General features: G+C 59.3%; 96 protein-coding genes (1 of these 96 running past the window's edge). 65 read left to right on the forward strand and 31 right to left on the reverse strand.

From position 1 onward, the window contains the following. Positions 1-194: 194 nt before the first annotated feature. From Q666_RS0133170 to Q666_RS45980, 11 genes are all read right to left on the reverse strand, one after another. On the reverse strand, positions 195-542 hold the full coding sequence (locus Q666_RS0133170) for a cupin domain-containing protein (protein ID WP_031270608.1): 348 nt from the start codon (positions 540-542) through the stop codon (positions 195-197). A gap of 12 nt (positions 543-554) precedes the next feature. Further along, a complete protein-coding gene (locus Q666_RS45935; protein WP_023003768.1) occupies positions 555-1,559 on the reverse strand; it encodes a zinc-binding alcohol dehydrogenase family protein in 1,005 nt (334 codons plus the stop codon). 39 nt (positions 1,560-1,598) lie between these two features. Beyond that, positions 1,599-2,477, reverse strand: a complete 879-nt coding sequence (locus tag Q666_RS45940) for a 3-keto-5-aminohexanoate cleavage protein (protein WP_023003767.1) — start codon at positions 2,475-2,477, stop codon at positions 1,599-1,601. 3 nt (positions 2,478-2,480) lie between these two features. Further along, the gene (locus tag Q666_RS45945) at positions 2,481-3,227 is read right to left on the reverse strand and encodes an SDR family oxidoreductase (protein ID WP_023003766.1); all 747 of its coding nucleotides are present in this window, start codon (positions 3,225-3,227) and stop codon (positions 2,481-2,483) included. After that, a complete protein-coding gene (locus Q666_RS45950; RefSeq protein ID WP_023003765.1) occupies positions 3,224-4,150 on the reverse strand; it encodes a dioxygenase in 927 nt (308 codons plus the stop codon). Before Q666_RS45950 ends, Q666_RS45945 begins: the two co-directional genes overlap by 4 nt. 9 nt (positions 4,151-4,159) lie before the next feature. Beyond that, complete coding sequence (locus Q666_RS45955) at positions 4,160-4,954, reverse strand: glutathione S-transferase family protein (RefSeq protein ID WP_023003764.1); 795 nt, start codon at positions 4,952-4,954, stop codon at positions 4,160-4,162. A gap of 16 nt (positions 4,955-4,970) precedes the next feature. After that, complete coding sequence (locus Q666_RS45960) at positions 4,971-6,008, reverse strand: branched-chain amino acid ABC transporter permease (RefSeq protein WP_023003763.1); 1,038 nt, start codon at positions 6,006-6,008, stop codon at positions 4,971-4,973. Further along, positions 6,008-6,886, reverse strand: a complete 879-nt coding sequence (locus Q666_RS45965; protein WP_023003762.1) for a branched-chain amino acid ABC transporter permease — start codon at positions 6,884-6,886, stop codon at positions 6,008-6,010. The genes Q666_RS45960 and Q666_RS45965 overlap by 1 nt, the downstream gene beginning before the upstream one ends. A gap of 11 nt (positions 6,887-6,897) precedes the next feature. Further along, on the reverse strand, positions 6,898-7,626 hold the full coding sequence (locus Q666_RS45970) for an ABC transporter ATP-binding protein (RefSeq protein WP_023003761.1): 729 nt from the start codon (positions 7,624-7,626) through the stop codon (positions 6,898-6,900). Next, the gene (locus Q666_RS45975; RefSeq protein ID WP_023003760.1) at positions 7,626-8,369 is read right to left on the reverse strand and encodes an ABC transporter ATP-binding protein; all 744 of its coding nucleotides are present in this window, start codon (positions 8,367-8,369) and stop codon (positions 7,626-7,628) included. The genes Q666_RS45970 and Q666_RS45975 overlap by 1 nt, the downstream gene beginning before the upstream one ends. A gap of 72 nt (positions 8,370-8,441) precedes the next feature. Then, a complete protein-coding gene (locus tag Q666_RS45980; protein WP_023003759.1) occupies positions 8,442-9,734 on the reverse strand; it encodes an amino acid ABC transporter substrate-binding protein in 1,293 nt (430 codons plus the stop codon). Between the two features lie 579 nt (positions 9,735-10,313). Between Q666_RS45980 and Q666_RS45985 the strand changes: the two genes are divergently transcribed. The 10 genes from Q666_RS45985 to Q666_RS46035 all read left to right on the forward strand — a co-directional run bounded on the left by Q666_RS45985 (position 10,314) and on the right by Q666_RS46035 (position 20,407). After that, entirely contained in the window at positions 10,314-11,345 is a 1,032-nt protein-coding gene (locus tag Q666_RS45985; protein ID WP_023003758.1) for a LacI family DNA-binding transcriptional regulator, read from the forward strand. Between the two features lie 629 nt (positions 11,346-11,974). Beyond that, on the forward strand, positions 11,975-13,432 hold the full coding sequence (locus Q666_RS45995) for an NAD-dependent succinate-semialdehyde dehydrogenase (protein ID WP_023003755.1): 1,458 nt from the start codon (positions 11,975-11,977) through the stop codon (positions 13,430-13,432). A gap of 1 nt (position 13,433) precedes the next feature. After that, positions 13,434-14,312, forward strand: coding sequence for a fumarylacetoacetate hydrolase family protein (locus tag Q666_RS46000; RefSeq protein WP_051990113.1), 879 nt, complete (start codon positions 13,434-13,436; stop codon positions 14,310-14,312). Then, the gene (gene hpaH, locus Q666_RS46005) at positions 14,306-15,106 is read left to right on the forward strand and encodes a 2-oxo-hept-4-ene-1,7-dioate hydratase (protein WP_023003750.1); all 801 of its coding nucleotides are present in this window, start codon (positions 14,306-14,308) and stop codon (positions 15,104-15,106) included. The genes Q666_RS46000 and hpaH overlap by 7 nt, the downstream gene beginning before the upstream one ends. A 5-nt stretch (positions 15,107-15,111) precedes the next feature. After that, complete coding sequence (locus Q666_RS46010) at positions 15,112-15,873, forward strand: HpcH/HpaI aldolase/citrate lyase family protein (protein WP_031270598.1); 762 nt, start codon at positions 15,112-15,114, stop codon at positions 15,871-15,873. A gap of 223 nt (positions 15,874-16,096) precedes the next feature. After that, positions 16,097-16,984: a methylisocitrate lyase gene (gene prpB, locus Q666_RS46015; protein ID WP_023003744.1), complete on the forward strand. Its 888-nt coding sequence runs from the start codon at positions 16,097-16,099 to the stop codon at positions 16,982-16,984. Between the two features lie 20 nt (positions 16,985-17,004). Continuing rightward, complete coding sequence (locus tag Q666_RS46020) at positions 17,005-17,976, forward strand: tripartite tricarboxylate transporter substrate binding protein (protein WP_023003742.1); 972 nt, start codon at positions 17,005-17,007, stop codon at positions 17,974-17,976. A gap of 76 nt (positions 17,977-18,052) precedes the next feature. Beyond that, positions 18,053-18,439 (forward strand): 5-carboxymethyl-2-hydroxymuconate Delta-isomerase, encoded by a 387-nt coding sequence (locus Q666_RS46025; RefSeq protein ID WP_023003740.1) that lies wholly within the window; start codon positions 18,053-18,055, stop codon positions 18,437-18,439. A gap of 19 nt (positions 18,440-18,458) precedes the next feature. Beyond that, the gene (locus Q666_RS46030) at positions 18,459-18,899 is read left to right on the forward strand and encodes a tripartite tricarboxylate transporter TctB family protein (protein ID WP_023003738.1); all 441 of its coding nucleotides are present in this window, start codon (positions 18,459-18,461) and stop codon (positions 18,897-18,899) included. A gap of 2 nt (positions 18,900-18,901) precedes the next feature. Continuing rightward, on the forward strand, positions 18,902-20,407 hold the full coding sequence (locus Q666_RS46035) for a tripartite tricarboxylate transporter permease (protein ID WP_023003736.1): 1,506 nt from the start codon (positions 18,902-18,904) through the stop codon (positions 20,405-20,407). A 31-nt stretch (positions 20,408-20,438) separates the two neighbouring features. On the opposite strand, the gene Q666_RS46040 is transcribed toward Q666_RS46035, so the two are convergent. Both Q666_RS46040 and Q666_RS46045 read right to left on the reverse strand, forming a co-directional pair. Further along, complete coding sequence (locus Q666_RS46040) at positions 20,439-21,209, reverse strand: IclR family transcriptional regulator (protein WP_023003734.1); 771 nt, start codon at positions 21,207-21,209, stop codon at positions 20,439-20,441. Between the two features lie 257 nt (positions 21,210-21,466). After that, positions 21,467-24,226, reverse strand: a complete 2,760-nt coding sequence (locus Q666_RS46045; protein ID WP_081713247.1) for an AAA family ATPase — start codon at positions 24,224-24,226, stop codon at positions 21,467-21,469. A 218-nt stretch (positions 24,227-24,444) separates the two neighbouring features. Between Q666_RS46045 and Q666_RS46050 the strand changes: the two genes are divergently transcribed. The 15 genes from Q666_RS46050 to Q666_RS46120 all read left to right on the forward strand — a co-directional run bounded on the left by Q666_RS46050 (position 24,445) and on the right by Q666_RS46120 (position 47,146). Next, on the forward strand, positions 24,445-25,719 hold the full coding sequence (locus tag Q666_RS46050) for a serine hydrolase domain-containing protein (protein WP_152533328.1): 1,275 nt from the start codon (positions 24,445-24,447) through the stop codon (positions 25,717-25,719). Positions 25,720-25,733: 14 nt separating this feature from the next. Beyond that, entirely contained in the window at positions 25,734-27,455 is a 1,722-nt protein-coding gene (locus Q666_RS46055) for a ShlB/FhaC/HecB family hemolysin secretion/activation protein (protein ID WP_161633287.1), read from the forward strand. 93 nt (positions 27,456-27,548) lie between these two features. Continuing rightward, on the forward strand, positions 27,549-29,111 hold the full coding sequence (locus tag Q666_RS46060) for a serine hydrolase domain-containing protein (protein WP_023003724.1): 1,563 nt from the start codon (positions 27,549-27,551) through the stop codon (positions 29,109-29,111). 290 nt (positions 29,112-29,401) lie between these two features. Continuing rightward, positions 29,402-30,790, forward strand: a complete 1,389-nt coding sequence (locus tag Q666_RS46065; RefSeq protein ID WP_023003722.1) for a sigma-54 dependent transcriptional regulator — start codon at positions 29,402-29,404, stop codon at positions 30,788-30,790. After that, positions 30,783-32,804: a HAMP domain-containing sensor histidine kinase gene (locus Q666_RS46070; RefSeq protein ID WP_031270588.1), complete on the forward strand. Its 2,022-nt coding sequence runs from the start codon at positions 30,783-30,785 to the stop codon at positions 32,802-32,804. The genes Q666_RS46065 and Q666_RS46070 overlap by 8 nt, the downstream gene beginning before the upstream one ends. A 403-nt stretch (positions 32,805-33,207) precedes the next feature. Beyond that, positions 33,208-34,947, forward strand: coding sequence for an OFA family MFS transporter (locus Q666_RS46075; protein ID WP_031270586.1), 1,740 nt, complete (start codon positions 33,208-33,210; stop codon positions 34,945-34,947). A 538-nt stretch (positions 34,948-35,485) separates the two neighbouring features. Then, on the forward strand, positions 35,486-36,502 hold the full coding sequence (locus Q666_RS46080) for a substrate-binding domain-containing protein (protein WP_023003716.1): 1,017 nt from the start codon (positions 35,486-35,488) through the stop codon (positions 36,500-36,502). 115 nt (positions 36,503-36,617) lie between these two features. Then, positions 36,618-38,135, forward strand: a complete 1,518-nt coding sequence (locus tag Q666_RS46085; RefSeq protein WP_023003714.1) for a sugar ABC transporter ATP-binding protein — start codon at positions 36,618-36,620, stop codon at positions 38,133-38,135. A 71-nt stretch (positions 38,136-38,206) separates the two neighbouring features. Further along, positions 38,207-39,151, forward strand: a complete 945-nt coding sequence (locus tag Q666_RS46090) for an ABC transporter permease (protein WP_051990117.1) — start codon at positions 38,207-38,209, stop codon at positions 39,149-39,151. A gap of 26 nt (positions 39,152-39,177) precedes the next feature. Beyond that, positions 39,178-40,158 (forward strand): sugar-binding transcriptional regulator, encoded by a 981-nt coding sequence (locus Q666_RS46095; RefSeq protein WP_023003710.1) that lies wholly within the window; start codon positions 39,178-39,180, stop codon positions 40,156-40,158. Then, entirely contained in the window at positions 40,148-41,143 is a 996-nt protein-coding gene (locus tag Q666_RS46100) for an aldo/keto reductase (RefSeq protein ID WP_023003708.1), read from the forward strand. The genes Q666_RS46095 and Q666_RS46100 overlap by 11 nt, the downstream gene beginning before the upstream one ends. A gap of 60 nt (positions 41,144-41,203) precedes the next feature. Then, positions 41,204-42,931, forward strand: coding sequence for a glycerol-3-phosphate dehydrogenase/oxidase (locus tag Q666_RS46105; protein ID WP_035908094.1), 1,728 nt, complete (start codon positions 41,204-41,206; stop codon positions 42,929-42,931). After that, a complete protein-coding gene (locus Q666_RS46110) occupies positions 42,922-43,764 on the forward strand; it encodes a class I fructose-bisphosphate aldolase (protein ID WP_031270580.1) in 843 nt (280 codons plus the stop codon). Before Q666_RS46105 ends, Q666_RS46110 begins: the two co-directional genes overlap by 10 nt. After that, positions 43,757-45,268 carry an FGGY-family carbohydrate kinase gene (locus tag Q666_RS46115; protein WP_023003702.1) on the forward strand — a complete coding sequence of 504 codons (1,512 nt, stop codon included), beginning with the start codon at positions 43,757-43,759 and terminating at the stop codon, positions 45,266-45,268. The genes Q666_RS46110 and Q666_RS46115 overlap by 8 nt, the downstream gene beginning before the upstream one ends. A 258-nt stretch (positions 45,269-45,526) precedes the next feature. Next, entirely contained in the window at positions 45,527-47,146 is a 1,620-nt protein-coding gene (locus Q666_RS46120) for a GMC family oxidoreductase N-terminal domain-containing protein (protein ID WP_023003700.1), read from the forward strand. A 272-nt stretch (positions 47,147-47,418) separates the two neighbouring features. Here Q666_RS46120 and Q666_RS46125 read toward each other — a convergent pair whose 3' ends face one another. Further along, positions 47,419-48,858 (reverse strand): helix-turn-helix transcriptional regulator, encoded by a 1,440-nt coding sequence (locus tag Q666_RS46125; RefSeq protein ID WP_023003698.1) that lies wholly within the window; start codon positions 48,856-48,858, stop codon positions 47,419-47,421. A gap of 131 nt (positions 48,859-48,989) precedes the next feature. Here Q666_RS46125 and Q666_RS0133175 point away from each other — a divergent pair, with 131 nt between their 5' ends. Next, positions 48,990-49,292, forward strand: coding sequence for a LuxR C-terminal-related transcriptional regulator (locus Q666_RS0133175; RefSeq protein WP_077291702.1), 303 nt, complete (start codon positions 48,990-48,992; stop codon positions 49,290-49,292). A gap of 276 nt (positions 49,293-49,568) precedes the next feature. Here the strand turns inward: Q666_RS0133175 and Q666_RS46130 are convergent, their stop codons facing one another. Next, on the reverse strand, positions 49,569-50,507 hold the full coding sequence (locus Q666_RS46130; protein WP_031270575.1) for a LysR substrate-binding domain-containing protein: 939 nt from the start codon (positions 50,505-50,507) through the stop codon (positions 49,569-49,571). 228 nt (positions 50,508-50,735) lie between these two features. After that, positions 50,736-51,539, reverse strand: coding sequence for a creatininase family protein (locus Q666_RS46135; RefSeq protein WP_031270570.1), 804 nt, complete (start codon positions 51,537-51,539; stop codon positions 50,736-50,738). 172 nt (positions 51,540-51,711) lie between these two features. Between Q666_RS46135 and Q666_RS64840 the strand changes: the two genes are divergently transcribed. The 6 genes from Q666_RS64840 to Q666_RS46165 all read left to right on the forward strand — a co-directional run bounded on the left by Q666_RS64840 (position 51,712) and on the right by Q666_RS46165 (position 57,279). Next, positions 51,712-52,707 carry a putative metalloprotease CJM1_0395 family protein gene (locus Q666_RS64840; RefSeq protein ID WP_023003690.1) on the forward strand — a complete coding sequence of 332 codons (996 nt, stop codon included), beginning with the start codon at positions 51,712-51,714 and terminating at the stop codon, positions 52,705-52,707. 178 nt (positions 52,708-52,885) lie between these two features. Then, on the forward strand, positions 52,886-54,046 hold the full coding sequence (locus tag Q666_RS46145; RefSeq protein ID WP_023003688.1) for an MFS transporter: 1,161 nt from the start codon (positions 52,886-52,888) through the stop codon (positions 54,044-54,046). A 49-nt stretch (positions 54,047-54,095) separates the two neighbouring features. Further along, on the forward strand, positions 54,096-54,884 hold the full coding sequence (locus Q666_RS46150) for an ABC transporter ATP-binding protein (protein WP_023003686.1): 789 nt from the start codon (positions 54,096-54,098) through the stop codon (positions 54,882-54,884). A gap of 226 nt (positions 54,885-55,110) precedes the next feature. Next, positions 55,111-55,653 (forward strand): MarR family transcriptional regulator, encoded by a 543-nt coding sequence (locus Q666_RS46155; protein WP_031270568.1) that lies wholly within the window; start codon positions 55,111-55,113, stop codon positions 55,651-55,653. 149 nt (positions 55,654-55,802) lie between these two features. Then, a complete protein-coding gene (locus tag Q666_RS46160) occupies positions 55,803-56,042 on the forward strand; it encodes a hypothetical protein (RefSeq protein ID WP_145915713.1) in 240 nt (79 codons plus the stop codon). Between the two features lie 256 nt (positions 56,043-56,298). Then, positions 56,299-57,279: a hypothetical protein gene (locus Q666_RS46165; protein ID WP_152533329.1), complete on the forward strand. Its 981-nt coding sequence runs from the start codon at positions 56,299-56,301 to the stop codon at positions 57,277-57,279. Between the two features lie 25 nt (positions 57,280-57,304). Here the strand turns inward: Q666_RS46165 and Q666_RS46170 are convergent, their stop codons facing one another. After that, entirely contained in the window at positions 57,305-58,183 is an 879-nt protein-coding gene (locus Q666_RS46170; RefSeq protein WP_023003678.1) for a LysR family transcriptional regulator, read from the reverse strand. Between the two features lie 117 nt (positions 58,184-58,300). Here Q666_RS46170 and Q666_RS46175 point away from each other — a divergent pair, with 117 nt between their 5' ends. From Q666_RS46175 to Q666_RS46205, 7 genes are all read left to right on the forward strand, one after another. Further along, entirely contained in the window at positions 58,301-58,690 is a 390-nt protein-coding gene (locus tag Q666_RS46175; protein WP_023003676.1) for a hypothetical protein, read from the forward strand. A gap of 1 nt (position 58,691) precedes the next feature. Next, positions 58,692-59,363 carry an SDR family oxidoreductase gene (locus Q666_RS46180; protein ID WP_023003674.1) on the forward strand — a complete coding sequence of 224 codons (672 nt, stop codon included), beginning with the start codon at positions 58,692-58,694 and terminating at the stop codon, positions 59,361-59,363. A 20-nt stretch (positions 59,364-59,383) separates the two neighbouring features. After that, positions 59,384-60,475, forward strand: coding sequence for an alkene reductase (locus tag Q666_RS46185; RefSeq protein ID WP_023003672.1), 1,092 nt, complete (start codon positions 59,384-59,386; stop codon positions 60,473-60,475). Further along, positions 60,472-60,810 (forward strand): hypothetical protein, encoded by a 339-nt coding sequence (locus Q666_RS46190; RefSeq protein WP_023003669.1) that lies wholly within the window; start codon positions 60,472-60,474, stop codon positions 60,808-60,810. Before Q666_RS46185 ends, Q666_RS46190 begins: the two co-directional genes overlap by 4 nt. A gap of 298 nt (positions 60,811-61,108) precedes the next feature. Beyond that, positions 61,109-62,842 (forward strand): serine protease, encoded by a 1,734-nt coding sequence (locus tag Q666_RS46195; RefSeq protein WP_023003667.1) that lies wholly within the window; start codon positions 61,109-61,111, stop codon positions 62,840-62,842. Continuing rightward, entirely contained in the window at positions 62,839-65,937 is a 3,099-nt protein-coding gene (locus Q666_RS46200; protein WP_023003665.1) for an ATP-binding protein, read from the forward strand. Before Q666_RS46195 ends, Q666_RS46200 begins: the two co-directional genes overlap by 4 nt. Before the next feature lie 156 nt (positions 65,938-66,093). Next, positions 66,094-68,067, forward strand: coding sequence for a DNA/RNA non-specific endonuclease (locus Q666_RS46205; protein WP_152533330.1), 1,974 nt, complete (start codon positions 66,094-66,096; stop codon positions 68,065-68,067). An 88-nt stretch (positions 68,068-68,155) separates the two neighbouring features. Here the strand turns inward: Q666_RS46205 and Q666_RS46210 are convergent, their stop codons facing one another. Continuing rightward, a complete protein-coding gene (locus tag Q666_RS46210; protein ID WP_023003661.1) occupies positions 68,156-68,611 on the reverse strand; it encodes a methylated-DNA--[protein]-cysteine S-methyltransferase in 456 nt (151 codons plus the stop codon). Between the two features lie 132 nt (positions 68,612-68,743). Between Q666_RS46210 and Q666_RS46215 the strand changes: the two genes are divergently transcribed. The 4 genes from Q666_RS46215 to Q666_RS46230 all read left to right on the forward strand — a co-directional run bounded on the left by Q666_RS46215 (position 68,744) and on the right by Q666_RS46230 (position 72,272). Next, positions 68,744-69,649: a DMT family transporter gene (locus Q666_RS46215; RefSeq protein WP_023003659.1), complete on the forward strand. Its 906-nt coding sequence runs from the start codon at positions 68,744-68,746 to the stop codon at positions 69,647-69,649. Positions 69,650-69,779: 130 nt separating this feature from the next. Further along, the gene (locus Q666_RS46220; protein WP_023003657.1) at positions 69,780-70,424 is read left to right on the forward strand and encodes a L,D-transpeptidase; all 645 of its coding nucleotides are present in this window, start codon (positions 69,780-69,782) and stop codon (positions 70,422-70,424) included. Positions 70,425-70,528: 104 nt separating this feature from the next. Beyond that, the gene (locus Q666_RS46225) at positions 70,529-71,065 is read left to right on the forward strand and encodes an OmpA family protein (protein ID WP_023003655.1); all 537 of its coding nucleotides are present in this window, start codon (positions 70,529-70,531) and stop codon (positions 71,063-71,065) included. A gap of 115 nt (positions 71,066-71,180) precedes the next feature. Next, the gene (locus tag Q666_RS46230) at positions 71,181-72,272 is read left to right on the forward strand and encodes a LacI family DNA-binding transcriptional regulator (RefSeq protein ID WP_023003652.1); all 1,092 of its coding nucleotides are present in this window, start codon (positions 71,181-71,183) and stop codon (positions 72,270-72,272) included. Between the two features lie 225 nt (positions 72,273-72,497). On the opposite strand, the gene Q666_RS46235 is transcribed toward Q666_RS46230, so the two are convergent. The 4 genes from Q666_RS46235 to Q666_RS46245 form a co-directional block, all read right to left on the reverse strand. Beyond that, positions 72,498-74,126: a BCCT family transporter gene (locus tag Q666_RS46235; RefSeq protein ID WP_023003650.1), complete on the reverse strand. Its 1,629-nt coding sequence runs from the start codon at positions 74,124-74,126 to the stop codon at positions 72,498-72,500. Between the two features lie 29 nt (positions 74,127-74,155). Then, positions 74,156-74,596, reverse strand: coding sequence for a universal stress protein (locus Q666_RS0133185; protein WP_208994010.1), 441 nt, complete (start codon positions 74,594-74,596; stop codon positions 74,156-74,158). 274 nt (positions 74,597-74,870) lie between these two features. After that, positions 74,871-77,042 carry a diguanylate cyclase gene (locus Q666_RS46240; protein ID WP_031270559.1) on the reverse strand — a complete coding sequence of 724 codons (2,172 nt, stop codon included), beginning with the start codon at positions 77,040-77,042 and terminating at the stop codon, positions 74,871-74,873. Positions 77,043-77,193: 151 nt separating this feature from the next. Beyond that, entirely contained in the window at positions 77,194-78,375 is a 1,182-nt protein-coding gene (locus tag Q666_RS46245) for a pyridoxal phosphate-dependent aminotransferase (RefSeq protein ID WP_031285008.1), read from the reverse strand. Positions 78,376-78,605: 230 nt separating this feature from the next. On the opposite strand from Q666_RS46245, the gene Q666_RS46250 reads away from it, so the two are divergent. The 5 genes from Q666_RS46250 to Q666_RS46270 all read left to right on the forward strand — a co-directional run bounded on the left by Q666_RS46250 (position 78,606) and on the right by Q666_RS46270 (position 82,955). Continuing rightward, positions 78,606-79,694 (forward strand): GTP-binding protein, encoded by a 1,089-nt coding sequence (locus Q666_RS46250; protein WP_031270558.1) that lies wholly within the window; start codon positions 78,606-78,608, stop codon positions 79,692-79,694. 12 nt (positions 79,695-79,706) lie between these two features. Then, the gene (locus tag Q666_RS46255) at positions 79,707-80,684 is read left to right on the forward strand and encodes a WD40 repeat domain-containing protein (RefSeq protein ID WP_023003638.1); all 978 of its coding nucleotides are present in this window, start codon (positions 79,707-79,709) and stop codon (positions 80,682-80,684) included. Positions 80,685-80,720: 36 nt separating this feature from the next. Then, positions 80,721-81,221, forward strand: coding sequence for a DUF2937 family protein (locus Q666_RS46260; RefSeq protein ID WP_023003636.1), 501 nt, complete (start codon positions 80,721-80,723; stop codon positions 81,219-81,221). Positions 81,222-81,319: 98 nt separating this feature from the next. Continuing rightward, a complete protein-coding gene (locus Q666_RS46265; protein WP_023003634.1) occupies positions 81,320-82,219 on the forward strand; it encodes a LysR family transcriptional regulator in 900 nt (299 codons plus the stop codon). 196 nt (positions 82,220-82,415) lie between these two features. After that, positions 82,416-82,955, forward strand: coding sequence for a TetR/AcrR family transcriptional regulator (locus tag Q666_RS46270; protein WP_023003632.1), 540 nt, complete (start codon positions 82,416-82,418; stop codon positions 82,953-82,955). A 137-nt stretch (positions 82,956-83,092) separates the two neighbouring features. Here Q666_RS46270 and Q666_RS46275 read toward each other — a convergent pair whose 3' ends face one another. Continuing rightward, the gene (locus Q666_RS46275) at positions 83,093-84,166 is read right to left on the reverse strand and encodes a Glu/Leu/Phe/Val dehydrogenase dimerization domain-containing protein (protein WP_023003630.1); all 1,074 of its coding nucleotides are present in this window, start codon (positions 84,164-84,166) and stop codon (positions 83,093-83,095) included. 240 nt (positions 84,167-84,406) lie between these two features. On the opposite strand from Q666_RS46275, the gene Q666_RS46280 reads away from it, so the two are divergent. Then, entirely contained in the window at positions 84,407-86,356 is a 1,950-nt protein-coding gene (locus Q666_RS46280) for a DUF1007 family protein (protein WP_353608075.1), read from the forward strand. Here Q666_RS46280 and Q666_RS46285 read toward each other — a convergent pair whose 3' ends face one another. The 3 genes from Q666_RS46285 to Q666_RS46295 all read right to left on the reverse strand — a co-directional run bounded on the left by Q666_RS46285 (position 86,357) and on the right by Q666_RS46295 (position 89,235). Continuing rightward, positions 86,357-87,115: a gamma-glutamyl-gamma-aminobutyrate hydrolase family protein gene (locus Q666_RS46285; RefSeq protein ID WP_023003626.1), complete on the reverse strand. Its 759-nt coding sequence runs from the start codon at positions 87,113-87,115 to the stop codon at positions 86,357-86,359. Positions 87,116-87,197: 82 nt separating this feature from the next. Further along, the gene (locus Q666_RS46290) at positions 87,198-87,866 is read right to left on the reverse strand and encodes a response regulator transcription factor (RefSeq protein WP_031270556.1); all 669 of its coding nucleotides are present in this window, start codon (positions 87,864-87,866) and stop codon (positions 87,198-87,200) included. A 7-nt stretch (positions 87,867-87,873) separates the two neighbouring features. Beyond that, the gene (locus tag Q666_RS46295; protein WP_023003622.1) at positions 87,874-89,235 is read right to left on the reverse strand and encodes a cache domain-containing protein; all 1,362 of its coding nucleotides are present in this window, start codon (positions 89,233-89,235) and stop codon (positions 87,874-87,876) included. A 189-nt stretch (positions 89,236-89,424) separates the two neighbouring features. Between Q666_RS46295 and Q666_RS46300 the strand changes: the two genes are divergently transcribed. The 3 genes from Q666_RS46300 to Q666_RS46310 all read left to right on the forward strand — a co-directional run bounded on the left by Q666_RS46300 (position 89,425) and on the right by Q666_RS46310 (position 94,323). Continuing rightward, positions 89,425-90,525: a TRAP transporter substrate-binding protein gene (locus Q666_RS46300; RefSeq protein WP_023003619.1), complete on the forward strand. Its 1,101-nt coding sequence runs from the start codon at positions 89,425-89,427 to the stop codon at positions 90,523-90,525. 75 nt (positions 90,526-90,600) lie between these two features. Further along, positions 90,601-91,635 (forward strand): TRAP transporter small permease subunit, encoded by a 1,035-nt coding sequence (locus Q666_RS46305; RefSeq protein ID WP_023003617.1) that lies wholly within the window; start codon positions 90,601-90,603, stop codon positions 91,633-91,635. A gap of 21 nt (positions 91,636-91,656) precedes the next feature. After that, complete coding sequence (locus Q666_RS46310) at positions 91,657-94,323, forward strand: TRAP transporter large permease subunit (RefSeq protein ID WP_023003615.1); 2,667 nt, start codon at positions 91,657-91,659, stop codon at positions 94,321-94,323. Positions 94,324-94,404: 81 nt separating this feature from the next. Here the strand turns inward: Q666_RS46310 and Q666_RS46315 are convergent, their stop codons facing one another. The 3 genes from Q666_RS46315 to Q666_RS46325 form a co-directional block, all read right to left on the reverse strand. Further along, positions 94,405-95,094, reverse strand: a complete 690-nt coding sequence (locus tag Q666_RS46315) for a hypothetical protein (RefSeq protein ID WP_023003612.1) — start codon at positions 95,092-95,094, stop codon at positions 94,405-94,407. Continuing rightward, a complete protein-coding gene (locus Q666_RS46320) occupies positions 95,091-95,813 on the reverse strand; it encodes a response regulator transcription factor (RefSeq protein ID WP_023003610.1) in 723 nt (240 codons plus the stop codon). Before Q666_RS46320 ends, Q666_RS46315 begins: the two co-directional genes overlap by 4 nt. 152 nt (positions 95,814-95,965) lie before the next feature. Further along, complete coding sequence (locus Q666_RS46325) at positions 95,966-97,936, reverse strand: PAS-domain containing protein (protein ID WP_023003608.1); 1,971 nt, start codon at positions 97,934-97,936, stop codon at positions 95,966-95,968. Between the two features lie 167 nt (positions 97,937-98,103). Between Q666_RS46325 and Q666_RS46330 the strand changes: the two genes are divergently transcribed. After that, a complete protein-coding gene (locus Q666_RS46330; protein WP_208994009.1) occupies positions 98,104-100,017 on the forward strand; it encodes a S8 family peptidase in 1,914 nt (637 codons plus the stop codon). Positions 100,018-100,050: 33 nt separating this feature from the next. Here Q666_RS46330 and Q666_RS46335 read toward each other — a convergent pair whose 3' ends face one another. After that, on the reverse strand, positions 100,051-100,311 hold the full coding sequence (locus Q666_RS46335; protein ID WP_152533331.1) for a hypothetical protein: 261 nt from the start codon (positions 100,309-100,311) through the stop codon (positions 100,051-100,053). Between the two features lie 56 nt (positions 100,312-100,367). Further along, positions 100,368-100,790 carry a MucR family transcriptional regulator gene (locus tag Q666_RS46340; protein ID WP_023003602.1) on the reverse strand — a complete coding sequence of 141 codons (423 nt, stop codon included), beginning with the start codon at positions 100,788-100,790 and terminating at the stop codon, positions 100,368-100,370. A 727-nt stretch (positions 100,791-101,517) separates the two neighbouring features. Between Q666_RS46340 and Q666_RS46345 the strand changes: the two genes are divergently transcribed. The 12 genes from Q666_RS46345 to Q666_RS46400 form a co-directional block, all read left to right on the forward strand. Continuing rightward, positions 101,518-102,648 carry a porin gene (locus Q666_RS46345; RefSeq protein WP_023003600.1) on the forward strand — a complete coding sequence of 377 codons (1,131 nt, stop codon included), beginning with the start codon at positions 101,518-101,520 and terminating at the stop codon, positions 102,646-102,648. Between the two features lie 238 nt (positions 102,649-102,886). After that, positions 102,887-103,915 carry a LacI family DNA-binding transcriptional regulator gene (locus tag Q666_RS46350; RefSeq protein ID WP_023003596.1) on the forward strand — a complete coding sequence of 343 codons (1,029 nt, stop codon included), beginning with the start codon at positions 102,887-102,889 and terminating at the stop codon, positions 103,913-103,915. A 222-nt stretch (positions 103,916-104,137) separates the two neighbouring features. Next, a complete protein-coding gene (locus tag Q666_RS46355) occupies positions 104,138-106,123 on the forward strand; it encodes an AMP-binding protein (protein ID WP_031270548.1) in 1,986 nt (661 codons plus the stop codon). Continuing rightward, a complete protein-coding gene (locus Q666_RS46360) occupies positions 106,120-106,947 on the forward strand; it encodes an ABC transporter ATP-binding protein (RefSeq protein ID WP_023003592.1) in 828 nt (275 codons plus the stop codon). Before Q666_RS46355 ends, Q666_RS46360 begins: the two co-directional genes overlap by 4 nt. Positions 106,948-106,959: 12 nt before the next feature. After that, a complete protein-coding gene (locus tag Q666_RS46365) occupies positions 106,960-107,913 on the forward strand; it encodes a branched-chain amino acid ABC transporter permease (protein WP_023003590.1) in 954 nt (317 codons plus the stop codon). Positions 107,914-107,926: 13 nt separating this feature from the next. Next, positions 107,927-109,003 (forward strand): branched-chain amino acid ABC transporter permease, encoded by a 1,077-nt coding sequence (locus Q666_RS46370; RefSeq protein WP_023003588.1) that lies wholly within the window; start codon positions 107,927-107,929, stop codon positions 109,001-109,003. 104 nt (positions 109,004-109,107) lie between these two features. Next, on the forward strand, positions 109,108-110,439 hold the full coding sequence (locus tag Q666_RS46375) for an ABC transporter substrate-binding protein (protein ID WP_031270547.1): 1,332 nt from the start codon (positions 109,108-109,110) through the stop codon (positions 110,437-110,439). 61 nt (positions 110,440-110,500) lie between these two features. Next, positions 110,501-111,355, forward strand: a complete 855-nt coding sequence (locus Q666_RS46380) for an ABC transporter ATP-binding protein (protein WP_023003584.1) — start codon at positions 110,501-110,503, stop codon at positions 111,353-111,355. Positions 111,356-111,395: 40 nt separating this feature from the next. Further along, positions 111,396-112,634: an AMP-binding protein gene (locus tag Q666_RS46385; protein WP_023003582.1), complete on the forward strand. Its 1,239-nt coding sequence runs from the start codon at positions 111,396-111,398 to the stop codon at positions 112,632-112,634. Between the two features lie 298 nt (positions 112,635-112,932). Beyond that, the gene (gene hemH, locus Q666_RS46390) at positions 112,933-114,012 is read left to right on the forward strand and encodes a ferrochelatase (RefSeq protein WP_023003580.1); all 1,080 of its coding nucleotides are present in this window, start codon (positions 112,933-112,935) and stop codon (positions 114,010-114,012) included. Positions 114,013-114,239: 227 nt separating this feature from the next. Continuing rightward, positions 114,240-115,229 carry an SPFH domain-containing protein gene (locus Q666_RS46395; protein ID WP_023003577.1) on the forward strand — a complete coding sequence of 330 codons (990 nt, stop codon included), beginning with the start codon at positions 114,240-114,242 and terminating at the stop codon, positions 115,227-115,229. Further along, a protein-coding gene (locus Q666_RS46400; protein ID WP_023003575.1) for an NfeD family protein crosses the window boundary here: on the forward strand, positions 115,226-115,343 show its start. Its footprint extends 338 nt past the window's final position; only the first 118 of its 456 coding nucleotides appear in the window; it begins with the start codon at positions 115,226-115,228; its stop codon lies beyond the right edge, outside the window. The genes Q666_RS46395 and Q666_RS46400 overlap by 4 nt, the downstream gene beginning before the upstream one ends.

Consider the following 115,343-nt stretch of genomic DNA (forward strand, 5'->3'; position numbering starts at 1 on the left):
CAAACAAATAACCCCGGCAGATATCCTGACCGGGGTTTTTGTTGGATCACTGCGGGGGCTGGGCGAAAGACCGACGCAGCGGGGCAGAATACTCTCAAAGCCGGCGACAGGCCCAAATAAAAAGCCTGTTCACACAGACGACATCCTGACAGTCCACTAAAACAAGAGCTACGACCGGTTAACCCAAAGGCCTTCTAGAGACTTTGGGCTGTTTCCTCCATCGCCAGAAGGATGGTGGCCGGTTGGTTTGTCCTGTTTTCGAGAGCTCTTGGTTCATTTGGAGACAGGACGCAGGAATCCAGTGGTCCAAGGGTCACCACTTCATTTCCATTGGTGATCGTGACCTGGCCGGAAATGACCACATAGATCTTCTCTTGTGGGGACGCCTTGAGAGACGTGTGGCCTCCAGGAAGAAGATGGGACAGGCCTACCCACATAGAGTGCGTTGACGTTGCCTCCTTTCCCTGAAGACGAAGGCACGCCATCGCGTAGTGTTCCGGCGCCTCATATTGCTGCGCGCTGTCAATGCGGGTTACCTGCATGTGCGTTTCCTACTAAGGCTTGAGGATAACCCGCTCAGGCGTTGCACGCAGAACTGAAGCGTAGGCCTTGGCGGCGTCGTCAAATCCGTAGACGGTTTCCGGATTGATCGGGAAGGGCTTCAGAACACCGGCCTCGAACTTCGGCTTTAGCACGTCGAAGATCTTCGCGCCGTACACACTGTCGAGCGCCAATGTATCGATACCGATGAACTTGTGACGCCCGCGGAAAAACGTGAAGATATCGAAGTCTACCGCCCTGTCGAACGTGGAGATGAAGACCTGACGCCCCTGTTTTGCAAGCGCCTTGTTGGCCATTTCGAAATAGGGGCTTCCGACGGTGTTGAAGACGATATCAGCGCCCCGCCCCCCGGTCTTCTGGCGAACCAGCTCAGCGACGTCCTGAGAAGAGCTGTCGAACATTTCGATGGGTTGCGCACTATGGCCAAGAAATTCCATGGGCTTGTATTCGACACCGAACACTGTTGCACCTGCCATCGTCGCAAGCTGGATTGCAGCCTGTCCGACCTTGCCGTTGGCCCCACAAACCAGGACATTGTCCCATGGCTGGACGCCGCCAGCTTCCCGCAGACCTTCAAAGGCGGTTATGAAGGGAACACCGATCGAGCCGGCTTCTTCCATGCTGAAGTTGACCGGTTTTTCGCGGACGGCGGCCTGTGGCAAGGCCATATACTTGGCGTGAGAACCGTTTTGAGTGATGCCGAGTTCTCCGCCTCCTCCCCAGATTTCCTTGCCGATCAGATGCGCTGGTCCATCAACAACAATGCCTGCAAAATCGCGACCGGGAACTCTTGGCCAAACCGCATGCGGCATATGGCCGAGAGACGCCTTCACGTCTGAAGGATTTACACCAGCTGCCCTGATTTCAACCAGGACCTGACCCGGCCCGTGCTGTGGTATTGCCGGTTCGATCACGTCGATCAGAAGATTGTCCAGATCCGGCGACTTCTCCGTCACCCAAAGGGCCTTGCCGGTGACTGTCTTGCTTTGAACGTTCATGGCTCTTGTCCCCGTCCTTTTCACTTTGTTGCGGCGCGCTTACTGCTGGAGGCCAAGCATTTGCCTGGCTTCGCCTGCAGTGGCGATTTCGCCTCCCAGTTTCTCAATGAAGTCACGGGCTCTGGCGGTCAGTTCGCCATTGCCCTTTGTCCGTTTGCCCTTGCCGATATAGACGGTGTCCTCCATGCCAATGCGCACGTGGCCACCCAGCAGCCAGGCTTGCACCAGCATCGGAAAAGCCCATCGGCCGACACCGAAGCCGGTCCACACCGTGCCCGGCTGCAACATTCGGGAAGCCATGGACATGGCATCCGGAGTTGAAGGCAGGCCGTATTTCACGCCCGTTACAAGCGAACACATGGCGGGACCTTCGATATGTCCGGCCTTCAGAAAATCGTTGGCCATGACGATGTCGCCGGTGTCGAACAGTTCCAGTTCCGGTTTCACACCGCTGTCGCGGATGACTTCAGCCATCACGCGCACATTCCGAGGTGTGTTGATGACCACCTGCGCACCTGAATTCATCGTGTTGAAATCCAGTGTGCAGATGTCCGGACGGATCCTTGCGATATGTTCCACCCGTTTTTCTGGAGGCAGGATCGTCGTTCCCGGGCCGGCGACCGAAGGATCGTCATCGGAGGGGACGAAACGGCCGCCTGGACCGGTCGTCAGGTTGAGGATCAGATCAGTGTTCTTCTGCCTGATCAGCCTGACAACGTCTTCGTACAGGCCGATCTCCATCGATGGCTTTGCCGTCTCCGGATTCCGCACGTGAATGTGGGCAATTGCGGCGCCGGCTTCGGCAGCCTCAAGGCACGCATCGGCAATCTCCTGAGGCGTTGCCGGCAGGTCAGGGTGCTGGTCGCGGGTGGTCAGGTTTCCCGTCACGGCGCAGGTGATGATGGTTTTATGCACCATGGTTCAAAGCCCCCGCCCGGCATCGACAACGATGCGCGTGCCCGTGGAGTGGGTGAGGTAGGCAACGGACGCAAAGATCGCCTTGCCGACATCCTCGGCTTCGACAACCTTTTGCAATGGGGTCGCTGCACCTGCCTTTTCGACCTGTTCCCGTGTTCTGCCTGGAACAAAATCCGTCGCAACCATTCCTGGAGACACTGAGAGGATCCGGACTTCCGGTCCAAGTGCCAGGCCAAGCGTATGGGTCATCGAATCGAGTGCCGCCTTCGCGCCGCAGTAGGCGATGGAAGAACCGAAGCCCTTGAAGGCCGCGATCGAGGACACGTTGATGACGGCACCATCGCCGCTCGCCTTGAGCAGGGAGGCAAAGGCGCGAATGGACGCGAACACCCCCCGGAAATTGGAGGCGAAAACCTCATCGATGATGGTGTCCGTCAGTCCATCCAGATCCTTGTGAGCGACCGGCGTCGTGGTGCCCGCCGAATTCACGAGAATGTCGACCCGTCCAAGTCTGCTCGCGATTTCCTCCTTGAAGGCCTCAATGCTTGGCGTGTCGATGACATCGACTTTCAGCGCAAGATGGCCGTCGCCTTCGAGTGCCGTGACGACTGCCTGCGCCTTGTCTTCGCTGGAGCGATATCCGACGACGACACGCGCGCCCGCCTCTGCGAACAGTTTGGCAGATGCTGCTCCTATTCCGCCGGAGCCGCCGATGACAACGGCGACTTTCCCTTTCAATGACTGGCTCAAGACACTTTCCCCTTGATCGGCGGTTCGGGGAAACGGGGTTCGCCTGGCTTCAGGATGAAGTCGTAGGTGCAGGTGTAGAAGGGGGCGGCAACGTCGGGATATTCGGCTGAAGGTGTTTCCCGGAGTTCCAGATCACCCGCGATCTGTTCCTTCGCACCGAACACAACGTCGTTCACCATCGCTTCGTCCGTATCGGCGAAAATCTGGGTGATGAGTGTCTTGTGTTCAGGCGCGGACACTATGAAATGGACATGCGCCGGACGCATGGGTGTCCGTTTCTGTGCCCTCAACAGGTCTCCCGTAGTGGTGTGAACGGGAACCGGGTAACCGGCCGGTTTCACCGTGCGGATGAGGTAGTTGCCGTTTTCGTCCGAAACAAATTTGCCACGCAGATTGAAGTCGGCCTGGTCCTTGTCCTGGTTCTCGTAGAGTCCATCCGGGGATGCCTGCCAGACATCAAGCGTTGCCCCGGCAATGGGTTCACCATTCACGTCCAGTACACGGCCCTTCAGAACCAGCGGGTCTCCCGATGTGGTCGACCGTGCGATGGTGTCGCCAAACTCGCAGACAGGTGCAGATCCCCGATAGAAGGGGCCAAGCAAGGCTGACATCGTCTCGCCCTGCATGCCGTCATTGTTGATGAGATCGATGAGTGTCGAGGCGCCGAGAACGTCGCAGATGAGAACCGCTTCGTTGTGGGCGTTGTCGGTCTGCTGGCCTATGGCATTGAGGATCTGCAGGCCTTTTTCATATTCGGCTTCGGTCGGACGAACCTCCCGCAGAAAGGCATGCAGGTGCCGGACGAGAGAAGTGATGATTTCCTTGAAACGCGGATCCGATGTCGCCTCCATGGCCGCCAGAACGGCAGGGGTGACATCCTCTTCCTTGCTGATCAGTCTTGTGGTCGTAACGTAGCTGTCCATGACGTTCCCTCAGGCGGACACCGCTGTCGCATGTAAGGCCTGGTCGACCCTGGCTGCTTTCAGGTGCGGGTATTTTTCGGTGAGCAAGGAGCCGTGGTAATAGGTGGCCCTGAAGGCGGGCTCCTTGCGAATGTTATCCAGCCATGCCGCGACCATGGGCTTGTCTGCCCAGGCATCGCCCAGGTTGATGTCGTCCATGCGCACAATGACCGGCATGATGGCGATATCGGCATAGGTGAGGGTCTGTCCCATGATCCAGGGGCCACCTCCTTCCAGCAGCCACTGGTTCATCCGGTCCACGCCCCTGTCCAGGCGTCCCTGCGCCTCGTCCATGTCAGCCTTCGGAAAACCGGTGCGGCCCATTTTCATGAGAAACTCGCGGCGCAACGGCTTGCTGTCGCAAAGCGCCTGAAATTCCTCTGCGCTCATGGCCTGAAAATGCGGCAGGAAGGCAAGATTATAGGATGGCACGCGGATCGCCGGTGTCGGCACTTCATCGATGAAGCGCAACATCGCCCGCATCCTTGCACTGTCATGAGGAGCAGACGGCCGCATCGGGGATGTGTCCGGCAATATGTCTTCCAGATACTCCATGATGACGGCGCTATCGGTCACGGGGACCCCGTCATGCACGAGGGTCGGAACCACGCCATTGGGGTTGATCGCCAGATAATCCGGCTTGAGCTGGTCGCCACTGAAGAGGTCCAGTTTTCTTTCTTCAAATGCCTGTCCCTTTGCGTGAAGGCAGAAACGCACACGCTGCGAGCAGGTGGATTGAGGCGCGTTGTAAAGTACGAAACCCATCGGTAGAGCCTTTCTCTCAGTCCCAGTTCAGGAAGCGGGGCAGGCGGTGTTTCGCTGCCAGGGTTCCGACGATGCCGAGGGGAAAGAACATCAGCGCCAGCGCCATGATCAGGCCGGTTGCCAGGATGTTGAATTCCGAAGAGCCAAGCGTTGCGACGAAGATTTCGTTGAAGGCGACAATCAGGACGGCGCCGATGACCGGGCCCGCGATCGTGCCCTTGCCGCCGAGAATGCACATCAGAACCATGTTCACGCTGACAAGAATGATCAGGAAGATGTTTGGACGGATGTAGGTGAGATATTCACCCCAGATAGCGCCTGCCATGCCGACAAAGGCTGCCGAGATGGCGAAGGCGAGCGTCTTGTAGGTGCGAGTATCGATCCCTGCGCTCTCGGCCTTGATCTCGTCCTTCGAAATGGCGCGCAGCCCGAGGCCGAATTTCGAATGCTTGATCTTGTAGCTGATGAAGACGGTCAGCGCCGCCAGAACGACGAAGGCGTAGTAATACGGCAGCTTGGCCCATTCCACACTGAGGTCGTTGGCAGGTAGGGCGACGCCATTGGCCCCACCGACAAAGTGCCAGTTGTCAAACAGGATGCGGGCAATCATCACCAGCGCCAGCGAGGAAATGATGAAGCTCGGCCCGCGCGTTTTGAGCGTGATACGACCGATCAGATAGCCGACAGCAGCGCAAACGAGGCCTGCCAGAGGTGCCGTCAAAAGCGTCGAGATGCCGAAGCGTGCCAGCAGCATTCCGGCAAAGTAGCCGCCAATGCAGAAGAAGACGTTGTGTCCCAGCGAGATGTAACCGGTGAAACCGCCAAGAATGTTCCAGCCCGATGCCATGACCGCATAGCAGGCCGTGAACAGGATGAGGTGGATCACATAGTTGAAGTTGCCGACAAATTGCAGTGCCGGAACCGCCAGCAAGAGGGCCAGAAGGACGATCGGAAACCAGGTGGCCCGTGTCCTGTCGGCGCGCCGTGCAAGCTTTTCGTTGTGCTCGGCCCGGGCCTGCAGAACGTTGGACGTCTCGTTGAAAGCAAGGGACATTATGCAAGCTCCGGTTTTTCACCGAACAGCCCCTGGGGCCGAACGAGAAGGATGAGAAACAGGGCGAGAAAGAAGGTCATGGTCGACCATGTCGCTCCGACATAGGTGCCGACGAAGGCGGCAATCACGCTCAACAGGAAGGATGCGACGACCGTGCCGAGCAGCGAGCCCATGCCGCCGAGAACCACCAGGGACATGAGGACCGCGATCCACTCCCAGTGTTTTGCCGGAAAGAACGAGAAGACGAAGGAGACAAGGCAGCCAGCAGCCCCGGCGAGACCAATGCCGATTGCGAAGCTGACAAGGGCAACGCGGTTGACATTCACGCCCAGCAGTTCAGCCGCTTCGCGGTTCTGGGTGGTTGCGCGGATGGCGTAGCCGAAACTGGAATACTTCAGGAAAAGCGCCAGCACGGAAATGATGATCAGCGACAGAATGCCAGCATAAAGCTGGCCGGTCGGAATGAAGACATCACCGATAAAGATCGCATCGGTCGCGTAGTCCGGAGACGTCACACGCTGGGTGTTCGAGAAGAACCCACCCAGTGCCCCTTCGACAACCATCGCGATTGCGAAGGTGAGCAGGACCGTCATTTCCGAATATTTGGCCGAGCGTGCTTCCCGTTCGAAAACCAGCTTGTAAAGCACCACACCTATGGCGGCCAGAATGACGATCGCCACGGGCAGCATCATCAAGGGGTCGATGCCGTAGAGCCGGAAACCCCAGTAGGCGACGTAAGCGCCGGCGATGATCAGCACCGGATGCGCCAGGTTTACGATGCGCATGACACCGAATACGAGACTGAGCCCGGATCCCATGAGGGCGAACACACCACCAAGAGCAAGGCCCAGAATGAGAGTTTGAATAATATCAGCCATGGTTGCCCTCCTCAGGCTGCCTTCTTGCCGCCGAGATAAAGGTCCTGTATCCGCGGGTCGCGCAGGACGTCGTCCGCAGGACCGGAAAACAGGGTGCGTCCCAGATCCAGAACGACGCCCTGGTCGGAATTCTTCAATCCCATCAAGGCGTTCTGCTCAACAAGAAGGATCGTGATGCCTTCTGCGGCCATCATCTTCATGATTGAAAACATTTCCTGGACGATCTTTGGCGCCAGTCCGAGCGACGGTTCATCCAGCATGACAATGTCCGGCTTCAGGATCATCGTGCGGGCCATGGCCAGGGTCTGTTGTTGACCTCCCGACATCGTGCCTGCGTGCTGGTCGCGGCGTTCCTTCAGGATCGGGAAGAGCTCCTCGATCTCGTCGATGCGTTTTTCCAGACCGGATTTGTTGCTCATGGAAAAACCGCCCATGCGCATGTTTTCCCGCACGGTCATTTTCGGGAACAGCGCGCGCTCCTGGGGAACGAAACAAATTCCCTTTCGAAGCACCTGGTCCGGGCGAAGGCCCTTGAGGCTTTCGCCCTTGTAGAGAACGTCGCCGTTGCGCACCTTGAGCATGCCGCAGATCGCCTTCAGCAAGGTGGACTTGCCGGCGCCGTTCGGACCGATGATGCAGTGGACCTTGCCGGGTTCGACACGAAGCTCGGCTCCGTCCAGAATTGCCGGGCCGTCGCCGTAACCGGCGGTCACATTGGAAACGTGGAGAAGTTCGCTCATCACGCAGCCTCCTCCAGGACGCCACCAAGATAGGCGTCGAGAACAGCAGGATTTTCGCGGACTTCTTCGGGCTTGCCATCAGCAATGACCTTGCCCTGGGCCATCACCACGATCTTGTGGGACAGGCGCATGATGAGGTCCATGTTGTGCTCCACGATGAGCACCGTGAGGCCCTGTTCGTTCAGCTTTTGTATGTGGCCGATGATTTCCTCAAGCAGCGTCGGATTGACCCCGCCAGCAGGTTCATCGAGCAGAATGATCTTGGGATCGCTCATCAGGAGCGCTGCCAGATCCATCAGTTTCTTCTGTCCGTAGGACAGGTTGGAACCGTCCTCGTAGGCGATCCGCGTAATGCCGAGGAAGTCGAGGATTTCCATCGCCTTCTCGACTTCTTCCGCACCAAGGGCGGGTTTGAAAAGATCCCGCCAACCGCCGATCCTGGATTGGCAGATGACGTTTTCCAGAACCGTCATGTCCGCCAGGTTTCGGCTGATCTGGAACGTGCGGCTCAGGCCCATGCGGGTGATCTTGTGCGGCCGCAGATGTTCGATGCGTTGGCCCTCAAGAAGAACCTTGCCGGCCGAGGGTTCGGTTGTCCGGCTTATGCAGTTGAAGGCGGTGGTCTTGCCCGCGCCATTCGGGCCGATCAGGGCCGTGATGCTGCCTTTGGGAACGGTGAACGAACAGCCGTCGACTGCGCGGATCCCGCCAAAATGCTTGGACAGGTTATCTATTTCGAGCATGGGAACTCGCTTTGCGCTTGGAATGTCAGGAGAGCTTCCCGGGCGCCACGCGCCCGGGACCGGTTCGATCCGTCAGAACGAACCCTTCGGGTAGGTGAGGGCGCTGACGCCTTCAAACTCGTCCGTCGGATAGACAAACTGCAGTTCGCCATCGTTCCACTGGGTCATCAGGAACGGCTTGTCTGCAGGCAGCCCCAGTTCATCCCAGTTGAACCGACCGAGGATCGTGCGAACCGGCTCGTCCCTGGTGCGTTCCGACAACCATTTGCCCATGGCTTCATTGTCGGTTGAACCGGCACCGAGAATTGCCTGCTCGATGCCCTGGCAGACAGCGAAGGGAATGGCAGCGTCTTCATCGGGAACCGCCCCGAATTTTTCCTGATAGGAGGCGACGAAGTCGCTGTTGGAAAACGGTTCGCCGGCCAGCGTCGACTGAAACGGCGCATCCTTGTGCCAGGAGGTATGAACCAGGACGCCTTCTGCACTTGAACCGGTGCCTTCCAGGTATTCAGCCTGTGTTCCCTGGCTGAAATAGACGAGTTTCGGCTCCGCCCGGACTGTCTTGAGTGCGCGTGTCAGCTGGACCGCCTCTTCCGCGGAAGCTGTCAATCCGATGATCAGTTCCGCTCCGGAGCGTTTCACCTGATTGGCAAGGTTGAGCCAGTCGCTGAAACCTTCTTCCGGCCAACGCTCGGAAAAGACAACTTCGATGTTGTTTTCAGCAAGGTATCCCGGTGCGAGGTCGCGCACGAGTGAGCCGTCCGCCGGGTCCATGACCTTCTCGCCCATCAGGCCCGACCAGACACCGTTTGCGAAGAAGTCGTCCGCGGATATCACCGCCGCAGTCTTGGGTGTTTCACCCTCGGGGATCAGGTCCTTGATGATGCCTGCGAGGGAAGCGCCGACATATTCGGCGGCATTCGGCTGGAAATAGAAGATGTTCTTGTGACCCTGCGTATAGATGCGCAGGGCGCCACCGGCCGGCAACGGGTGAACCATGTTGTTCTTTGCCAGAATGCTGGCGACAGGGAAGGACAGACGCGAGGAAAAGGTTCCGTATACCGCCTCCACGCCGTCGACATTGATGAAGCGTTCGTACTGGTTGATGGCAGTTGCCGGGTCGGATCTGTTATCGGAAACAAGCAGCTCGACCTGGCGACCCATGATGCCGCCGCGCTCGTTAATGAGATCGACACACAGTTCATAGCCTTGCTGGTGTTTTTGTCCGGCAATCGAAAAACCACCGGTCAAGGGCAGGCTGGCGCCGATCTTGAGCGGATCAGCCGCCTGAGCCATTCCGGTATAGCCAGATGCAAGCATGCTGGCAGACACAAGAGCTGCCACCGTCCAATTAATGCGTTTCATCTTTTTCCTCCCTGAAGATGAGATCAGATCCTTTTCGGTAGATCTGCGGTGGAGCCCTCCCAAGCCCTTGCACCATACCGTAGCTATTCGTCGTGCCCCTTGCTCACGTTCGAGATCGGGGCGGTATTCACATCACCTCATGCATTTCAGCAATCGAACTTAATCGTGCAATCGATTGCACAGATATTCGCAATAATATGCGCGACGAAAATCGTCACGCTCTGATCCGGATGTGCCGGACAGGAAAAGTCTGACTCCCTCCCAAATCATCGATAGCGCCCGAAACACGTGTCGTGTTTCAGAGCGTTGGGCCGACGCCTCTCCCAAGGCTGACAGTCCCAAATCGAAGCACAGATCTTTCGCTCGTCCAACCCGCTTCGGGTTTGCCCTCGCCACAATGATGGAACCGCACGTACCGGTGCGGTGCCCATTTCGGGCAAGTCGCAGAACGCGAAATCCAAATCTCTGCAATCGATTGCATAATCGGTAACACGATCACAAACGAGGTGTCAACAGTTTTATGCAATCGATTGCGAAGAGGGCTCCATCCCGCTATATGGAGGGTGGGAGGACGCAAAGATGAGCCGACGGCCGACACTGAAGGATATAGCCCGGGAAACAGGTGTTCATGTTTCTACGGTTTCCCGTGCGCTTGATCCGCAAAAGCGCAGTTCGCTGACCGAAGAAATTGTCGTGAAGATCCGTCAAGCGGCCGACAGGCTGGGGTATCGGCCCAACCGGATTGCTTTCAGCTTGCGCAAGCAGAAGTCGATGACGGTCGGGGTGATGATCCCGGATATCACCAACATGATTTTCCCGCCGATCGTTCGCGGCATCGAAAGTGTGATGGAGCCGCTGGGTTATGCTTCCATCATCGTCAACACCGATGGTGACAGTGACCGGGAGCGCCGATTGACCGAGACGCTCCAGGAGCGCGGCGTGGATGGCATAATCCATACGGCTGTGTTGCGTAGCGATCCCAATATCGTGGAAGCGGCGCGCCAGGGTCTTCCGGTTGTCACGCTGAACCGAAAGGTCGAAGAAGCCGAGATCCCTTATGTGATCAACGACGAGGAAGCCGGGATCCGCATGATTTTTGATCATCTTCATGATCATGGTCACAGGCGAATTGCGCATCTTGCCGGACCTCGGGACTTGTCGACCGGACTGCTGCGTCGTGAAGCGTTCTGCTCGGTTGCCCGGGACTACGGACTTTCAGCCGATGCACTTGTCATCGAGGAAGCCTGCCGTTTCGAGGAGGAGGAAGGCCGCCGTTGCGCGAAAGAGATATTGAGCCGGTCACCGGAGACAACCGCAATTCTGTGCGCCAATGACAGGCTGGCCCTCGGGGCCATGGATTATTGCGCCAGAAACGGGCATCCGTGCCCCGACAAGATTTCCATCACCGGCTTCAACGACATGCCGTTCCTGGATCTCATTCCGCCTGGCCTCACAACAGTGCGCATAGAACAGTTTGATGCAGGGGCCACCGCTGCCAGGCTGCTGGTTCAGATGATTGACGGCTGTGACGGCAAGGTTCCAAGGGAAACAGTTCTCCCGGTCAGCCTGAAATGCCGAAACAGCGTCCTTCGGATAGAAACCGACCATTAGAGGGCGCTTGACTTCTGCTGGCCGGGCGATTGTTGCTCAGCACTCTCAAGTGCGCCGTCATCCGGCCCTGGGGTGAAGAACAGTCACCCCAAAAGACTACCAACCAGGCACACCATTCCCTTGGGACGACACTCGTGACAGTGCCTGTCAGCTTCATTTTGGACGATCGGGGTGCTCTGATCGCGAGCCTGGTTTGCTTGAGCCCGCATTTCACTGTTGGCTCCTTCCATTTGGTGTGCCCGATCGACGAGTTCAGAATGTGGTCGCTGAGCCAGATCGTTGATGTTCTTTCGGTTCTTTCGCATTCGTTGCCGGACCGTACAGCCGCGTAAACGTTCAGTGCCTGGCTAGTGGCACTCATTCATTCGTCTTTTCAGATACTTACGAAAGTGACCGATCCGGCAACCCGATGGTTGCTGGATCGTCCTGCTTCTTTCAAACGCCGGTTCGAGCCGCGGTTGGGCAGCCGCAGCTTCTGCTCTCGGCGACAAGGCTTCCCAAAAACACTGTAGTCAAGCGTCCCTTGAATAAATTAGTTCATAATGTGATTGTTATTATTGGATATGTTGAATATATATCCACAATATGAACTTTTTGAATTGGATGTCTGAGCAGGGGGAGATGCATCAGTGTTAAAAGACAGGAGCCTTCTCTGCGAAAGCGTCCGTATTGGAGACGGCATCTATGAAGCGGGTGTTGAGGGCCTTACCGTCACGAACCCGGCGACCAGCGCGTGCCTCGGCAATGTTCCCAACCTTGGGGGCGCCGAGACAGAGTTGGCCATCAGACATGCCAGAGAGGCACAGGCCGATTGGGCCGCACAGCCTGCGAAGGCACGGGCCGAGGTGCTTCAGCGCTGGTTTGCGTTGATTGTCGAGAACGCTGACGATCTGGCGCGCATCATCACCCTGGAACAGGGCAAGCCTTTGAAAGAGGCGAAAGGGGAAGTCCTCTATGGTGCCTCCTATGTCGAATGGTATGCCGAGGAAGCGCGCCGCATATACGGCGAGACGATACCTGCGACGTCCCGGGACAAGCGCCTCCTGGTGATCAGGCAGCCTGTTGGTGTGGTTGCGGCGATCACCCCCTGGAACTTTCCGAATGCGATGATCACAAGAAAGGTTGCACCGGCATTGGCTGCCGGGTGCGCAATCATCGTCAAGCCCGCCGAGCAAACGCCTTTTTCAGCCCTTGCGCTGGCGACGCTCGCCGAGCGTGCAGGTGTTCCGCCTGGTCTCTTCACGGTGATCACGGGGGACGCGCGCAGGATTGGCGCAGCGATGACCTCCAGTCCCTTCGTGCGCAAGCTGTCCTTTACCGGCTCAACGGACGTTGGCAAGTTGCTGATGCGGCAGTGCGCCGACACCGTCAAGAAGATCTCGCTGGAACTCGGCGGCAATGCGCCTTTCATCGTCTTCGATGATGCCGATGTGGAAGCCGCCGTCGAAGGGGCTGTGGTGGCCAAATTCCGCAACAGCGGCCAGACCTGCGTTTGCGCCAATCGCATCTATGTGCAGTCGGGTGTTCACGACGCATTCGTTGCCGCCCTGGTGAAGCGGATGCGGACCATGAAGGTCGGCGATGGGCAGGCTGATGATACGGACCTTGGTCCGCTGATTGACGTTTCAGCGATAGACAAGGTCCAGGCGCATATCTCGGATGCCATTGCCAATGGTGCCAGGATTGAACTGGGTGGAACGCATCATTCCCTTGGTGGCACCTTTTTTCAGCCGACCGTTCTGACGGGTGTGCGCCATGAGATGCGCATCGCACGTGAAGAGACCTTCGGGCCTGTGGCGCCAGTCTTCCGTTTCGACACGGAAGAAGAAGTGATCGCGCTTGCCAACGACAGCGAATACGGGCTCGCAGCCTACTTCTTTACACGCGACCTCGCGCGCAGTTGGCGGGTCGGCGAGCGTCTCGAGTACGGCATGGTCGGCATAAACACGGGCCTGATCTCCACTGCCGAAGCACCGTTCGGCGGCATTAAGCAATCCGGCCTGGGACGGGAGGGATCCCGCCTCGGCCTGGATGAATACCTGGAAGCCAAATACCTGTGTGTTGGCGGAATCGATGAAGGAAATTGACATGACGGCATATGAGCCAGCCATTGCAGCGTTTCGGGCAGAAGGTGCCCTGCGTTATGGCGTCCTGACAGGCGATGATCTGGTGGACGTGACCGACAATCTGGAAGCCCGGTTCAGCAATCTTCTGGACGTTGTTGCCGCCGGCGCCCTGCCGGAACTGGTCAAGGCCGGCGAGGGGCGTCCGGTGAGCTATCGGGCGTCAGATGTCGCCTTCCAGATTCCGATCGCCGCTCCCCAGAAGATCATCTGCGTCGGGGTGAACTACCCGGACAGGAACGCAGAGTACAAGGACGGCCAGGCACAACAGATGCGGCCCTCGCTTTTTCCGCGGTTTGCGAGCGGGTTCACCGGTCATGGCCAGCCACTGATCCGGCCACCGGAAAGCGATCAGCTGGACTATGAAGGCGAGATTGCGATCGTCATCGGAAAAGCCGGCCGTCGCATTCCGCGCGAGACGGCATTCGACCATATTGCCGCGATTACCCTTTGCAACGAGGGAACGATCCGCGACTGGACGCGCCATGCGAAATTCAACGTGACGCAGGGCAAGAACTGGGAAAGGACCGGCAGCATCGGCCCGGCTCTCGTCCCGCTGCATATCCCGGCCCAATTGCAGGATGTTGCTCTTGTAACCCGCGTCAACGGTGAGGTTCGCCAGCAGGACCGGACGTCGAGAATGATTTTCGACTTCCCCTATATCGTCAATTACGTTTCGACATTTGCGCAGCTGATGCCTGGCGACATTCTGGTCTGTGGCACTCCGACAGGTGCCGGCGCAAGGATGGAGCCCCCTTGCTGGTTGAAGCCGGGTGATATTGTGGAAGTCGAAGCCGAAGGGATCGGTATCCTGCGCAACGGCATTGAGGACGAAAAATGCTGAGTGCCGCGCAGGTGCAGGACGTGGCGGCCGAGCTTCTGGAAGCGGAAGCAACCCGGCAACAGACTGGCCTTCTCAGCGTGCGTTACCCGGACATCTCGCTGGATGATGCCTATGCCATACAGGGGGCGCAACTTGCGACCAAACTGGCAGCCGGGCGGCGCATCCTGGGGTGGAAAATCGGCCTGACATCCAAGGTCATGCAGAATGCACTCGGTATCGATACGCCGGATTCGGGCGTGCTTTATGACGACATGCTGTTCCCGGATGGCGGGCAGGTGCCACGCGGCCGATTTATCGAACCGCGCGTGGAAGCCGAGATAGCGTTTGTGATGAAGGCGCCAATCGATGGCAACGTCTCCCGTGAAGATGTGATCGCGGCGACGGATTATGTCAGCCCCGCGCTTGAAATCCTGGACACCCGCATCTTGCGTGCTGATCCGGAGACGGGAACGCGCCGGCGCATCTTCGACACCGTGGCGGACAATGCCGCCAATGCGGGCGTGGTTCTGGGAGCCCAACGGCATGACCCCGGCGACGTGGATCTTCGCTGGGTTGGGGCTATCGTCGAACAGGATGGTGAGGTCACGGCCACCGGTCTTGGTGCGGCTGTCTTGAACGACCCCGTTATGGGGCTCGTCTGGCTTGCCCGGCGGATGGCCAGCTACGGCCACCGCATCGAACCCGGCCAGATCGTCCTGACGGGATCGTTTATCGGCCCCATCGAATGTCCACCCGGCACGGCGATCCGGGCCGACTTCGGACCGTTCGGCGCCGTCTCCACCAGATTTGCGTGATCGTCATGACCTTAGCGAAAAACCTCTTCAAGGCGCGGCTTGCAAAGCCGGAGACCCAGATTGGCCTTTGGATGGCGCTGGCACATCCCGGCGCCGCGGAAATTTGCGCAGGAGCCGGGTTCGACTGGCTCGTCATCGATGCCGAACACGGACCGAACGGGCTTGCCGAAATCATGGCGCAGCTGCGGGTTCTCTCCGGCAGCAGCCATCCGGTGGTTCGTGTCCGTGAGAATGACCGTGCCCTGATCAAGCAGATGCTGGATATCGGGGCGCAGACAATTCTGGTGCCGATGATCGAAACGGCAGCGGAGGCGCAGGAAGCCGTGGGCTCTGTTCGTTATCCGCCGGAGGGGGCGCGCGGTGTCGGCGCGGCCCTGGCAAGGGCATCGGACTATGGTCGCATCACCGACTATCTGCACACGGCAAACAAGCAGGTGTGTCTGCTTGTGCAGGTCGAAAGCTGCAAGGGCATCGATGCGCTGGACGAGATACTGGCGGTTGAAGGTGTCGATGGCGTCTTTGTCGGGCCAGCGGATCTGGCCGCGGACATGGGCTATGTCGGCAAGCCCGAAGCGGCTCCGGTACAGGCGGTCGTGGTTGAGGCCCTGTCGCGGATCAGGGCCGCGGGAAAGCCTGCCGGTATCCTGACGTCCAATCGTGAACTTGCGCATCGTTATGCGCTCATGGGTGTCGAGTTTCTGGCCGTTGGGGCTGATATTGGTGTCTTTGCCCGCGGTCTTGCGGAGTTGAGGCAGGCGTTTCCCTGACCATTTCCCGGTTACGGCCGGGTGTGTCCATATTATGAACAGGCAGGCCCGTTGCGCGAAAGCGCGGCGGGCCTTTGTTTTTGGCTGTTTTCTGCGGCTGAGGCGGCTCGAAATCATCGGGAAATAACTTATTGACTTTGAAAAAAGCCATAATATGATCTTTATCAAATAAAGAGTTCAAAAAATGATCATATTATGATCAGTCAAAAATGAGAGGTTCATAATGACGACACTTTCGGCAGGCGCACGGTTCCGGCAGGCCTTGAAGGAAGAAAATCCGCTTCAGGTCATGGGGTCGATCAACGCCTACACGGCGATGATGGCAGAGCGCGTGGGCTACAAGGCTCTTTATCTTGCCGGTGCAGGCGTCGCGAACGCATCCTACGGGCTTCCCGATCTCGGCATCACGAACCTGAGTGACGTGCTGACGGATCTCCGCCGCGTTACGGATGCAAGCAGTCTGCCGGTCCTGGTTGATGTCGATACCGGCTTCGGCGGTGCCTTCACCATCGCGCGCCTTGTGCGCGGCCTGATCAAGGACGGCGCCGGTGCCATGCACATGGAAGATCAGGTTCAGCTCAAGCGGTGCGGTCACCGTCCGGGCAAGGAGATCGTTTCCAAGCAGGAGATGGTTGACCGCGTCAAGGCAGCCGTGGATGCAAAGACCGACGATCAGTTCTTCATTGTTGCCCGCACGGATGCGCTGGCCATCGAGGGCCTGAACGGTGCGATCGACCGGGCCTGTGCCTACGTCGAGGCAGGCGCCGACATGATCTTCGCAGAAGCCTGTACGGAATTGTCGCAGTACAAGGCCTTCGTCGATGCGCTCGACACGCCGTATCCGGTTCTTGCCAACATTACCGAGTTTTCCAAGACGCCGAACTTCACTCTGGACGAGCTGCGCAGCGTCGGTGTTTCAGCGGCGCTCTACCCCTTGTCTGCGAATCGCGCAATGAACGCGGCAGCCCTGAAGGTTTACAAGCATATTCGTGAGGTCGGATCGGCGACCGGTGTGCTGGATATCATGCAGAAGCGCGAGGAACTCTACGACTTCCTGAACTACCACGACTACGAAAGGAAGATCGACGAGTTGTTCCAAAGTCGGAAGTAATTGAGCAAAGGGAGGAAAGAATGCTCACCAAGAGAACTTTGTTGTCAATCGCAGCGGGCGCCTTGGCGCTCACAGTGGCGGCTCCGGTTATCGCGCAGGACGCGTTTCCGGAGAAGCCGGTCCGCCTGATTGTGCCGTATTCGCCTGGAGGGGGGACAGACACTACGGCCCGGATTGTTGCCGACAACATGAAGGAGTATCTGGGGCAGCCTGTCGTCGTCGAAAACCGTCCGGGTGCGTCCGGAACGGTCGGCACGCTTCTGGCGAAACAGGCAGAAGCTGACGGGTATACCATTCTGTTCGGTATCCAGGCGACGCTTGCGCTGAACCCGTCGCTTTTCAAGTCGGCGACCTACAACTCGAAAGAAGACTTCTCGGGGATCGCGGTGATCTCCGAGTCGCCCTATGTGGTCACGGTGCCGGGGGATTCCGAAATCTCCGACTATGAAGGCTTTGCCGCGGCCGCCACGGAAAACCTGACCATGGCAAACGGAGGCAGCGCGGCGCTTCTGGCAGCGCGTTTGCTGGCCCGGCAGGCGGATCTCAGCTTCACCAATATTCCCTATTCAGGTTCCGGAGATGCAATTTCCGATATCCTGGCCGGCCGTGTGAATGCGATGATCAGCAGTCCTGTTTCGGTCCTGCCGCATGTTGAGAGCGGTGCCTTGAAGCCGATCCTCGTCACGAGCACGGACCGTTACGCCGCGCTGCCCGACACGCCAACGGCAGACGAACTCGGCTTCGACGGTTTCAACGTGGTTGGGTGGTACAGTGTCGTTGCTCCGGCTGGTGTCCCCCAGGAGCGTCTGGACGTTCTGAGCGATGCCTTCAACAAGACCATTGCCAATCCGGACGTGCAGGCGAAACTCGAAAGCATCGGTGTAACGCCGTCCCGGCGTGGCCTGGATTCTGCGGCGACGACAGAATTCATCGCCTCCGAGGTCGACCTGTGGGGCCAGGAAATCAAGGACGCCGGCATCGAGCCGAAGTGACCTTTCCCTGAACTTCCATTTCGCAACAATTGAACCTACCGGGCGAGCTTCGGCTCGCCCTTTCAAGGATGGAACCATGCCGCACGCCTGGATCGAATATTCCGGTAATATTGCAGATCAGACCGAGGTCGAAACTTTTGGCCGCTGTGTCCACGCCGCCATGACGGAAGCCGGTATCTTCCCGATCGCGGGTATCCGCATCCGCATCACACGCATTGACGATTGCCTGGTCGGTGACATGAACCCGGACAACGGGTTTGTCCACTTGTCCCTTCGCATCGGTGAAGGCAGGGATGCGCAGACCAAACAGGAAGCGGCAGACTTGATCTTTGATCGGACTTCGTCGCATCTGAAGCCTCTCGCTGACCGTGCCCGGCTTGCATACGCAATGGAAATGCAAGAGATCCCGAGTGCTTACAGTTACAAGATGAACAACCTGCACAAACACTTGAAAGCCAGCTGACGGTTTTCTGGAGGATGGGATGAAGGCTCTCTTCAAGGCTCAGGACGGGCTGCTGGTCGCGCTCGTAGGTGCAATTTTCCTCTACGCTTCCCGCGATCTCGACATGGGCGTGCCGCGCAACATGGGGCCGGGAATGTTCCCGGTCGTCTTGAGTGCCTTGACGATTGTCTTCGGATTGCTGATCGCGGTCGTCAACGTCGTTCGTGACGTCACCCTTCCAGGGCAATTCCCCTGGCTCGGCCTCTGCGGGGTCGTTGCCTCCATCGCACTCTACGCTCTGCTGATCGAACGGCTCGGCATCGCACTCACCACCTTGTGTGCGATCTCGGTGCTGGCGCTCGTCATTCCGCGCATGAAATGGCTGGAAACGGTGCTGCTCTCCATCGGCGTTTCTGCCTTCCTGTGGCTCACATTCGTTCTGGGCCTCGGCATGCCTCTCAGGCTTTTCCCCGGGTTCTGATCATGATGGATTTCCTCTCAGGGTTTACGGTCGCACTGCATCCGGTAAATCTCTTTTATTGTTTCGCAGGTGTTCTGCTGGGCAATATCGTCGGTGTTCTTCCAGGTATCGGCGCGATCGCGGCGATCTCGATCCTGCTGCCTGTCACCTTCTATCTGGAGCCGACGACCGCGGTCATCATGCTGGCCGGTGTCTATTACGGGGCCGAATATGGTGGCTCCATCGCATCGATCCTTCTCAATCTGCCGGGCACGGCTTCCAATGCGATCACAACGCTGGACGGTTACCCGATGGCGAAAAGGGGCGAGGCTGGTCTTGCCCTGCTGACAGCGCAGATCTCCTCGCTGAGTGGCGGCACTTTCGGCATTCTGGCCATGGTCTTCCTGTCGCCGTTGATCGTTAAGTTCTCGCTCTCCTTCGGACCGGCGGAGTATTTCGCGACCTTGCTGCTGGGGCTCGTTGCCGGATCGGTTGCGGTTGGCGGCTCGGCGCTCAAGGGTGTTGCGATGGTCTTCATCGGCATGCTGCTGGGCAGCATCGGCCTTGATCTCAACAGCGGCGTTGCCCGGTTCGACATGGGCTATGCAAACCTTCTCGACGGGCTGTCGATCGTCGCCGTTGCCATGGGGCTGTTCGGCATCCCGGAGGTCATCAACAAGCTGAGGGATGACCAGGGTGACAGGAAACCGATCGCCATTTCCGCCCGCTCCATGTTTCTCGCTTTCGGCAAACTCAAGAGCATCAAGTTCTCGATCCTTCGCGGAGCCTCTGTTGGTGGCATCCTGGGGCCCTTGCCCGGTGCAGGGCCCACGATTTCCTCTTTCCTGGCCTATTCGCTGGAACGGTCCGTGGGTGGCAAGAAGGAAGAATTCGGCACTGGACGGATCAACGGGATCGCCGCACCTGAGGCAGCCAACAACGCTGCCGCCCAGACGGCCTTCATTCCGACCATGACGCTCGGTATTCCTGGAACGCCCACGATGGCGATCATCCTGGGCGCCTTGATGATCCACGGCATCGCACCCGGACCACAGCTGGTGGTCGATCACCCGGATCTGTTCTGGGGCCTGGTCGCCAGTTTCTGGATCGGCAACGTGTTGCTGCTGGTGTTGAACGTACCGCTGATCGGGGTCTGGGCACGACTGGTTGCCGTGCCGAGACGGTTCCTGTTTCCCGTGATCATTGCACTGATCTGCACTGGCGTCTTCGGCGTGGCGAATTCGACTTTCGACGTCTGGGCCGTGTTGCTGATGGGGGTTATCGGGGCGATCCTGCGATTTTACGACTATTCACCCGCACCGCTGCTCATCGGGTTCGTTCTGGGGCCGATGCTCGAGGAGCACCTGCGCCGGGCCTTGATGATTTCAGGAGGAGACTTCGGTTATCTTCTCGGATCCAGCACGGCCATCGCGATCCACTGCATCACGATCCTGATCATCGTGCTGCCGCTGCTCAACCTGCTCTGGTCGCGGATCAAGCGTAAAAACGAAAATCCCGTTGCCGATTAACAGCCTCGGTCAAGCGGAAGGCGCGGCCGGATCAGGCTCTACCTATCGGCCGCATCTTCGACAGCTTGGCGCTGATCTTCGCGACTTCCTCCCCCATGATGGCGAGTACCGATTGCAGGTGCTCGCCGGTCATGCGCGCCATAATGCTGGAAACGCTGATTGACGCAAAGGGTGTGCCGGCACTGTCGCGGATTGCCATGGCGACGGTCCTGACGCCAACGTCCGACACCCTGTCGATGTAGCCGGTCTCTCTTGCCAGTTCGACCATTTCACGGATTTTCGTGACGCCACCGGAGAACTCCTTGAGGTCGCCGGTGTTTCTGTCCAGGATCGCTTCGGCTTTTGCAGGCGGAAGGGCGGCAAGGACAGCCATGCCACCGGCGCCCAGCCCGATCGGGCGATGAACCCCGACGTCCAGAACAAACGCCTTCACGGGAAACGCGCCGCTTTCCCGGGCAATGCAGGTCATCTTGTCACCGACGACACGATTGAGGAAAACGGTGTCGCCCGTTACCTCGACCAGACGTTCGAGTTCCGGCTTGCAAACATCTTGCAGGTCATAGGCTGGGAAGACCAGCAGACCCAGTTCGTAAATTCTGGAGCCGAGGAAAAAGCGGCGGTTTTCCGCATCCTGGTCGACGAAGCCATGTTCGATAAGCGCTTGCAGCACTCGTCGGGCCGTCGGCCGGGTCAGGCCGGACTTTGCGAGTATGTCCGCAAAGGGAACACCGTCGGGATGCCCACCGGCGACAAGATCGAGCAGCATCGCTGCGCGGTCGATGCTTTGTGTTCCTGCAGTCATCCTCGTAAGTCTCTATAATCGTATGTGTTTAAAATCTAATTCGACCGAATGTCCTAGTAGAGTGGTATTGCATGAGGGCACACGGGTCCATTGAAATGAAGGGCATTCGGGAATTTATTGGCATGGCTAAAGGCCTCGTTTCCGCATCCGATGTTGCCACTGTGTCTCCAAGTCGGAACGGGGTGACCTAGAAGCCTGTTGAACGGCTGGAGATGCGGGCTGAAGTCCTATCCGGACGCGGGTTGGCGGGGTGCTTCTCAGGTCAGTTGACCTGCAATCCGGTCCAGAAGGTCTTGCGCACGTTTTTCGTAAGTCACGGCGTTTTGGGTTCGTGCAACCCTGATTGCACGGCGAAGTGCAGATGAAGCGTTTCGGGTTCGGCCGGTCTGAACCGAGAGCAAGGCCCAAAGGCGATGGAGCTCCGCTTCATGCCAGCGTTCGCCGGTACGCCTGATGATCTTGAACGCCGACGCAAGTGCCTTCAGCCCCTCGACCGGGTTACCGCAGCGGCTGGTCGCTTCTGCGTAGAGTGCCAATCCGTAAGGACGGGTCAGCGTCACGTTCATTGCCGCCTGTGCGTTCAGACCTTCGTGAATTTGCTGAAGGCCGGAAGCGTTCCCAAGCACGACCTGCGCCCAACCGGCCAGCAGGTCGCCATAGGGGCGCCAGAATGGAATTGCGGCTGCTTCGCAGGTTTCGATCAGGCCCGTCGCCCGTACCAGCACACGCACCGGGTCTTCACGTTCACGAGCGATCAGAGCTCCTGCCCAAAGCATCTGCGCTCGACCGAAAGGCTGCTCCAATGTGTCCGTCAACGTCATGCCTTCGGCATAAAGGCGTTCGGCACGTTCGCTTTGGCCGAGCAACTGATGAACGCAAGCGGCATACTGGCGGCAGACGATGCCGGGGTCCTCGCCGAACAGAACCGATGCCTCTGCGCCGTGGTTTGTGTCGTAGGCGCTGCAAACAGCGTTGATATGAGGCAGACAGGCGGCAAGATCACCACGGAAGAACCGTGTTTGCCCGACAGCATTGTGGGCCACCATTGCATAAAGCGCTGGTGCATCCTCTGCTAGGTCATCGAGACCCTTGGCAAGTTCGTCGGCGGCTGCAAGGTCTGCCTTGGTCAGGTGGTGGTTCCAGAGCCCCGCAAGTGCGGGCACGATTGTCGTCGGGTCATTGGTTCGGCCTGCAAGTGTCGCGGCGCGTTCGTAAACGTCCCGAAGTTCGTCTGTGGCGAAGTGATCCCCGACGATAAGTGCCGCTCCCAGACCCAGTAGCGTGCGGCATTCCGCCGTGTGCGTTTCGGGGGCAGGCTCGCAGGCGGCGAAGGAGACAAGCGCCTGCCGGAACTGCGCGGCCGCATCGGTGATTGCGCCGCGTTCCAGCGCGGTCAGGCCCGCAAGCCCTCGATGGACGGCAGCACGTTTCCAATCGGCGGCACGCTCGAAATGATCGGCTAGTGTGGACGCGATTTCGCCAGTGCGGGATTTGAACGCGGTTTCAAGCCGGCTGCCGATGCGTTCGTGAAGTCCTTGCCGATTTGCGGCCGGAATAGCGTCGTAAAGGGCCTCCTGATAAAGCGCGTGCCGGAAGACGTAGCGTGTTGCCTGCGTCCCGTCCGGCCAGGCCATGACACCGGCCCGTTCAATGAAGCGCCTGACGCTTGCAAGGCGGTCGAGAACCGCTTCGCCTTTTTCCACTTCGAGCCGATCATCGCTCAACATGGCTGCGGAAAAGCGAATTCCGGCAACGCTGGCAATGTCGAGTAACTGCCGCTCATATGGGTCCAGCCGGCCGATTTCGCCCGCGATGAATTTTCCGGCCCCGCGTGAGATTGCCGAAACGATTTTATTGATGTCCTGCTCGAGTGCGTGCTGATTTTCGGAACTCTCCAGGACCCCGTCCCGATGCCACTGGTCGATGATCGCATCGACCAGGATGGCATGCCCTTCCGTTCTTCGCCTCAACTCGCCGGCAAGGGAGGCAGGCAGTCTGTGGTCCGGAAAGCGTCGCTTGAGAAGGTCCGCTACGGCTGTTTCGTCGAGGCCGTCCAGCGTGATCGGGCTAAAGTCCTGAACACGTTGAAGGTAATGCAATGTTGTTTGAAGATCTCCGGACTTGTCCAGTTCATCAAACCTGTAGGTTCCAACCACAAGGGTTCTGGCAGGAGCGCGGCGTTGAGCCCAGGAAAGAAGCCATGCCAGCGTGCTCTGATCGGCCCAGTGCAGGTCTTCCAGAATGATGACACCGGGCTGCTGCTGAGAGAGACGCTCCATGAGTGCGGTCAGCTCCCGCAACATTGAGTCCGGGTGCGTGTCCGTCAATCTTGTGGGCAGGTGAGCGGGCTCCCGGCCAGAACGAAGCTGAGGCAGCAGGTCTCGCCACGACGGTGCGACATCCTCAAGAAGTCGTAAGACCCGTTTTCGGGACGCACCTTCGGCGAGCTGTGTCACGATCTCGATCAGTGGGCCATAGGGTTCCCGGGCACCGGGGTGGGGAATGCACTGCCCCCGGGCAGACCAGAACTCTGCCGTGCGTGGCAGCGTGGCGGCGAACGTCTCCACCAGCCTTGATTTGCCCGATCCGGCTTCCCCGGCGACAAGGCTCACAATGCGCTTGCCAGCGCGCACTGCCGCTGCGCAGTCCGCAAGGGACTGCAGTTCCGCGGTTCGGCCCACGCAAAGAGGGGCTGTTCCGGTGGTGTCCGTGCCGGAGTTCAGAACCGTGATCTTGCCGACAAGGCGGTAGCCCTGCCTGCCGACCGTTTCGATGAACCCAGGTGTTTCGGCGCTGTCCCCCAGCAAGCGTCTAAGCTCGCGGACACACTGCTTTGGACCGGTCTCGCGTCCATGCTGCTGTCCCCAGATCAGGTGCCTCAGTTCTTGCTGGCTGACGACCTCTCCCTCGCGGGCGTGCAGCTCGACCAGCACGGCGAGAGTCTTGGGGCGCAAACGAACGACTTCCCCGTCACGCAGCAGTTCACCGCGAGAAACATCAAGTTCGACTTTTTGCACTGGGACGCAGATTCCGATGTTCCGGTGAGGCACGAGGACCGTACCCCGATGAAGAATTACACTGATTGACGAACTACTTATACCATTTTTGCACCGTTGCCGACTTTGTTTGCCATCCTGATTTCCATACCACCAGTCCTCATGGAGACGCGTCCCTGCGGCATGCCCCGCCGCAAGCGCGATCTCCCGTCTGCAACCGGAAAAGAGGACAGCCCAGTTTGACAAGATCGGTCACAACAGGCCCGGTGACAGCACGGGCCGTGCAATTGCTTGCGGTCCTGCTGGTGTCGGTATGCAGCGTTAATCCCGTCGCAGCGACCGTAACATGTGTTGAAGATTTTGACCGGGGTGTGACCTCCGCGGCAAGGGACGCCAGGCCCGACACGCCGCTCTCCGCAGCACTCTCGCAAAAGCTGGATGATGCGGTGCTGGCCGCGCTTCCACTTGCCGAAACGCCGGGCGTCATTGTTGGTGTCCAAACACCAGACGGCACATGGAAAAAAGGGTACGGCGTTGCCGACCCGGCAACCGGAGCTCCTATGGAGCCGGGCATGCACACGCGCATCGGGTCCGTGACCAAGACCTTTACCGGAACAATGCTGTTGCAGCTTGCAGAAGCCGGACGGCTTTCTCTCGATGACACGATCGACGCCTATGTCGAGGGAATTCCCAACGGAGACAGGATCACGCTGCGCCAGCTTGCGGACATGACCAGCGGTGTGGCGAGCTACACCGCTTCCGAACGGTTTGTGGAGTTGTTTCTCGATCAACCCGGTGTCGCGTTTTCGCCCGAGGACCTTTTGACCTTTGCCGTCGAAAATTCCCCGCTCTTCGAACCGGGAACGCAATACGATTATTCCAACACGAACACGATCCTCCTTGGCATGGTCATTGAAAAGACCACCGGGCAGCCCTTCGAGACGTCTTTGCGGAAGATGATCCTGGAGCCTCTCGGACTGGAAAAAACAGTCTGGCCGGGAAGCAGGACCGAACTACCGGAGCCCTACGCGCAGGGCGTTACCCTTCAGGGCGTCGATGCAACGCCGGAAGCACCTCTTGTCGCCACACACTGGAACCCGGCTTCGCTCTGGACAGCGGGGGAGCTGATTTCCAACCTCGACGATCTGCTCGTCTATGGCCAAGCTCTTGGGTCCGGCCAAGGGCTTCTCGGCACCGAGATGCAGCAAGCGCGGCTGCGATCTTTCCGTCCACCTGATGGGTACGGCCTGGCGCTTCGGTGCAACGGAGAGTGGGTTGGCCACACGGGCGAAGTGCCCGGATACACCACGGTCGTTTTCCATAGCCCGCGGACCGACACGACCCTTGTTGTCCAGGCGAACAGCGACATGCCTTCCGGGGATTGCGAGGAGGCAATGGAGACGCAGGACGTCGACGAAGCCTCGGGTCTGTCCTGCTCGCTGCCTGCCATGCGCATTTTTAACGCCGTCGCTCCGTTACTCGGCGAAACGGCTCCCCAGAACACCGCTGAATAAGAACGGAGCCGTCCGTGACAAGACAGGTGCTGCCTCCCCCGGCAACAAAAACCCTGCGCGGTGCCGCCGCTGCTGATCCCAAATCTACCTTTCGGCTTCGGGCTGCTTCGGTTCTGGCCGTCTCTTTCGTGGCCGCGGTGTTTTCTCATTCTGCACCGGCTCAAACGCTGGATCAGGCCGTCGCCGGGCAAACCGTCATTATTGAACGGTTCACGCCGCCTACAAGGCCGGGCACGGTCGACATCACGGTGCAGGATCAGCGCAAGCGTGTTTCAGAACAAGATGCCGAGAGGGTACGCTTCACGCTCCGGTCGGTATCGATTGCCGGTGCTCATTCGGTTTCGGACACCGATCTGGCGGCCATCTGGCAGGGCAAGATCGGCAAGGACATGTCTCTTGCGGATCTCTACCGGATCGCCGAGGCGGTTGATGCCGCCTATCTGAGAGCCGGCTATTTTTCGATGACCGTCGTTCCGGTGCAGGACTTTACGTCCGGTGCGGTCTCGCTCCGGGTCTACGAAGGCTATGTTGAAACCGTCGAGATCACCAGTTCCATCCCGCGCATCAGGGAGCGCCTGGCGCCCTATATCAACCGCCTGACCTCCATGCGCCCCATTCGGATCAAGGAGGCAGAACGCGTCCTGCTGCTGATGAGCGATCTTGCCGGTCTGCAGATAGAGGGAACAATTGTGCGCCCGGAAACGCCCACAGGTGGCGGTACACTGAAGCTCGCGGTTGATTTCAGCCGATACAGCGCCGGCGTCGGTCTCGATAACCTTGGAACAGATACGGTCGGTCCGCTGGAACTTTCCGGAAATGCCACGGTCAACGACATCTTCGGGTTGTTCGAAACGACAAGCCTGGTTGGGGTGACCGTTCTAGACGCGCCCGAGGAAATGGTGCTTCTGCAGGCTTCGCAGTCGGTTCCAATCGGGTTCAACGGGCTCTCCGCGGGCTACGACCTGACCTATGTGACACAGAAGCCCGGCGCAGACCTGGAAGAGCAGGACATCCACATCGAAACCGTTATCGGTTCGGCTCATCTCCAGTATCCGCTCATTCGCACCATCGACCAGAGCCTTTACGGCAAGGTGGAAATCAATCTTCGGAACGACCGGATCGACGTGATGGGCGCGCGGGCTGCCCGTGAACAGGCGCGTTGGGCGACGGTGTCCCTCCGGTACGACCTTGATGCAGGCCCTGCCTCATTTTCCGCTGGAGCCGAACTGGGTCAGAGCCTGAATCACAAAGGTGAAATGGAAATTGACCCGGACGACTATCGCTTTGGCCGGTTCAACTTCGGCGTCTCATACGATCTGGCGTCCATCGCTCGGCTTCAGCTGCGCACGGCCAGCCAGTATTCGCCGACACCGCTGCCCGGTGCGGTCCGGTTCGCTCTCGGCGGCGACCCCTACGGCTGGGCGTTCGATGGCGGCAGCCTCTCCGGTGACAGTGGCTTTGCGTCCGCGTTTGAAGTCAGTCACGACATCGAAACCGGATGGTCTGCGCTTCCCGGTCTCACCCTGACGGCCTTTGCCGATTATGGCGTCGTCTGGAACGTGGATGAAGCCGCCGACTTTGCCCGCGACGAACTCGGTTCAGCCGGTGTCGGTGTCAGTGGCATGGTTGCCGACCGGGTGAATTTTCAGGTTCTCACCGCCACACCCTGGCATCGGCCGGAAAACGCCGAGGATCCGGGGACCCGGGTTTTCTTCAGGCTGGGGCTGGCGCTTTGACGACACAGGAAAGTATCGCCCCGGCCGGACCGGCCGAAACCCATCTGCAATGACCTGCAGGCGCGAACAGCAAGACTGATTGAGAGGTTACACATGTCGTTCTTCCAGCTCACACGGCGCCGGTTCCTGGCGTCCGCGTCTCTCGCGGTTCTGGCAGCACCAGCCCTTGCCGAGGACCTGCCGCCATCCAGAACGGCGGGAACCGATGTTCCGCCTGGCCAGATCGACAAGGCGATCGCCGGGCTTGACGGGATCGTTGAAGACATCAAGGCGCGCAGCAAGGTGCCGGGCCTAGCGGTTGCCGTCGTCCACAAGGGAGAGACTGTCTACGCGAAAGGCTTCGGAAAGCGGGGCGGCGAGGGCGATCAACCGATTGACGCCGACACCGTTTTCCAGATGGCTTCCGTGTCCAAGTCGATTGGGGCAACAGTCGTTGCCCGGCAGGTCACGCGCGGCGTTGTTTCGTGGGACAGCAGGATGCGCGACCTGCTGCCATGGTTCAGCCTTGCCGATCCCGATATTACCGAACGTTTGACAGTGGGGGATCTCTACAGCCACCGTTCCGGCCTGCCGGACCATGCTGGTGACGATCTGGAAGACATCGGCTTTGACAGGCAGACGATCCTCGAACGTTTGCGCCTGCAGCCCCTGCGCGCCTTCCGCACGAGCTACGCCTACACGAATTTCGGCCTGACCGCCGGCGCCGAGGCGGTTGCCGAAGCATCCGGGGCCGAATGGGCCGACCTTTCTGACGAGGCCCTGTTTCAGCCGCTTGGCATGACCAGGACCAGTGCGCGATTTGATGATTTCATGGCACGGGAAAACCGCGCGGTGCCGCATGCCAGAAGCGGCGACGGTTTCGAGGCGCTGTACCAGCGGCAGCCGGACGCCCAGTCACCCGCCGGCGGGGTGAGTTCTTCCATCAACGATATGGCCAGATGGATGAAGATGGTTCTGGCCGATGGTGGGGAGCTTATTTCTCCCGAAGCCTTGCAGCCTGCAATCAGTCCGCAGAGCTTTTCCAGCCGTCCCCATACGCCTGACGAACGCGCCGGGTTCTACGGCTATGGTTTCAATGTCGGCACTGACCCGTCCGGCCGGGTAATCCTCAGCCATTCAGGTGCTTTCATCCTCGGTGCCTCGACCTATTTCCTGATGATCCCCTCGCTCGACATAGGGATCGTGGTCCTGTCGAATGCGGCTCCTGTCGGTGCCGTTGAATCCATCGGCGCATCCTTCTCCGACATGGTTCAGTTCGGGCGTGTGACCCGAGACTGGTTCTCCGGATACGAAGGCCTGTTCGCTTCCTTCTATACGCCTGCCGGCTTCACGGCCGGTGAACCTGCTCCTGCCGCTGCCGCACCTGCTCCTGCGGCTGGCTATTGCACGGGCCGTTACGGCCATCCCTACTTCGGCACGGCCGAGGTGCAAGAGGAGGACGGCGGGCTCGTCCTGCTTGCCGGTCCCCAGCCAATAAAGCTGCCGCTGCATGACTGGGACGGGTCGATGATGGTGTTTGACATTGCCAACGAAAATGCCGTGGCTGGTTCGCGCTCGACGGTGACTTTCTCAGGCGATGGCAAGGAAGCAAGCACCCTGGAAATCGAGCTCTTCGTGCTGAACGGGCCTGCGCGGTTCGAAAGGCTTGCGCAATAGAGTGAGCTGATTCTGCGACGCACATTCAAACCCCGCAGGGACATCCTGCGGGGTTTTTACTTTCGCACACCCTCAGCACCTGATCCGCAGCGAGAACAAGCAGAAGACGTCGGGATACTTGAGAGCTCCGGTGCTGAGGCAGCTTCCCGTCTGGGCAATTGGTCGCGCGATTTCAGATAGTTGCAATTGCACGTGCGTCTCCGGAAGACATTGCATACTGGAATATGCAATGCTCCGGGCCGGAGGATGGACCATGACAAAAGAACGGATGAAACTGCCGGGGAGGGGCTATGAAGAGCGGTGTTTCCAAACGTCCTGAAGAGGCAGATTCACAGCCGGAATTCGGTCCCTGGTTGCCGCAGGCGTCGATCCTGATCGTCGACGACGAGCCTGGCATGCGCAATTTTCTGGTCCGCACGCTCGAGCCTTATTGCAAACGCATCGAACAGGCCGCCGACACGGTCGAGGCCTCGGCGCTTCTTGATACCCACCATTATGACGTGGTGATCCTCGACAATATCATGCCAGGCAAATCCGGCGTGGAATGGCTTGGCGAACAGCGGCGGATCGGGTTTTTCGCCGATGCGATTCTGATGACGGCCTATGCGGATCTGGAAACCGCGATCCAGGCCTTGCGGGCAGGTGCCGTGGATTTCATCCTGAAGCCCTTCCGGTCCAACCAGCTGCTGAACGCGGTTGCCAGGTGTCTCGACCGGGTCACGCTGCTGCGGGAAAACCAGCTGTTGCGCCACCAGTTGCAGGCAACATCCGACCATCTTCTTCTGCGTGACAAGCTGATCGGACATTCGCGCCAGATCGGCGAGATTCGCGAAACGATTTCCCGCGTCGCGCCACTGCCGACATCCGTTCTGATCACGGGGGAATCCGGGACCGGAAAGGAAGTTGCTGCCAGGTCGCTTCACGATCTTTCCGATCGGGCGGACAAGCCCTTCGTTCCGGTCAATTGCGCCGCCATTCCCGGAGACATGATCGAAGCTGAATTGTTCGGGCATCTCAAAGGCGCTTTCACCGGCGCCGGGTCCAGCCGCGACGGCCTGTTCATGCATGCGCATGGCGGTACGCTTTTTCTGGACGAGATCGGCGAACTGCCCATGGCACTGCAGAGCAAGTTGCTGCGGGCAATTGAAGACCGGAAAATTCGGCCGGTCGGGTCCGAGCGTGAAGTGCCTGTCGATCTGCGGTTCGTGTTCGCGACCAACGCAAATCTGGAGCAGGCCGTGGAGGAGGGCCGGTTCCGGGCGGACCTCTACTACCGGGTCAACGTGCTTCAGCTCGAAATGCCGCCGCTGCGCGAGCGTGGCGACGACATCCGTGAACTTGCCTCGCTGTTCATGCAGAAGCTGTCCGTTCAGCTTGGGATGCCGCCGGTACCGTTTACGGATGAAGTGGTCTCCGGACTGCTGGCTTATGAATGGCCGGGCAATGTTCGCGAACTGCGCAACACGATCGAACGAACCTTGATCCTTGGCCGCTTTCCGGCGGAGTTCCACAGTACCCAGAGCCTGTTGCTGCCCGGCGGGGAAACGCTGCAGGACATGGAGAAGCGTCATATCCTGATGGTGCTCGAGGAAGCCGGTGGAAACCGTGCCGAAGCAGCGCGGCGGCTCGGCATTTCACGCAAGACCATCGACAGGAAGCTGATGGACTGGAATGGCTGAGGAGAGACGACGCCGGAAATCGGGAAGCCGCCTGTCCGTCAGGGTCAGACTACTGGCCATCGCCCTGTTGCCGACACTAGTGGTTCTGCCACTCTTTCTCGGCTGGGCGATGGTGCGCTGGAACGCGAAGTTCGATTCCCTGTTGATCACCAAGGTCAATGGCGACCTGACCATTGCCCATCAGTACTTTTCGAGGATCCTGGAAAATTCGGGTGAAAAGATCGATGCGCTGGGCCAGTCGGCCTCCTTTCGCGACGTTGCAGACAGTGGTGATGCTTCACTTCTGGCAGGGCTGCTGGAGCGGCGGCGTGAGGAGCTGGGTCTCGATTTTCTGTATGTCGTGCGCAAGGACAGGACAGTCGAGGCGGCCTCTCCGCCAAGCGCCGTTCCGCCGGTCTCCAAGGACTGGCCGGTCATTGAACAGGCCTTTGCAGGATCTGCCGCCACAAGCGTGGATATCTTCGAAGCCGGTGATCTGACGGCGATTTCTCCGGCACTAGCAGATCGGGCCCGGCTGGATCTCGTCCCGACACCCAATGCGGTGCCGACCGAAAGGGCCGCGGAAACACGCGGCATGGTGGTTCACTCCGCAAGCCCGGTCACCGTGCCGGGTGCGCCCGTGGCAGCTCTGGTCGGTGGCATTCTGCTCAACCAGAACCTCGTCTTTATCGACACGATAAACGATCTCGTCTACCGCGAGGCGAGCCTTCCCGAAGGCAGCCAGGGCACCGCGACGCTGTTTCTCGAAGATGTCCGCGTCAGCACCAATGTCCGCCTGTTCGAAGACAAGCGCGCGCTTGGGACGAGGGTGTCCGCCGCCGTTCGCCAGAAGGTGCTGGGCGAGGGGCAGGTCTGGCTGGACAGCGCCTTCGTCGTCAACGACTGGTACATCTCGGCCTATGAACCGATCACCGACAGTTTCGGCGAGCGGGTGGGCATGCTTTATGTCGGCTTTCTGGAGACGCCGTTCCGGGAAGCCAAGCTGGCGACACTGGTCGCGCTGCTGCTGGGTTTCCTTGTCGTGACCGCTGGCAGCGTGCCGCTGTTCCTGAGGTGGGCTCGCGGCGTCTTCAAGCCACTGGAAAAGATGACGGACACCATTGCCAGTGTCGAAAAGGGAGACCTTGGCGCCCGCACGCGGTCCGAAGGCAGCGGTGACGAGATTGCGCGTGTCGCCCAGCATCTCGATCATCTGCTTGACCTGGTTCAGGAAAGCGACCGGCAGCTCAGGTCCTGGAACGAGGAGCTGAACACCCGCGTCGAGGAACGCACGCGCGATCTCAAGATGGCGAACAGGCAGCTGGAAGACACCACCAAGCAACTGATCATGTCGGAGAAGCTTGCCGCCATCGGCGAGATCACCGCCGGTGTTGCCCACGAGATCAACAATCCGATTGCAGTGATCCAGGGCAATCTGGAAGTGCTGCGCATGCTGCTCGGCGAGCATGCAAAGGTTGCCAGTACGGAAATCCGCCTGATCGACGAGCAGGTGGACCGGATCAACCAGATCGTCATGAAGCTGCTGCAGTTCGCCAAGCCGGACGAATATGCAGGCTATGCCGATCGGCACGCTCCGGACGAGGTGATTTCTGACTGTCTTCCGCTGGTCCGCCATCTCCTGCGCAAGACCGATATCGAGGTTGTCCGCGAGGCCACTGCCTCCCGTCTGGTGCTGATGAACCGGACGGAACTGCAGCAGGTGCTGATCAACCTCATCGTCAATGCCATCCATGCCATGCCCGGTGGCGGCACGCTGAAGATGAAAACCTGGGATATGAACAAGGAAGATGTCGCCGGAGTGTCGATCGAGATTTCGGACACAGGTGTCGGCATGAGCGCGGATGTTATCGCGCGTATTTTCGACCCCTTCTACACGACGAAAAGCCGGCAGGGCACCGGATTGGGGCTTTCGATTACCCAGACGCTGGTCAGCCGTCAGGGCGGCGATATCAAGGTGGAAAGCATCGAAGGGACCGGGACCGTTTTCACAATCTGGTTGCCTGAAGGCACTTGACGTTGCGGGTGGGCTGCCCCTGAGTTGCGCCCGGCATCTAGGCCGTTTGGGCGGTCAAGGGCTTCCGGACAGATTGTCCCAAACGGCCGGAAAACAACTTTTGAATGTGGACAAAATGTCCACTCGTCTTTCTGTCTGAAAATCTAACTGTCTGAAATTCAACAGAAAAGAAACTGGCCCCGAACTTGCCATCAGCAAGGAGCTGCCGGAAGGCGCGGGACGGTGCAACCGTTCCTGCGTTGCGGACCTGAAGCGGGAGGCTTCGACAGGTGCGCGTCTGCCGGGAGCGGGGCATCCGGCTTTGTCTTGCCGGACCGGGGGAGACATGACAGGCCGGCCGCAAAGGGACCGGCACCTTCCCGGAGGAATGCCCGACAACCGTGCATGGGAGGAAAATAAGTGCATGTTTGATCGGTTGAAAAAGGAACATATCGTCGCAGAGGACGGTTTTAACCGCTGGAAGGTTCCGCCAGCATCCATCGCCATCCATCTTTGTATCGGCTCCGTCTACGCCTGGAGCATCTTCAACCCACCTCTGATCAAACAGTTCGGGGTGGTTGCCGCAGCGCCGGAAGACTGGAGCCTGTCTTCGGTCGTCTGGATCTTTTCCGTTGCCATCGTGTTTCTCGGGCTTGCGGCCGCCTTTGGTGGCAAGTGGCTTGAAGAAGTCGGCCCTCGCATGGTCGGCGTTGTTGCCGCCATCTGCTGGGGCGGCGGATTCATCATCGGCGGCTTCGGCATCATGACGCACCAGCTCTGGCTGCTTTACCTCGGTTACGGCGTGATCGGCGGCTGCGGTCTGGGGCTTGGGTACGTATCACCCGTTTCCACCTTGATCCGGTGGTTCCCGGACCGGCGCGGCATGGCCACCGGCATGGCCATCATGGGCTTTGGTGGCGGAGCGATGATCGCAACGCCGATCAAGGAATATCTGCTCGGTCTATTCTACAAGGCGCCGGAGTACCTGGGCCCTGAAGGGTCTGTTGCCCTGATCACCGAAGGCGGCAAGCGCCTTGCGGAAGTCAACGGCCAGATGGTGGAAGTGGTCATCGCAGGCGCCAAGCAGGTGGCAGCAGCGCCCGTTGCCCTTCAGGAGGGGATCTATGTGGTCGGTACCGGTAACACCGGGGCTGCAGGGACCTTCTTCACGCTCGGCATCGTCTATCTGGTCGTGATGATCATCGCGGCCTTCTCCTACCGGGTTCCGCGCGAAGGCTGGCGTCCGGCCGGCTGGACACCACCAACTGCCGATGCTGCGTCCCGCAAGATGATCACCCACAACAACGTTCACATCGATCAGGCGCTCAAGACACCGCAGTTCTATCTGCTGTGGATCGTGCTCTGCTTCAACGTGACGGCGGGTATCGGCGTGATCGGCGTTGCCAAGACCATGATGACGGAAATCTTCGGCACCACGTTGCCGCTGATCGTGAATTCGGCCTTTGCGGCAACCTATGTGTTCATGATCTCGGTCTTCAACATGGTTGGACGGTTCTTCTGGGCTTCCACATCTGACTTCATAGGCCGCAAGAACACCTACCACTGCTTCTTCGTGCTCGGGATCATTCTTTACCTGTCGATTCCGTTTGCAGCAGAACAGGTGAGCGTCAATCCGGCCGTTACCTGGCTCGTGATGTTCTATGCAGCCACCATGATCATCTTCACGATGTATGGCGGCGGCTTTGCGACCATCCCGGCGTATCTCGCCGATATCTTCGGCACGAAATATGTCGGTGGTATCCATGGGCGTCTGCTGACGGCGTGGAGTACGGCAGGCGTTCTGGGGCCGCTGGCGATCACCCAGCTGCGGAACATGTCCCTCAACAATGCGATCACGGATCTTGCCGCCAAGGTGGACCCGAGTGCCTTTGCCGAGAAATTCGGTGCGGGTGTCGATCAGCTCGACCAGCTGGTGGCCGCAAAGACGGTGACTGTTGCCCGGCTGATGGAAATCGCTCCGGCCGGCACGGTGGATCCCACACCGAGCCTCTACAACACCACCATGTATGCCATGGCAGGCTTGCTCGTGATCGCGTTGATCGCGAACTCGCTGGTGAAGCCGGTGCACGACAAGCATCACATGGAAGCCGGTGCCGACGGGACCAGCCCGGTTCCGGACGGTGCGGAGCCGGCGAAGGCCTGATCAAGGCTTCTGCCATCACGATCAACCGGCCCGGAGCATCCGCTTCCGGGCCTTTTTTGTGTTCATATGCATCACAAAGCTGAGGGACTGGGGGGCGGATTTCGGCCCCGTCAGGGGCGCTCCGTCAGTTTTTCGGCACGTTCATGGTGAGCGTTTTCGAATGGTCAGATGCAATGCCTGCCACGAAAAGATGTTTTCTCTCAATGGCTTGTGTTCTCTTTCGGGTCTATGCTCGGCAATGTCTTATTTGAAGTGTTGATTGAAATAAATTTCAGAAAAAGAAATAAATACCAAAACAGTTTGACGGCTTTCGGGGGCTGCCCTTATCCATGGTCTCGCTGGGATAAAAACCAGTGTTTGAAATTTCTTGCAGTGAGCTGGCCTGTTTGACAGGCTGACCTGCAAGACCGGGAGGAGCAGCGTCAGGCTCCCTGCGTTGAGAGGAACGCAGACTGGATGTCCTGACAATCTGAAATCGATCACCCATCGGGCATTCGACCGTTCGCGGTTGGCAGCCCGTTGGTCCAGGGAGGAAACCATGGGCACTTCTATCTTCAAGGGAATTCTCGCGTCGACCATGCTGTCGGCTGCAGTTCTGACCGCAGCTCCGGCCGCGGCAGATGGTTTGAAATGCGAGCCGGGCGAAACCTACATCATGAACGTGATGGTTTCCGGCCATCCCTACTGGGTGCCGGTCTATCAGGGCTTCAAGCAGGCTGCGTCCGCATTTGGCTGCGAGACGATCTTCTCCGGCACGCCGGACTATGACATCACCAAGCAGATCGCTTCCTTCGAGCAGGACATGGTCAAGCAGCCGGCTGGCGTCTTGCTGCACCCGATGCAGTCCGATCCGTTTATCGAGCCGATCGACCGGGCCGTCGACAACGGCACGCAGGTCGTGACCTTCGCGGCGGATTCTCCGAAGTCCAAGCGCAGTGCCTATATCACCTCCGACAACCTTGCCGAAGCCAAGTTTGCCGCCGAAGAAATCGTCAAGCAGGTTGGTGACAGCGCGGAATATGCGGTTCTTGAAAACCCGGGTCAGTCGAACCACGATCTGCGCGTGACCGCGCTGCTCGACTACATGGGAGAGCACTACCCGAACATGAAACTGGTTGGCCGCCAGGCGACCAACCAAGACAGCAATGCCGCCTACCGGGCAACGGCCTCTATCCTTCAGGCCAACCCGAACCTTGCCGCTCTCTGGATCCCGGAAGCAGGCTCTGCTGAAGGAGCTGTTGCAGCGGTGCTGGAAGCGGAAGCGAAAGTGCTGATCATGCATGCCGATGTGACGCCGACCACTCTTGAACACATCAAGGCGGGCAACATCCACATGGCGCTTAATCCGAACCAGGGCATGCAGGGGTTCATGGGCTTCATGGCCGTGTTCCTCGCCGCGCACTCCGACGTGTTCGACCCGTTCAACGACTACAAGGTGTCCGGCTACAACCCGGTTCAGATCCCTTACGTCGACAACGGCTTTGCCGTGATCACCAAGGAAAACGCCGACAGCTTCGACCTCAACGCCTACATGGAAGGCCGCGACCCGAGCTGATGAACAAACCAGGGCTCCTTTGGAGCCCCGTGTGATACGGCGGGCTGCCTGCAATCGATGCAGCAGATCAGGCAGCCCGTTCTTTCTCCGGAATTGCGAGCAAATCGGCCCTGTCATGACTGACGATGTGATCCTCAAGATCTCCAACCTCTCGAAATCCTTCGGGCCGGTTCAGGCGCTCAAGGGGGTAAGTTTCGAATTGCGCAAGGGCGAGATCCATGCGCTTGCCGGGGAAAACGGTGCCGGCAAATCGACGCTGATGAATATCATCGACGGCATCCTGCAGCCGGACAGCGGAGATATCCGCTTCGATGGCGAACCGGTGGTCATTTCATCTCCGGCGATGGCGCAGAAGCTCGGCATCGGCTTCGTTCACCAGGAGATTGCCCTGTGTCCCGATGTGACGGTTGCTGAAAACATCTTCATGGCGACGACCAATGTCAGCCGTTCGTTCCTGATGAACTATCGTGCACTTGAAAAGAAGGCCGCTGAAGTGCTGGGCCAGCTTGGCGACATCGATCCGACGACACTCGTGCGGGATCTGTCGATTTCCCACCAGCAGCTCGTCGAGATCGCCAAAGCCCTGACACTCGATTGCCGGGTGCTGATCCTGGATGAGCCGACGGCGGCGCTGACAGAGAAAGAAGCGCAGATCCTCTTCAAGATCATGCGCCGTCTTGCCGACAAGGGCATCTCGATCATCTACATCTCCCATCGCATGGTCGAGATCTTCGACAACTGCGACCGGGTCTCCGTTTTCCGGGACGGCACCTACATCACTACCCGCAATGTTGCGGAGATCCAGCCCGATGACGTGGTCAATGCCATGGTCGGCCGGGTGATCGATGAGCTTTACCCGCGCAAGCAGTCCGAAAGCGAAAAGACGGACGATATCATTCTGGACGTTCAGAACCTGAGTGAAAGGACGCGTTTCAAGGATGTCTCGTTCCAGCTCCGCAAGGGCGAGATCCTCGGGATTGCCGGGCTGATCGGCGCCGGGCGCAGCGAGATCGTGAAGGGCATCTGCCGGCTTGAAGGCGACGTGACCGGGGAGGTTTCGCTCAATGGTCGCAAGCTGTCGCTGAAGACCTATCGGGATAGCATTTCCGAGGGCATCGTCTACCTGTCCGAAGACCGCAAGGGTGACGGCATCTTTCTGGATATGTCCATTGCCGCCAATGTCTCCGCCCTGAAACCGGAACAGGTCGCGAATTCCTTCGGTCTGATTGCCGGAAGCCGGGAGGAGGCGCAGGCAGACACGCTTGGCAAGCGTCTCAATCTCAAATGTGGCTCGCTGTCTGACCCGGTGTCATCGCTTTCCGGAGGCAACCAGCAGAAGGTTGCGATCGCGAAAATGCTGTCGGTCAATCCGAAGCTGATCTTCCTGGATGAGCCGACGCGTGGTGTCGATGTCGGCGCAAAGGCCGAGATCCATCGCATCCTGCGCAATCTCGCCAGCAGCGGGGTCGGAATTCTGGTGATTTCGTCGGAGTTGCCGGAACTGATCGGCGTTTGTGACCGTGTGCTGGTCGTCCGGGAGGGACAGATCAGCGGCGAAGTCACGGGCGATCAGATGACCGAAGAAAACATAATGCACCTGGCGTCCGTGGGCGCCCAGGCAACCATAAACTAATCGTGGGGGAAACCATGGAAGACGCCGTCTCCCTGACAGACGCGCCGAACGGCAAACCGGCAGACGTATCGATGATCCGCAAACTGTTGCGCATGCGTGAAACGGGACTGATCGCGATCATCCTAGTGCTGTTCATCGTGATGTCCTTCGCCTCGCCCTACTTCCTGACCTGGGTGAACATGCGCGCCATGGTCATGGCATTTGCCGTGGAAGGCATCGTGGTGGTCGGCATGACCATCCTGCTGATTTCCGGCGGGATCGATCTTTCGGTTGGTTCGGTGACAGCGCTCGCCATGGTGATTGCCGGCTGGCTGTTCCTGAACGGGGTCGACCCCTGGGTCGCATCGGCGATTTCGATTGCTGCCTGCACGGCCATCGGGGCGTTCATGGGGTTCTTTGTCACCCGCGTCGGCCTTCATCATTTCATCGTGTCGCTGGCGATCATGGTGATCGCCCGGGGGGCGTGTCTTCTGGGTACGGGCGGGCGTCCGCTCGGTCTGTTCACGCTGCCGCCCGAGTTCAAGTTCATCGGTCAGGGGTCCATCGGACCGATCCCGGTCGTGATCCTGATCTTCCTTGTGGTGGTGATCGGCTTCGACTTCCTGCTGCGCCGCACGACCATGTTCCGCAAGGTGTTCTATACCGGCAGCAACGAGAAGGCCGCCGCCTATTCCGGCATCCGCACCAAGCGCGTGGTGTTCTTCACGACCACCCTTTGCTCGGCTCTGTGTGGTGTGGCCGGCATCATCTACATGGCCCGCTTCGGTTCTGCCCAGCCGACCTTCGGCATCGGCATGGAACTGAACGTGATTGCGGCGGCCGTTATCGGCGGGGCGAGCCTCAAGGGTGGTTCGGGTACCATTTTCGGAGCGATCCTGGGGGCGGTGTTGCTGTCGGTGGTCTCCAGCTCGCTCGCGCTTCTGGATGTCTCGGTCTACTGGCAGGACATCATCCGCGGCTCGATCCTGCTGGCGGCGGTCTCCATTGACCACTATCTCGTCAAGAAACGCGCCTGACCCGGCTCCAGCGAAGAGGCAACCAGATGGCGGACAAGAAAAACGATATCGAGCTGATGCGCCAGATGCACACGGTTCTCGTGCTGCATTTCCTGGAAGGCAAGAAACAGTCGGAAATTGCCGAACTGCTCAACCTGTCGACGTCCAAGGTGAACCGTCTGATCACCCAGGGCCGCAAGATGGGCATGATCAAGATCGATATCGAAAACCCGTTCCAGCGGTTGACGGATCTGGAAAACCTGCTGGAACAGTCGACGCCGCTTTCAAAAGCGCTGGTTACATCGTCCGTCGAAGGCAGCCCGAACACGACGCTGAAGCAGGTCGGGCTTGCCGCTGCCAACCATCTGGTGGAGACCATCCGCGACGGCGACATCATCGCCATCACGGGCGGCAAGGCCGTCGGGGCGGTGGTGCAGAACATCGAGACCGAACGGAAGTTCGACGTCACCGTGGTGCCGCTTACCGGTGGAGTGCAGGGCAAGTACCACACGGATGTCAATCATCAGGCCAGCCTGATGGCCGAGAAGCTGGGCGGCAAGGCACTGCAGCTTCATGCGCCGCTCTTTGCCGAAAGCCGGGAACAGCGCGACATGCTGATGGAAGTCGGCTCCATTCGCGAGGTCCTGGACCTGGCACGGCAGGCAACGATCGCTCTGGTCGGCATCGGATCCATCGCGACGCCCGGGTCGAGTTACTACGACCTGCATCCGATGCCTGAATCGGACCGCAAGATGCTGGTTGGCAGCGGTGTCAGCGCCGAATTCCTGGCCTACCTGATGCGCCAGGACGGGACGGTTGCAGACTACGCCCTCAATTCGCGGCTGGTCGCACTGGCGCCAGAAGAGCTGCGGCGCTTCAAGCGCGTCATCGGGGTGACCTCGGGCGACGAAAAGATCTGGCCGATCCGGGCCGTCCTCAACGGAAACTATCTGAATTCACTCATCTTGGACGAGGACACCGCGGGAGCGGTCCTTGCAACCATGGAAGGCAAACAGAATGTTGCATGAAATGCTGACACGCGAGATCGGACGCTCAAGCATCGAGGCGTCGGCTATCGGGCTCGGCACCTGGGCCATTGGCGGCTGGATGTGGGGCGGCACGGATGAAGCCAAGTCGATTTCCGCAATTCAGGCTTCCATCGATGAAGGCATCAGCCTGATCGACACTGCTCCGGCGTATGGCCAGGGGCTGTCGGAGGAGATTGTCGGCAAGGCGATTGCAGGCCGCCGCGAAAAGGTGGTGCTGGCAACCAAATGCGGTCTCGTCTGGCACACCCAGAAGGGCAATCACTTCTTTGATTATGACGGCAAGCCGGTGCACCGGTATCTCGGCAAGGATGCGATCGTCCATGAGGTGGAGCAGAGCCTGAAGCGGCTCGGGACCGATTACATCGATCACTACATCACCCATTGGCAGGATCCGACCACGCGGATTGCGGAAACCATGGAGGCGCTGGAAACCCTGAAGACCCAGGGCAAGATCCGCTCCATCGGTGCCAGCAACACGACTGCCGACGATGTGAAGGCCTATGTGGCTGCAGGGCAGCTGGACGCGATCCAGGAAGAATATTCGATGATCAAGCGCGACATCGAGGACACCCTGGTGCCGCTCTGCCTCAAGGAAAAGGTTTCGGTGCTGAGCTATTCATCGCTGGCGCTGGGCCTTCTGACGGGCAAGATCGGTCCTGACAGAACCTTCGAAGGTGATGATCAGCGCAAGGACAATCCGCGCTTCTCGGTCGAAAACCGCCGCAAGGTTGCCAGATTGATGGACGCCATCGCACCGATAGCGGAGACCCATGGAGCCACCAAGGCCCAGGTGGTGATCGCCTGGACGCTGCAGCAGCCGGGCATCAACTTCTCCTTGTGCGGAGCCCGCGATCCGGAGCAGGCGCGGGAGAATGCCAAGGCGGGGCGCCTCAGGTTGACCAGTGAAGAAATCGGGCTCATCGGCGATGCCGCCGCGACCCATCTGACCGAACTCGCCGCTTAAGAGACTTCGAAATTGAGATTGGAAAGGGCACCGGGCATCCGTCCGGTGAACGGGGAAGGCATGTCCGAACAACGGCAAGGAAAATGGGACCGTATCGCGCGTGACGGCGCGTTCGACGCCGTTGTCATCGGCGGCGGTATCAACGGGATCGGGGTCTACCGGGATCTGGCGCTGCAGGGTGTCAGGGTGCTGCTTGTGGAACGAAACGACTTTTGTTCGGGGTGCAGTTCGGCCTTGTCGCGCATGATCCATGGAGGATTGCGCTATCTGGAAAACGGCGAGTTTGACCTGGTGCGCGAATCCCTGCGCGAACGCGACGCGCTGCTGGTCAATGCGCCTCATCTGGTCCATCCGCTGCCGACCGTCATTCCCATCGGCTCGCTCTTTTCCGGGCTCTTGAACAGCGCGGCAAGTTTCTTCGGCTTTTCAGGTCAGCCTTCCAGCCGGGGAGCGGTTCCGATCAAGCTCGGACTGACGCTTTATGACTGGGTGACACGCAAACGCCGGCTGTTGCCGAAACACCGTTTCCGCGGGGCGAAGGCGACCCGGGATACCTGGCCTGGACTGACCGGTGCCATCCGGTGTTCGGCCACTTATCACGATGCCTGGATCAGCCACCCGGAGCGGCTTGGTCTGGAACTGGTCAGGGAAGTGGAAGAGGTGGCTCCGGACTGTGTCGCCCTCAACTATGCCTGTCTTGAGCCGGCCGGGAGCGGTTTTGTTGTGCGAGATCAGGTGAGCGGCCGAACGGAAGAGATCTCGGCGAAGATCCTCGTCAATGCCACTGGCGCCTGGCTGGATGATGCCATTGATGAGCTTGCCGGCAATTCCAGCCACGAACGCCTGGTGTCGGGTACAAAGGGATCGCATCTCATTCTCGACAATCCGGCGCTGGAGAAGGCGCTTGGCGGCCATATGGTCTATTTCGAGAATTCGGATGGCCGGGTCTGCATTGTCTTTCCGTTCTTCGGCAAGGTGCTGGCCGGGTCAACAGATATCCGCGTCAAGACGGCCGAACGTGTGCGCTGTGAGCCGGAAGAAGAAGCCTACATTCTGGGCTCGCTCCGGCTGGTCTTTCCGGAGATCGACTTCAATGCGGATGATGTCGTTTTCAGTTACAGCGGCATTCGGCCATTGCCGAAGAGCGATCATGATTTTACCGGCCGGATTTCCAGGGGCCATTTTACCAAGCGTATCGAAGGACCCGTTCCGCAGATCTGCATGATCGGCGGCAAGTGGACAACGTTTCGTGCCTTTGCCGAACAGGCGACGGACGAAGTGCTCAGCGAACTTGGTCGGACCAGGCAGGTCGGCACCCTGTCGCGCCCGATCGGCGGCGGAAAGGATTTTCCTGATGCTGCCGTGATCCTGGAGCGCGACCTGATCTCGAACCATGGCATTGGTCCCGCGCGCGCCGCGCACCTGGTGGCGACCTATGGCACCACAGCGACGGAGCTGCTGGCCTTTTGTCAGGGCAGGCCGGACGACGAGGCACTTTCGCCGCAGACAGAAATCACAGCGGCGGAGATCGCGTTCCTCGCCTCCCGCGAAAGCGTGGTGACCCTTGCCGACATCGTGTTGCGGCGGACGACACTCGCCATCCAAGGACTGATGAGTGAAGAGCTGCTCGACAAGCTGGCGGCTGTCGCCGGTGAAGAACTCGGCTGGTCCGACGCAGAGCGCGGGCTTCAGCGCGAACGGCTGATCGAAGACCTTTCCACCTATCACGGCGTTTCGTTTGAAGATCGCCGGAACCAAGACACAAGCAGGAGCAGAATATGCGTTTGAGCCCCAAAGCCCGGATGAACCGGATGTTCACCCACGGCGGCTGCCTGGATGTTGCCGTTGATCATGGCGTGTGCAACGAACCGAGCTTCATGGTTGGCCTGGAAGACATGGCCGGGGTTGTTGACACCCTGGTCAAGGCCGGACCGGATGCGATCCAGATGGCCTATGGCCAGGCGGATCTGTTGCAGTCGCGTCCGGAGAAGGACAAGCCGGCGCTGGTGATGCGCATCGACATGGGCAACCCCTACAATGACCAGCGCCACCGGGTGATGTGGTCGCTGCTGCAGAATGCCGACGAGCCGATCATCGGCGCACTGGAGATGGATGCGGCTTGTGTCGTGGTGAACCTGTTCATGTTGCCGGATGAGCCGGAGCTGTTTCGCCAATGCGTGGAGAATATCTCCAGGGTGCGCGCCGCCTGCCACAAATACGGCATGCCGCTGATGATCGAGCCGCTGGTGATGCTGCCGAACGACATCCGGGGTGGCTATCAGGTTGATGGCGACGCAGACAAGATCGTGACACTGGTCCGGCTGGCAAGCGAGATGGGAGCTGACATCATCAAGGCGGACCCGACCGATAACGCGGAAGATTTCCACCGGGTGGTCGAAGCGGCGCGTGTTCCGGTTCTGGTGCGTGGTGGCGGCAAGGAAGACCTGAAGACCGTGCTCAGGAAATCCGCTGCACTGATGCGCCAGGGTGCCAAGGGCATGGTCTATGGCCGCAACATCTATCAGCACGACAACCCGAAAGCGGTGGTTGCGGCACTCATGGCAATGATCCACAACGGTGCCGACGGTGACGAAGCATGGGACATCTATAACCGTGGCTGACGACAGGACTTATCTGCTGGGGCTTGATGCCGGCAACACGGTGATCAAGGCTGTCCTGTTCGATCTGGCGGGCCGCCAGGTGGCGATGAGCGCGCTGGACGGTCAATCGTTTTCACCTGCTCCCGGACATGTTGAACGCGACCTCGGCGAGTTGTGGCGCAATGCGCAAACGGTGATCCGAGAGTGCCTTGACAAAGCCGGTGTCGAGCCTTCGCAGATCGCGGCGGTTGGTTGCGCCGGGCACGGCAATGGTCTTTACCTGCTGGACAAGGACCATGAGCCACTGCTCGGCATCCAGTCGCTGGATACGCGCGCCGCGGATCATGCAGGCAAGCTGCGTGAGGCGCATGGTGACAGGCTGCACGCCCTGTGTCTGCAGGAACCCTGGCCGTCCCAGACCCCGACGCTGCTTGCCTGGATCAAGGACAACCGGCCGGATCTTTATGCCCGGACCGGAACCTTGCTCCTGTGCAAGGACTTCATCACCTTCAAGCTGACCGGAGAACGCGTCAGCGAGATCTCCGACATGTCGGGGTGCGGCTTTTTGCGGTTGCCGGACAATCTCTACGACAGGGAGCTGCTGGAACTTTATGGTCTCAGCGAGGCAGAGCCGATGCTGCCACATCTGGTCGAACCGGCGGATGTTGCCGGGCATGTCACGGCAGAAGCCGCGGCTGCGACCGGACTGAAGGAAGGGACGCCGGTTGTCGGTGGCTATTTTGACGTGATCGCCAGCGCGCTCGGGTCGGGCGTTGTCCATCCCGGCGAAGCCTCGATCATTGCAGGCACCTGGAGCATCAATCAGGTCTTTTCGGAGGCCCCGATCGTCGACAAGGCGATGTTCATGGCCTCGGGTTTTGCCCCCGGCCGGTTCGTCAATATCGAATCGAGCGCAACATCGGCTGCCAACCTGGAATGGTATGTGCGAGAGCTAGTGGAGCGCGGGAAACATCACGACGATCCGTTCGGATATTGCAACGCGAGGATCGCGGAGGTCGCGCCCGCGGCGGACGACCCGTTCTTTCACCCGTTCCTTTACGGCTCGCGGCTTGGGGCGGACTTCCGCGCCGGGTTCTATGGTCTCGCCGGCTGGCATTCGGAAGGGCATTTGCTGCGGGCCTTGTTCGAAGGGGTTCTCTTTGAACATCGCCGCCATATCGACGTGCTCGGGAGAACCGGTGTCACGTTCGACCGGGCAGTGCTCTCCGGAGGCGGGTCACGCAGCCCGGTCTGGCCGCAGATGTTCGCCGATTGCCTGGGCGTTCCGATCACCGTTGCGGAAGCTCGTGAGACGGGTGCGCTGGGCGCGGCCATTGGAGGCGGTGTTGGTGTCGGTCTCTTTCCCGATTACGAGACGGCTGTTGCTGCCATGACGAGGGCGCAGAAGGAATACCTGCCGGTAACTACGATGAAATCGCACTACGACCGGCGCTACCGGACCTATTGCAAGCTGACAGATGCTCTTCGGTCCTTCTGGGCCGATATGCATGTCAGGGACGAATAGTCCTCTTGGAGGAATTGCCGAAACGTCAGGATCTTCTAGTGTGAGGGAAACAGCCGGGCGAATTCGCATCGGCGAGCGCCCACATATGTCTTTTTTCGAGTTTGCGAAGAAACAGAAAACCTGATCAGGATGAGGGTGTTAAAGGGTCTCATCAGTGCCGGCGGAAGATTGCCTGGTCCGGCATGATGCAGATCATCGAAGTTTGGACCGCAGCAGGAAAGACTGCGGACAGGAAATGGGCAGGAAACGGGAAACGACATGAGCGGTCCGACTTCACTCGATGGAACCTACGATTATGTGATCGTCGGGGCCGGAACGGCCGGCTGTGTTCTGGCAAACCGGCTGACCGAGGATCCTTCGGTCAAGGTGCTGCTTCTGGAAGCCGGCGGTTCGGACAATTATCACTGGGTGCATATCCCGGTCGGATATCTCTTTTGCATCGGCAATCCGCGCACCGACTGGATGATGAAGACAGCCAGCGAGCCGGGCCTCAACGGACGCAGCCTGGTCTATCCGCGTGGCAAGGTTCTGGGCGGCTGCACGTCCGTCAACGGCATGATCTACATGCGCGGCCAGGCGGCGGATTACGACCATTGGCGTCAGCTTGGCAACGTCGGCTGGTCCTGGGATGATGTACTGCCCTATTTCCTGAAGTCGGAAGACCATCATGCCGGAAAGTCAGGTTTGCATGGCGGTGGCGGTGAGTGGAAAGTCTCCAAGCAGCGCCTGAAATGGGAAATCCTCGAAGCCGTTCAGAAAGGCGCACGGGAGTTCGGTGTCGAACCGCGTGCGGATTTCAATGACGGCAGCAACGAAGGCAGCGGTTTCTTCGAGGTGAACCAGAATGGCGGCGTTCGCTGGAACACGGCGAAAGGTTTCCTTCGCCCGGCACTGAAACGGCCGAACCTGCGCTTGATCACCCATGCCGAAACCAGGTCGATCCTGCTGGAAGGCAAGCGTGCAGCCGGTGTTACCTTCACCGTGAAGGGGCAGGAAAGGACCGCGCGGGCGGAGCGCGAAGTTCTGCTGGCTGCGGGGGCGATCAATTCACCCAAGATCCTGGAGCTTTCCGGCATCGGCAATGGCGCGGTGCTGTCGCAGCACGGCATCGAGGTGAAGCATGAACGTGCTGGCGTTGGCGAGAACCTGCAGGATCACCTTCAGATCCGAACGGTCTACAAGGTCAAGAACGCCAAGACCCTGAACACAATGGCCAACAGTCTTTTCGGAAAAGCCTCGATTGCGCTTCAATACGGGTTGATGCGATCCGGGCCCATGTCAATGGCACCCAGCCAGTTCGGCATGTTCACCAAGTCAGATCCGTCGCTTGAAACGCCGGATCTCGAATATCACGTCCAGCCTCTCTCGACCGACAAGCTCGGCGACCCGCTGCATCCGTTCCCGGCAATCACGGTTTCGGTTTGCAACCTTCGTCCGGAAAGCGTTGGTGCGTCACATATTCAGAGCGGGGATAGTGGGCAGCAACCCGACATCAAGCTGAATTACCTGTCGGCGGAAAAAGACAAGCTCATTGCCCTCAAGTCCGTACGTCAGGCACGGGAGATCATGACGGCCAAGGCCTTGCAGGCCTACCAGCCGGAGGAAATCCTGCCGGGGCCTCAGGTCGACAGCGACGAGGACCTTTTAAAAAAGGTCGGCGATATCGCCACCACGATCTTCCACCCGGTCGGAACCTGCCGGATGGGTCCGGACGAACAGTCGGTTGTCGATCCTCAGCTGAAAGTTAGCGGTCTCGATGGCCTTCGAGTTGTCGATGCCTCGATCATGCCGAAGATCGTTTCCGGCAACACGGCTTCGCCCGTGGTGATGATCGCGGAAAAGGCGGCGGACATGATCCGGATGGAGCAACGGGGCTGAGGGGGCACTGGTCGGAGAAATTGGGTGTGGTTGGTCCATTCTGCTGAAATCTGCCCACCCACTGCCTCATCCTGAGGAAGCGCCTTGGCGCTGTCTCGAAGGATGGGCGGCATATTCTGGGCAAGCGGCCCATCCTTCGAGACGGACCTGACGGTCCTCCTCAGGATGAGGGGGGAAGTTGGTTGGGCTGAACTGAGTCGAGCTAACTTAAGCTGAGCAAACCTGAATTGAGCTGCTTGCAGCGTGTCCGGCAAGCCTCTGAAATTTCACACCTAATCCGCCGCCTTCACCCGATACGGAACGATACCGCGCTGGCCTGAATCGATGAAAGGCTCCTTGTCGACGGCCGGGAAGGCGCGCTGGTCGCAATTGTCCCTAGGGCAGATGCGGCAGTTGACGCCAATGGGCTCGGGCGAGGAGATCTCGTCGACCGCAAGTCCGTCGGCATAGACGACCGCATCGGCATATTGCACCTCGCAGCCGATACCAAGCGCGTAGCGGCGCTCGCCGCTGCGGTAGTCCGGCTGGTGTTTGGTGATGCTGGTCGCCACGCAAAGATAGCGTACTCCGTCAGGCATCTGGGCGACCTGCGAGGTGAACTTGTTGGAATTCTGTTCAAAGGCCTGATGGACGTTCCAGCGCGGGCAGGAGCCGCCGAAGCGGGCGAACTGGAACCGGGTTGCGCTGTGGCGTTTGACGACGTTGCCGGCCCGGTCGATCTTGACGAAGTAGAACGGCAGACCTTTGGCGCCGGGGCGCTGCAGGGTCGACAGACGGTGGCAGACGGTCTCGATACTGGCGTCCAGCCGGTTGGACAGAAGCTGGATGTCGTGCCGGGTTTCCGCAGCGGTTTTCAGGAAGTCGTCATAGGCCAGGATCAAGGCGCCCGCGAAATAGTTCCGCAAGGCCAACCGCGCGATGCTTTCCGCCGACTTGGTCTTGAATCTTGCCTTGGTGACCTCTTCCGAAATGAGGTCCCGGACACACAGTTCGGCGACGACTGACCCAAGCAGGAAGCTCTTGGTCGATTGCGGAATGGCACTGTAGAGCGCGATGGTGCGGGCGAAATCGTCCTGACGGATCAACGTGCCTCGATAGTCTGGAAATTCCGTGACTGATATACCGAAGCGTTCCTGAAGCCAGGTGGTCAGGGCGGTGAACTTCGAAGGGGCTTTCGAAAGTCCGATCTCCAGCGAGAGCTTCTCCGCGGCCCGGTCAATGCTGTCGACGTAATTGTCCATGTAGTGGAAATAGTCGCGGACCTCTTCATAAGCGGATTTCCGAGGTCCGGGACCGCTTTCCGGACTGCCGCCGAGCTGGACCAGATCGTCCTCGTTCGCTTCCCGGTCGTGATAGGTCCGCAGCGCGCCGTAAAGATCCATGATCGCCTTGGTGACGCCTGGTGCCCGAGTGACCAGTTCATGCACTTCCTGCCGGCCGACGGAAGCCGTCAGAAACTGGGTGTCGGCGAAAATTTCCTGAAGATCCTGCACCACCCGGTCGAGGTCGTTCTGCTCGAAAGCCGACAGATCGACGCCAAAGATCCTGTTAATCGTTAGCAACACCGAGGCGGTGACCGGGCGGTTGTTGTTTTCGATCTGGTTTACATAGGCGGTGGACAGGCCGATTTTCTTTGCAAACTCCACCTGGGAAAGGCCGAAATCCGAGCGGATTTGCCTCAACGTGTGGCCGGAATAGAGTTTTTTGCTCACGCTTGGCACCCTTCAGGATCAAATTGCAAAACTTTAACATTATGCAGTATGCATTTTAACATTTTACAATAGCCGGATAATCATGAAAAGTCCTGCCACCACGGAGGAATACAAACCCAAGGAACATAGTGATGACCGCTCATTTCGCCTTGCCGACAAGTTCCGCAGTCAATGGTAGCGCCGGCCCGTTCGCCGCAGGCATCCGTTGGCCGATCAACCTCACCGACCTGGTGACGCCGCGCCAGCTGGAAATCATGGTGAAGCTGTGCGAAGGCAAGGTGAACAAGCAGATTGCCTATGAGCTGGACGTGTCGATTGCGACCGTCAAAGCGCATATCCGCAATGCGATCACTCGTCTCGGGGCGAAAAATCGCACCAATGCGGTTGCCATCGTCGCTGCCAACAGCGCGATTTTCCAGAACGCAGCCGCCTGATCTGGTGACAGACCAGCCTTCCGGACATCCAGCCAGAAACTTGTGGGTGTCCGGAGGTGGGTCAAACTGAAATACCGGTGCAGCCAGCTCGACTTTGTTTGATCAGGCGTGCGTCTGACAGATTGTGCAAGCCCCATCGACCGCGGCATAACGCGAGAAAATAACCGCGAACCGCAGCCTGTTTGACGGCGAGACCGCCGTCAGTCGCTCGCATTTCGTCGAAAACCTGCTCCCCGACACCACTGAACTTACGAGCCGGACGTTTCCGGCAAACTATCAGGCTGTCCGCTTGATCATGGATGTGCGGATGCTTTCCACCTCCGCGGCGAGGAAGTCGCAAAAGTCCTTGGCGACAATGGAAATCGGCCGGTGGGTCGGTGTGAGGATCGACAGGCTGTTCTGAATGCGCGGCCGGAACGGACGAAAGACGATCATGGGTGGGCCCATGCCGAGCCGACCTTTTTCCTGCGCGTTGTAGGCCGTGATCATGTCGCACATCAGGGCGCAGAGGCCTGCTTCGACGAAGCGGAGCCCAAGCCAGGCCGTCTGAAGTTCGAAGCGCTGGTTGAAACGAACTCCGGCATCGCGAAAACGGGCGAGTGTCTGCCGGTGGCTGCGATGTTCTGAATGAAGCAGCGCCAGCGGATATCCATCCAGTTCAGTCGGGGTAATGACTTCCTTCGAGGCCAGCGGGTCGGTCGCGGGGATCGCGCACATGCATTCCAGGTCGAAGTCGATCTGGTCGAAGGAATTTCGGGCTCTCGGTGTTTCTGCAAATCCGATATCGAATTGCTGCGCGGCGATCAGTTCCTCGATTTCGGCTGACGTTCTGCTGGCCAGGGCAACCTTGACGCTTGGCTTGTCGGCAATGAACTTCGACAGGCTGTTGGGCAGGAAATCGGCCGTCGCTTCCGGTATGCCTGCGACCCGCAGTTGGCCGTGTTCCCGGTTGGCGAGACCGCGCAGGGTGCGCTTGGAAATTTCCAGCCGCTTGAGAATGGCTTCCGCTTCTTCCAGGAAGAATTCCGCTTCCGGTGTCGGAACCAGACGGCCTTGCTCGCGAACGAACAGTTTCAATTCCAGTTCGGTTTCAAGACCCGCGATTGTGGAGCTGACTGCAGGTTGCGTCCGGCCAAGCGTACGCGCGGCTTCAGAAATCGAGCCACTTCGCATGACCTCTCGAAAGGTCGCCAGTTGTCGAATAGAAAGATTCATGGTTCTGCGAGAACCGCCCTCTCAAATCTCCACCTTTATTAATGTGTCGCCTAAACAGGTGCAGGTCAACACATGCAGAGAATTGTTGTGTATTCTTGTGGGTTTAGCTGAATAAACGCGAATAATACCTGCTTCGATTCCGTAATATTGCTATATTACGAAATCGAATGCTTCCCTTTGCGTAAGCTCAAGCCGTCCCGGCAAGCTCGGGACGATTTCCGGCTGGTCTCAAGGTGCCGGTGACCAGAGCCTTGCAAGATCGAAGTTGTTGACGTCCTCAAGCAGCTCGATAAAGCCGCGTGCTGCGTGATCGAGCGATTGCCGACCCTTTTCAGCCGTGGCCAGCGAGGCGTTGCCGAGCGCGCCCGTTACGTTTAGATCCTGCGCCTTCCAGCCGTATTGGGCTTTGCCGTGGCCACGCAGATGCTTGAATTCCTGCAGGTAGGTTTGCTGTTCCGACGGAAAATCGGTGGCAAGCTCCATGCGGACAAGGTCAGGACGCAGATGTAACATCAGTGATGTTTCGATGTCGCCGCCATGTATGCCGTAGGTGAATTCCGCGTCGGCATACAGTCCGTCGGGCTGACCGAACCGCAGCCAGTTGGTGGCGGTGACGAACATGTCGTGTTTTACGCGTAGCTCCCGCGCCACGATATCCAGAACAGGAACGTTGCCGCCATGGGAGTTGATCAGCACAAGTTTGCGAATTCCGGCACGAGCGACGCTTTCACCCAGCTCTAGCCAGGCGCGTGTGACCGTGTCCCAGGCCAGGGTCAATGTACCGGGTGAAGAGATGTGTTCGTCCGATTTGCCGACGGCCTGTACGGGTAGAAAAGTGACAGGCAGACCAGAGGGCAGAAGCTCGAGTACCCGCTTGACCTGACCTTCTGCAATCGTCGTGTCCGTCGACAATGGCAAATGCGGGCCGTGCTGTTCGATGGCCGCAACGGGAAGAACCGCGATCCAGTCTTCAACTCCTTGCGACTGAAAGTCGAGGGTTGTCATGTCTTGCCAATACGGCTTGGGCAGCATGGATCCGTTCCGCTTTGAAGATACGTCACTTTCTCCTTTGCATAGCGTGTCCGGGCAGGCAAGAGGCGGCAGAAGAACGGCCATTGAGCGAGTGGGTCTTCACGAACTTATGATGCCGGATTCTTAACCGGTGTTTAGAATTTGCTGACGCCTTTTTGGGATAATCCGCGCCATGATCGGCGCAATCCTGTCAAATACGCCGGCAACGATCCTGAGAGGAAGCGGTGTCGCGGCTGAACGCGATCCTGGTTCTGGGGAAAATACCCAGGGCCGGGACCAGGCTTCTGCGCGTGCAAGCCAGGCAAGTGCCCAGGCAATCTCTGCCCGTGCCGGCAATACGCCGATCTTGACCGCACAAGCCGTGATCGCCCTGCAGGAAGCCAACGGTTCTGCCGATGCGCCGGGTAGATCCCGCCAGGCAACTGCATCTGGAACTCCCGAAAGCGAAGAGACCGAGACCGGAACGCCCGCAAATTCGGCGCCTGCTGGCGACAGTGCTGATGCGGAGGCCGAAGCCGCCAGTGGTGGAGCTGGCCAGGCGCAGGATGATGCTGCAAAGGACGAAGATCCTGATGGCGACGGCCTTGACCAGGCCGAGGAAAAGCAGGTCGACAAATTGAAACAGCGGGACCAGGAAGTCCGTGCCCATGAGCAGGCACATGCCCGTGTTGGCGGTGCTTATGCCGGGGCGCCCAGCTACACCTTTCAGCAGGGACCGGACGGCAAGCGGTATGCCATAGGGGGCGAGGTCCAGATCGATACCTCCAAGGAACGCACACCGGAAGCCACGATCCGCAAGATGCAGGTCGTCATTCGCGCTGCGACCGCACCTGCCGATCCGTCTTCTCAGGATCTGAAGGTGGCGCAGCAGGCAAGGGCCCAGATTTCCGAAGCGCAGGCAGAAGTCCGGCAGAAGAAGTCGGAAGAACTGTCCGGGGATGATGACGACGGGAATGTCAATTCCGCCTCCGGTCCCGATCCTGAGACTGTCGGTGCGGACAGCACGACTGGCCGGAACAATTCTGGCGGCTCAGATAGTGCCGAGACTATTGGCGGAACGAGCGGGGACAGGGCCCGGGCAGAAACCGCTGCAGCCATTTCCGCCTATCAGTCCGCAGTGGAGCGGACCAATGAAATCCAGTCCCGTCTGTCCGGACTGGCCACTTGAGCCGGCAATCCTGGTCCTGCGTAGAATCGAGGGCTGGCTGCAGGCATTTTTTCCTATCGCGGAAGCTGGTTTAAGGCGCTGCTCATTTCACCCGGAATGATGCTTGTCAGGCCGGCACTCGCGTGACAGAAAGACGGCTCCCTTTCGGGCGCTCGCCCTCCCAGAAAATGTTAGCTCCATGTCAGTTTCAATTCAGCGCCAAGCCATTGCCGCGCGTCGTGTCGTTTCGGCGATCTTCTTCATGTGCGGAACCAGTATCGGTACGTGGGCATCACGAATTCCCAATATCAAGTCTGCAACCGGGCTCGATGAAAGCGGCTTCGGCATTCTTCTGCTTGTCATGGCTTGCGGTGCGTTTGTCGCCTTTCCCATTACCGGAATGCTGATCGACCGCCTGGGCGCGGCCCCCATGACAAAGTTGCTGGCGGTCGCCAACATCATCAGTTTCGTTCTGATCGGTCTTTCGCCCAACGTGGCCCTGCTGACAGCGGCATTGTTCCTGGCAGGGCTGAGCATTGGTGCGCTGGATATTTCCATGAACGGCTGGGGTGCTGAAGTGGAAAAGGCGCTGGAGCGTCCGATCATGTCCTCCTATCACGGGCTGTACAGCCTGGGTGCGGGTGTTGCTGCCCTGGCCGGCGGGCTTGCGATCATGGCGGATCTCAGCGTGCTGTCGCATTTTGTCCTGTGGGGCATCGTCGCGGCGCCATTCCTTGTCTGGTATTGGCGCCAATCCTGGCCGCAGACCAAGACGGAAAACGAAGATGGCAGCAAGGCACCGCTTTTCGCGCTGCCCAAGGGGGCTCTGGTGCTGGTCGGGCTGATGGCGCTGGTGGCAGCGCTGGGCGAAGGCGCAGTTACGGACTGGGCCGCGCTCTATCAGATCGAGGATCTTGGCATTGCCGAGTCGATCGCGCCCGCCGCTTTCACGATTTTCTCTATCGCCATGGTGATCATGCGCCTGTCCGGTGACAAGGTGATCGCCCGCTTCGGGCCGGTGCCGACCGCGCGGATCAGTGGCATCGTCGCGCTGCTCGGGTGCATCCTGCTGGTCTCCGGCGCAGGCCTGTGGTCTGTGTGGGCCGGCTGTTTCGTCATGGGCCTTGGGTATGCGGTGCTGTTTCCGCTGGCCATGTCGCGGGCAGCCAGTGATCCGCACATGTCGAAAGGGGCTGCCCTTGCGGCCGTTGCGACACTTGGCTATGGAGCTTTTCTGTTCGGTCCGCCGCTGCTGGGCTTTGTTGGCGACTATCTCTCGCTGAGAGCGTCGTTCCTCACCGTTGCGGTGCTGACGGTTGCCATTCCGCTGCTTGCAGGGGCGCTCAAGGTCAAGGACTGACGGATACTGTGGAGACGGTTCACATAACGGGAACGCTGGAAGCGATCACATGACGTCACACAAGAAGGGCCCCGTCGTCGTATCCCTGAACGGTATCGGCAAGGTTTTCGAAAACGGCACAACCGCGCTCGACGATTTCTCCCTGGATGTGCGTGAGGGCGAATTCGTGTCCCTGCTTGGGCCATCCGGGTGCGGCAAGTCGAGTGCGCTCAGGATCATCGCCGGATTGTCCGATCCCAGCACGGGCACCGTTTCCTGGCCGGCGGAGCGAAGCGGGCAGGAGGAACATGAGCTCGGGTTCGTGTTCCAGGAACCGACCCTGATGCCGTGGGCAACGGTTTTTGCCAATGTCTGGTTGCCACTGCGGTTAAAGGGCGTATCTCGCCAGGCTGCCCGTGACAGGGTGATGGAAGCACTTGCGACCGTCGGACTGGCCGACTTTGCAGAAGACTTTCCCCGTCAGTTGTCCGGTGGCATGAAGATGCGGGTCTCGATTGCCCGGGCGCTTGTCACCCGGCCAAAAGTTCTTCTGATGGACGAACCCTTTGCCGCGCTTGACGAAATCACCCGGTTCAAGCTTAACAACGACCTGCTGCACCTGCAGAAGACCTTCGGCTGGACCGTGCTTTTCGTGACGCATTCGGTATTCGAATCCGTCTATCTCTCCAGTCGCATCGTGGTGATGGCCGCCCGGCCAGGCCGGGTGATACGCGAGATGGAAATCGACGCGCCTTACCCGCGAGACGACAGTTTCCGGACTTCCGCCGAATACAGTCAATATTGCCGCGAGGTTTCCGATGCGCTGCATGGCGCACTGGAGCCGGCTGACGCGCTTTGAAAAGGCGTAGATGTCCATGGTAATGGTCTGTATCACCGTTCGACAGAGGCACGTCAGCGGTCGGTACATCAAAAGTTAGCTGGATAACAGGCGCCAAGTCTGCGCAGTCTCAGTAAAATCGACTTTTCCCGGGCGAGTGTCATTTGACGGTTAAATACTCCCGCTAGGGTTCCGCCGCATCATTGATGAACGTGATTCGAGTTGATTGGAAGACGGGGTTGCTGCGATGGCTTTTAATTACAAGAAAAGCATAACGTTTCGGCTGGTTCAGGCGGCGAAGGCGCAGCGGGCCCGGTCCGGGGCGCATCTCATGCGAATCGGGCTGCACCCCGGCCAGGAACTGGTGCTGAAGGTTCTGGCAGATACGGACGGGCGCACAATGAGCCAGCTGGCTCTCGCGCTTGGTGTGCAGCCGCCCACCGTCACCAAGATGGTGACCCGGCTTTCCAGTCAGGGATATGTTCGCCGCCAGGTTTCCGACACGGACGGCCGTCTTGCCCGCGTTTATCTGACCGATGTCGGCCGTGAACTGGTGCTGTCGGTGGACAAGGCCTGGAAGCGTCTGGAACGGGAAGCCATGTCCGGTCTGGAGGACAAGGACCGCAAGAAACTGCGGAAGCTGCTGCGGCAGGTCGAGAAGAACCTGTCGATTTCCGTCGACGACGACCCGGAACACGAGGCCGATTTCGACACAGACGGCGATGAAGTCGCGGAAGCCGAAGCCAAGGAAAAAGACAAGGCTAAGGCGAAGGAACTTTCAGTGGCCTGATCCGCGTCTGGCTCCCGAAATTCCCGCCAGCCGCCAGGTGGCACCATGTGCAGGGCGGCCGGGAAAGATTACAAATCCGTCATTTGAAAAGGGGCGTTGTGCTTCTTACCTCCGTCGCAGCCAGACTGGCACATACGGAGGATGCACACATGCAACTGAGGTATCGGACGATAAACGAGGACCGCGGTGCCCGCCGGGCAGCAGAGCTGCGAGACCGGTTCCGGCACGTGTCGGATGCTTCCATCAACCACCCGCAATTCGGTTTGAGACAGGGTGCGCAAGCCCGCACCTGGAGCGAGGTCAAATCCCGTCAGTCTCAATTTCAGGAGCTCATGGCCTGGAGTGTGCTGGCGGTGGTGATGGTCTTCATCGGATTGATGATACTCTAGACATCGCTGCCATCCTGGCTGAAACCGACCGGTGACGCTTCGGACAAAGCGGCACCGGCACGAGATGAACACGCGGCGAACGGCTGGACCGTTCGTCGCTTTTTTGTGTCTACCGGCCATGGCCCATCTGGGGGATGCAGGGCTCTGCTCTCCGGCGCTAGAGCATTCGCGTTTCACAAACGGTTGATCCGGCTTATGAAGATTGTCGAGGACGTCGCAAGCAACCGCTGTCGTCAACAGCAACTGGGGGAATGCCATGAGTGCCAAGGTGACTGGGGGGAGAAAGAAATGGTTCGGGCAATCCACAGCCGTCAGGCGCGGCAAAGCTGCCCGGCTCTCTGCGACGCTGGATCACGGCAAAACTCTACGGCCTTTCCTGGCATTCATTGTTCTCCTTGCCGGAACAGGTTCAGCGGCAACCGCGCAGACGCCTGATCCCGAACCGAAATTGCCGGCGGGTCTTGAAGCCGAGATTGAGTCTTGCAAGGCGGATCCAGCGAACCGGATCGGCGGCGCCGCGATTGGCGAGTGCCTGGAGGACCGGGCAGCGGAACGGCGGGCGGAACTGGACCGCAGACGCGAAAAACTCGCTGAACGGCTCTGCAATCCCGCGCATACGAAACAGCTGTTTGAAGGTGGAAAAACCTGGGAGGCGCTGCGCCAGAGCGAATGCGGATTGCTTGGCAAGCTCCCGGGAAATACCGCGTCCTATATCAACATGGCGTCCTGCGAGATGACGCTGGCACTTCAGCAAAGCGAGGCGCTGGCTTTACTGGAGGATTTTGCCAATCCGTGGTGCCCTTCCTACGAACTGGTCGAAGACGCAAGCCGGAAGGGCGAGCCGGTGCCGGGGGAAGCGGTCGAGATTGTGGGCAGCTCCCTGTCGTGGACATTCGAGCCCACGCCAGACGCCCGGATCGTCGTGTCGGACAGTGTGTCCGGAGAGGTCGTTCCACTCGATATCTCTGGCTGCTCGTTTTGTTCGGGTGATGCGGACAATTGCGAGCAGGACGGTATCTACACCATGCGCGAAGACCCGGAACGTCCGCTTTTTGTCGCGGTTTGCCACAAGGGCGCACATTCCCAGCGTCTGACCCTGTTCGACCCGGTGGTCCGGGGCGCTGAACCCGTCGTCGAGAGTACGGGCGAATATTTCATCGAATGGCAGATTCAAAAGGGACGGCTGGAGTACCGGCCGGACGGGGCAGGGGGCGCAGTCTGGCCCGAATACGACTGACCAATCGCTGTCGGCTGGACTGCCTTCATTTGAATGCGGTTTCCAGTTCCTCCAGCAAGGCCTTGATCCGCCGCACCTCCGACCGGCCTTTTGGATAAACAGCCTGTAGCCCGGCGGGGGGCAGCTCGAATTCCCGCAGCAATGGCACGAGTTTGCCCGCTGCCAGGTCTTCAGCAACATCCCACTGGGACTTGCGGGCAATCCCGAACCCGGCGAGACACCAGTCGCGCACCAGCCCGCCGTCATTTGCCGTGCGCCGTCCACTGACCGGGCAGCGCACTATCTTGCCGTCGATCAGGAACTGCCAGGAATTGTCGGGCTCGGAGCCAAAACGCATCAGCAGGCAATCGTGCCGGGCAAGGTCCCGGGGATGGTGCGGACGGCCATGGCGTTCCACGTAGGACGGAGCGGCACAGACAATCCGGGCGTTGGCCGCAAGCTTGCGGACGATAAGTGTTGAATCCTTCAACTCGCCATACCGGATCGCAACGTCGTACCCCTGCGAGGCAACGTCCACGAAACCGTCACTCAGGTGAAGATCGATCATCACGTCCGGATGAGTTTCCAGAAACCGATCCAGCACAGCCCGAAGGCGTGTTCTGCCGAGGTCAAGAGGTGCCGACAGGCGAATGGGTCCGGCCAGTCTTTCCGCGCCTAACCGGATACGGACATCCAGCTCTTCCGCCTCGGCAAGCAGGCGGCGGGCGCCGTCCAGCAGCAAACGTCCTTCCTCGGTCAGACTGAGGGCGCGCGTGCTCCGTGTCAGTAACCTGACGCCATAGTGAGCCTCAAGTGCTGCCAGCCGCTCGGACGTCGTAGCGGGGGAATAGCCCATCTCCCTGCCCGCGGAGGCAATGCCTCCCGATTCCGCAATGCGCACGAACAGTGCGAGATTGTCCATCATTATTCGAGAATTCCGAATTTAAGTTTCGGAATTGTCTCAATTATCTGGCTTTGTCGCAAGCATTAGGTTCGTGGGCAACAACGGCAGTCCGATGATTGCTGCCGGAAAGGAAACGGGATGCTGCTCGATCATATCACCATTAGAACCCACGATCTGGTGACAACACGTGCCTTCTTCCTTCGGGTCTTCGACGATCTGGAGGAGCGTCCGCGTCCACGCCCCATCCGCCAAATTCCGGGGCACTGGCTCTACTTCGGAAATGAACCGCTCATTCATCTGATCGGAATTCCTCCACACGCAGAAGAGGATCGGCAGGCGGACGGCTGGGACCATATCGGTTTCCGCCTCGAAGGTTACGAGGCTTTCCGGGCAAAGCTGGAACGGCTTGGCATTGCCTATTCTCCCATGGAGCTGCCGGAACTGGGCGAGCGTCGTCTGTTCTTCCGCACGCCCACCGGTCAACTGATTGAAACCGTCTTTCGGGAAACCGACCAAAGGAGTGCGTGAGATGGCATTTACCCAGGAAACAAGAACCGTCGTCATTGGCGGCACATCCGGCATAGGAAGTGCTGTGGCCGATGCGCTGGAAAACCGGCCCGGAGAGGTCTTGCGCGCAGGGCGCTCCAATGGACTGGACGTTGAAGACCCGAAAGAGGTTGCTGTCTATTTCACCGCGATCGGACCGCTTGACCATGTGGTTTTCACGGCCGGCAGCCAGGCACCGGGTGGACCCGTGTCCGGTCTTGATCTCGAGGTAGCCAAAACCGCTTTCGATACGAAATTCTGGGGTGCGGTCGCGGTGGCACAGGCTGCGGCCAAGCATGTTCGACCGGGCGGTACCATAACATTCACCAGCGGTTTTCTGGCGCGGCGAACGGTTCCCGGTACCTTTGTGAAAACCGCAATGAATGCGGCGCTGGAGGCAGGTGCCAAGGTGCTGGCGAAGGAGCTTGCTCCCGTCCGGGTTAACGTCGTCAGCCCGGGCCTTACCGATACATCCGCTTACGCCGCAATGGATCCAGCCGCCCGGACAGCCATGCTGAACAAGGCTGCAGAGACCCTCCCCGCCGGGCGGTTCGCAAGACCGGCGGATGTGGCGGCAGCCTATCTCCTTCTGATCGACAACCCTTCCATGACCGGTGCCGTGATCGATGTCGACGGCGGCGCCCTGATCAATTGACGTTTGTGAAAGGACTTTCCATGACCAGCCTGTTCGACCGATATGACCTCGGTCCCCTTGCCCTGCCGTCACGTATCGTGATGGCTCCCATGACGCGCTCGCGCAGTACGCAACCGAGCAATGTGCCCAATGACATGATGGCGGATTACTACGCCCAACGGGCAAGCGCCGGGATGATTGTCAGCGAGGCCACGCAGATCTCACCGCAGGGCCAGGGTTACAGCTTCACTCCCGGCATCCATTCGGCGGAACAGGTCGATGGCTGGCGCAAGGTGACGGACGCCGTTCACCAAAAAGGCGGACGCATGGTGTTGCAGCTCTGGCATGTCGGCCGCATGAGCCATGCCCAGTTCCAGGGTGGAGGTCAGCCGGTTGCTCCCTCGGCCATCGCCCCGGGTGCGTCCATCTGGGCGGTTGATCCGGAGACCGGGCAGGGTGGCATGATCGAATGTCCCGTTCCGCGAGCACTCACGGCCGAGGAAATTTCTGCCATCATCGAGGACTACCGGACAGCTGCAGCCAACGCCAGGGCAGCCGGGTTTGACGGTGTCGAGATCCATGCCGCCAATGGGTATCTGATCGACGAATTCCTGAGATCGACCTCCAATCGGCGGACGGACGCTTATGGCGGCAGTCAGGAAAACCGCATCCGGTTTGCGCGGGAAGTGGCCGAAGCCGTTTCAAAAGTCATCGGGGCGGAGCGGACCGGCATTCGCTTTTCACCCTTCATCACCCAGCGTGGCATGGACGATCCGGCAGCACCTGAGACGATCCTGAAGCTCGCCGGGGAACTGGACAAAATCGGTCTTGCCTATGTTCATCTTGCCGAGGCCGATTGGGACGACGCGCCTGAAACGCCCGAAAGCTTCCGGGCTGCCTTGCGAGAGGTCTACTCCGGTACCGTCATTGTTGCCGGCGGCTATACCAAGGTGAAGGCAGACCGGATCCTTGCAGATGGATATGCGGACCTCGTTGCCTTCGGTCGTTCTTTCATCGCGAACCCGGACTTTCCGCGCCGCCTGGCGGACGGATTGCCGCTTGCCGATTTCGATGGGTCGACGCTCTTCGGTGGAGATGCCGCAGGTTACACAAGCTATCCGGTGGCAGCATGACCAACCCAATGAGCAAGGCAGAGATCGCAATGGCGACCGACAGGGTCGGGACGCATCTGGTGTCGGAAGAAAACGGCGTGAAAGTCTGGCATCTTCGACTGGCGCCGGGAGAGACGCTGCCCGCCCACCGGCACGAGCGGCCTTATTTCTGGAGCGTCCTGACCGATGGCAAGGCGACTTCTCGTCAGGCGGATGGCCGCATTCTGGACGTGACCTACAGGGCGGGTGATACCCGGCATATGTCAGATCTGTCGCCGGATACGGCCTTCGTGCACGATCTCACCAACACGGGCGAAGCGGAACTTGTTTTCGTGACCGTCGAATTCGTTCGGTAAACGGGTTTCGGCGTCAGGACGAGTGTAAGGAGGACGATACCTGTTGCTTTGCTGCGAGCGCAGGATCGTCCTTTTCAGCGTCTGCAGCCGCATCAGGCGGCGTATACTTGTGCGTTTATTTTCAGCTTGAATGACGCTATAATTGTGTCCTTGGGTTCCGAAGCCTGGGAGAACGTGCGGTTGGCCGTATTTTGACCGACAAGACGCATATTCTCATCCGACCGTCGGCGGTTGACTGACGTGTCGGCTCGAAGAGACAGGCTCGATTGATTTAACGGTTCTCGATACGGTGTTGGTCATGCCGGTAACCAGTGCAGAGCTGAAGCAGCATCTGGAGCAGAATGAAGCGGCTGTCGACAGGGTGTTGCGCCGGGTTCAGGGCTTCACGGATTCCCTGATGACGCTGGACGCCTTGCGCAGCACGGCGGGCATCACCGGGCAGCCTCTTGAAGAACTGCTGGCTGATTTTCTGAACGAGGAAAATCTCGGCTGGGAGTTCATGTTCCACCTCACCCAACCAATCGAGCCGATCAACGCCGCCAATTTCGACCTCGAGGATCTCGGCGATTTCGCGCACAAGATGCTGGGCTTCAAGCTGTATGTTTTCGATGAAATAGGGTTTTGCGGTATCGCGACACTCGTGTCTCACCGGCTCGCGCTGACCGCCTGGCATGTGACAGTCAAGGACAAGCGGAAGGAGCGCCGGTCCGGCCTCACGGTTCGCACGCAAGAAGGGAGCAAATCGCTGCGCGTGCTTGGTGTGCGTTTCGAGATGCCTTGTCATGACGATCAATGGGATGTCGGTCTGCAGGACGGGGATATCCTGCGTGCCAACCCGGATGTCGCCTTGCTCGCCATCGAGCAACCGATGACAACGTATTACGAATTGCCGGCGAAACCTCCGGCGTGGATCACCGGGCGGAGAAAGCTTTGCCTGAGCCACAGACAGGACGACAAAGGCAGGGGCGTCACCTTCGTTACCGGTCGGGCGACGATCGATGATCCGCCTCGTATCCAACTGGAATGGGAGGACGGTGTCACCAGACCCGGGTCGTCAGGAGGGTCGGTTTTCGACACGGATCTTGCATTCGCCGGCTTCCATCAGGGACAGCTGAACGGCGTTTCCGAGATCGTTCCTTACGCCACCTTCGCCGGCATAGAGGAATTTACCCAGGCAATTGCGGAGGACCGGGCTCCGCCTTACATCTATTCGCTGACGGGGCGTGTCGATGGTCATCTGATTATTGGGCGGCAACGCTATTGTCATGCCATCCATGACGTTGTGCGGGGAGCCGCCCGTCACTTGCGCGGGATCTGGATCAAGCGGATGGAGATCGACCAGACGACGGGACTGGAATTTTCCTACGATCTCTTGTGTCAGGTTCTGGCGCAGAACGGTCAAACGGCGCAGGTGTTCAGGGTTGAACTGTCTCTGGGAATGGAAGACCTGCTGGAAACGCTGAACGAGAGATTGCACGGCGGAACGCCGCTGCTGGCACGGCCGGGGGCTGCGGACGACGAAACCAGTGAAGGGGCAAGCGACAAGGACCGCGCCAGACAACTGGTGGACCTCCTGGCCAAGACGACCGGCGCTACTGCGGACAAGCCGAGCTGGATTTATTTCGACAATCCGCGCGGAGGCTTGCGCAAGGCGGCACAACAGCAACTGGAACTGCTTCTGGCAATGATCCTGAGCGATACGCGCCTTCGATTTGTCATGGCCGGTGGAGAGACATACAGCGTTCCGGGGCCAAAGGCGGAAAATGCCAGTGCGCTGACCGGGCCGGGGGTGATGGTGGATTACATCGGCCAGTTCGACCGCGAGGATGTGCGTCATACGCTTGAGGCGATCAACCGATCGCTGGGGCTTGGCCTGCCGACGCATGTGGTCGATTTCGTTCTGATGCAGGCCCTTCACGGCGTGCAAGCCCAGGGAGCGGTCTATCGCAGTGCGGAAGTGAAAACCGTCTCGGAAAATCTGCAAAGGTCTCTCGCACCGTTGCTTCCGGCCGAAGGAGCATCATCGCCATGAGCAAGGACGGTGACCAGCTCGCGGAAGGCCTGAAGGCGGCCATGCGGTTTGCCGCAACGCGCAAAACCTTCACGCCGCGTGATGCGGTGGAGGCGGCCTCCAAGGTCTTGCAGGACAAGCTGACGCCATTGACGATTGCCCGGCTGCTGACAGAGCTCAACAAGGTCGTCCTGGAAATTTCCTCCGAGCCGGTCTGGTCTCTTCGCAACGGGCCTCGCCATGGTGTGCTCAAGACCATCGAAACACCGGAGGAAGACACACCTGTTGCCAGAGCCCTGCGTGGTGACGAACCGTTCTCGCAGGAGACCATCGAACGACTGATTGCGGAGACTCCGGATCTGCCCGAGCAGGATCAGCTCAAACGGATCGAAGAGATATCCGATGACCTCGACAGGGCCGGACCGAGTGCGCCTGCCTATCCGTTGCTGGTGCGCCTGCGCGGTGTCATGAACCGCGTGGATGCCGCAAGGCGGGCCAATGCCATGCTGAGCCGGGAGTTTTTTGGCCGGGAGAAGGAACTGGCCCGCTTGCTCGACTGGTGCACGCGGCCCCAGGAAAAAACACCTGTCAGCGCCTTGTTCATCACCGGCCTGCCGGGCATCGGCAAATCCTTTCTGATTGACCGGGCAATGGCGGAACACAGGTCTGTTCAAAAGGCGCCAATCGTTCTGCGCCTGGACTTCGACCGGCGCGGGCTGAACCTGGAAGATCCCGACAAGCTGGTGCATGAGCTCTCCCGCCAGCTGGGCGATATCCTGACAGACGAAGCCCCCAGACTGCGCGACCTGAGGCTCAAGTATTCCGGCAATGCGGAAACGACCAGCACGACGGTGAGCAGTACACTTTTGCCGACCGAGCTGGTCGATGCCATGGGCGCTGCGGTGCGGTCGCATGGCGGGCAGGTGGTCCTGGTGCTGGATACGCTTGAAGTGTTGCGTGGTCATGGCGAAACCCGGCCCATTCTGCTGTTCGAGGTTCTGGACAATCTGGTGCGGGCCGGGCTGTCGCCGATCTCGATCATTGCGGCCGGACGGGGAGATGCGCTCGATTCCGTCCGCAAACGCATCGAGGGACCGCCTCTGGAGCTGGAAGGCCTGAGCGAGACGGAATCCCGCAATCTTCTGGACAAGTTGGGGGCTCCCCCGGATTTGCATGACAGGATCTTCGAACTTTCGCGTGGCAACCCGCTGATGCTGCGGCTTTCAGCCAAGGTAACGCAGGCGGAGGACTTCGATCCGGGTGAACTGGAATACGGCGAAGCAGGCAGCATCACGGAAGCCTATCTTTACCGGGCTATCCTTTCGCGCATTGACGACCCGCTGCTGGCGAAGCTGGCACACCCTGGTCTTGTCCTGCGCCGGATCAGCGCCGAGGCAATCCAGTTCGTTCTGGCGCCGGCGCTCGGGCTCGGTGAGGATATCGATGAAGCTGCGTCCAGGCGACTTTGGCAGGAACTCAGCAGCCACCATTGGCTGGTGGCCGTTGACGGTCAGGACTGGCTGAAACACCGCAGCGACCTGCGGCGGGAAATCCTGCCCATGCTCTACGTCGAAAAGCCGGAGCTGGCCGCAAGAATAGACCGGGCGGCGGCAAACTGGTTTGCCGGGTTTGACCGTGAGACCGCGCTCTATCATGCCTTCCAGGCGACGCGGGCCGGAGACCCGATGCCCGAATTCACCGCAGCCGACGTTGCGGGCCTCAGCGAAGATGAACTGGACGAGCTTCCACTTCCGGCGACGAATGCCATCCTGCAGGAGCGCGGCGAGCGCTCGCGCCGGGCGCGCTATACCAGCAGCGAGCAGGGAACATCCGAACCGGTTCCGACTTCGAAAGCGGAGGAGGTCGAGCCGGAGCTGATCCGCGAACTCGAACTGACACTTCGGCGGGGAGATGTGTTCGAGGCCGATCATATCTTCACCCTCAACAACGCCTTTCCGCGAAATCCGTCACCTTCCCGTCCCGAAGCTGCTGCCACGCTTGCCTATTTCTGGCTCTCCGGCCAGTGGGCGCGGGCCATGTCCCTTTGGCGGAAGCTGCCGAAATCCTTGCTGGAACGATTGAGCCGGGAAGACCCGGGCCTCTACGGGCTGGTCCTGCTGGAAATCGAGGCGGAAGCGGATTTCGACGGACTTGTCGCCCGGTTGCGTGGTGATGAAAAACTGGCGGCAACAGCCTGGCAGGCGCGTTCCGAGGGTTCCAGGATTGCCCTGAAGGGGGCGCTGGAATTCGCTCTCATGGCCAGCCAGGAAGGGCGGCCGGAGTATGTGGAGATCCTGGATCCGGTTGCCATGTCCGTTTTCAGGTTCGGTGAGAGAGTTTCGGAGTACCCGGCAGATGCAATCCGGCAGGGTGCCAACCGCGCCGAGCGCTTTGCGATTATGACCGGACAGCAGCATCCCGACACCGATCAGCACACCATTGCCCGAATGAACCCTGCGATCGCGCCCTTGAGCGTTCTTGCACGCATTCAGCACAGTCCGCGCATGGCGCAATATCTGCGGGGCTTTTACGAGGGGTTGCATGAAACGCTGGAGATGCTGGGAACGCCTGATCTCTTCGACAGTTTCGAACGCTATTCCAGCGACATCGAGATCGAAGGACCGGAAATTCTGGGAGCACTGGGCCTTACCTGCGACTGGGTAGGGGCATTTGCAGTGTTCAATGCTGTTCCGGATGCGCCGACGGTTGCGCGGGCGGCCGAACGCTGGCGTCGCTTCAGTGGCGGTATCTGGTCCTACCCGGGTACGCCGCCGTCTTACTGGGGCAACGGCGAGAGCGATGTCTTGCTGATGGCGCGGGTCAACAGTCTGCTTTCGCGGAAGGATCCGCCGGCAACCGCCCGGTCGCTGTTGCGGCGATTGGCCTATGCGGCCGACTATCCCGACACGGAAGAAGGGGCCCGGCGTGCCCGGAGTGTTTTCGAGCGGCGGCTGATGCGGCCTCTGGCAATGGCGATGACCGCGGGCTCTGCCCAGGACATTGCAGCTGCCCTTGCACCCAGGCTCATGGGGCCAGCCTTGACAGCGGCGTTGGCCGTGATCGGGGCTGATGCTGCGAAAAGAAACGAACCGGTCGACGTGTCGACATTGTTCTAGTCGCGTGCGTTTGCAGGTTCGTCAAACACGAAAGAAAGGAGAGAACCGGGCACTGTTCAGGTTCCGTGTTTCCGGCGAGGCCGCAAGCCTCGTCGAAGCCCGAACCTATGGGGAATACCGGACAATAATACAGACATTGATATTGGAGGAATTTCCATGAACACGCGAGCATCATTGGAAAGTCAGGGACGGCTCGAAGCATTGAAATCGGGCGGACGGCTTGAGGCTGCGAAACGCGCCATCGAGGCAGGACACCCCTTTGTTGAGCAACTTGGACTGGACATACCGGATACGCTTGATGCGCTGGATATGTCCCTCGGCCAGCTTGAAGCCGCCGGCACGCCGTTGACGCAACTGGAAGCCATCGTGCGACTGGTTACCCGGCCGCCGATGGTCGTTGAAAACGGCGCGGTCTCGCTGATCCCGCTGCCGGATGAGTTCGGTGCCGACATAGACATCAAGATCAAGCGGAACGAACACTGGATCGGCTCGGTCGGGCGGGTTGAATTCATCAACCACTCGATGACCTGGGGCGGAACCGCCTGGGTGGTCGGAGAAGAAGCCGATGGCCGGCATCTTCTGGTTGTGACCAACCGGCACGTGGCCAAGATTGTCGCACGCCGAAACGCCAGGGGAGAGGGCGTCTTCATGCGTTCGCCCTTCACGATGGTCCGTTACGGTGCGCGCGTGGATTTCAACGAAGAGGTTGGCGCGTTGCCGTCAGATGAGCGCCCGGCCGAGATCCTTCGCTTCACCTATCTTGCAGATGATGCCAGCGCCGATGTCGCGATCGGGCGGATCGAAAAACCTGCCGGCTTCGCCGTGGCGCCCTTGCCTCTGGTGGATACGGACGCGGAAACGGACGAGATCGTCGCGGTGATCGGCTATCCGGCCTTCGACAGCCGAAACGACCGCACCGAAATGGAGAAGTATTTCAAGGGCCTCTACGATGTGAAGCGGTTTGCTCCGGGCAAGATGATGCCGGTTGCGCCGGGAACCGTGCTCAGCCACGATTGCACCACGCTCGGTGGAAACTCCGGCTCGCCGATCCTGAGCCTTGATCGCAACAAGGTGGTGGGGTTGCACTTCGCCGGAGCCTATGGAATTGCCAACAGCGCTGTCAGGGCGAGCACGCTGCGGGACCTTCTTTCAGGCAACCGGCCCACGCAGGTTCTGGTCGAGGCTAGCCTTGAACAGGAGGTGGCCGACGGTTTCCACGACCCGAACCATTTTATCGGCCGGAACGGCTACGATCCCAACTTCCTGTCGAAAAAGGTCGACTTTCCTAAGTTGCCGGACGGCATGTTCAATCTGGCCAGCCCGACGGATGCGCTCGCTGGCCGTCCGCATGAGCTGCGCTATACCCACTTCGGGCTTCTCTATGATGTCGATCGCAGAAGCCCCGTGGTCACTGGCGTCAACATCGACGGCGAAAAGGCAATCAAGATCAAACGCAAGAAACCGGACAAGTGGTTTTTCGATCGGCGCATTCCGGTGGAAGCGCAGCTCGGCAAGGGCGACTTCCCGGGAGATCTGGACCGGGGACACATGGTCCGGCGCGAGGACCCTAACTGGGGCGATGACCGCCCGGTGGCGCAACTGGCAAACGACGATACGTTCCACTACACGAACGCCTCGCCGCAGCATTCCTCCCTCAACCAGAACCGGTCCACCTGGCAAGGTCTGGAAAACCATATCCTCGACAGCACAAAGACCCATGCCTTCCGTGCAACGGTCTTTACCGGCCCCCTTTTCGACGATGACGAGGATCCGTTCCTCGACGGGGTCGGCATCAATCTGCCCCTGCAGTACTGGAAAGTGGTGGTGATGGATGCCTTGCAGGACGACGGCAGTCTTCGCCTTCACGCGACCGCCTATCTGTTAAGCCAGGGACAGGCCATTCAGAAATACCTGCAGGACCGCCGCGAGTCGGAAGCTGTCGAAGGGTTCGCCTTTGGTGAGTACAAGACGTTCCAGGTGTCCGTTGCCTTTCTGGAAGACCTGTCGGGCTTCGATTTCGGACCGTTGAGGGATGCAGATCCGCTGGCAGCGCTTGCAGACGAGCTTGAGCTGCCCGACAGCCGACCGCAGTTTGTCGAGATCACGGGAGCGGACTCTCTGGTCCTGTGAGAAAATGTGAGCCTGCCGCCGCTCCGGTCTTTGCCTTTATCGACAGGGCCGGAGTGGCAGGTGTTTGACATCGACGACTTGAGTTGCGCTAGACCAGGAACGGGTAGCCACCCTCCAGTTTCAGAAGGGCGATCTTTGTTTCCGTACCGCCCGAGCCGGAATATCCGCCAAGGCCGTTCGCCGATAGGATCCGGTGGCAGGGGATGATGATCGGTATCGGGTTGGCGCCGCAGGCCTGGCCGATCGGCTGTCCGTATGTGTCCAGTTCCCTGGCAAGGTCGCCATAGGTGCGGGTTCCGCCATAGGGGATTGCGAGCATCGCCTTGAACACCGCCTGGTGCAGCTCGCCGCCTTTCGGGGCGAGCGGCAGGTCGAAGGTTTTCAGATCACCCGCGAGATAGGCCTGTACCTGGCGTGCCGCTTCCTTGAGCAACGGTGTTTCTTCTTTGCCAGAGGGCCCGTTCCAGTGTAATTGGGTGATTGCGCCGTCAACTTCCGTAATGGAAAGGCGTCCCAGCCATGTTTCAATTTCTGCAACCGGCATAACCGTCCCCGCTTGTCTTTTAAGGTTAGGTAGTGGGTTGGTGCAATTATCTCAACCGGACCGTTCCTGCCGGGACATGTCCGCTACTCTCTTTTTCATCTGCGGATGATCGTTTGAAAAGGGCCGCCGCCGATGGCGCATGACAGTCAGCACCGTTCGACCGGCAATGCCGCCGCTGCCACGGCGCCGCTCGCCGGGATCGGTCTCATCGTGCTGGCTTGCCTCAGTTTTTCCGTTCTGGATGCAACGGCCAAATACATGTCGGCCAGTCTGCCGACGCTGCAGATCGTCTGGATGCGGTTCGTCAGTCATGTGATCCTGTCGCTGGTCCTGTTCCAGGTCTGGAAGAAACCTTCGCTCCTGAAGACGAACCGGCCGGTCCTGCAGATCGTGCGGTCGTTCTGTCTGCTCGGTACCACCATTTTCAACTTCCTGGCGGTTCGTTACCTGCAGCTGGCCGAAACAATGTCGATCATGTTCGCCGCGCCATTCGTCATCACCGCCCTTGCCGGGCCGCTTCTCGGGGAATGGGCCGGATTACGCCGCTGGATTGCGATCATTGTCGGCTTCATCGGGGTTCTGGTGGTCACCCGGCCAGGACTTGGCGGGATGCACTGGGCGGCGATCTATTCGGTTGCGGCCATGTCCTTTTACGCGGTCTATGCGCTGCTGACGCGACAGCTCACGGCAACAGACAGCTCTGCCGGAATGCTGATCATTTCAGGTATTGTCGCAGCCATTGCCATGGCGCCGGCTGGTATCTCGGTCTGGGTCACGCCTCCGGACCTGTGGACATGGGTTCTGCTGTTCGCGACCGGCGCTTTTGGTGCGGGTGGGCATTTCCTGTTCATCATGGCGCACAGGATCGCGCCTGCACCGGTGCTGGCGCCCTTCATCTATACGCAGATTGTCTGGATGATCGCGCTTGGCTTCCTGATCTTCGATGACGTGCCCACGTATACGACCATTCTCGGAGCAGCCATCGTCGTCGCATCCGGCCTCTACATCCTCTACCGGGAACGCGTGAAGGGGATCTGATCAAGGCTGCATCTGCCCGTACGCTGGCCTTAGGCGGTTGACGGGATTGGATAGTTCCCGTCTTAATACCCGCCGGGGTTAAAACAACCGCCGGTCAGGAAGGATCGCCAGCCTTTAAGGGAGGTGTGGGATGGAGCTGAACCGCCGCAGGTTCTTGACAGGGGCAGCAGCCACGGCAGGCACATTGGCCTTGCCGCAGGTGGCGCACGCCAATGCAGCTGCAAACGCTTATTTCAGTGGCTATCAGGAAGATAGCGGGTTTCAATACAGAAGAACCAACTTCAAGAAGATCGATCCCGTCTGGCATCGACAGATGGTGAAGTATTTCAGTGACGAGCCGCCCGGCACCGTGGTGGTCGATACCAACAATCACTTCCTGTACTGGGTATGGGAAAACAACACCGCGCTTCGTTATGGCGTTGGCGTCGGGCGTGAAGGCTTCCAGTGGTTCGGCCGCGCCCGGATTGACCGCAAGGCCCTTTGGCCGCGGTGGGTGCCGCCACCGGAGATGCTGAAGCGGCAGCCGGATCTTCCAAGAATGGTCGAAGGCGGAGCTGCCAACAATCCACTCGGGCCACGGGCCTTGTATCTCTACCGGGATGGAAGCGACCTTGGGTACCGGCTGCACGGCACGCTGGAGCCCTGGAGCATCGGCCATGATGTGTCGAGTGGCTGCGTGCGCATGTTCCCGGAAGACATTGTCGACCTTTACCAGCGCTGCCCCAAGGGGACCGGCGTTCTGGTGCTGGAGCATCTTGGAGAGAAAGCGGGCTGAGCCCGTTCATCCGGAGCAATTTGCAATCGACCGGCGGAGCTGCAGTCGAAGGGGCTGTGGGCTGCCGGGCGAGGGGGAAACTTAAAGAGGATTTGGGGGCTTCCTTGGAAAATACATTTGGCCGGATCGGCCGGGGCGCAGTTTTTGCGCTCATGATCGGATTTGGAGTGGCCGGCTGCAATAGCGCCGGTGGATTGTCGTCACCCGATGTGACCAACGCACCGGCCGCCGGTTTCGGAAATATTTCGTCGGGTTCGGAAGAGGAATTCATCATCAATGTCGGTCGCCGGGTCTATTTCGACCAGGGCTCGGCTGTGGTCACCGATGAGGCCCGCATCACAATCGAAAATCAGGCCAAGTGGCTGAAGTCGAACAAGAAGTGGCTGGTCAAGATCCAGGGCCACGCCGACGATCCGGGCAGCGAGGCTGCGCAGAAGACATTGTCGACCCAACGGGCGAACGCGGTCATGGCCGAACTGGTCAAGCTGGGGGTCAATCCCAAGCGCATGTGGGTGAAGGGGTATGGCGTGGAGCGTCCGGTAACGGATTGCGACAAAGTCACCTGTCAGTCGCAGAACCGCAGGGTTGTCGTCAATCTACGTGAGGAATTCGACGATTCCGCTCCCGCTGGACGGCGCTGATCTCTGTGAGGGGCTTCGATCCCAAACTTCGGAAAAACAGAAAAACCTGTTTACCCAGAGGGGAGAGGGCTATAACGGTCTCTCCCAACGCCGCTGCGGTTATTGAGAAATAGGAATGTCTGAAGACAACGGTTCCCCTCCCTCCCAGCCGGAATTTCCGCAAAAGCCTGGTAAAAGGCTCACTCTCGGGCACATTGCCGACCAGCTCGGTATTTCCACGGCAACCGTGTCGCTGGCGCTTCGGGACAGTCCGCTTGTTGCCGAGGAAACCAGGGCGAAGGTCAAGCAGACCGCGGAGGAGATCGGATATATCTACAACCGGTCGGCGGCTTCTCTCAGAACCGCCCGCAGCCAGATTGTGGGCGTTGCCGTTCATGACATCCTGAACCCTTACTTCGCCGAAGTCTTTTCTGCGCTCGAGGATGTTCTGGAAGAGCAGGGGCAGATGATCTTCATCTGTAACCACCGTGACGACGTCAAACGCCAGCGTGCGTTCGTCAACACGCTGCTGCAGCACCGCGCGGACGGATTGATCCTGTGTCCTTCGGTCGGAACTTCGGCCGAAGAGATCAACAGGCTGGTGGACCAGGGGATACCCGTGACGCTGGTGGCGCGCGAGGTTCCGGGGGTCTGGGCACCGTGCGTACGCGGTGACGATCTTGCCGGCACCTATCAGATCACCAAGCACCTGATCAAACAGGGGCACAAGGACATCGCCATGGTTGGCGGTCGCCGTGGCAGCTCGACTGGCCGCTACCGCAATGCCGGCTGGCGCAAGGCGCTGGAAGAAGCGGGGATCGATCCCGCAAACCAGCTTGACCTGCCTGAGCTGATGACCCAGGCCGATGGCCGGGCCGCAGTGCCGAAGATCCTGGAAGCCGAACATCGCCCCACAGCCATCGTCGGCTTCAACGATCTCGTCGCCCTTGGAATGATGACCACGTTCCGGCGAGCGGGGATCGAGCCGGGGCCGGACATGGCGATTACCGGTTACGACGATATCGACGGCGCCGATGCGCGTACGCCCGCGCTGACGACGGTGTCAGCCCAGCCGGACAAGATCGGACGGTTGGCAGCACTGACCCTGCTGCGCCAGATCGCGGGTGACCGCGTGCCCAATACGCCCATCGTGATCGAACCCGATGTGCGGATCCGTGAAAGCTCGCCGCCTCCCGGCGTGCGACTGGCCCCCAAGCTGGCCGACTAGACAAGTCGACTGGCGGTTGCCGCCTGCTTTTTAGAGGCCGTCAGATCATCCGGTCGCCCTTCGCCTCGCGCGGGTCTGGAACAATCCAAAAAATTTTGAGGCGGCGGTTCCCTGATTCCGCCTCGCGCTTCGCCTGTCCGCGATGACTGCAACGTGGCTCGTCATGTTCGGATGCAAAAACGGGCGGCCAGAGCCGCCCGTTCCAGGTGTTCCTGCTGTCTCAGGTCAGCGCGGCTCGTCAGCCAGTCCCTTGAAGATGGCGTAACAGGCCAGCAACAGCACGATCGTGAAGGGGAACCCGGTCGAGACCGCCATTGCCTGCAGGGCTCCCAGGCCCCCGCCAAGCAGAAGCGCGATGGCGACCAGACCTTCGAAGGTGCACCAGAACACGCGCTGCGGCACCGGCGCATCGACCTTGCCGCCTGCCGTGATCGTGTCGATCACCAGAGAGCCGGAGTCCGAGGAGGTGACGAAGAACACGATGACCAGAATGATGGCGATGAACGAGGTGATCGATGCCATCGGCAGATCGGCAAGCATGCCGAACAGCGACAGTTCGGGGCTGTAGCTCGCGATCACGTATTCATGCACCTGGCTGTCGTTGCTGGCCAGGACCTGTTCGATGGCGGTGCCGCCGAACGCTGTCATCCAGATTACGGACACGATGGTCGGAATGATCAGGACGCAGACGATGAACTCCCGAACAGTGCGGCCACGGCTGACGCGTGCAATGAACATTCCGACAAACGGCGACCAGGAAATCCACCAGGCCCAGTAGAACGATGTCCAGCCCTGGCGGAAGCTGTCGTCCTCGCGGCCGAACGGCATCGACAGCGGTACGATTTCCCTACCGTAGGCAAAAATGTTGGAGAAGAAGTCGGAGACCAGTGTTGCGGTCGGACCAGCGGCAATCACGAAGACCAGCAGCAGAGCCGCAATCAGCATGTTGATTTCCGACAGAACTTTCACGCCGCCGTCGAGACCACGCAGAACCGAGACAAGCGCAACGCCGGTGATGCCGATGATCAACACGACCTGTGCCGTGGTGCTGACAGGAATGCCGAAGACGAAATCGAGACCTGCATTTGCCTGCTGGGCGCCAAAGCCAAGTGAGGTCGCAAGACCGAAAAGGGTCGCGAATACGGCCAGGATATCGATGACATGGCCCGGCCAGCCCCAGGTGCGCTCACCGAAGATCGGATAGAATACCGAGCGCATGGTCAGCGGCAGGCCCTTGTTGAAGGAGAAGATCGCAAGAGCGAGTGCAACCACGGCGTAGATCGCCCAGGGGTGCAGGCCCCAGTGGAAGATGGTTGCGGCCATGCCCATGGCCTTCGCGGCCGCGACATTTTCCGGAATGATATTGCCGTCGGCGTCGAAGGGCTTTGGCACACCGATCGGCTCGGAAAAGGCCATGTGATAGACCGGTTCCAGAACGCCGAAGAACATCAGGCCAATGCCCATGCCAGCGGCGAACAGCATGGCGAACCAGCCGAAGTAGGTATAGTCGGGCTCGGCGTCCTTGCCACCGATGCGGACGTTGCCGAGGGGAGTGACGATCAGCGCCAGGCAGACGAGGACGAAGACGTTGCCGGAGATGATGAAGAACCAGTCGAGGTTCGATGTCAGCCACTTGCGCAGATGATCGAACATCGGGCCGACTTCGGTCTGAAAGGCAAGGGTCAGAAAGACGAAGGCAACGATGGTCAGGCCAGAGACCAGGAAAACCGGATTGTGGATGTCGAGGCTGAAAGGGCCGACAGAGGTTTCGATGTTGTCCTGGCCAATCTCGTATTCGGTGTCGATGAGATTGGCGGCGCCTTCCGGATCCGGAATGCCTTGATTGTCGCTCATGGGAGCGCTCCTTTTGTTCGGGAAACGGGTTATCTCACGAGGAAGACGGAAACATCTGCATGGCTCGCGACGCGTCCACCGTTCGACGGCCAGAAGTGATCCGGCACGTGCGGGATGTGCGTTGCCATGACCACGAGATCCGCGCCGGTATCGTGAACAGCCTTCAGAATCGCGTTTTCCAGGTCGACAGCCGGATCGTGAGAGAAAACGGTATGACCGGTAGCGGTGATCCCGTGTTTCTGCCCTTCTGCGGCAGCGTAGGCAGCCAGCTTCTCCCGAAACTCGTCCGGAGTGTGGGCAAGGGCGCTTGGGGTGTTTGAAGTTACCGCCGCAAATACCACGGGAATACTATTGGTTTTTGCTATATAAGCACCCGTTGCGATGGCTTTTTCAAGTTTATCCGCATGACTGAGGTCAATCGGAACTAGTATTTTTGTGAACAAATGTCCCTCCAAGATCTGTTCAGGCAAGAATATACAAGATTCAAGCCGTAGAGGTCCTTGCGCGGAGGGTCCGCTTCAGTATTGCATTCTAGTGTAATGTCGTCTTGTCCCGCTCCGCTACGATTACACTACTGTTGCATATACGGAGGGCGGCGTCAAAAGAACGGCAAGAATACGTCCCGATGCGACATATTGGCGCGTTGGGTTCGAATTAGCGCGCAGTTTTGCGCGGGAAGCCGGGAAAACGCTACGGCATCGCGTGTCAAACGTGGCCGCGAGCAGGCCAGACGGTCTGGGCCGGTCAGAGGGCCGGAGCGTGTTCCGGATACGAACTCTTGTGGGCAACGCATTTGTTGCGGCCCGTCGCCTTTGCCTCATAAAGCGCCGTGTCGGCCTTTTGCATGAGGGTTGAAAATTCCAGATCTTCGCGGGCGACGGTGGCAAGGCCCATGCTGCAGGTGACCGTCTGTTTGACGATGTCGAGCTGGCATTCCTCGATAATCTTCACCCGCAGGCGTTCACACACCAGCATGGCATCTTCGATTTCGGCGTTGTGCAGGATCATACAGAACTCTTCGCCGCCGACCCGGCCGAAGATGTCGACAGCACGCAGGGCGCTGCTGACGGTATCGGAAAATTTTTTCAAAACCTCGTCGCCGGTGGCATGGCCGTACAGATCGTTGATCTGCTTGAACTTGTCGATGTCCATCATCACAGCCGTGAAGGGGCGTTTGGTGCGGCGGAAGCGTTGCACTTCTGTATTGGCCCGTTCCAGGAAAGCGCGGCGGTTCAGGATCTGGGTCAGGTCGTCGATGCTGGCGACCCGCTCCAGGTTGATCTTGGCGTTCATCAGGGCCTGGTGATCGCGCTGGCGGGCGATCTCATGTCCGACCCAGTCCGCGAACTGACGCACGATCTGAAGATCCGACGGGGAAAATGCCCTTTTGCGCACGTCCGGGGCGGTGAAGTTGATTGTCCCATGAACTTCACCATCCACGAGAATCGGGGCGCCGATGTACGTCTCCAACTTGAAGATCTCGTGGCAGGGATGCCTGGCGAACTCCGAGCTCGCGGCATTTGCGGTCGCGATCGGCTCTTCGGACTTCAGCGTCAACAGACAATAGGTGTCCTGCAACGGGAACGTAGTGCCCGGAACGAGTTCTCCTTCCGGGCTCTGGGCGTGTGTGATCGTGTAGTGGTCGTCAATCACGTGACTGATAATGCCGAAGGGAACCTCGAAATGTTCGGTCCCCAGACGCAGGATTTCGGCAATCTTGTCTTCGTGGCCTAGCTCGCGGGTCGAGGTGATGGCGTAAAGCTCGGCCAGCGTACGTTCCGTTTTCTTCCGGTCGGTTATATCGGAAATCAGCACCACGATAGCTTCAACGGCACCATCATCGCCGAAGCGCGGGTTACAGCTCATCAGGCATTCGCGCAAAATGCCGTCGGGAAAATGGAAGCTGACTTCCGATGAAACCTTCTCACCGCTCATCACTTCCTCGAAGATCGTGCGAACGGCTTCGCGTTCCTTCCAGGGCAAGCGGTCACGAAGCCGGGTGCCGATGAGAGTTTCCGGTTTTTCGTTGAACCAGTCACACGCGGTCTTGTTGATGAAGACGCATCTGCCCTCCAGATCGACCTCGGTGACGCTGGCGACAATGTTGTCGGCCATGAGCGAAAGGTTCTTGTAGGCGTTTTCCGCCTTGGCCTGAGCGTGTTTGAGTTCCGTGATGTCGAACCGGATGCCGGCGATGCCGCCGGCGCGGGTGCGGGTTTCCGAAATGCGCAGCCAGCGGCCGTCACTGAGGTTTTGCTCCAGGATCGAGCCATCGCCGGCCTGATGCCGATCGAGGCGCTCCGCCAACCATTCGTCGTCCGTCTTGCCGCCCGTCTCGTATTGCTTGCGGTTCAGGCCGAACCGCAGGATGTCCTCGAAACGATTGCCGGGGAACATGGCCGGTGCCGAATGGGCATAGATCTCGCGATAATTGTCGTTGCAGATAACCAGCCGGTCATCCTTGTCGTAGAGTGCGAATCCTTCCGAAATTGCGTCCAGCGCATCTTCAAGCGTCAAGGCGATGTCGCTCAGTTTGCTTTCCAGCGCCTTTCGTTCCGCCTGATCCCGCGCGATAAACAGGATGCCGGTCAATGTGTGATCTGTATCGAACAGCGGTGCGCTGACAACCTCGACGGATACGGTCGACCCGTCTTCGAGCGCCAGATCTATTGAATAGGCCTTGCGGTTCCGGTGATCCGTTGGCGATTGGTAGAGTTCCGCCATCTGGGCAAACTGGTTCGGATCGGCGAAGAACCGTTTCGTTGTCGTGCCGACGACCTTTTCGCGATCCACCTTCAGCAGTTTGGACATAGCGTTGTTTACGAAAACGATGGTGCGTTCGGGGTTGGTCACGAGGACACATTCGTTCAAATCGCCGAACGTCTGTTCAAGATCCAAAGTGATGTTCTTGGTCATTTCCGTCCCCATTGTCCGACCTTTGTGCGGGTCGCGGTGTCATTCAAGACAATAAAAGTTTAATAAAAGGGATACGTAACGGAAGACTCCTTGAAGAAAATACGCATGTTAACCTTGGTCAGGTCTAGCGATCAGTATTTATGCCAAGTGTTCAGTTCTTGCGGTTTTCGTTCAGGAATTTTTCTATCCGTCCCAGCGCATCACGTATGTTGTCCGTGGAATTCGCGTAAGACAATCTGATGTAGCCTTCGCCCAATACACCAAAATCAGGGCCTCCGATGGTCGCAACGCCTGTCTCTTCCAAAAGGGCGGATGCAAGTGCCTTTGCCTTCCAGCCGGTCTGCTTGATATTCGGAAAGGCATAAAAGGCACCAAGCGGAACGCGGCAGGAAATGCCCTCGATGGCGTTCAGGCCGTCAACGGTCACCTTTCGCCGGCCGTCGAATTCCCGAACCATGTCCGCCACTGCGGTTTGCGGTCCGGTAAGGGCTGCAAGAGCGCCGAACTGGGCGGGGGCGTTGACACAGGACCACGCGTTGACCGCGAGCTTGCGCGCCTTGTCGATCAGGCCTTCGGGCCAGAGGGAAAAACCCATCCGCCAGCCGGTCATGGCATAGGTCTTCGACCAGCCGTCGAGCAGGATGAGCCTGTCGCGCAGCGACGGGAACCCCAGCAGGGAGACGTGTTCCATGCCGTCATAGGTCATCTGCGAATAGATTTCGTCGGACATGACGGCTACATCAGGAAAGCGTTCCAACCCGGCGACGAGCTTTTCAATTTCATCGCGGGGGGTGACGCCGCCGGTGGGGTTCGCCGGCGAATTCAGGATGAGCAGACGGGTCTTGTCGGTGATCAGCGACAGCGTCTCTTCGGCAGAAAAGGCAAAGTCGTTTTCCTCGCGGATCGGAACCGGCACGGGCCGGGCGCCGGTGAACTCGATCATCGAGCGGTAGATCGGGAAGCCCGGATCGGGATAGAGAATTTCACTTCCCGGTTCGCCGAACATCAAGATGGCCATGAACATGGTGACCTTGCCACCGGGAACGATCAGAACGTTGCCCGGGTCAGTCTCCACTCCGTGACGTTTCAGAAGGTCGGCGGAGACTGCTTCGCGCAACGGGGCAATGCCGGTTGCGGGCGTGTAACCGTGCTGACCGTCGCGCAGGGCCTTGATGGCGGCTTCAACGATGTGATCCGGCGTTTTGAAGTCCGGCTGACCGATGCCCAGGTTGATGATGTCGCGGCCTTGTGCGGCAAGTTCCGTTGCCCGCGCCAGCACGGCGAATGCGTTTTCCTCGCCAATCCGGTCAAATCCGCCAATCGTGTGCAGCATTTTGGTCTCCATGCCTTTGCGCGCTTCCTCGAGCCGACGTTAATGCGGTGGACAAGGATTTGAAAAGGCTGAAGAACGGTCAAAGCGTTCGGGCGAGTGTCCACAGGTATGCCGGGAAAAGGGAAATTTCCGTACCGCCCTCCCAATACGGCGGTGAAATGCTTATATTCGCGCCCAAGCGGCCCGCCGACCGGCGGGCGACCCTTTATCTTCTGCCAGGAAAGCGCGCAATGACTGCGACCCAGGACAGCCAGGCACAGATCCCCGTTACCGTTTTGACGGGGTATCTGGGTGCCGGCAAGACCACACTTCTCAACCGGATCCTGACCGAAAACCACGGTCAGCGTTACGCGGTCATCGTCAACGAGTTCGGCGAAGTCGGTATCGATAACGATCTGCTCGTGGAATCCGACGAAGAAATCTTCGAAATGAACAACGGCTGCATCTGCTGCACCGTGCGCGGTGACCTGATCCGCACTGTGCAGAACCTGATGAAGCGCAAGAATGCCTTTGACGCGATCATCGTCGAAACCACCGGTGTTGCCGATCCGGCTCCGGTCGCACAGACCTTCTTCATGGACGACGATGTGCGTGCTGCCGCGAAACTCGATGCGGTTGTGGCCGTTGTCGATGCCCGCCACGTGCTGCAGCGTCTGGAAGACACCGAAGAGGCCGAAGACCAGATCGCCTTTGCCGACGTCATCCTGATCAACAAGACCGATCTCGTCTCGGGCGAAGAGCTTGCCACCGTCGAGGCGCGTATCCGTTCGATCAATCCGTATGCCGTGCTCCACCGGAGCGAGCGTTGCGGCATCGAGATCGCCAAGGTGCTGGATCGGGGTGCGTTCGATCTCGACAGGATCCTGTCGCTCGATCCGCATTTCCTCGAGCATGGTCATCACGCCGACGAATGCGGTCCGGACTGCGACCATGACCACCATCATCACGGCCACGACCATCATCATGACCATGGACACGATCATGGACATGGGCATCACCATCATCACCACGATGAGGATCCCCATTCGGTGAAGAGCATTTCCCTGAAGGCAGGCGACCTTGATCCCAACATGTTCTTTCCCTGGATCAACCAGGTCACGCAGGTTCAAGGCCCAAACATTCTGCGCCTGAAGGGCATCATTGCCTTCAAGGGGGATCCGCAGCGCTATGTCATCCAGGGGGTGCACATGATCGTTGAAGGCGATCATCAGCGCGACTGGAAAGAGGATGAGCCGCGAGAAAGCCGCCTGGTCTTCATCGGACGCGATCTCAACTGGGATGTCCTGAGAGACAGTTTCCAGGCCTGCGCCGCGCAATAAGGAAGAAGAGACTTGCCGACAGTTGCTCCCGTGGAGGTGGACGGCTTCGTCGTCCGCGCCGGCTATCTGAAAGAAACGGCCTTTTTTGCGTCCGGAGAAGGCGACATCGTCCTGTCCGGACAGGGTGAAACGAAACTGAAGCCGCACAAGGCCGGGCTTCTGGCTGCCGAGCCGATAATCGACGGCAAGGGGCTGATCACATCGGGTGACGACGGCTGCATCTTCCTGAGTGCGGCGGACGGATCGAGCGAATGCGTTGCCGAACGGCCGCGCAAGTGGATCGACCTGATCGCTGCCGGACCGTCCGGTGCGCTTGCCTTTGCCAGCGGCCGCACCGCCTGGGTGCGGTTCGCGGACGGGCGCGAAAAGGAATTCGCGCATGAACGGGCCGTCGGCGGTCTTGCCTTCGCGCCCAAGGGCATGCGGCTGGCAGTCGGACGCTACGATGGGGCGACGCTCTGGTGGGCCGGCACGGACGGCGCACCGGTCGAGCTCAGCTGGAATGGCGCACATCTGGGCGTGAGCTTTTCGCCCGACGGCAAGTATGTTGTTACCGCCATGCAGGAAAACGCGTTGCACGGCTGGCGTCTGTCGGACAGCCAGGACATGCGCATGACCGGCTACCCGGCCAAAGTCAAATCGTTCAGCTGGTCGGTCAAGGGGCGATATCTGGCGACCTCCGGTGCCAATGCCGCGATCCTCTGGCCGTTCTTCGGCAAAACCGGGCCGATGGGGCAGACACCGCTGCAGTTGGGCACAAGGGGTGACAACCTGGTCAGCGCCGTTGCCTGTCACCCGAAGGAGGATGTCGTTGCTGTCGGCTATCAGGACGGCATGATCCTGATGTGCCGGTTCGAGGACAACGCCGAGGTACTGCTGCGGCGCCCGGGCCTGGGGCCGGTGTCTACAATGGCCTGGGATGCCGATGGAGTTCGGCTGGTCTTCGGAACGGAAACCGCGGAAGCCGGGATCATCAGTCTGCAGGACTGACGGGCCGTAACCTGGAAAGGGAGATCCTGACACGCGATGGCACGTATCATGATGCTGATTGTCATGTTGCTGAGTGGAACCGCGACGTCCCAGTTGCCGGAGTTCACACAGCAATATCGCCAGCGACTTGGTGGGGCCATCGACGCTCTGGAGGAAATTCTGGCCGATTTCAATCGTGACGCCGCTCGTTACGGGCTGACGTCGGCAGAAGCCATAGCGCGTCAGAAATCTTCGGAAGATCCCTTTATCAGAGCGCGGGGCGACAGCATGCTGAACGCCGAAATCCGCTTGAGTAGGCTGAAACTGCAGAGGGAAGAGCTTGAAACGGCCGGGCCACTGGATCGCATGATCATCTTTGCGCGCGGCTTCGACCCAACCCTGGCGCAGGCAACGGCCGAAGACTACGAGCCAGCCGTTCCGGTAACGCCGGCCGGCTTTGCCAGTGCAGGTGTCGGTGCGCTTGGCGGGCTCCTTGTCATGCGCCTGCTGATCGGCGCAGCTCGCCTTGGGCGCCGCACCAGACCTGCCCGGCACTAAACGCCCCGCCAGGCCGGCCTTTGGCGAAGCCTTTGACCGGCCGCCGGAAAATACGCTAAGCAGGGTTTCTGGAATGGCCCCAACGGGAAGGATGCCGGATGGACGCAATCACGCGGATGCGCTGCTTCATTCAAGTTGTCGATTCAAACGGATTTTCCGCAGCGGCCCGTGAAATGGGGCGTTCCAAGGCGCTGGTCTCGAAATATGTCGGCGAGCTGGAAGATGAACTGGGCGTGCGTCTGTTGAACAGGACCACCCGTCAGGTGTCGCTCACCGAAGTCGGCGAAGCCTATTACAAGGAAGCCGCCGAAATCCTGCAGCGTATCGATGATCTGCAAGCCTCGGTTCAGTCCTCGCACCAGGAAGTCCGTGGACGTTTGCGTGTTTCTGCTCCCCGTTCGATGGGCGACGACCTGCTGAACCAGGCCATGATGCATTTTCTGGTGAAGTATCCGGAAATCAATCTGGACCTCAGGCTGGAAGACCGCTTCGTCGATCTCGTGGAAGAAGGTTTCGATCTTGCGGTCCGGGTCACCCAACTGGAAGATTCCAGCCTGATCGCCCGCAAGATTGCTCCCTTTCGCACCGTGGTGTGCGCCACGCCTGAAGCGATCGAGACCTACGGGGCGCCGAATGTGCCCGCCGATCTTTCCACACGGCCTTGCATCATCGATACGAACTACCGCTTCAAGCAGAACTGGGCCTTCTACACGAATGGAGAGCGTTCGTCGGTGGCAGTGAAAGGCCCGCTGGAAGTCAACAGCGCTGCCGCGGCGCGCGAAGCGGCGTTATGTAACCTCGGTTTCCTTCGTACGCCGCTGTTTTTTGTGTCCAAAGACATCCGCGACGGCAAACTGGTTACGCTACTGGAGGCCTATGAGGAGCCGATGCGCGGTATTCATGCAGTTTATCCGCACCGCCGGCACTTGAGTGCCAAGGTGCGCGCCTTTGTTGATTTTCTGGTCGAATGGTATTCGTCAGGTCAAAACGACTGCTGATTTTTTTTAGCTGGTTCAGCTATTTCCCATTCCTTTGAGAATACGTTTTCGGATTTTATTTTCCGTTTCGTTTTTCTTGGTTAAATGAATGTAATCTGTAAATTTCTATCTGTGGTTATTTAAGGGAAATTACTTACAATAAGTTTCGGTGAAGGTTTTCCTTGAAAAGCCGATGTATAAATCCCAAGGTTTACTCATGGAAAACGCGCAGGAACATATTGCCGCTCGCCTGGAAGAGGTTTTCTGGAGCCGGGGTTTCGCCGAACCGAGCGTTCCCGAACTCAGGGCCGGTGCAGGTGTCAGCATGCGCACGCTTTACCGTCATTTTCCCTCGCGCGAGGCGATGGTGCTGGGCGCCCTTGAATACCGGCATCGGCGTTACCTCTCCTATGTTCGCGAAGGTGTGACGTCGCCCGGGCTTGAGGCCGCCGTTCAGCTTTTTGACAAGCTGGGAGGCTGGATGCGCATGACGGCGGGCAAGGAGTGTCTGTTTCGCCAGGCGCTTGCAGCAAATCCCGGCAGCACCGAAATAGCGGCGATGGTGAAGCGCCACAAAGGCGAGCTTCTGCGTTTCTTCGGCGAATTGAGCGGGCAGGAAAGCTTCGCCTCGCGTCTTTACCTCCTGCATGAAGGCGTCACCGCCTGTTATGCGGAAATGGGGGAAAGAGCCGTTGAGGACGCGAAGAACCTTGTGAGGCAGATGTTCAAGGCAGCCAACGAAAGCCAGCTTTCCTGACCTGAGCATTAAATCAGGCGCACTGTTGTGATGCAGTGCTGTCTTCTGCCGACCGTACGCAGGCTCGACAATGGAAACAGGCAAAGCAAAAAACGGCGGCTCAAGGCCGCCGTTTCCGTCTTTCGTGAAAGTTTTAATCAGGCCGACTTCGCTTTTGCCAGACGCTCTTCCGCCATTGTGTCGGCCACGCGTTCCGGGGTGCTGCCTTCGCGGGCGGCTCGCTCGAAAATCGTTGCCAGGGTTTCGCCGATCGCGATCGTCTTTTCACGCACCAGCTTGTCGCCGCTGTCCGCTGTTGCCAGGGCAATGGAGATCACGCCGCCGGCATTGATCGCGTAGTCGGGAGCGTAGAGGATGCCGCGTTTCTTCAGGGCCTCGCCGTCCGCCGGCGTCTGCAGCTGGTTGTTGGCGGCCCCTGCAACGATCTTCGCCTGGATTTGCGGAACGGTGCGAGCATTGAGGCCTGCCCCGAGAGCGCAGGGAACGAAGATATCCGCCTCCACCATATGAGCTTCGGCCGGATCAACCGCTGTGGCTCCGAACGCATCGATGGCACGCAGCACAGCCGGTGCATGAATGTCGGAAACAATGAGCCTTGCACCGGCTTCGTGAAGCTGGCGGGCAACGTCATGTCCCACGTGGCCCAGCCCCTGCACGGAGACAATCTTTCCGGAAAGGTCGCTGCTGCCATAGACAAATTTTGCGGACGCCTTGATACCTTCGAAGACACCGAGAGCCGTATAGGGCGACGGGTCGCCGAGGCCGGTTGCCTTGGTGCCGCGCACATGGGCGGTCTGGCGGGCAACGGCTTCCATGTCGTCTGGCGACACGCCGACGTCTTCTGCGGTGATGTAGGTGCCGGACAGGCGCTCCACATGGCGGCCGAATGCCTCCATCAGGGCTTCGGACTTGTCCTTGCGGGGGTCGGCAATGATGACGGCCTTGCCGCCGCCGAGATCAAGGCCTGCCAGAGAGTTCTTGTAGGTCATGCCACGGGACAGGCGCAGGGCATCCGTCAGCGCATCCGCCGGGTTCTCGTAAGGCCAGACGCGGCAGCCGCCAAGTGCCGGGCCGAGCGTGGTGTCGTGGACGGCAATGATTGCCTTCAGGCCGGTGGCCTTGTCCTGGACGAAAACGATGTCTTCGTGATCGCCCATCTCCGGATGATCGAAAACGGCACTGTGGTGAACTGATTTATGCAAGGCGTTCATGGCTGGCTCGGTGCAGTGGTTATTGTTGTGAATATTTTAGGCTGCATCCCGGGAATATTGTCTTTTTTCTCCTAATTTTGGTCGTCGGATGAGTTGAAACATTCCTTATTTGATCACCAAGTGCGAAAATTGTTCCTTGGGCGTTTTGCGCCGCGAAATTGTCGCGGTCATCTTCCTGCCGTCTTCTCTGGTCAAACAACGCACTGCGTGTCATGTAAACATATTACATCTGATCAGTGGGTGATCTCGTTGCGCTTGCTTTCCACCTTTCGAGCCAAGGTTCTTCCTGCGGCCTCTCGCCGTTTCCTGTTGGGTCTGGGTCTTCTGTTGGCTGCTCTTGCCGGAGCCAGTGCGCACCCGCATGTCTTTGTCGAGGCACGAAGCAAGCTGGTTTTCGACGATGCTGGACAGGCGATTGCGCTTCAGCACGTGTTTCGTTTCGATGATGCGTTTTCCGCTTTCGCCATCCAGGGCTTCGACAAGGATGGCGACGGTCACTATTCCCGTGAAGAGCTGAGTGAACTGGCGAAGGTCAACGTGGAGAGCATGGCCGATTACGGCTATTTCACGTTCGGTGACAATAGCCGGGTCGAATTCGATTTCGATGACCCGACGGATTACTGGCTGGAAGTGGTCAAGGTTCCCCTCAAGGACTACTGGGTGATGAAGCCCGAGGACTTCGAGGCCATGGAGGAAGATGTCCGCATGAATGGCGGCTCCATGCCGGAGGATGTGAACCTGCTGGAACTGCATTTCACGTTGCCGTTCAAACAGCCCAGCGATACCGAGAGCCTGATCACGCTCGACGTTTACGATCCGACCTATTACGTCGATTTCCGCTTTGGTGCGGGGGACGATGCACTGGGAACGGAAAACGCACCGGGCACTTGCCGTGTGAGCCGCAAGGAACCGCCGCCGCTGGATGATGCCGAAGCCTATGCACTTGCACAGATCGGCGCAGACCAGCGTGACCTGCCGCCCGAACTTCAGTCCGCTGCCGCCTCGCAGGTCAATCAGATGCTGGTTGCCTGTGGTGATGCAATGGCCGCCGCGAGCTCCTCGTCCGGAACTTCGGAAGCCGCAACGCCCGAAACCACGTCCGCTTCCACGTCCACGGACACTGCTGCCAGCTCGCCCGCCGATGCTGCGGCCGCAATTACGGCTGCACTCGATACGGCGAAGGCTTCAGAAGAAGCGGTTGCCGCGCCGAAGGCGGGTTTCCTCGATACGGTTTTCGGGACAATTGCAGTCAAGCAGAAGGAATTCTACCAGGCGCTGGTCGCCAGTCTCAGGGCCTTCCGCAACAATCCGCATGCGGCCTGGCTGCTGATGGGGCTTTCTTTCGCGTATGGCATCTTCCATGCCGCAGGGCCTGGGCATGGCAAGGCAATTATCACGTCCTATGTGGTTGCCAACAACGAGACCCTTCGCAAGGGTATTTATCTCTCCTTTGCCTCGGCGTTCGCACAGGCGGTGACCGCGATCCTGCTGGTTGGCGGTCTGGCCGTCGTTTTCAATCTCACCAGCATCGCGATACAGGATACGGCGCGGTGGTTCGAGATCGGATCCTATGTGCTGATCACCGGTCTGGGCGGCTGGCTGTTGTGGCAGAAAGCCCTTCGTCCGCTGGCCATGAATGTGGCGTCCCGTCTGTCAGGCTCGCAACTCGCGCTCGCGGGCGCTTCGGCGGCCGGTCATCACGGTCATGGCCACAGTCACGATGGCGACCATCATCATGGTCACGATCATCACCACCATGACCATCACCATCACCATCACCATCACCATCACGAGATCGGTGCAGATGGCGTGTGCACCACATGCGGTCATGCCCATGCCCCGACGCCGGACATGCTTCAGGGCAAGATTACCCTTGCCCGGGCCGTGTCGATCATTTTTGCAGTTGGTCTTCGGCCCTGTACCGGTGCGCTGGTGGTGCTGGTCTTTGCTCTTTCGCAAGGCATGATCGCAGCCGGCATCGCTTCCACCCTGGCGATGGCGGTTGGCACCGGCATAACCGTCTCGCTGCTTGCAGGCATGGCAGTCGGGGCCAAGGAACTTGCCGTGCGGCTTTTCGGCGAAGGCAGTCCGATGGCGGTGAAGGTTCACCGGACGATCGAAATCGTCGGGGCAGCCATCGTCTTCCTGCTGGGTCTCACGTTGCTGATCGCAACTCTCGGCTGGGGCTAATTACAAACCCAGGCGTTTGACGCGGTAGGCCCGGACGGCATCACCGAAGGCGGCAAACAGCTTCTTCGACGGGCCGTCCGTCGACACCCAGTATTCCGGGTGCCACTGTGTCGCGAGGACGTAGCCGGCACTATCCTTGACGGAGGCCGCTTCGATGGTCCCGTCTTCAGCTTCCGCTTCCGTGATCATGCCATTGCCCAGCCTGCCGACAGCCTGGCGGTGGAGCGAATTCACCTCGAAAGGCTCGCTGCCGACAACGGTGGCCAGACAGCTGCCTTCGGCGACTTCCACCGGATGGGCAATCCGGAAACGTTCGTCCTGCCGTTCTGATGTCGGCGCGCGGTGATCGGCGCGACCTTCAAGGGACTGGATCTCGGTCAGCAGCGTACCGCCAAGGGCAACATTCAATTCCTGCATGCCGCGGCAGATGGCAAAGACGGGAATGCCGCGTTCGACGGCGCGCTTGAGCAGCGGCAGTGTCGTGGAATCGCGGGATGGATCGTATGGACCGTTTTCTTCCGTCGGCACTTCGCCATAAAGTTCCGGATTGACGTTGGACCGGGAGCCGGTCGCCAAAACGCCGTCGACCTGGTCCAGAGCCGCATCCAGATCCAGATCTGCCCCGAGGGACGGCAGGATCATCGGGATGGCATCGGAGCCTTTCAGCACGGCCTGCAGATAGGTTGAGGTCGCGGCGTGCCAGTTGTAGCCCTCGATGGTTTTCACATCGGCGGTTACCAGGACAAGTGGTTTGGTCATTTCATGCCTGTCAGATGGGAGATCCATGTCTCCGGAAGTGTTTGGCCAGGGTGTGGACCCAAACAGATTTAGCCGAGCCGGATCAGTCCAGCAATCCCAGATCCTGCGCGACCTTGTAGAGCTGAGCGGCATTCTTGTTGCCGACCTTTTCCCGCAGGTTCAGGCGGTGGGATTCGACAGTGCGTACGCTGATGCCCAGTTCCTTGGCGACTTCCTTGTTGGGCTGGCCTTTGGCAATGGCCGTCAGCACCTGGCGCTCCCGATCGGTCAGCCCGTATGGGTCTTCCACCGGTGCGGATGTGCCGGCACCAACCAGCGTCGGGCCGACCGCAGAGGAGAAATAGTACCCGCCATTGGCAACACTGGTGATCGCCGTGATCATCTCGGCTGCGGAGATATCCTTCAGGATGTAGCCGCGGGCACCTGCCTGGACGACGCCGCGCACATACTCCGGGTTGTCATAGACCGACAGGATCAGAACCGCGATTTCAGGCAGCGTCTTGCGCATCTGGGTCGCCGCTTCCAGCCCGTTCATGACCGGCATGGACACATCCATCAGGAGAACGTCGGGGCGCAGGTCACGGGCGAGAGCCAAGGCATCGCGGCCGTTTGTTGCTTCACCGACCACTTCCAGGTCGGCCACCTTTTGCAGCCGGGCCCGGATACCGTCACGAACCAGCTCATGGTCGTCTGCCAGAAGAACGCGGATGGGCCTGGTAAATGACCGGGGTGAAGGTGAATGCACTGTCATCTTTGCATCATGCCGCTTTTGCCGCCGCATTGTCGAGCGGCATCTGGACTTTAATACGGGTTCCGCCGGAAGCACGTCTGCTCAGGGTTAACCGGCCACCATAGGTTTCGATCCGCTCGCGCATGTTGCGGAAGCCGAGGCCGCCGGATTTCGGCAGCGGGCGGGGGAGGCCGACACCGTTGTCTTCCACCGAGAGAACTAGCTGCTGCATGCCGACCTTGAGGGAAATGGCGACTTCGCTGGCGTGGGAATGGCGCGCAACATTGGTCATGCATTCCTGAACCACACGGTAGAGGGCGGTCTTGGCACCTTCCGACAAGCGGGCGTGGCATTGCTCCGCCTGAACGTTGACGGTGATGCCCGACTGGTTCTGGAACTCCTTGCCGAGACTGCCGAGCGCTGCCGCAAGGCCCATGTCATCGAGGACACTGGGTCTGAGATCTCGCGATATCCGCCGGACCTCGGCAATGGTTCCATCCAGTGTCTTGAGGCACTTGGCTGCCTGCACCTGAAGATCCGGATCCCGGTTGGCCTCGCTATGGATCATTTCAACGCCGTAGCGAACGGACACCAGAAGTTGGGAAATACTGTCATGCAGTTCGGTGGAAACGCGTTTGCGCTCCTGTTCCTGCACCTGGAAGATCCTGTTGGTCAGTTCCTTCAGCTTGGTGTCCGCAAAGCGCTGTTCGGAGAAACGCACACCGGCGATGAGGAAACCCGCAATGACGATGGCCGCAAGCGTGATCATGAAGGTGACGAACAGTGTCTGGCGGATGGAGCGGGCAAAGTCGGTGCGGATCGCGGTGACCTCGCGGGCAATGTCATCGGTGTAAAGGCCGGTGCCAAGCATCCAGCCCCACTTGTCGAGCAGGATCGCGTAGCCGAGCTTTTCCTCGACCGTGCCTGTCGAGGGCTTGTGCCAGACATACTGGTGGAACCCGCCGCCGTTCTGGGCCGCCTCGATCAGGTTGCGGATGACGTAGTCGCCGTTGTCATCCTGGAGCTGCCACCAGTTTCCCCCCACCAGGTGCGGCAGCTTGGGATGGACCAGGTTGGTGCCGTCGAGCGTGTAAACGAAGAAATAGCCGTCGTAGTCGAAGGTCAGATGCTGCAGGATCATCTTGACCTTTTGCTGCGCTGCTTCGCGACCTCCCGGTTCTTCCTTGTAGATCTGCTCGATCGAGGTGAGAGCGAGACTGACGTAGTTCCGGATTTCCTGACGCTTGGAGGACAGGATGCGCTGTTCCACTGCCTGGGTCTGCGTGTTGATCAGTTCCCGAGACTGATAGTAGGTGGCCGCACCGATGAGTACGGAGACGGCGATCAATGGCAGGATCGTGATGAGCAGCAATTTGGTCTTGAAGGTCACGAATTTTGCTCTCTTGTTGCGCGAACATGCGGCAAACGATTATCTCTCTTGCGTGGTTCTCGGTAGTATTACTGAGAAGCTGCGCAGAACCACGAATAGCGCTTCAGACACTCGGTCAACTAGACATACCTCGAGATCGGTGCAAGTGTGTACCCGGTCCGAAATCGGGTCCGATTAGGGAGGAAACTAATGGATCGTCGTTCGTTTATCAAAAAGGCTGGTATTGGTGCCGGCGGTGTTGCCGCTGGATCCTTGCTGGCTGCTCCGGCAATTGCGCAGGGCACCAAGGAAATGGTCATCGTGTCCACATGGCCGCGCGACTTTCCGGGTCTCGGTATTCCGGCACAGCGCCTCGCAGCCCGTATTGCAGAGCTGACCGCAGGCCGCCTCAACGTTCAGTATTTCGCCGCTGGCGAACGCGTTGGTGCCTTTGACTCCTTCGACGAAGTCGCTTCCGGTAACGCGCAGGCCTATATCGGCGCCGATTACTACTGGAAAGGCAAGCATCCGGGCTGGGCAGCATTCACTGCCGTGCCGTTCGGTCTGACCCAGGCTGAAATGGACGCCTGGATCAAGTACGGCGGCGGCCAGGAACTGTGGGATGAACTGGCTGGTGAATTCGGCCTGAAGAACTTCGCCATGGGCAACACCGGTGTCCAGATGGGCGGCTGGTTCAACAAGGAAATCGAAACCGCTGACGACCTGAAGGGTCTGAAGATGCGTATTCCGGGTCAGGGCGGCGACGTCATGGCGAAACTCGGCGCGTCTCCGGTTTCCCTGCCGGGTGGCCAGATCTACGAAAACCTTGTTTCCGGCGCGATCGATGCAACCGAGTGGGTTGGTCCGTTCAACGACTACTTCATGAAGTTCTACGAAGCTGCCAAGTACTACTACTATCCGGGCATGCACGAGCCGGGCGCCATGCTTGCTCTGGGCATGAACAAGGCATTCTGGGATGGCCTCGACAAGGTCGATCAGCAGATCATCGTTGCAGCGTGTGCGGAAGAAAACTCCAACACGATGGCTGAAACCAACGCCAACAACGGTAAGTACCTGACCCGCCTGATCAACGAGCACGGCGTTGAGCTGCGTGAATTCTCCGACGAGATCTACGACAGCTTCGGTGAAGCCGCTCAGGAAGTTCTGGAAGAAGCGATGGATCATTCCCCGCTGTCCAAGAAGATCTTCGAGAGCGTCATCAACGCACGTCAGGAAATCGGCAGCTACATGGCGATCGCCGACATTGCCTACAGCAACAAGCGTAACCGTTACCTCGGCATTCCGAAGTAATCGGTTGAGCAAATAAAAGGGGCGGGAGAAATCCCGTCCCTTCTTCTTAGACAAAGATAAAAAGGCACAGCCACGATGACGGCCTTGGACAATGTTCAAGACGGCTCGCCTGTTATGAATTCCGGTGGTAAAGCCTCGCCGGAGAGCGCCCGCTTCTTCCGCCTGTGCGGCTGGATCGTATTGGCGATCATGACGGCGTTTCTGCTCAACAACTACCTGACCTATTGGCAAGACCTACCAGGCATTGCGCCCATCTTCGGCGGCGCGGCCAATGGATCCATGCCGATTCTCTGGTCCTGGTTGCAATTGGCGCTCTATGCGGCGTTTGTCCTGTTGGCCTTCGGCTATGTGCGGACGAACGGAAACACGCTGCGTGAAGACAGCGTCCGGATCACCAACATCAACGCCTATCTCATCAGGGCCTGCTTCTTCGCGGTGTTGATCGTCGGGCTGGTTGACAGCGCGATCTCGTTCCTGCGCATCGAGGGCTTTCTGCCCGATGTCGTCGGACAGGCTCTTGCCGACGATCTCGGCAAATCGCAGTTCCGAGGCCCTTATGTGCACATGCCGCTGATCGCGCTTTCATTCGTGATTGCAGCCTTCACCCGCACGCTCGGCTTCACCTGGCTTGCGCTTCTGGTGGTTGCCGCCGAACTGATGATCGTGATCGGCCGTTTCGTCTTCTCCTACGAGCAGGCCTTCCTCGCCGATCTCGTGCGGTTCTGGTACGCGGCGCTGTTCCTGTTCGCCAGTGCCTACACGCTGCTTGAAGAAGGGCATGTTCGGGTCGACATCTTCTATGCGGGCCTGTCCTCGAGAGCCAAGGGCATCGTCAACGCGGTCGGTTCCGTTGTGCTCGGCATCAGCCTTTGTACCGTCATCCTGGTCATCGGCATGGGCGGCAAGCAGAACATCATCAACAGCCCGATCCTGACCTATGAGACCACGCAGGCCGGCTTCGGTCTTTACGTGAAATATCTCATGGCGGGTTTCCTGGGCGTGTTCGCCGTTTCCATGATGATCCAGTTCGTGGCCTATTTCCTGGACGCGGTTGCCGATATTCGCGGCGAACCGGGTGGCCGGGATCATGACAGCCACACTGTTCAATAGAGCCTGACGAGACCGCTTGATATGGAACTTTTCTTCCTTCTTCTCCTGGTCGTCCTGATGGCGATTGCGCTTGGTTCGGGTTTCCCCGTCGCCTTCGCGCTCCCCGGATCGGCCATCCTGACCATCGGCATCGCTGCCGGATCGGGCTATCTGTTTGCCGGCGACCCCGGCGCGTATTTCTCTCACGGTGGCCCAAGCCAGTGGCTCAGCGCTGGGGTGACGAACTTCCGTGGCATCTACTGGGAGGCCGAGCGAGATACGCTCATAGCCATTCCGCTGTTCGTCTTCATGGGCATCATGCTTCAACGATCCAAGATCGCTGAAGACCTGCTGGTGACGATGGCACGGCTGTTCGGCCCGGTGCCGGGTGGTCTCGGTATCTCCGTGGTGTTCGTGGGGGCTCTTCTGGCAGCCACCACGGGCATCGTCGGCGCAACCGTTGTCGCCATGGGCCTGATCTCGCTGCCGGCCATGCTGCGCAACAAGTATTCGGTGCCGCTGGCAACAGGAACGATTGCCGCTTCCGGGACACTGGGACAGATCATTCCGCCGTCGATCGTTCTGATCATTCTGGCCGACCAGCTTGCCAGTGCGGTCGATCAGGCCGGTTCGCTGCGCCAGACACTTTACAAGGCGAGCACCGGCGAGCTGTCGATGCCGTCGGACTACTCTGTCGTGTCGACCAGTGCCGGCGAAATGTTCCTGGGTGCCTTCCTGCCGGGTCTTGTCCTGGTTGGCCTCTACATGCTGTTCATTCTGGGTTTCGCGCTGTTGAATCCGAAGTCGGCACCGGCAGTCCATGAAGAAGGCACCTTCACGCGTGCGTTCGCAGGCAAGGTGGTCCTGACCCTGGTGCCGCCGCTGGCCCTGATCTTCCTGGTGCTTGGTTCGATCATCGCCGGTGTCGCTACCGTGAACCAGGCTGGCGCCATCGGTGCCGTCGGTGCGATGGTCATGGCCGGTTATCGCCTTCGTGACGGCAAGCGCGGAGCCTACAGCCCGGCGATCCTGGCTATTCTGGCCTTGCTGGGGCTGGCCGTGGTTGTCAGTTTCTTCGGCTCGGTCAACATCAAGCTGATCCAGACCAGCGACGATGTTCTCGCCCTGGTGCTGGCTATCATCGCTGTTTCGCTGCTGCTGATCGCGGTCCTTTGGTCCGGTTGGCGTACGCTGAAGTTCGAAGACACCATGCGCGGAGTGATGGTGGAAACCGCCAAGACCACCGCGCTTGTGTTCATCATTCTTCTCGGCGCTGCCATGCTGACTTCTGCCTTCCGTGCCTTCGGCGGGGAAGAGCTGGTCAAGAACTTCCTGCAAGGCCTGCCGGGCGGGTTCTGGGCTCAGTTCCTGATCGTGATGCTCGTGATCTTCATCCTCGGCTTCTTCCTCGATTTCATCGAGATCGCCGTCGTGGTGGTGCCGATCGTTGCACCGATCCTGCTTGCCGATCCTGAGGCAAACGTCACCGCCGTATGGCTTGGCGTGATGATCGGTCTCAACATCCAGACCTCGTTCCTGACACCGCCCTTCGGCTTCGCGCTGTTCTATCTGCGCGGCGTTGCACCGGCCGTGGTCAAGACGCTGGACATGTACAAGGGCGTGGTTGCGTTCATCTGCCTGCAGTTGCTGGCACTCGGCATCGTCGGGCTCTATCCGCAGCTTGTGAACTATCTGCCGAACCGCTCGTCGCTGCTGTCCGAGACAGCTCCTCCGCCAAAGAACCCGCGTCTGCAGTACTGCATGGAGACCCTCATCTACGAGGACTTCCAGCAGAACGGCGACAAGATCCTGTCGGCAATCCAGTCGGTCGAATCCATCGACATGAGCTATCTGCCGGAAGATCTGCGCGATGATGTCATGGACGGTCTGGAAAAGGCGAAGGAAGCCATGCCGCAGATGGAAGCGATCCATCAGGCTGAAGCTGAAGTAGCAGCAGCGGCAGGGGCCTACAAGCCGGTGCACACACAGGTTCGTGCCATCGAACGCGATGCCCGCCGTCTTGATGACCGGATCGCCGACCTTCAGGTCATCGTTGACCGGTCGGGAGAAACCGGCATCTACACGGCTGCACAAGGTGAACGTGCGCAGGCTCGCATTGACGAGCTGAAAGCCCGGCATGAAGCCCTGATGGCTCAGATCCCGTCCGATTGGCAGGATACCTACACAACCTTCGCCAAGATCCAGAAGGCAGAGGATGTAGCCCGGATGACCTATCGTCGGACTGTCGATCAGGCTTACGAGCCGATCGCGGAGCTAAAGGCGATCCTCAACGGTGCTGATCTTGTTGCAAGCTTCAAACCGGAACTCGAAGCCCTGAAGGCCGAAGTGCCGACGCTTGAGCCGGAAGCGGCCGAAGAAGCGATTTCGGCCATGCGTTCACGGGTTGGAGATGCGGAAGGCACGAGCGATATCCGTGATGGCCTGAACGAAGCCCGCAAGATCATGCGCAGCCGTCAGCCGAACGCGGAAGAAGCTGTTGCTGAAATCGACAAGTCGATTGCCGCTCTGGATGCGGATCTTGCCTGGCGCCGCAAAGGGGCCGAGGAAATCCTGCCGCAGCTGGAAACCTTCGATGACACCGTGGCAGCCAATATCGGTGTGAGAGCCCAGAACCGTTTGCCGACGGATATGGCTCTGGACGTTGCCGGATGTCTGTCCGGGCATCGGGATATTTCCCTGAGCTTCTGATCTTCAGAAGCCTTCCAAGATGCAAAAAGGGCTGTCCCGGTGGGCAGCCCTTTTTTAGTTGTCTGATTGGCCTTGCGGAAGTCAGGCGAAGCGCTGCCAGGCGGACGTGAAAATACCGGCGGCTTCGGGCGCTTCAATAATTCGGCCATGACACATGACGATCCGTTTCACGGGCCAGCTGCCAACGGCTTCCCGAAAGGGGGCGATGCCGGATTTGTCGCGGATCGCGTAGCGGTGATAGAAGGCCACTCCCGGCGCGCCGTAGCAACCGATTGCCCTGAAGAACAGTTTTTCGGTGAAATTGTGTTCCGGTTGATAGTTATAGAGCAGGTCAGCCGTTACCAGTGTGCCCGAACGCAGGTGAAAGAGAACCGTTTCGTTCAAGTCGTGCCCGCTCAGTGTCGCATGCTCGATTTCTCCATCAGCCACGACTGTTTTGTCAGTGACAATTTCCGAATTCGCGATCTTGCCGATCTTCCGTTCAAGCCCTTTGGGAACAAGTACACGGGCATTGGGAAAATGGTCCTGTGCGGCGTGCAGATACATGTGATGGAAAAGGTTCGGCGCAAAGAGCACCGCGATCTCGCCCAGGCTGCGGAGGGCGTTCCTGACATCCTTGTCCAGTGCCACCGGAGAGTGGAGCACCAGTCCGGCGGCGGTTTCCAGAACGGTCATGCGAAGGCTGCCCTTGCAGCCGAGCCTGGTAAAGGTGGTATCGAGCGTCCAGAGCCCTTCGTCGAGTTTTCGGAGTTCCTGTGCGGAGTTGCTCATGACCACTTCACATCACAGGCCAGCATGTAGCCGGAACCGTAGATGGTGCGAATGTGGGCGGGCTCGTTCTTGCGGTTGAGCTTCTTGCGGATGCGCGAGATGCGCACGTCGATGGACCTGTCGAGGCTCTCGTCACGGCCGCCATGTTCAAGCAGGTAGTCTCGCGACAGCACGCGCTTGGGGGCTCTCAGCAGAGCTTCCAGCAACGTGGCCTCTCCGGTGGACAGAAAAGTTTCCTCGCCTTCCGGAGAGGTCAGGCAATGGGAGGCGGGCTGGTAGGTCCAGCCTTCGAACCGGGCGCAGTCGACGCTGGCCTTCACCGGTGCCTGGTCGGACGAGCGACGCAGAATGGAGCGGATGCGCGCAACCACTTCGCGCGGGTCAAACGGTTTGACCACGTAGTCATCCGCGCCAAGTTCCAGCCCCATGACACGATCGGTGGAATGTCCGCGCGCCGACAGAACGATGATCGGCACTGATGACCGGCGTCTGATCTCGTTGATGAGCGCCATGCCCTCCATATCAGGCAGGCCGAGATCGACGATGCAGGCATCCGGTGTTTCCAGGCCGAGTGCGATCAGCATCTGTGAGGCCGTGGAAAAGACCTTGCCTTCCATCTCGAACTGGAGAAGGGCATCCAGCAGCAAGTTGCCGATTTCCGGTTCGTCGTCGACGATGAAAACCGTGCGTTTGGTTGCCTGGAGGGAGCGTGTCTGCAAGGCGCGTTCCTGTGTCCTAGATCAAGGGTTACTGATTTCGATCCGTCTGTGGGATCGTTTGAGCGGAAAAGCCTGGCAACTGAGACCGGCAAGTTGGATAGCGGCGCAGGACCAGAACTGATGGGTCAATCGCAATTCTCTTTGCATAACCTTCAGGCCGGATCTGGTGTGGGGCTGAGAATCTTTTGCAGGGTGTCTGCAAGTTGAGCATCTGCGAAGGGTTTCGCCAAGACCGGAAATTCGCAGGCGCATTCCTGTCCTGCAAGGTCGGACCAGTCGGCGTAACCGGACATCAGTGCAATGCCCAGATCTTGACGCTTCTGCTGGATCTCGCGCGCGAGGGCCAGACCATTGATCTGCCCCGGCATGATGATGTCACTCAGCACTCCCCGCAACTCGGGTAGGTCCAGCGCCAGGCTCCGGGCGTCTTCCGCGTTTTCGGCTCTCAGCACCGCGTATCCGAGGTTCTGCAACTGGTCTGTCACCGTGTTGGCAACATCCGGGTCATCCTCCACCAGAAGCAGAAGTTCACCCTGACCCGGTTTCAAGGGGAGCGTTTCGCCCTCGTCCGCGTCCCGGCCAGAAGTTGGCGTGATACGCCGATAGGGCAGATAAAGGGTCAGATAGGTGCCGACGCCCAGGGCGCTGGAGATGTGGATCGCGCCGCCTGACTGGCGAATGAAGCCATAGACCATGGACAGGCCGAGCCCGCTGCCCGTGCCGAAGTTCTTGGTGGTGAAAAAGGGTTCGAAGACACGCAGTTGCGTGTCCGGATCCATGCCGCCGCCAGTGTCGCCTACGGTAATACGCGCAAACCTGCCGGATGGAATGCCCAGGTCTTCGGCTTCGCGGGTGTCCAACTCGCATGCATCCAAAGTGATGATCAGCGTGCCGCCTTCCGGCATCGCATCGCGTGCGTTGAAGGCCAGGTTGATCAGCGCTGTTTCCATCTGCGTCGGGTCGATGCAGGCGCCGATTTCCTTGTCCTGAGCGGTAATCGTCACGTCGACCGAAGGCGGCAGGGAGCCTTCCAGCAACCGGCCGGCACTTGCTATAACCTTGGCAAGCGACACATTCTGGGGATCGATCGCCTTGCCACGGCTGAAGGCAAGCAGGCGCTGGATCAGATCCGAGCCGCGCTTGGTGGCTTCGAGCATCGGTGACAGCTTGCTGTCGAGGGTTTCCCGGTCGAGCGGCGTTTCCATACGCCCGAGAGACAGAAGATTGCCCATCAGGATCGCAAGCAGGTTGTTGAAGTCGTGGGCGAGCCCACCGGTGAGCTTGCCGACGGCATCCATGCGCTGGGACTGCACAAGCGCTGCTTCTGCCTGCTTCTGGTCCGTGGCGTCGAGCGACAGCACAAAAATGCCCAGGGTCCTGCCGTCCTTGGTCATGTCCGGAATGAGGGTCGAGCGCATGTAGGCGGTACTGCCGTCCGAACGATTGCGCTGATATTCGTAGCTGACGGCATTGCCTTCAAAGGAGCGGTTGATATGAGGCTCCAGCTCCTTGAACAGCTCCTCGCCAACCACTTCCGGTGCCGGCCGTCCCGCGATCGAGGCAACCGAGTGGCCGAACCAGTCGGCGTAGCGGCGGTTGGCGAAGCGGAAGACGGGGCCGGGAGACAGATAGGCAATCAGGGCAGGGATATTGTCCGTCACCAGGCGGAGCCAGTCTTCCGACTGCTGCAGTGCCCGTGTACGCTCTTCCACCGTTCGTTCCAGCTTTTCCTGCCGGCGGCGATCCTCGGTGACGTCCGAATAGGTTGTGACGAACCCTCCCTTCGGCAGTGGGGTGCCTGAAACGGCGATCACCTGGCCATTTGGACGGATGCGTTCGAAATAATGCGGTTCGAACAGCTTGGCCCGTTCCAGCCGGCGCTGGATCTTGCCTTCGATATCGCCGGGCCCATATTCGCCGCGCTCGGCGTTGACGCGCAGGAACGCTTCCAGATGTGTGCCACGACGGGCCAGTTCCTGAGGAAAATCAAGCATTTCCCAAAGGCCACGATTCCACGCGACAAGTCTGAGATCGGCGTCGAAGGCCGAAAAGCCCTGATTGATGTGGTCAAGCGCGGCCTGCATCAGATCGAGCTGCGTCTTGAGCTGTTGTGTCTCCTCCATGGGGTGAGAGTAAGCCCGAAAAGCAGGTTTGACCATTCATCCGAGAAGAGAATGGCAGTCCTTGCCGACAAGACCCGGCGGGGGCACGTGCAGGCCGAAAAACTTCGCCTTTCATGATATGCTGGCCAAGTATTTTTGACTTTGTTTTTCCTGCGATGGAGGGATCCATGCAATTAAAGAAACTTGATCCGAGGCTGCGCCGGTATGCGGCCGAGGCAGAACTGAAATCATTTGACGACGAAACCGCCCTCGACACCTTTCCGTCCGCTCCCGCGTCCCTGGAGAGCACTTCTGCCGGGTCGCCGCCGCTTGGAGAGGTCCGGCGCGTTCTGGTCGAACTGCAGGCGGATCAACCGCCCGCGGCCTTTGCTGACTTTCATTGGGTACATGTGGCCGGGAAGATCTATTCCGTCTCGCTTCCGATGAACAGGCTGGTGGAGCTGCATGCGCATCCGTCGGTGGAAACCGTCGAAGCCGGACGGCGCTGGTTTCCGATGCTCGAAACTTCCCTTGCCGAAACCAGGGCGAATACGGTCCATCAGGGCAGTACCGGCGTCCCGGGCCGAACAGGGGCCGGTGTTCTGGTGGGCATCATCGATTACGGAATGGATTTCACGCTCGACGATTTCCGCAAGGCGGACGGCACCACAAGGCTGGCCTTTCTCTGGGACCAGCGCCTCGACGCCCGTCCGGGCGAGAGCGCGCCGGATGATTTCGCCTATGGCGTGGAATATGGGGCCGACCAGATTGACCAGGCGCTGAATGCGTCTGATCCGTTCAGTGTTGTCCGGCACAGGCCGGATGCGGCTTCGCACGGCACACATGTTGCGGGAATCGCGGCAGGCAATGGCAGATCGCACGATTCTGACTTCGCAGAAGGAGCGCATCTTGGAGCAGCGCCCGAAGCCACGCTGATTTTTGTTCAGCCGGATACGCGCGACGGGTCCGGCACATTTACCGATTCCAGCCACGTGGTCGATGCAGTTGCCTACATCATGAACAAGGCGGATGCGCTTGACATGCCCTGTGTCATCAACATGAGCCTCGGGCAGAATGGCGGTAGCCATGATGGGGAGAGCCTTGTCGAAAGGGCGATCGACCGTCTGCTGGAGCCTCTGGGGCGGGCGTTCGTGAGCGCGGCGGGAAATGAACATGTCTGGCATGGGCATGCCGCCGGAAACATCAAGACGGGCGAAAGCCGGGAACTGCGCTGGAAAACGGGTGGTGGCATGCCTTTGCCCGATGGCACCATCACCCAGACCGGAACGGACAGGACGTCGAGCGAGCTGGAGATCTGGTATTCGAGTGTCGACAGGTTTGCGGTGACACTGACTGCACCGGATGGAACACAGTACGGACCGGTGACCCCTGGTAAATCCCTGCTTCAGGACGAGGTCTTTATCGATTCGGAGCGCTTTTCGAGCTTGAACGGACAAGCGCGGATCTACATGCAACTGGAAGCACCATTCGGGCTCGGGATGCTGAGGTCCGGTGTCTGGACCTTGAAACTGGAGGCACTGGAAGGAGAAAACGGCCGGTTCGACGCCTGGATCGAGCGTGATCTGCGTGACCGGGACAACAATTATGCCGATCAGTCTTTCTTCCAGGGCGGCGATTTCGACCCTGTCCGCACGCTCGGCACTCCGGCAACAACTCGCAGGGCAATTGCGGTTGCCAATTACAGCCACTATTCACTTTCGCCGGCGGCTTCCTCCAGCCGCGGGCCCACACGCGACAATCGGAACAAGCCAGAGGTTGCCGCCCCTGGAACAAATATTGTTGCGTCCTGCGCGCAAGGCGGGCGGAACAACGGCAACGGCGGGGTCCACCCGATGCGTGTGCTGAAATCCGGCACCAGCATGGCTGCCCCGCATGTTGCCGGTATCGTTGCCCTGCTGTTTCAGGAAGCGCGCTCCTTGTCGGCGCCCCAGATCGCAAACATCCTGATGGCAACATCGGACAATCCGGACGGCATACCGGGGTTCGATGTTGCCTGGGGCTTTGGCCGGGTGAACGCGGCGCGTGCCCTGCGGCTGCTGCGCGACCCCGATCAGCCCGGGCGCACCGATGCGGTGATTTGAGCCTTCTGATGTGAAAAACAGGATGCGGCGCTGCTAGCGCCGCATCGCACTGCCGACCTGGATATAGGTGACAGCGGTATCCTCAGCGAGCGAGTTGAGGTTTTCTGCGGTGACGAGCAACGTCATCAGGTGGCTTTGAGGGCTCCAGGACAGCAATTCAGGAGCGCCCGCGCTGGTGGTGCGCAAAGCCAGATCGTCCGGGGTCTTGCCCGGTGCAAGTTCGACCATCGCCTTCATTTGCGCGGAGGGATCGTTTCTCATGATCGCCTTGCGCGCCTGCGGGCTGAGTTTCATCTGCCTGAAGTCCATACCTGGAATATAGCACTGCGCTGCCAGTCTTCAAAACCGGGTCAGCGTTTCCGATGCCCCAGTTTTGCGGCCTTGGCCATCTCGGCCCGTTTTTGCGCGTAGTTCGGTGCAACCATCGGGTAATCCGCGCTCAGGCCCCATTTGCGCCGATATTCGGCGGGGGTCAGGTTGAACTTCGTCTTCAGGTGGCGTGTCAGAAACTTGAATTTCTTGCCGTCCTCGAGACAGACGATGAACTCCGGAGTGACCGAGTGCTTTATAGGCACAGCCGGCACGAGGGGAGCCCTGAATACGGTTGGGGTGTTGTTGGTCGCGGTTTCCAGGGCAACGTGGACATCCAGAATCAACTCGATCAGATCCTGCTGCGGGACCGGGTTGTTCGTCACGTAGTTGGAAACAATTCCCGCGGTGAGCGCCATCAGGTTCGGCGAATCGAAGCTCTCGCCTTCTTCTGGTTCAGCCATGGGAGTTCCTTTTCCGAAATTGGGGACTGGAGAGGGCCGTGGGCGGGGCGGTGCCGGGCGCGCAGGCAAACCGTGCCAAATAGATTTGTTTTACGACTTCGCTTTTCAAGTAGCGATCACGTTTTTATCAAATAAAAAAATGTATGAGGAAATTTGGCCGATTTCGGAAACCGGAGAGTTTTCCATTGGCGCAATCTCAACTGTAGTTCTCAAGAAATACTGGACTAAAAATTCTGGTTGTTCCAAAAACCGCTGAAAACTGCAGGAAAAATAGACAAAATCGAAAATGCGATTTCTTCTCTATAGAAAAACTTGCTTTTCAAACCTGTAAACTGAACAGTGTAGTCATGAAGTTCGCATCTGCAGCAAAAGCAAATGTAAGAAAAACAGCATAAATAAACACAAGTATTTAAAGTAGTGCAAGGGCGGGGGATATGGGGATGCGGTTTCGGGAGTTCAAGGGCAAAAATGAAAAAGTGAAAAATTGTAAAAAATGATGGATTATCAATGTGTTGCAAAAATATGACTCCAAATGCCAATGTGCGCCAGAGAAAAATTCTGGCTTGAATTCCGGCGTCGGAACTGGCTTTTTGATGCGGAGACGGCCAACGGGGTGCAAGTAAACGCTTGTTGTTGGTAGTCTAAAGGTTAGTTTGAAGGGGTCGCGTTAAAGTATTCGAATCCGTTCCTTCAGCCTTCCGACTGAATTTGAAACTGGAGTAATGTAATGAAACTCAAGAGTTTGATGCTCGGCGCGGCCGCAGCTGCTGCTGCAACCACCGCCCAGGCGGCTGACCTTCCGGTCGCTCCGGAGCCGGTCGACTATGTTCGCGTTTGTGACGCATACGGCGCGCGCTTCTACTACATCCCGGGCACCGAAACCTGCCTCCGCGTTGGCGGCCGTGTTCGTACCCAGGTTGTCGTCAACAACGTTCTGGAAGACGGTGCCTTCAGTGACCGTGACTCCGACGGCTACTCCTGGCTGTCTCGCGGCTACCTGTACCTGGACGCTCGCACGGCTACCGAATTCGGTACCCTGCGCACCTACGTGTCCATCTACTCCACCGTGACTAACGGCGAAAACAGCACCACGCTGGAAAACGCCTACATCCAGTGGGGCGGTCTGACAGCTGGTCGTCTGACCTCGAACTTCGACATCTTCACCGGTCAGGCCTTTGTCGGTGTCGTGGATCGTGACTGGTCCGACGTAACGTCCAACCAGATTGCCTACACCGCTGCTTTCGGCAACGGCTTCTCCGCGACCATCGCTCTGGAAGACCGTTCCGATCGTGAATATGGTGATTACGGCGGGACCCGTGCTCCGGACTTCGTTGCCGCTCTCGGCGTTTCCCAGGGCTGGGGTTCTGCACAGCTGTCCGGTGCTCTGCACCAGGTTTACCCGGATGCAGCTGCCAACCGCACCAACAATGGTGGTGAAGACTCCCTGGGTTGGGCAGTCGGTGGTGGTGCTGCCATCAACCTGCCGATGCTCAACTCCGGTTCGAACATCTTCTTCCAGGGCTTCTACGCTGATGGCGCACTGTCCTACATCACCACGTATGACGGCGTAGCCGACTACAACGGCGACGACACCTCCACCGGTTACTCGCTGTCTGCTGGTGCCTACATCCAGGCAACTTCCACGATCGGCCTCGCGCTTGACGGTTCCTATGCCGACATCGACGCCGCAACTGGCCTGAACGACGTAACCCGTTACGCAATCGACGGTTCGGTTCAGTGGGAGCCGGTCTCCGGCTTCGTCATGGGTGCAGACGTTGGTTATGCAAACACCGACATCGACACCCAGGGTGACCAGGACGAACTCCTCTTCGGTGTTCGTATGCAGCGCACCTTCTAATCTTACGGTTAGACTCTGACTGACTAAAAATGACCTCCAGTCAGTCAATCGGCCCGGCAGACTCCAAACTGCCGGGCCTCCCCCGTTTTAGAGCACCCGCAGTCGCCGAGAGGAAAAGCGCCGTGTCTGCTGTGCTGTGGTTTCCGCGGCAACACCGAACCGGTGCGACTGAAAATTCTTTGCCTCTCCAATTGAAAAGACGTGCGACGCCAGAATGTTCTCGGCTAACATTCGCGGAATGCCAAAGTCTGAATACAAAAAGAAAAATCCGACGGTTCAGGACGTCGCCCGCGCCGCCAATGTGTCGACGGCAACTGTCAGCCGCGTGTTGACGACACCCGACAGGGTATCCGCGGAAACCCGGCGCCGTGTGTCGGAAGCGGTCGAAAAGACCGGCTACGTCCTCAATCATGCCGCGCGCAATCTTCGCCGCCGGGACACGGGAACAATCGTTGCGCTCGTTCCGGACATCGGCAATTCCCACTTTTCGAACATTCTCCAGGGCATTGAAACGGTCTGCGCGGAAAGACAGCTGAAAGTGCTGATTGCCGACACGCGCAAGCCGTCCATGTCGCATTCGAGCCTGAGTGACTATTTCAGCAAGAACAACTGCGACGGGATCGTTATCCTGGACGGGCATTTCTCGATTTCCCGAATCAGATCTTCCAATCCCAAGTCCCCGCCCATCGTGCTTGCCGGCGAGTGGAGCGACGATCCGGCGGTGCCAATTGCCGTTGTCGACAATCTGATGGGGGCGGATCTGGCAGTGTCGCACCTCCTTGAACTGAAGCACTCCAATATCGGCCACGTAACGGGCCTCCTGTCGCACAAGCCGGGACGGGACCGGCTCGACGGATTCCGGGCCACCTTGGGCGGTGCGGGTCTCGATCCGGCCAGTGCCTGGATCTTCGAGGGGGACTACACGCTGGAAGCCGGCGTCAGGGCCGCAAAGGCCTGGCTGGACCTGCCGAACCGGCCGACCGCCGTCTTCTGTGCCAGCGACCGGTCTGCCTTCGGCTTCATCTCATTCCTGAGTGAAGCCGGTATCCGTGTGCCGCAAGATGTTTCAGTTGTCGGGTTTGATGACATCGACATTGCCGGCCATTTCGTGCCGCCTCTGACAACAATCCATCAGCCTCGCCGGGCAGTTGGCGAGCAGGCTGCGAAACTGTTGCTCAACCTGCTGGGTGGTGCAAAGCCGGACAACGGCAGCGTTCAACTGGAGCCCTGGCTGGTGGTTCGCAAGAGTGCAGTCGAGTTGGTCTAGGCATCAGTCATTCGCACATGCAGCGCAAATGAAACAATTCGACACGATTGAAACATATTGCTGAAAATCCGCCGTCCTAGCCTGATTTTCAACGGGTTGGGACAGCGTCCTTCTTCGCCTTTAACAATTTACCGGTTGAAGGTTCGGTCGGCACGGCGTTTCATAGCCCCACAGGAAACGACCCTGGAAAACCGGGGCGCCTTCTAAAGGGAAGAAACATCTATGGTAGGGTCGGCCAGCGCTACATCGCGCGGGGAGGACACCTTTCCGAAGATTCTCATGCGCAACGCGCAAGTCTTCGGAGACCGGACGGCGTTCCGGGAAAAGGATTTCGGGATCTGGCAAAGCTGGACCTGGTCCGAGGTGTGTGAAGAAATCCGCGCATTCTCCATCGGTTTGAAATCTCTGGGCCTGAAGGCTGGAGACAAGATCGCCATCGTCGGTGCGAACCGTCCAAGGCTCTATTGGGCGATGGTGGCCGCCCAGGCACTCGGGGCCGTTCCGGTGCCTGTCTATTCGGACAGTGTTGCCGAGGAAATGGCCTTCGTGCTCGGCCATGCCGAAGTCACCTTCGCGGTGGTCGAGGATCAGGAGCAGGTCGACAAGCTCCTGTCGATGGCGGACGAGGTAAAGTCGCTCACCGAGATCATCTATGATGAAGTGCGTGGCCTGCGCGACTACGATCATACCCACCTGCACGGCTATTCCTCGGTACAGGAAAAGGGACGCGAGCTGCTAGCGGCAACGCCGTCCCTGGCAGCCGAGTGGGAAGCCGGATTTCGCGACGCCAAGGGCTCAGACATTGCGGTGATGCTGTACACTTCCGGCACCACCGGGAGACCGAAGGGCGTGATGCTGTCCTTCGACAATCTGGTCATTTCGGCACGCAACGGCAACAAGTTCGATCATCTGGACGAGACCGAAGAAGTGCTCGCCTACCTGCCGATGGCCTGGATCGGTGACCACGTGTTCTCCCTGGCGCAGGCCTTCACGGCGGCCTATTGCGTCAACTGTCCGGAAAGCATGGACACGATCGACGTGGACCGGCTTGAAATCGCGCCGACCTATTTCTTCGCACCGCCGCGTGTTTTCGAGAACATGCTGACCCGCATCATGGTGCGCATGGAAGATGCGGGGAAAACCAAGCGTGCGATCTTCGACTACTTCATGGAGGTCGCCAGCAAGGTGGGCGAGAAGATCCTGAATGGCGAAACGGTCGGCCTGAAGGACCGGATGCTTTACGCCTTCGGCGAGTTCTGCGTCTACGGACCTCTCAAGAACCGCATGGGTCTTACCCGCATGAAAGTCGGCTACACGGCCGGCGAGGCCATCGGGCCAGAGATCTTCCGGTTTTTCCGCTCGCTGGGCCTCAACCTCAAGCAGCTCTACGGCCAGACCGAAGCCAGCGTCTACATAACGCTGCAGCCGGATGGCGAGATCTACGGCGACACGGTCGGCAAACCTGCGCCCGATGTCGAGCTCAAGATCGCCGACAGCGGTGAAGTGATGTACCGCTCGCCGGGTGTCTTCGTCGGCTATTTCAAGAATGACGAGGCTACCGCCAGCACCAAGACGCCGGACGGCTGGGTGCATACGGGTGATGCCGGCATCATTGCCGAGAACGGCCACCTGAAGATCATCGACCGCGCCAAGGATGTGGGCAAGCTCAATGACGGGGCACTGTTCGCGCCGAAATACATCGAGAACAAGCTGAAGTTCTTCCCGAACATCAAGGAGGCGGTCGCCTTCGGTCACGAGAAGGACATGGTGGGGGTTTTCATCAACATCGATTTGACCGCGGTCGGCTCCTGGGCGGAACGCAACAACGTCAACTATGCCTCCTACCAGGAACTTGCCGCGCATCCGGATGTCTACGGCATGATCGAAAGCCATGTCGATCAGGTGAACCGGGACCTTGCCCGTGAACCGATGATGGCGGGTGCGCAGATCAAGCGGTTCCTGATCCTTCACAAGGAGCTGGACGCGGATGACGGCGAGCTCACCCGCACGCAGAAGGTTCGCCGGAGCTTCATCGCCGAACGCTATGGTCCACTGATCGACGCGCTTTACGACGGATCCACCTCCAAGCATGTGCGTACGGAAGTAACCTTTGAAGACGGCCGCAAGGGCGCAATCGAAGCCACCGTCGAGATCCGCGACATGTCCACCCATGACGCCGGAGCGGGCGTACAGGAGGCCGCCGAATGAACGCGATCGTTTCCGACAAGACACTGTCGCCGAATGGCGCGCAGGAACCGGCAGAGCGCGAGGTGCTGCTGCGGGTCGATAACGTGTCGCTGTCCTTCGGCGGCGTGAAGGCGATCACCGACATTTCGTTCGACATCCAGAAGGGCGAGATCCGCGCGATCATCGGTCCGAACGGAGCCGGCAAGACGTCGATGCTCAATGTCATCAACGGATTTTATCATCCGCAGGAAGGCACGATCACCTGGCAGGGCCAGGTGCGCCGCAAGATGAAGCCTTACGAGGCTGCCAGCCAGGGGATTGCCAGGACCTTCCAGAACGTGGCGCTTTTCAAGGGCATGACAACACTGGACAACATCATGTCCGGCAGAACTCTGAAGATGCACAAGAACTTCTTCTGGCAACTTCTGTGGCGCGGCCCGGCAGAGCGCGAGGAAATCGAACATCGGCGCAAGGTCGAGGACATCATCGATTTCCTTGAAATTCAGGCAATCCGCAAGACACCTGTCGGGCGCTTGCCCTACGGGCTGCAAAAGCGAGTCGAGCTTGGCCGCGCGCTGGCGATGGAGCCGGACCTGTTGCTGCTCGACGAGCCGATGGCCGGTATGAACCTTGAAGAAAAAGAAGACATGAGCCGGTTCATCATCGACGTGAACCAGGAATTCGGCACGACGATCGCCCTGATCGAACATGACATGGGCGTCGTCATGGATCTCTCCGACCGGGTGGTCGTGCTCGACTACGGCAAGAAGATCGCCGACGGGCCACCGGAGGAAGTGCAGGCCAGCCAGGCCGTTATCGACGCTTATCTCGGTGTGAGCCACTAGGAGGGACGAACCATGCTCTACGACATTTTTATCGATCCCTTCGTACAGATGTACCAGATGCCGGATTTCTTCCTGCAGGTCCTGTGGGAAGGTTTCGTCGCCGGAATTCTGTATGCGCTGATCGCGCTGGGTTTCGTGCTGATCTTCAAGGCCTCCGGCGTGTTCAACTTCGCCCAGGGCATCATGGTGGTGTTCGCCGGCCTGACGCTGGTGGGCCTCAACGAAAACGGTGTGCCTGCCTATCTGGCACTGATCCTGACCATCGGCGTGATGGGGGTTCTGGCATACGGAGTGGAACGGGTGGTCATGAGACCCCTGGTCAACCAGCCGGAAATCATCCTTCTGATGGCGACCATCGGCCTGACGTATTTCCTGGTCGGCTTCGGTGAGTTCGTCTTCGGCGGCGAGCCCAAGCAGATGATTACCGAGCAACTGGGGCTGCCAACCGGCTCGACCGCGTTCGAATTCGGTGACCGGGGTCTCGTGATCCTGCAGCATATCGATATTGCGGCAGCCGTGATCGCGGTGGTGATGGTGACGGCGCTCGGCATCTTCTTCAACAAGACGCGGATCGGCCGGGCCTTGCGGGCCGTTGCTGACGACCACCAGGCTGCCCTTTCCGTCGGTATCTCTCTCAACCAGATCTGGGCGATCGTCTGGTTCGCGGCGGGCCTCGTGGCCCTGGCGACCGGCATCATGTGGGGGGCGCGGTCCGACGTGTCCTTCGCGTTGGAAATCGTAGCGTTCAAGGCGTTGCCGGTACTGATCCTCGGCGGCTTCACGTCGATCCCGGGTGCCATTGTCGGCGGCCTGATCATCGGCTTCGGCGAGAAGATCGGCGAACTGTACTGGGGTGGTCTTGTGGGGGGCGGGATTGAATCCTGGCTCGCCTATATCATCGCCCTGATCTTCCTTCTGTTCCGGCCACAAGGCCTCTTCGGCGAACGTATCATCGAGCGGATCTAGGGATATCTGACCCATGTTTTATCGCGAAGCTGGCCAATTCAAGACGAGCTACAAGGCGGATCAGGCGCTGTTCCCGATCCTCCAGGACCGCGTCGGCCTGGCCGTCATTCTGATCACGGCATTTGCAGTCATTCCGGCCCTTGCCAACGACTTCTTCCTAACCTCCATCATGATCCCGTTCCTGGTGTTTTCGCTGGCGGCGATCGGGCTGAACATCCTGACCGGGTTCTGCGGACAGTTGTCCCTGGGAACCGGTGCGTTCATGGGGGTCGGTGCCTATGCCGCCTACAAGCTGACGTCGATCTTTCCCGATGCCAATGTCATCGTGATGGTTCTGGTGTCCGGCGTGTTCTCGGCTGCCATCGGCGCGGTCTTCGGACTGCCGAGCCTGCGCATCAAGGGGCTTTACCTTGCGGTGACGACGCTCGCCGCGCAGTTCTTCCTGGAATGGTGCTTCATCCGTATTCCGTGGCTCTACAACTACAACGCCTCCGGCGCGATCGAAGTGCCGCGCCGCGAAGTTTTCGGCATCATCGCCACGGGGGCGGAAGCAACGCCGCTGGCACGCTACTTCATCGTTCTCGGTATCACGGTACTCATCGCCTTCCTGATGGCGAACGTCCTGCGCGGCCGGATCGGCAGATCCTGGATGATGATCCGCGACATGGACATTGCGGCTGAACTCATAGGCGTTCGCCCGCTGCAGACCAAGCTGATGGCCTTTGCCGTGTCGTCCTACATCTGCGGCGTGGCCGGTGCGATGATGGTGTTCTTCTGGCTGAATGCCGCCGAGCCGTCGTCCTACTCCATCCGGTTGTCCTTCCAGGTGCTGTTCATGGTGATCCTGGGCGGCCTGGGCAGCCTCGGCGGAGCCTTCATGGGAGCCGCCTTCATCTGGATCCTGCCTGTTGTTCTGAAATTTGTACCCGGCCTCCTCGGCATCGACCTGGCCGCGGAGACCGTGGAGCACGCGACCTTCATGATCGTTGGCGCTCTCATCATTTTCTTCCTGATCGTCGAACCGCACGGCTTTGCGCGGCTCTGGCAGATCGCGAAGCAGAAGCTCAGGGTCTGGCCGTTCCCTTACTAGGGGCTGCCAGCCTTTTCGCCCGCCATCCGGACATGGACCGATCCGGTGAGGAATGGCGCAACCGGTCCGGCGGTATTCATTTCGATGCCGCGTGGGAGGAGAATATGAAAAGCATTAAGCAATTTGCGCTGGGAACCGCTGTTGCGCTCGGGGTCGGTCTCTCCGGCGCCATGACGACTGCGGTCCAGGCACAAGATACCAACTATGTGCCGCTCCTGACTTACCGGACCGGGCCTTACGCAGGCTCCGGCATCCATATCGCCAACGGCATGCATGACTACCTGCAGATGCTGAACGAGCGCGATGGCGGCATCGGCGGTGTCAAGCTGGCGCTGGAAGAGTGTGAAACCGGTTACAACGCCCAGAAAGGCGTCGAGTGCTACGAAGCCACCAAGGGCAAGGGCGCGCTGGTCTACAACCCGTATTCCACCGGTATCACGCTTCAGCTGATCCCCAAGGCCGGTGTCGACAAGATCCCGGTTCTTTCGATGGGCTACGGCCTGTCGGCTGCCGCTGTCGGTTCCACGTTCCCGTGGATCTTCAACGTGCCGGACACCTATTGGGACGGCGCTTCCGTGGTCATCAAGTACATCGGTGAGCAGGAAGGCGGTCTTGAGAACCTCAAGGGCAAGAAGATCGGTTACATCTTCCTTGACGCCGGTTACGGCCGCGAGCCCCTGCCGCTTTTGGAGCAGCTGGCCGAAAAATACGGCTTCGAACTGCTGCAGTACCCGGTTCCGGGTGCGGAAATGCAGAACCAGTCTTCACAGTGGCTCAACGTACGCCGCGACCGTCCGGACTACATGATCATGTGGGGCTGGGGTGCGATGAACCCGACCGCCGTCAAGGAAGCCGTCAAGATCCGCTTCCCGATGGACAAGTTCATCGGTGTGTGGTGGTCCGCGGGTGACGACGATGCTGCCGCCGGTGGTGAAGGTGCCAAGGGCTACAAGGCACTGAACTTCTCCGGTGTCGGCGCCGACTTCCCGGCTCTCGATGACATCAAGAAACACGTCATCGATACAGGCAAGTCCTCCACCGATGCGGAGACGATCGGCAGCACGCTCTATAACCGTGGCGTCCTGAACTCGGTCATCATCGCGGAAGGTATTCGCAGCGCCCAGCAACTGACCGGCAAGACGGTCATCACGGGCGAAGACATGCGTCTTGGTCTCGAGGCTCTCAACCTGGACGAGGCTCGTCTGGCTGAGCTCGGTCTGAAGGGCTTTGCCCATCCGATGAAAGTGACCTGCGATGACCATGCCGGCAGCCATCCGGTGTTCATCCAGGAGTGGGACGGCAAGAAGTGGCGTCAGGCTTCTGACTGGATCGAGCCGATGACCGATGTGGTCCGTCCGCTGCTGGAAGCAGCCGCTGCGGAATACGCAGAAAAGAATGCGCCGTGGCCGGCGCGCACCGAACCCTGCCCGAACTGATAGGCAGTCCGCTCCGCCGCGCCGCATAAACGTGCGGCGGAGCAACCAGGGAGAAGAGGGAATGGCATTGCTGGATGTAGAACAGCCTGGTTCGCAGGGCGCTCGGGATGCTGCCGGGACAATCCTGTCGGTCAACAATATCGAGGTCATTTATGACCACGTGATCCTGGTGCTGAAGGGCGTGTCGCTGACGATTCCCAAAGGCGGGATCGTGGCGCTGCTCGGCGCGAATGGAGCGGGCAAGACGACCACGCTGAAAGCGATTTCGAACCTGCTTGGTGCCGAACGTGGCGAAGTGACAAAGGGCAAGATCCTTTTCGATGGCGAAGAAGTCCAGGCGCTGTCGCCAAACGATCTGGTTCGCCGGGGCTGCATCCAGGTGATGGAGGGCCGGCATTGTTTCGGTCACCTGTCCATCGAGGAAAACCTGCTCACGGGCGCCTACACCCGCAAGGACGGGTACAGTGCCGTGAAGGCGGACCTGGAGATGGTCTACAATTATTTTCCGCGTCTGCGCGAGCGGCGTGGCAGTCAGGCGGGTTACACCTCCGGCGGCGAACAGCAGATGTGCGCTATCGGTCGCGCCCTGATGAGCCGGCCGAAGATGATCCTGCTGGATGAACCGAGCATGGGGCTGGCGCCTCAGCTTGTGGAGGAAATCTTCGAGATCGTCCGCCAGCTCAACCAAAAGGAAGGCGTGTCCTTCCTGCTTGCCGAACAGAACACCAACGTGGCGCTGAAATACGCGACCTACGGCTACATTCTGGAATCCGGCCGCATTGTGCTCGACGGCGACGCCAAGGCGTTGCGCGAGAACGAGGACGTCAAGGAATTCTATCTGGGCGTTGGCGGCGAGGGCCGTCGGTCGTTCCGGAATGTCAAACATTATAAGCGAAGGAAGCGCTGGCTGGCCTGACGGGGTTTCAGACACAGGGCCGAAACAGGCGGAGACGACCATGAGCGACATTCAGTTTGACGCGCGCGAGCGGCAAGACGCCGCTCAGCGCGAACGGGATCTTTTTGCCCGATTGCCGGATCTTCTGGTCCATGCGACAGGCAAATCCTCCGGGTGGGCCGCGCATCTGGACGGATGCGATATTGCTGGCGTTACCGACCGGGCAGCGCTCGCGGGACTGCCGGTTCTGCGCAAGTCGGACCTTCTGGAAAAGCAACGGGCACAGCCGCCCTTCGGCGGATTTCTGGCAGGTGAGCTTTCCGGTGCTGCAAGGGTTTTCATGTCGCCAGGACCTATCTGGGAACCGCAGGCGCCCGGGCTCGATCCCTGGAACGGTGCGCGAAGCCTGTTCGCAGCCGGTTTCCGCAAGGGCGATGTGGTTCTCAATGCGTTTTCCTATCACCTGACACCGGGCGGCTTCATTCTGGATCAAGGTGCCATTGCACTTGGATGCACGGTGTTTCCCGCCGGCGTTGGCAATACGGACAGTCAGGTCGAAGCGATCGAGGTGCTCAAACCGTCCGGTTTCGTCGGCACGCCGGACTATCTGAAGATCCTCCTCGATCGTGGCCGGGACCAGGGCCGGGATGTCTCCTCCATCAAGAAGGCCCTGGTCTCGGGCGGTGCATTGTTTCCATCCCTGCGCGAGGAATACGAGGCAGGCGGAATTCGTGTCGGACAGTGCTACGCGACAGCGGACCTCGGCGTCATCGCCTATGAAAGCGAGGCAAGGGAGGGCATGGTCGTCAACGAGGACTACATCGTGGAGATCGTGCGCCCGGGCACTGGCGAGCCGGTGGCAGATGGTGAGGTCGGCGAACTGGTGGTCACCAACTTCAACAGCCTTTATCCGCTGATCCGCTTCGCAACCGGCGATCTGTCCAAGATCATTCCCGGACAGTCGCCCTGCGGACGCACCAACATGCGGCTTGCCGGCTGGATGGGACGGGCAGATCAGCGCACCAAGGTCAAAGGCATGTTCGTCGACCCGGCGCAGATCGCGCAGATCGTTGCCGCGCATCCCGAAATCAGCAAGGCCCGCCTTGCCGTCAGCCGCATTGGCGAGGCCGATGCCATGACACTGACCGTGGAAACCGACGCCTCCGGCAACGGCTTGCCGGAACGGGTTGCGGAAACACTGCGTGAAGTGACCCATCTTAAAGGGGACGTCCTGACCGTTGCTCCGGGCGGTTTGCCGAATGACGGCAAGGTGATTGCGGATGAACGGGAGTACGGTTGAGGTTCGAAGCAACGCGCAGGCATGCCTCCGGAGTTAATGCAAGTTTCAGTCTCATCCTGAAGAAGCGCGCAAGCGCTGTTTCGAAGGATGGCTGCATACTCCGGAGCAGGTTGCCCATCCGACGGGACGAAGCTGGCGGCTCTCCTCAGGTTGAGGTCTTTTGTTGTTGCACTTCCGCCTGAAATTCGGTGATCTGCCTGCTCAAATCTGCGTATGACAAATGCCGCATTGGCCTCGGCATGTGCTTGGCCTATGTATGGCGTCAGACAGACAGATCGTTTTAGGACCAATCCCGCAGATGACCGTTCAACCGACCGCGCCGATCGCAGCCGACCAGGAAGCCGCATTCAGAAAACTCGACCTGCCGAAGGACCATCCTTCGGTCAAGAGCGGCAAGGTGGGCGTGCTTCTGGTCAATCTGGGCACACCGGACGGCACAGACTATTGGCCGATGCGTCGGTATCTGCGCGAATTCCTGTCCGACAAGCGCGTTATCGAGTGGCCCCGGGCAATTTGGTATCCGATCCTTTACGGCATCGTGTTGATGACCCGGCCGGGAAAGTCCGGCAAGGCCTACGAGGAGATCTGGAACAAGGAAAAGGACGAGTCGCCTCTGCGCACGATCACGCGCAGCCAGTCGGACAAACTGTCCGAGATGCTGGGCGATGCGGACGGCAAGCTGAAGATCGACTGGGCGATGCGCTATGGTCAGCCGTCGATCCCGGACAGGTTGAAGGCGCTCAAGGACGAGGGCTGCGACCGGATCCTGATCTTCCCGCTTTATCCGCAGTATTCGGCAACCACCACTGCGACCGTCAATGATGTGGTCTGCAAGACGCTGTTGAAGATGCGCTGGCAACCGGCGATCCGGACCGTGCCGCCCTATCACGACGACCCGGTCTATGTGACTGCCCTCGCAAAATCAGTTGAGCGGCATCTGGACAGTCTCGATTTCAAGCCGGACGTGGTGCTGACCTCCTACCACGGCATTCCGCAATCCTATTTCAAACGCGGCGACCCCTATCATTGCCACTGCATGAAGACGACCCGTCTCATGCGCGAGGTCCTCGGCTGGGACGCAGAGAAACTGCGCGTGACCTTCCAGTCCCGGTTCGGTCCGGAAGAATGGTTGCAGCCCTACACGGACAAGACCGTTGAACAGCTGGCCAAGGACGGCGTGAAAAACGTTGCGGTGATGAACCCGGGTTTCGTTGCAGACTGTCTCGAGACGCTTGAGGAAATTGCCGGCGAGGCCGGGGAGATCTTCGAAGAGAGCGGCGGCGAGAATTTCAGCCATATTCCCTGTCTGAACGACAGCGATCTTGGCATGGACGTGCTGTCCCATATCGTGCGGCGGGAACTTGGCGGCTGGATCTGACCAGCCGCAAATCCACAGGCGTTTAACCTTGCCGGTGGAAAATACTCGTAAAATTTCGCGATACTGCCCATAAGTCACGGCACTGTTTCACGAGCGCCTTAAGTGTTTGTGCGAACAGGGCTAGCGGACGCGTGTCCGTATAGGCTCAACGCCGCAAATACGCTGGAAACGCTCTGGTATTCGGCGCATAGTGACGGTGCTATTTTAGAAAATTACGGGAGACGTATATGCCAATCGCGGGATTTGACATTTTCCTGATCGGCCTTGTCGTGCTGGTCATTCTGGTCTTTTTCGCCGGCGTAAAGACGGTGCCGCAAGGCTACAATTATACGGTCGAACGTTTTGGCAAGTACCGGAAGACGCTGACGCCGGGTCTGAACTTCATCATCCCGTTCATCGACAGGATCGGCCACAAGCTCAACATGATGGAGCAGGTGCTGGACGTTCCGACGCAGGAAGTGATCACCCGCGACAATGCGACGGTGAGCGCGGACGGCGTGACCTTCTACCAGGTGCTCGATGCTGCCCGTGCTGCCTACGAAGTGCTTGGTCTTCAAAACGCTATTTTGAACCTGACCATGACCAACATCCGCTCGGTGATGGGGTCGATGGATCTCGACAACCTTCTGTCCAACCGCGATGAAATCAATGCCCAGATCCTGCGCGTCGTCGATGCGGCTGCAGAGCCATGGGGCATCAAGATCACCCGTATAGAAATAAAGGACATCAATCCGCCGCGCGATCTGGTGGATGCCATGGCCCGCCAGATGAAGGCGGAACGCGAGAAGCGTGCCTATATCCTTGAGGCCGAGGGCAAGCGCCAATCGGAAATCCTGAAAGCCGAAGGCCAGAAACAGTCGCTTATCCTGGAAGCGGAAGGCCGCCGCGAATCCGCATTCCGTGATGCGGAAGCCCGCGAACGCGAGGCGGAAGCGGAAGCCAAGGCAACGCAGCTCGTCAGTGCGGCCATCGCCTCCGGTGACGTCCAGGCCATCAACTATTTCGTTGCCAACAAATACGTTGAAGCGTTCAAGGAACTGGCAACCTCGCGCAATCAGAAGACGCTCATCCTCCCGATGGAAGCGACCTCGCTGCTGGGGGCCTTGAGCGGTATCGGCGCCATTGCCAAGGAAGCGTTCGGTGAAGACGGCTCTTCCAAGCGGTCGTCCGCGCGCATTCCCAATACAAGCAGTGATCAGGGAGACGAGAACCGGTGAGCCTGATTGAAAGCACGATTGCGGCCCTCGGTCCCTGGAGCTGGTTCGTTCTGGGGCTTCTGCTGCTGGGACTCGAGATCCTGGCGCCAGGCACGATTTTTCTCTGGTTTGGCC

This window comes from Labrenzia sp. C1B70 (assembly GCF_000475395.1).
GTDB classification, from domain to species: Bacteria; Pseudomonadota; Alphaproteobacteria; order Rhizobiales; family Stappiaceae; genus Roseibium; species Roseibium algicola.

Bases quoted from the DNA above. Each gene is read 5' to 3' on its own strand.
- Q666_RS46305 (WP_023003617.1), top strand. From the start codon at position 90,601: ATGACGGCCTTGGACAATGTTCAAGACGGCTCGCCTGTTATGAATTCC.
- Q666_RS46340 (WP_023003602.1), bottom strand. From the start codon at position 100,790: ATGGCTGAACCAGAAGAAGGCGAGAGCTTCGATTCGCCGAACCTGATG.
- Q666_RS46065 (WP_023003722.1), top strand. From the start codon at position 29,402: ATGAAGAGCGGTGTTTCCAAACGTCCTGAAGAGGCAGATTCACAGCCG.
- Q666_RS46040 (WP_023003734.1), bottom strand. From the start codon at position 21,209: ATGACTGCAGGAACACAAAGCATCGACCGCGCAGCGATGCTGCTCGAT.
- Q666_RS46205 (WP_152533330.1), top strand. From the start codon at position 66,094: ATGAACACGCGAGCATCATTGGAAAGTCAGGGACGGCTCGAAGCATTG.
- Q666_RS45985 (WP_023003758.1), top strand. From the start codon at position 10,314: ATGAGCCGACGGCCGACACTGAAGGATATAGCCCGGGAAACAGGTGTT.
- prpB (WP_023003744.1), top strand. From the start codon at position 16,097: ATGACGACACTTTCGGCAGGCGCACGGTTCCGGCAGGCCTTGAAGGAA.
- Q666_RS46075 (WP_031270586.1), top strand. From the start codon at position 33,208: ATGTTTGATCGGTTGAAAAAGGAACATATCGTCGCAGAGGACGGTTTT.
- Q666_RS46285 (WP_023003626.1), bottom strand. From the start codon at position 87,115: ATGACCAAACCACTTGTCCTGGTAACCGCCGATGTGAAAACCATCGAG.
- Q666_RS45950 (WP_023003765.1), bottom strand. From the start codon at position 4,150: ATGGACAGCTACGTTACGACCACAAGACTGATCAGCAAGGAAGAGGAT.
- Q666_RS46035 (WP_023003736.1), top strand. From the start codon at position 18,902: ATGATGGATTTCCTCTCAGGGTTTACGGTCGCACTGCATCCGGTAAAT.
- Q666_RS46260 (WP_023003636.1), top strand. From the start codon at position 80,721: ATGGCACGTATCATGATGCTGATTGTCATGTTGCTGAGTGGAACCGCG.
- Q666_RS46335 (WP_152533331.1), bottom strand. From the start codon at position 100,311: ATGAAACTCAGCCCGCAGGCGCGCAAGGCGATCATGAGAAACGATCCC.
- Q666_RS46000 (WP_051990113.1), top strand. From the start codon at position 13,434: ATGACGGCATATGAGCCAGCCATTGCAGCGTTTCGGGCAGAAGGTGCC.
- Q666_RS46025 (WP_023003740.1), top strand. From the start codon at position 18,053: ATGCCGCACGCCTGGATCGAATATTCCGGTAATATTGCAGATCAGACC.
- Q666_RS46105 (WP_035908094.1), top strand. From the start codon at position 41,204: ATGTCCGAACAACGGCAAGGAAAATGGGACCGTATCGCGCGTGACGGC.
- Q666_RS46310 (WP_023003615.1), top strand. From the start codon at position 91,657: ATGGAACTTTTCTTCCTTCTTCTCCTGGTCGTCCTGATGGCGATTGCG.
- Q666_RS46030 (WP_023003738.1), top strand. From the start codon at position 18,459: ATGAAGGCTCTCTTCAAGGCTCAGGACGGGCTGCTGGTCGCGCTCGTA.
- Q666_RS46145 (WP_023003688.1), top strand. From the start codon at position 52,886: ATGTCAGTTTCAATTCAGCGCCAAGCCATTGCCGCGCGTCGTGTCGTT.
- Q666_RS46160 (WP_145915713.1), top strand. From the start codon at position 55,803: ATGCAACTGAGGTATCGGACGATAAACGAGGACCGCGGTGCCCGCCGG.
- Q666_RS46155 (WP_031270568.1), top strand. From the start codon at position 55,111: ATGGCTTTTAATTACAAGAAAAGCATAACGTTTCGGCTGGTTCAGGCG.
- hemH (WP_023003580.1), top strand. From the start codon at position 112,933: ATGACCGTTCAACCGACCGCGCCGATCGCAGCCGACCAGGAAGCCGCA.
- Q666_RS46060 (WP_023003724.1), top strand. From the start codon at position 27,549: ATGTCGTTCTTCCAGCTCACACGGCGCCGGTTCCTGGCGTCCGCGTCT.
- Q666_RS46070 (WP_031270588.1), top strand. From the start codon at position 30,783: ATGGCTGAGGAGAGACGACGCCGGAAATCGGGAAGCCGCCTGTCCGTC.
- Q666_RS46185 (WP_023003672.1), top strand. From the start codon at position 59,384: ATGACCAGCCTGTTCGACCGATATGACCTCGGTCCCCTTGCCCTGCCG.
- Q666_RS46085 (WP_023003714.1), top strand. From the start codon at position 36,618: ATGACTGACGATGTGATCCTCAAGATCTCCAACCTCTCGAAATCCTTC.
- Q666_RS46230 (WP_023003652.1), top strand. From the start codon at position 71,181: ATGTCTGAAGACAACGGTTCCCCTCCCTCCCAGCCGGAATTTCCGCAA.
- Q666_RS46080 (WP_023003716.1), top strand. From the start codon at position 35,486: ATGGGCACTTCTATCTTCAAGGGAATTCTCGCGTCGACCATGCTGTCG.
- Q666_RS46270 (WP_023003632.1), top strand. From the start codon at position 82,416: ATGGAAAACGCGCAGGAACATATTGCCGCTCGCCTGGAAGAGGTTTTC.
- Q666_RS46300 (WP_023003619.1), top strand. From the start codon at position 89,425: ATGGATCGTCGTTCGTTTATCAAAAAGGCTGGTATTGGTGCCGGCGGT.
- Q666_RS45965 (WP_023003762.1), bottom strand. From the start codon at position 6,886: ATGGCTGATATTATTCAAACTCTCATTCTGGGCCTTGCTCTTGGTGGT.
- Q666_RS46200 (WP_023003665.1), top strand. From the start codon at position 62,839: ATGAGCAAGGACGGTGACCAGCTCGCGGAAGGCCTGAAGGCGGCCATG.
- Q666_RS45940 (WP_023003767.1), bottom strand. From the start codon at position 2,477: ATGGTGCATAAAACCATCATCACCTGCGCCGTGACGGGAAACCTGACC.
- Q666_RS46365 (WP_023003590.1), top strand. From the start codon at position 106,960: ATGCTCTACGACATTTTTATCGATCCCTTCGTACAGATGTACCAGATG.
- Q666_RS46345 (WP_023003600.1), top strand. From the start codon at position 101,518: ATGAAACTCAAGAGTTTGATGCTCGGCGCGGCCGCAGCTGCTGCTGCA.
- Q666_RS46110 (WP_031270580.1), top strand. From the start codon at position 42,922: ATGCGTTTGAGCCCCAAAGCCCGGATGAACCGGATGTTCACCCACGGC.
- Q666_RS46220 (WP_023003657.1), top strand. From the start codon at position 69,780: ATGGAGCTGAACCGCCGCAGGTTCTTGACAGGGGCAGCAGCCACGGCA.
- Q666_RS46095 (WP_023003710.1), top strand. From the start codon at position 39,178: ATGGCGGACAAGAAAAACGATATCGAGCTGATGCGCCAGATGCACACG.
- Q666_RS46235 (WP_023003650.1), bottom strand. From the start codon at position 74,126: ATGAGCGACAATCAAGGCATTCCGGATCCGGAAGGCGCCGCCAATCTC.
- Q666_RS46180 (WP_023003674.1), top strand. From the start codon at position 58,692: ATGGCATTTACCCAGGAAACAAGAACCGTCGTCATTGGCGGCACATCC.
- Q666_RS45960 (WP_023003763.1), bottom strand. From the start codon at position 6,008: ATGTCCCTTGCTTTCAACGAGACGTCCAACGTTCTGCAGGCCCGGGCC.
- Q666_RS46245 (WP_031285008.1), bottom strand. From the start codon at position 78,375: ATGCTGCACACGATTGGCGGATTTGACCGGATTGGCGAGGAAAACGCA.
- Q666_RS46325 (WP_023003608.1), bottom strand. From the start codon at position 97,936: ATGGAGGAGACACAACAGCTCAAGACGCAGCTCGATCTGATGCAGGCC.
- Q666_RS0133175 (WP_077291702.1), top strand. From the start codon at position 48,990: ATGACCGCTCATTTCGCCTTGCCGACAAGTTCCGCAGTCAATGGTAGC.
- Q666_RS46380 (WP_023003584.1), top strand. From the start codon at position 110,501: ATGGCATTGCTGGATGTAGAACAGCCTGGTTCGCAGGGCGCTCGGGAT.
- Q666_RS46010 (WP_031270598.1), top strand. From the start codon at position 15,112: ATGACCTTAGCGAAAAACCTCTTCAAGGCGCGGCTTGCAAAGCCGGAG.
- Q666_RS46240 (WP_031270559.1), bottom strand. From the start codon at position 77,042: ATGACCAAGAACATCACTTTGGATCTTGAACAGACGTTCGGCGATTTG.
- Q666_RS46150 (WP_023003686.1), top strand. From the start codon at position 54,096: ATGACGTCACACAAGAAGGGCCCCGTCGTCGTATCCCTGAACGGTATC.
- Q666_RS46355 (WP_031270548.1), top strand. From the start codon at position 104,138: ATGGTAGGGTCGGCCAGCGCTACATCGCGCGGGGAGGACACCTTTCCG.
- Q666_RS46385 (WP_023003582.1), top strand. From the start codon at position 111,396: ATGAGCGACATTCAGTTTGACGCGCGCGAGCGGCAAGACGCCGCTCAG.
- Q666_RS46350 (WP_023003596.1), top strand. From the start codon at position 102,887: ATGCCAAAGTCTGAATACAAAAAGAAAAATCCGACGGTTCAGGACGTC.
- Q666_RS0133170 (WP_031270608.1), bottom strand. From the start codon at position 542: ATGCAGGTAACCCGCATTGACAGCGCGCAGCAATATGAGGCGCCGGAA.
- Q666_RS64840 (WP_023003690.1), top strand. From the start codon at position 51,712: ATGATCGGCGCAATCCTGTCAAATACGCCGGCAACGATCCTGAGAGGA.
- Q666_RS46315 (WP_023003612.1), bottom strand. From the start codon at position 95,094: ATGAGCAACTCCGCACAGGAACTCCGAAAACTCGACGAAGGGCTCTGG.
- Q666_RS46135 (WP_031270570.1), bottom strand. From the start codon at position 51,539: ATGCTGCCCAAGCCGTATTGGCAAGACATGACAACCCTCGACTTTCAG.
- Q666_RS46330 (WP_208994009.1), top strand. From the start codon at position 98,104: ATGCAATTAAAGAAACTTGATCCGAGGCTGCGCCGGTATGCGGCCGAG.
- Q666_RS46250 (WP_031270558.1), top strand. From the start codon at position 78,606: ATGACTGCGACCCAGGACAGCCAGGCACAGATCCCCGTTACCGTTTTG.
- Q666_RS46275 (WP_023003630.1), bottom strand. From the start codon at position 84,166: ATGAACGCCTTGCATAAATCAGTTCACCACAGTGCCGTTTTCGATCAT.
- Q666_RS46375 (WP_031270547.1), top strand. From the start codon at position 109,108: ATGAAAAGCATTAAGCAATTTGCGCTGGGAACCGCTGTTGCGCTCGGG.
- Q666_RS46360 (WP_023003592.1), top strand. From the start codon at position 106,120: ATGAACGCGATCGTTTCCGACAAGACACTGTCGCCGAATGGCGCGCAG.
- Q666_RS46100 (WP_023003708.1), top strand. From the start codon at position 40,148: ATGTTGCATGAAATGCTGACACGCGAGATCGGACGCTCAAGCATCGAG.
- Q666_RS46395 (WP_023003577.1), top strand. From the start codon at position 114,240: ATGCCAATCGCGGGATTTGACATTTTCCTGATCGGCCTTGTCGTGCTG.
- Q666_RS46090 (WP_051990117.1), top strand. From the start codon at position 38,207: ATGATCCGCAAACTGTTGCGCATGCGTGAAACGGGACTGATCGCGATC.
- Q666_RS46290 (WP_031270556.1), bottom strand. From the start codon at position 87,866: ATGACAGTGCATTCACCTTCACCCCGGTCATTTACCAGGCCCATCCGC.
- Q666_RS46210 (WP_023003661.1), bottom strand. From the start codon at position 68,611: ATGCCGGTTGCAGAAATTGAAACATGGCTGGGACGCCTTTCCATTACG.
- Q666_RS46130 (WP_031270575.1), bottom strand. From the start codon at position 50,507: ATGAATCTTTCTATTCGACAACTGGCGACCTTTCGAGAGGTCATGCGA.
- Q666_RS46170 (WP_023003678.1), bottom strand. From the start codon at position 58,183: ATGATGGACAATCTCGCACTGTTCGTGCGCATTGCGGAATCGGGAGGC.
- Q666_RS45975 (WP_023003760.1), bottom strand. From the start codon at position 8,369: ATGCTCGAAATAGATAACCTGTCCAAGCATTTTGGCGGGATCCGCGCA.
- Q666_RS46190 (WP_023003669.1), top strand. From the start codon at position 60,472: ATGACCAACCCAATGAGCAAGGCAGAGATCGCAATGGCGACCGACAGG.
- Q666_RS45955 (WP_023003764.1), bottom strand. From the start codon at position 4,954: ATGGGTTTCGTACTTTACAACGCGCCTCAATCCACCTGCTCGCAGCGT.
- Q666_RS45935 (WP_023003768.1), bottom strand. From the start codon at position 1,559: ATGAACGTTCAAAGCAAGACAGTCACCGGCAAGGCCCTTTGGGTGACG.
- Q666_RS46175 (WP_023003676.1), top strand. From the start codon at position 58,301: ATGCTGCTCGATCATATCACCATTAGAACCCACGATCTGGTGACAACA.
- Q666_RS46215 (WP_023003659.1), top strand. From the start codon at position 68,744: ATGGCGCATGACAGTCAGCACCGTTCGACCGGCAATGCCGCCGCTGCC.
- Q666_RS45980 (WP_023003759.1), bottom strand. From the start codon at position 9,734: ATGAAACGCATTAATTGGACGGTGGCAGCTCTTGTGTCTGCCAGCATG.
- Q666_RS46020 (WP_023003742.1), top strand. From the start codon at position 17,005: ATGCTCACCAAGAGAACTTTGTTGTCAATCGCAGCGGGCGCCTTGGCG.
- Q666_RS46165 (WP_152533329.1), top strand. From the start codon at position 56,299: ATGAGTGCCAAGGTGACTGGGGGGAGAAAGAAATGGTTCGGGCAATCC.
- hpaH (WP_023003750.1), top strand. From the start codon at position 14,306: ATGCTGAGTGCCGCGCAGGTGCAGGACGTGGCGGCCGAGCTTCTGGAA.
- Q666_RS46195 (WP_023003667.1), top strand. From the start codon at position 61,109: ATGCCGGTAACCAGTGCAGAGCTGAAGCAGCATCTGGAGCAGAATGAA.
- Q666_RS45970 (WP_023003761.1), bottom strand. From the start codon at position 7,626: ATGAGCGAACTTCTCCACGTTTCCAATGTGACCGCCGGTTACGGCGAC.
- Q666_RS46370 (WP_023003588.1), top strand. From the start codon at position 107,927: ATGTTTTATCGCGAAGCTGGCCAATTCAAGACGAGCTACAAGGCGGAT.
- Q666_RS46265 (WP_023003634.1), top strand. From the start codon at position 81,320: ATGGACGCAATCACGCGGATGCGCTGCTTCATTCAAGTTGTCGATTCA.
- Q666_RS46120 (WP_023003700.1), top strand. From the start codon at position 45,527: ATGAGCGGTCCGACTTCACTCGATGGAACCTACGATTATGTGATCGTC.